The sequence below is a fragment of the Paraburkholderia sp. FW306-02-B genome, from assembly GCF_058782725.1.
This window is the reverse complement of record NZ_JBYSXZ010000001.1, coordinates 800,401-915,743: the sequence shown is the minus strand read 5'-3', so window position 1 is coordinate 915,743 and position 115,343 is coordinate 800,401. Positions and strand designations below refer to the sequence as shown.

The following is a 115,343-nucleotide window of genomic DNA, read 5'->3' as shown; positions in this document are numbered from 1 at the left end:
CCGACTTTGTTTGCCTGATGAATAACGACATCGAAGTCATCACGCCGACCTGGCTGTATGAAATGATGTCAATCGCCATGCAACCAGGCGTCGGCGCCGTCGGAGCCAAGTTGCTTTATCCGAACGATACGCTACAGCATGGCGGAGTGATCGTCGGCCTTGGAGGCGTCGCGGGGCACTCGCACAAGCACTCCGATCGCAAGGCGCCAGGGTACTTCTTCCGCACGCTACTGCGTAGTCGGATGAGCGCAGTCACCGCCGCATGCCTTGTTATTCGCACATCGATCTTCAGGGAAGTCGGCGGACTCGACGAAAAACTGCAGGTCGCATTCAACGATGTGGATTTTTGCCTGCGCGTGCAAAAGGCCGGCTACCGGAACGTATGGACGCCCTATGCGGAGCTCTACCATCACGAGTCGGCATCGCGTGGATACGAAGACACGCCAGAAAAGATCGCCCGCTTCGACGAGGAAGTTGCCTTCGTCAAACAGCGTTGGGGCGATACGTTGTTGAACGACCCGTGCTACTCGCCAAACCTTAGCCTCGATACCGAAGACTTCTCCATGGCCTGGCATTCACGCGTCCCGGACTTCCTGTAAGAAATGACTTCGAATACACAATGGCTTAAGGATTGCCGGCACCCGTCGTCGAGCGAGCCGTTCTCCCTGCCCGACGCGATCTACTTCCTGATCAAGTTCCGCGCGGACTTGGCGCATTTCAAATACAAGTCCATCAAAGACCGGATGGTGCTGTATTTCTGGTGGAATTCGGTCGGCAAAACCAACTACCCGGATTTTGAGTGGGTTCCGCGCCCCTTGGATGTAGAGTACGTCCGGCGGCTCGATACGAGTACGCTGATCGCGGAATATCCGGAATGCATTGCGCACTGGCTACGCGGTACATCACCTGACGTACTCGAAGAGGGACCTCTCGTCCAAGCCCTGCTGCAAACCGAGCGGTTCGAGCCGGCTAGTGATATCGAGTTTCCGCGTTTTCTCGATCTGATCATCAGGAATCGCCCTGACCTCAGCCAGTATCTGACGTTGGATCAGTTTCCTGGTCAACTGGCGAGTCTGGACTGGTGGGAGAAGCACGGCCAGTTTGAATATCCCAAGGTCGCATGGTCGCCTGCCGGCATCTATGCGACACTGAATCACCTCGAAAAGTGCGAATCATATGGCGGCATGTGCTTTCCAAGGTTCCTGCCGCTCATTCTCGAGAACCGGCCCGACCTGAAGAGCAACCTTGATCTGACGACGTTGCCAGGGCAACTCGCAGCGGTGACATGGTGGGAAAAACATGGTCGGCAGGAATACTCTCGCCTCACCTGGTCGACCGCGCAAATCGTTAGTTATCTAAATGAACCCGACGAAGCCGTTCTGTCCGGCGACCTGCACTTCCCTCACTTCCTGCCGCTAATCATCAAGCACCGCGCGGATTTGAAGGATATCGATCTGACAACATTCCCAGGTCAGCTTGCCGCGATTAACTGGTGGGACAAATATGGTCAGAAGGAATACCCCGAGCTGGTCTGGTCGACGGCGCAGATTTCGAACCTTCTGGATCAGTTAGACAACATCGAGGGGTTGGCGGAACAACGCTTCCCTCGCTTTCTCTCACTGATCATCCAGCACCGTCCTGACCTTCACAAGGATCTCGACCTTAGAACCGCTCAAGGACGACTGGCGGCCGTCGGCTGGTGGGAAAAATACGGAAAAGCCGAGTTTCCTACACTGCGGTGGTCCACGTCATCGGTTCTCGAATACTTTAACGAGCTTGACGAGAAGATCAACGGCAACCTGATAAAAGTGCCGCGATTCGTAGCGTCCTTGATTAATTCCCGCCCCGATCTGCAAGCGAGTATCGACATCGCTACGTTCACGGGGCAGGTCAGTTGCCTGCAGTGGTGGCAAGACAGCGGGATGCACGAGTACCCCTATTTGAGGTGGACGACTTCCAGCGCGCTCAATCAGTTGACGGGGCTCGATGGATTTCCGTCGGACGGACGGCTAGGACTTCCGCGATTCCTCCTATGGCTTCGAGAGGGTCGGCCTGATCTGCAAGCTGCCTTCGATATCTCGAACAATGAAGGTAGGCGGCAACTCGTCCATTGGTGGCAAAACAGCGGACGGAACGAATATCGGGTGCTCAGCCCTCTCTCAGTAAGCATGCCGAGTGAGGATGTATCTGGCGAGGAGGAACATTGCTCCGTCTCGATCGCACGCATCAGTCGAGCACGTCCGTTCGGGGTCAATATCGTCGGTTTCCCGCAAGGCGTCCTCGGCTTGGGCGAAGACGCACGCACGGCCGCGCGCGCACTTGCGACCGTATCGATACCGGCGGTACTCGTCAATGCGCCGATGATCGGCCCACCGAAGCTCGACATGTCATTCAATCACCTGTTGAGCGATGATCTCAAACACGACGTCAGTCTATTTTGCCTGCCCCCACCGGAAATGGTCCGGCTGGCGCTGGAGGGCGGCCGGAAAATCATCGAATCGGACACGTACAAGATCGGCGCGTGGCCGTGGGAACTGCCGCAATGGCCAAACGCGTTTGGCAAAGTCCACACGTTCGTGGACGAGCTATGGGCCCAAAGTGAATTCGTACGAACTGCCCTCGCCCGCCAGGGAGAGACGCCCGTTCATCACATGCCGATGTCAGTCGAAATCCCCACGCCCGTCGCGGCCGTGCGCAGTCGTTTCGGCCTGCCTGAGGGTAAGTTCCTGTTTTATCTGATGTTCGATGGCAACTCCTGGCTGACTCGCAAGAATCCAGTGGCCGGCGTGCGCGCGTTTCAAGAAGCCTTCGCCAGCGGCCAAAGCGGCGTTGGCCTTGTGATTAAGGCAATGAACATCCGTGACGACGACCCGATCTGGCGCGAGGTCGCCGAGAGCGCGGCCAAAGACAACCGCATCAAGCTGATTTCAGAACGTCTCAGCCGCCAGGACTCGATCGACTTCATGGCCTGTTGCGACGCCTACATTTCGTTGCATAGGAGCGAGGGGTTTGGCCGGGTCATTGCCGAGGCCATGGCGATCGGACAACCCGTTGTGGTGACCAACTTCTCCGGCAATGTCGATTTCTGCGATGCGGGCACCTCGTTCCTGGTGGACGGTGAGCTGGTTCCGCTGCGACCGCGTGACTATCTTTTCCATGAAGGCCAATACTGGTGCGATCCGGACGTGTCTGCCGCAGCGCGTCAGCTAGTACGCGTGGTCGACGATGTCAGGGAGCGGGAGCGTATCGCAGCAGCGGGCAAACTCTGCATCCAGACGAAATACTCGATCAAGGCTGTCGGCAAGGCCTATGCGAAACGCCTGGCTGAAATCCGTTCGGAGGGGGCGCCCCGATGAAACTCCGGATTTGTGCCCCAGATATTTTTGCAGGCGACGCGGTCGGCAACCACTGCATCGGCATCGCCCGTATGGCCATACGTCTCGGCATGGACGCGGAGCTCTACGCGCAGTGCTTCGATGCGACCGTCCTACCGATTCATCCCCTGTCGGACCTGTTCGATCAAATTGACGCGGACGATCTGTTGCTCGTTAGTTATTCGATCTTCGATCCATATCTCGAACAATTACTTGCACTTCCCTGCCGCAAGCTTTGCTATTTTCACGGTGTAACCGATCCAGACCTGCTGCGCGAATTTGAACCTCGCACGGCAGATCTTTGCGAGACATCGCTAGCGCAATTTCCGCTACTGTCCCGCTTCGAATCCGTTATAGCTAACTCGCACTCGACGGCACGCAGCCTGGCCGAGTGGATCGACCCGGCATCGATAAAGGTCGTTCCGCCGGTTTTCGCCGACATGCCCGCATTTCAACGCGTACCAACCGAACAGACGCAGGACCGCTTACGACCTAATCTGCTGGTGGTTGGGCGCGTCGTCCCTCACAAGCGCGTAGAAGACGCTATCGAGGTGCTAGCTCTGTTGCACAGGCGCAAACTCGAGTTCACGCTGTCCGTCGTCGGCAGCATGCCGAACTACGAATATTCGAAGTTCCTCATCAATCATGCCCGCTCTCTGGGTGTGCTCGATCAGGTTAACTTTATGGGCGTGGTAGACGACGAGGACCTGCTCGATAGCTATAACAGATCGAGCGGCCTGCTGGTGATGAGCCGGCACGAAGGTTTTTGCGTGCCGGTGCTCGAGGCCATGCATTTCGGCAAACCGGTATTCATTCGTGGTGGAACAGCCGCGCAGGAATTGTGCGGACCGGACAGCGTATTCGACGCGGACAGTCCGCTCGATGGCTGGGCCGATGCCATTGCAGCCCAACTCTCCGGCGCAACTGACACCCAATCTGCCTCCGCACGCAAGGCGATGAATCGGGCGCACGATATATTGCTCCGCACCGACGCTTCGGTGTGGCAACGAATATTGCTCGCAGGTGGCGAAAGAGGGAACACATGACCGGCCTAAAATTCCTCCTCACGACTTACAGTACCGCATTTACTGTCAGCGGCGGCGGCGAGTCAGAATTGGTTCAAGTCGCGGAAATACTGAAGTCGTCCGGCGTTCACACCGACATCTACGGCATTGGAAGTCGGCCGCTCAGTTTCTACGACGGTGTGATCCACTTCTCAGTCCACGCGGACGGACATGCCATTCTCCGCGAGGCGGCTCTCAAGAAGAAGCGCGTGTTCCTGTGGCCGAACGTCTGGTGGTCGGAAGCACCGTCCGATGGTGAAGTACAGCGAATAGCCGAGATGGCGAGAAACGCGCACAAGCTGCTCTTCAAATCGGATGCCGAGCTGGATAATTTCACGCAATACGTCGACGTACCCGCTCAGAAATTGGAAGTTATTCCAACGTGCGTTTCGAACCGTTTTCTGGCGGAACCGGATAGAGACCTCGCATCGACAATCTGCAACACGTCGGACTTCGCGCTATGCCTCGGGCTGATCGAGCCGATCAAGAATCAGCTTCGGGTAGTCAGGGCACTGAACGCGCTGCAACTGGACGGTGTATTTGTCGGCGGCGCGCGAGACGACGATTATTACCACGCGTGCGTGGCGGAGGCACACCCGGGTATTCAGTTCCTACCATTTGTGCAGCCTTGCAGCGCGTTGCTACGTTCGATCATTGCCAATTGCTCGGTGATGGTCGAGCCGAGCATCGATCCGCCGGGACGCTCAGCGCTGGAAAGCGCCATCATGCAGAAGCCGCTCGTCATCAGCGACGGTCCGTGGCAGCGAGAGCATTTCGCGGAAAACGTCTGGTACGCGCCGACCGATTCGGTCGATGCGCTTGCTGCCGCAATCGACCGCGCACGCACCGATCCTGACCGGGAAGTGAAGATTGCGAGCAACTATGAACGCGTCTTTTCGCGCCATTCGGCTTCGACTATAGGCCCCAAACTCGTTGAGTTGCTGGCCCGAGAAAGTATCTAAGATGCAAAAAGTGCCTCGCCTATTAGTAGTTCAGCGAATTTCGCTCTCGCACGATCGACTCATGTCCAGGTCAATCGCAGCGCGCTTCGGCCCGCTCCTGACCTACATGGCCAAACATGGGATGATCGAGTGGGAAGAAATCGTCGAAAGCGATGTAACGATCGGACAGCTTCGGCGGTTCGATGCTGTGCTCTTCAACAAGCACAGTTCCAATCGCGCCGTCGATGTCATGCGGATGGCAAACGATCTTGGTTTGCGGACCATCTATGACATGGACGACTGGATCATCGATCTGCCGATGTACAGCGTTACCGATCTCAACGACGACTTGCTGGCGAATATTACCTGGCTCATCCGGCAAGCGTCGGTCGCGACGGTGTCCAATGAGATTTTGCGGACAAAGTTGCAGCGCATCCGGCCGTCGGTTGTCGTGATACGCAACGGCTTCGACCACGACGCAATACCCTCGTCCCCCGAAGACTGGCAAGAAGCCGTTCCGCGCAAGATCCTGTTTTCCAACACCGACGGCATCAAACTCGTGCAGTTCAGGAAAGGATTTTTCGGCGTCCTGGTAGATTTCCTGAATCGGAATCAAGATGTCACACTGGAATTCTGGGGTGACGGCTTCCCCGAGATGTCGCAGATCCCAAGGCTTACGTCGAAGGGCTTCCTCGATAATTCTGCTTATAAGAGCGCGATTCGCGATGCAGGTTATATGTTCTCCGTCGTGCCACTTGGTGGCCGTGAGGACAAAGATGCACTGTTCTTCAATAGCTGCAAATCCTGCATCAAGTACATCGACTACGGCAGTCTCGGTATCCCCGGCATTTACTCGCGCTCTCCCGTCTACGAGGACGCAGTCGTCGACCGTGTTACAGGACTTCTAGTCAATAACGTCGAGGACGAATGGGCAGCGGCGATGCAAGAGCTGTACGACCGCGCTGAACTCAGAGATGGGTTACGTCACAACGCGCACGAAGACACCCGCAGTCGATTTGGACTCGCCGATCCTGCACAGACGTTCCTCAACCTTTTGACGGCTTGACCGAATTAACCACGGAAACTGCAATGGATCTTTTGCTCATCAGGCACGGCCAATCAAACGCAAACGCAAAGGGACTACTGATCTCCACCGATCAGGACGAACTGACCGAACTGGGAAAACGACAGTCAACGGAGCTTGCAGCCACGCTCGGTAAATTCGGTTATTCCCCGTCACCGATTTTTTGCAGCCCGTGGATGCGCGCGCGCCAAACGGCGGAGCGGCTTTTCGACGACGCCACGCGGCTGACATTCGACTCCCGGCTTGCTGAAACGCATCCCGGCAAGTACGGAACGTGGCTTGAAGTGGACTTCAACCGGGCGTTCCCCGACTTTAACAAAGTGATTACCAATCGCTATGAAGACGGAGAATCTCATCTCGACATGGCCGATCGGGTACGCGAGTGGGTCGACACGGAAGTCCTGCCGCGTACCGGGCAATCGGGGTTGATGGCAGCTGTCGCACACGGCGGCCCCATTAGCGTCGTGCTGCAGCACCTGCTAAACGTTCCCATCGAAACGCACTACCCGAGCTTCACGGTGCCCAACGCGTCGTTCACATACCTGAAATGGCGGACCGACCTCGGTCGCTACTGCCTTGAGCGGGCCGGCCAAGTATGAATACAAGAGTCGCGATATTCGAACCGATCTACGCGCAGGATCAGGTTCAGGTCGAGAAGAGTTTTCTACCGCTCGTCATCCCGGATAATTCCCAAGCCGGGTGGCGCGAGTTCAAGCTCTTTGTCGACATGTATCGCAGCGGCGAACACCGCCGCCACGCCTATACCGGGATTTTTTCGCCGAAGTTCAGCCTGAAGTCAAAGATCACGGGAGCGGAATTCATCCGCTTCGTGCAAAGCCAGTCTGGATCTGATGTCTGTTTCATCAATCCGTTTCCGCAGATTGGCTACTGGTCGTTCAATGTGTGGATGCAGGGCGAACACGCACACCCTGGGCTAGCAGACGCAGCGCAATCGCTTCTCGATGCCTGCAAGGTAGATTTCGATATCAAGCGCACGCCTCGCCATGGGCCGGGATTGCTTGCTTATTCGAATTTTTGGGTGGGATCTGAACGTTTTTGGGAAGAGTACGTGGGCGGCGTACTAGTGCGGATCGCGGAGTTTCTGGAGCAAAACCCCGATCACGAGGTCACGCGCAAGGTGATGGAAGATACGACGCATACGGACCCTGCCCCGTTCTTACCGTTTATTGTCGAGCGGCTTTTCAGCACGTATATCTCACAGCGCTCCAAACTGAAGATCGCAGCGTATTGCCGCGTGGATGACAACGTGCTGGACTATTGCGTGAACGAATACGAACGGCGCCTAGTCGTGCGTATGAAACCGCAGGTCGATGAGGCCGACGCCGTTGGTACGTTCGACGGGGCAATAGTCAAACAAATGGACATCGCTTGTGAACTTTGGCAACAGCAGTTCTTCGATTACTTTGCGGTGCGACCACATCCGCACACGGGTCGACCGGTCGCCTAAGGACACAACTCATCGCTGGCCGTCCCAGCCTAATTACTTCTTTATGAAAAACACATCTTGGTGGCCGTCCCAGCCTCCGGGACGATGCTCCAATATTGAAAGGCTATTTTCCTCGCAGACATTTCTTACCCAATCTGTCGGAATCATGGCGATACCGTAGCTGTCGCCAATGTAGTCGACTGTCTTTGCTTCCAGCGAATGATCAGCGCAGTAGTTGACAAACCCAAACTCATTTACATCGTAGCTGTTCAGCAAATACTGCCGGGCGGCCTCACCGACTTGGTAGCAATCTGCAATACCAAGGTGCTCTCGAGACTTCTCGCCATGTGTAGTGACGACGCCGACAGCGCCCGGTTTCAGTTTCGAAAAGAAGTACTTGATAACTGCCCGTGCATTGTGGCTGGACAAGTGCGTGACGAGCGACCCGAGGGCCGCGACGTCGTACGCTTCAGTCGCGATGTTCCTAAACTCGTACACAGGCTCGGTGATGTAGTAGCCAACAACCCCGAACGTCTTAACGCAAAAATCGACAGACGGCACCATTATGTCCGCGACATGAATCTTTGCCGGGTCAAACCGGGCCGCCAAGTGACGGGTCACTCGCCCGTAGCCGCAGGGCAATTCTAGAATAGTCGGCGTGTGAGCACCGGCAAGTTCGGCAGCGTGAGATACAAAATCGGCCATTTGCGTGCCAACCGAATTGTAGTGCTTATACGAGCCGTGGAACATGTCGTCATCTAGGTGAATCGGGGCTATTTGCATCACATCCCTCCTCGCGCTGCCCACATTAACGACTAGCCTCGCAACGAACGAGGTGTAAAAACGTCGGCAATGAACTTCAATTTATTGCCAACAACGGCGTCAGTATAAGCGACGCAGCGACCAGTGTTAAACCTCGTTAGCGCTTCAATACAACCACCGCCTGTCCAAGTGGATCGCTATCGTGTATTCGATGCAAGCCCCAATAGAAAGTCTCGATCTGGAATCCGAGCTTCGCACACCATACTTCAATAGCGTTTCTCTCGATAAATGTATTCAAAACCGGCGATGTTTTAGTCCTTTGCTCGTCAACCGTCCTCTGGAACATTTTCCAGTGTTCCGGCTCGAAGAATTCGAGGAACGAAAATACGTAAGCGCGCGATTTCGCACACCTAGCTTCCATTATTGATACGGCTCACGATTGCGTCCGCAACCCAACTTTGCGGACGCAATCCATGACAGAAGATGACCTGAGCTTTTTGCCCTTGCGTGTGACGCGTGTCGGTGTCGGCGGCAAGCGAAGCTTCGACCCGGCGGACAAGCGACGACTGGTCGAAGCCTGTCTGCGGCCAGGCGCCTCACTATCGGGCCTCGCCCTGAAGGCGGGCGTGAACGCCAACCAGTTGCATAAATGGGTCCAGACGCGAGAACGGGGCCGGCCTCCAATCAGGCATGACGTGCCGGTCGCATCATCAGTGTTTGTTCCAGTCGTCGCGATCGACGAGCCGACAGCGGTCATGGCGTCCGCGCCCGCGTCGCTCCGCGCCACCGGGGCCGAGTCACCCTGCGTCTCGCTACGCTCAACGCGACTGGCACGGCTGTCGGCTCACCTGCCCAACGGCGTGAAGCTTGAGCTCGAATGTTCAGCAGATGACGTGGCAATCGTTAATGCGATGGTTACCGTATTGGGAGCGTGCTGATGTTCCGCTTCGAGGCGGACCTGACGGTCTTCCTGCATCGCGAACCGATCGACTTCCGGGCCGGCATCAATAGCCTCGTGACGCTCGTCGAGCAGTCCATGCAGCTCGACCCGTTTGGTCGCGCCGTCTTCGCCTTCCACAACCGCAAACGCAACCGCGTCAAACTGCTGTTCTACGATCGTAACGGTTTCTGGATGATGTTGAGGCGCCTCGAGGAAGACCACTTCGTATGGCCGCGCCGGCAGCAGAGCGTCGTCAAGCTGACGAGCGAGCAGTTGCACTGGCTCCTGGAGGGCATCGACATTGATGCTGTACGCCGCCATCCGGTACGGTCGTACCATCACGCCAGTTGAGCATCGGGCGGCGCCCGTCAGCAATAACTGGCCGGCCTGTTACAAATTCCCGTAAACCCATCGCGGGCGACACTTCGCTATCCTGGAGGCATGAACGAGGACGACTTCTCCCGATTGCCGCCGGCCGCCCAGGCCTATATCCGTGAACTCGAGACACGCAACCGACAACTCGGCGAACGGATTACCCAGCTCGAAGAGCAGTTTCGCCTCGCGCAGAGCAGGCGCTTCGCCCCGAGCAGCGAGAAGCTCAAGGATCGCGTCTTCGACGAGGCCGAACAGATCGCCGACACCGAACTCGACGACATGGACGCTGGCGCTACTGACGAAACGTTTGTACTCCCCCACACGGGTCTGCCGGATCCGCCGGCATCCACGGGATGCAAACCGGGACGTAAGCCGTTACCGGCGCATCTGCCGCGTCAGCGCATCGAATACGATCTGCCCGAGAGCGCGAAGGTATGTCCGTGCTGCGCGCACGCACTGCACCGCATGGGCGAAGAGACCAGCGAACAGTTGCATATCGAAGTAAAGGCCTCGGTGCTTCAGCACGTGCGCTTCAAATATGCATGCCGTCACTGCGAGCGTCACGCGGAGCGCACGCCGGTGATCACGGCACCCATGCCCGCCCAGCCGTTGCCGGGCAGCAATGCCAGTGCGGCGATGATCGCCACGGTCACTGCGGGTAAATACGTCGACGGGACGCCGCTATACCGGATGGCCCATGCGCTGGCACGCGCGGACATCGAAGTCGGACGCGGCACGCTGGCGAACTGGATCATCCGGCCTGCCGAGTTGCACTACAGCCGTCTGTATGAGGCGCTGCGCACAACGCTGCTGTCGCAACAGCTGATTCACGGCGACGAGACAACGGTACAGGTGCTCAAGGAGCCGGGCAAAGCCGCCCAGAGTACCTCGTATATGTGGGTGTACCGCAGTGCCGAAGACTGCCCTGAGCCCGTCGTGCTGTTCGACTACCAGCCGGGACGCGGGCAGGACTATCCCCGGACGTTCCTCTCCGGCTATAAAGGTCTGCTGATGACCGATGGATATGCCGCATGGCGCACGCTCGAAGGCCCGACGCACTTTGGTTGCCTGGCCCACGCCCGGCGTGCCTTCGTGGATGCCCTCAAGGGCATGAAGAAACCAGGCGGTCGTGCCGCACATGGACTGGAATACTTCAAGGCGCTCTACCAGGTAGAAACACTCGCAAAGGGCGATCTGCCCGAAGGCGAGACGCGGGTCGATTACACCTTCCGGTTGCGTCAGCAACATAGCGTGCCACTGCTTGAGTCGTTGCAGAAATGGCTCGATGAACAGGCGCCGCAGATTCTTCCCGAGAGCCTGCTGGGCAAGGCGATCTCATATACGCGCAACCAGTGGACATACCTCAGCCGCTATGTGAACGACGGACGCGCGCCAATCGATAACAACGTGATCGAGCGCGACATCCGGCCATTCTGCACGGGCAGATCCTCGTGGCTGTTCAGTGACACCGTTGCCGGTGCGAAGGCCAGCGCAATGATCTATAGCCTGATGCTCACGTGCCGCGCGTGCAACGTCGAACCTTACGCATATCTCTTGCATGTGCTCACTGAGCTGCCGCAACGGCCACCCGAAGCAGACATCACCGATCTCCTGCCGTTCAACTTCGCGATGTGAAGTACTTCGACTCGAAGATCCGCCTGACGCGATTCGTGTCGGTTTCCGGACAGCGCACGGCATAGGTCCCGGCACGCAGCAGGCAGGCGCAGTCGATTGCGACGCCAGGCGATAATCGAATTCCGCCTGCGTCCAATATGATGCTTTGCTCGAATCCATGACCAAGTCCTACACCATCTACACACTTCACGCGCAGATCCGTGACATCGAACCGCCCGTCTGGCGACGGATCCACGTCGACGGCAATATCACCTTGCGCAAGCTGCATCACATCCTGCAAGCCGCCTTTGGGTGGACCGACTCGCATTTGCATGACTTCGAGATCGACGGGCGGACATACGCGATGGGCGATAACGACAACATGCTCGATCTGTTTGCTGAAGATCCCGAAATGCTGGATGACCGCAAGGCGCGGTTATACCGGATTGCATACCCGGGACACCGGTTCCTCTATCGATATGACTTTGGCGATGACTGGCATCATGACATTCACGTGGAAGAAGTCACTCAAACGGACCATGAGCCCCACAGCGAGGCGTGGATTGGCGCTGGAGAACGTGCCTGTCCGCCCGAGGACGTCGGTGGCACCTACGGATATGCAGAGATGTTGCGCGTTCTGAGCCTGGAGCCAGATAGTGACGAAGCGAAGCGTTATAGAACATGGGCAGGCGACGACTTCGATGCCGAACTGTTCGACAGACGGGCAGCCAACTCGACGCTGCTGCGCATGGCGTGGAACAACTGGGGCAAAAAGTAGACAGGCTTGAACCCCTGCTCTCCGATGCATCTGACGATCCGGTGTGCTTTAACTAGCGCTTACGAAAATACCACCCGACCGCCGGGTTTAACCACTCGATAGAACTCTTCCAGGTAAAGATAGGTTTCTTGATGCAGAAGATGAGTGAATACGCTGAACGCGGACGCCATATCAACGGAAGCATCTGCCAAGGGAACGGCAAGTTCACGATTCAGCAAAAACTTGTAATTTTTCGGCGCCTTCGTTCGCGCGTAATCAAGGAGTGCCTGAACAATGTCTGCGCCGATGTAATTGACCGAGAGACCTGACTTTCCGAGGGCGTGAGCCAGACGGCCACTACCGCATCCCAAGTCAAAGATGGACATGCCAGACGAGAGCCCCACATGCGTGAGGATGTTGCACTGAATCTGCCCCATGGCTTCGTAATGATCTCCTACCGCCAATTCCATCGCCCTATCAACTGAATGATTGGAAAGCAGATCCGACACTAGTTTCTCGTAGTCCTCGACAAAGTGAAACTTAGCCATGGCATCTCCACTTTTGAGCACACTGGGTCAGTACAACGTGCGCAGTTCTACTCTAGTAAGCCCTCGTCCACGTACGCGAATAATGTCAATGCGACGACGATCATATGACTAGCTTGCGGCCAGCACTGCAACCAGTCAAGCCGGTTTTACTCACATCCAAGCGGGGCCAAAATCTCGTCCGATTACTCATTGCGACAGCGCGGCAAATGAAATAGTCATCGATTCATTCCAGAGACCAACACGCGGCGCTACGATCGAAAATCGTAGAACTTTCGGAAGCGATTTCCCCTCCATGAGTCTTCTGAAATCGTCAGTGGTCGACACATACGGCGACAACACGAACCCGCTCAGGGCCATTGACGGAATGAAACGCCGCCGGACTGTACGTCCATTGTCCAGGACAAGGTCTATGTATAGCTGCGGCAGCTTGAACAACGTCATGGCTACGCGTCCTGCCAGAGTCGGACGCAGGTCAATCTTGGTCCAAACGATTTGCGCTCCCTGGGGCACTTCAATGGGCGTGTTTGTCAATCCACTGCTGGAGGACAGCGGCATCAGTTTTGAATCAGTCGGATTGTCTTTCCGCGCCAAAGCGACGAACCCATCTATAGTATCCACCACGCGGTAGTGCGAGATGAACACAGGCCAGCTACCCGCATCCTCCAGCGCTGCCAAACGATTATCGATAGGCGCGACCGCAAACAGGACATGGTCCGGAGCGTTGGTGCCGAGAAGATGCTCCCGATTCACCCGATCCAGTTCTGGTTTGTAGACAGAGTAGCTTTGGGGTACGGGACGCCCCGACCATCTCAGTTCGTTTGCAAATACAACGGACAATTCCGTGGGATATACATCGACACTTCCGCTCGTCTGCGGAAGCGGCACTTCCGCGCGAATGCGCTCCTTCGCATCCTCAAACATTCGGGGAAGCGATCTCGGATCGGACCTTAGAGCGATTCCTGCTGCGGTCGAGTCAATCGAGCTATGCACGACACCAGCCATGTACCGCAAATTGAAACCATCGAGTTGGTTCTCAACCTTGAACCACCCAATGAATACTGAAACAGCAATCAGAATCGCGATGAGCGGGCGACTCACCATACTCAAGGCGAGTGCCACGAATAGTAAACTCGCTACGGCAATCCGAGGATGCCCATCCTGCCTCACGTATCCCGCTTTGAATGTAATGAACAGAAAAAGCGCGAGTCCAAACGCAACAATCGCACAGTCCAGGCGCCTCTGGCGCCAGAAGCCCGCGATAAACATAGAGAAGCAAATGCCAGCCGGAATAGCCCAAAGCACGACCGAACTATATGGCCCGTGAATCGACATTGCCTCCGTATAGCCTGAAATTATCGGTTCCTGCGCCAAGAAGAAATTCGGCAACGCAGAGATGGGTTGTCCAGTCAAAATCCAACCGACAATCAATGCAGCGCCCGAAGCGAGGCATAGCGCAATCGCAATTCGAACCTTGTGCGCCCGTGCAAACAGAATGGCACCAAGCACAATCATCGCCGCAGATAATCCCGCAAAACTGCCCTTTACCAAAGGGAGGACGCCGGCCGCTGCCGCAATGAACAGCAGCATTCCGATTCGCCAGGGCCGGCCCTTCAAACTCGATCCGCTTTCCACAAATGCGGCTAACAGCAGCACAAGCGGAATGGCCATAAAGATCGCGTCGCGGATACGTGACTCAACGATTACCAATGGCAAGAACACGAGCAGCAAACCTCTATCCGGCGCTGCAATAATCGCAAAGCCGAAACACAGCGCCAACGCCAGTACTGCGCTCCCTACCAGCATGATTCCGTCGGTTGCGGGATGATACATCTCCGTGTACACCGAACCGAGTGGACCGAACGTAAAGATCAAGTCTCTACCGAACACCAGATGACGGGCCACTGCTTCGTTCAGCGCGTAGCACCAGGAAGGGTCAAGTCCCGTGGTGGGCATGCGCGGCCCGAGCGGCAGAATGAGTACGAATGCGACTAGAAGCGCGAACGCGGCGAGCACTCCGGGAATGGCGACTCTCGAAGCTGTCTGCTTCACAGTAACAATGTGGATATTGTTGTCAGGTTTCACGCGGAATTTGGTCGGATAAAACTTGGTTGCGCTTGCAGTTGCGATATTGAGGAATATTCGAGAGACACGAATCCAGATCACCGCATCATCGGAATGACCACCTCTTGTGACCAACATAGCTCGTGAAAACCGGCACGACTACCCCAAAGAAGTGGGCGATTTCCCGCGTGTGCCAAGTGATACCGATCCACGGCAGCACGTAATACGCGAGAACAACGCTGACCGCCCATGTCTGCAATACGGCGACGAGATTCACGAGGACAAAGAACCCTGCAGACTTGGATGTCGACTGAACACTCTCAGTGAACACAAACATCTTGGTCAGTACAAAGGCCGTGATCATCCCAACGATATAAGCCAACACAATTGCAGTCGAGAACGGCAGCCAGTGACTGAAAACCATCCGGCTCCCGAAGTTGACGGCTGCGGCCACTCCGCCCGCAATCAAGAACTTCAGGAAGCGTGGCGACAGCAAACCGCGCCCTATACTGGTTCGAGCGATCGTCATACCATTCGCGCCATCTTGCGCGCGAGCCCAATGCTCTCGGAGATGCCACGGTCCTCAGGGTAGTAATAGGACGTGTCGGCGACTAGCAAGCCCTTCACCGGTAATTGAATCGGCGGCAAACGATCCAGGAAGCCCGGTTCGCAGATCGGCTGAGCGTAGCGGTAACGGCTAGCACGAACGTCGATAAAGTCTGCGTCTGTCAAAGCCGGGTTGATCTGCATCAGATACCGTTTCACCTTGTCGATGAAAACACTATCCGCTTCCTGATACTTCGCGTGTTCGCCCGGCATGTAGAACGGGACGTATACGATGTGCTCATCAAGCGGTCGCAGATTGGTGTACTCGACAATTCCGGGGATATCCATATCCGGATCGTTGACGTTCAACCAGAAATTCTGCGTCACCGCCTTCTTCAACTTCGCAATTACGCAGACCACCGCAACATTCTTCACGCTCCGAAACGCCACGGACACATCCGCTGGCAAATCCGGTATCACACGCGGAACATACGGCAAAGGAATTGTGCTGATGACTTTGTCGAACGCCAGCACCTCTCCATTGACCTCCACACCCTTGACCGCGCCGTTTTCAATCACAACCTTTTGTGCCGGCGACCGCAGACGGAATTCACCGCCGTTGGCTTCGATATATCGGCGCATCCCTTCGAGCAGCGTATCCGAGCCACCCTCAAGATAACCGAGTTTTTCGCGAAACAAATCGTAGCGCGACCGACCGATGCGGCGGATGCGGCTCCAGATCCACGCAGCGGACAAGTTGTAAGCGTAGTCATAGAACTTGTAGTCGAAAAGCCTGCGCCACAACACTTCCCACGCCTCTTCGCCGATCCAGCGGCGAATCCAGCCGGACGCTTCGACGTGGTCCAGCGGACGCCAATCATTGCGCTTGGTGGACAGGAATGCGTGGAGACCATAGCGAATCTTTGCGGTCAGACTCAATCCCTTGAACTTGAGCAGCGCGATCGGGTTACCCCATGCCTGCACATGTCCCTGGTAGTAGTAGCCCATTTTGGTCTCGACCCATTTCAACTGGTCCTCGAGACCCAGTTCACGCAGCACCTCGAAGAACGCGTGATCGGAAATCGCGTGAAAATGGTAATAGCGCTCGATCGACAACCCACCGAAGTCGAAACACGCGGCCATGCCGCCCACCCGATCGTCCGCCTCGAAGATCACTGGCTTGCGGCCGTCTTTGACGAGTTGATACGCTACCCCGAGACCCATAGGACCCGCACCCAACACCGCGACTTTTCCGTTACTCATGCTCACCGTCCGATTCAGAATTCGAGCGCGATCTGGCTATAGACCGGATCGTTGAAGGTTTCGTCCATCGCATTCGAGAAGGAGGTCGCCTTAATGCGGAAAATACCTTCCCAGTCGATTACTTCAAACTCGTCGCCCGCAGTGAGCGCTTTCAACTGATCCGCAGTGAACGGAGGATTCTTGTCGAACAGAGCGTAAATCTTCAGCAAGACGTAGAACAGGCCATACGGAATACGCACGATCGCGCAACGCGCCCGGGTCGCTCGCTTGATCTGCCGAATGATGTCGATATAGTCCACCTGCTCGAGGCCGGTGATATTGAATGCCTTGCCGCTCATGCGCGACTCGATACAGCTGATGATGACGTTGCAAAAATCGCCCGCATACAGCGGTTGACGCATGTACCGGCCGCTGCCAGGAATCGGGAAAACGGGCACGCGCTGCATGAAGCGGGACAGCCAGCCAAGATGCTTTCTGTCGAACCAGCCGAACATCAACGTCGGGCGCAAGACGACGCATTCGATGCCCGAAGCCAACACGATATCTTCCTGCTTCTTCTTGGTTTCCGTATAAAAGTCCTCGGCAACGGAATTCACGACCGACGAACTGATGTGCACGGTATAAGGCACCTTGTAGCGCTTGATCGCGTCGAGCACGTGCTCCGTCGACGTGATGTTGTTGCGAATAAAAGGTTCGATGGTCGGGCCGCCGATCTGTGCCTGCAGCATCACGACCACTTCCGCTCCGTCGAAATAACGGGACCAATCGCCGGGTTCGGCGAGATCGGCATATTCGATCGTGATGTCCGGATGCACGCCCCTCAGCACTTCGAGATTGGCGCGATGTTTGTCCAGCACCACAAGGTTCGTGTAGCCGCGCTGTTTGAGTCGGGCCACGAGGTTCTGGCCAACCAGACCTGCACCGCCGGGGAGAATAATGCGTGTATCGTTCATTGATCTGTCGTTGAGGCTAATCGTCGGATGGCCTGCGGCCCAAGTTCGGCCGTGCGTAATCCGACATTGTAAACGGTGCCTGAAGGCTGCCCTTGTATCCCGGCGGCTTGCTTCGAACCGAAGGTACTGGCGCTATTGCGTGCGAGTCACAGAATTGATTACAGCGACGCCCTCTTGAACAAAAACCCCGGCACCGATCGAATGATCAACATAATCCCCGACCAGAACCACGGCGTATAAATCGAATCCTTCTTCCGCTCGACTGCACGCACGATATCGTTCGCGACTCGCTCGGGCGTTGCTACAAGCGGCCCCGGCAACGGCATGCCAGCGGTCATCGGCGTATCCACGAACCCCGGCTTGATCGTCAGCACATGCACGCCTGCCTTGAACAGCCTCGCGCGCAACCCTTCACAAAACGTCGTGACGGCAGCCTTCGCGGTCCCGTAGACATAGTTCGAGGGCCGCCCACGATCTCCAGCCACCGACGAGATCACCGCGATCACACCGTTCTTCGCGCTTTCCATGAGATTGGCCAGCGGGGTCAACAACGCGATAACCGACAAACCGTTGGTCGACAACTCGCGCAAGGTGACCTTCACATCCTGTTCACAGGCTTTCTGATCAGACAATGTGCCATGCGCGATCAACGCGACATCGATACCGCCGAGTGCCCCTACGCAGGCATCGAGCATCGGTTGATGCGCATCGAAGTCGTTCATGTCCAGCACATGGCTCGTCGCCGCCTTGGCGCCGCGCGCCATGAGGTCTGCCGCAATTTGTTCCAGGCGCTCCGCCTGCCGCCCGACGAGAAACAGCGTCGCGCCTTCGGACGCCCAAAGGCGTGCACAGGCGATCGCAATTGCAGACGTCGCACCGACTATCAGGACTTTTTTCATGTTTGTGTTGTTCGTTGCCAAAAACGTGACATCAGCGCGGGATCGCGCAATGCCTCCAACTGACGCCACGCCGGATAGGCGAGCTGGAAATCGCTCGCCGACATATGCGCGTCCTTCGCCGGATACAACCGTCCGCCGGCTTCCCGGACGATCGCGTCGAGCCGCTTGAACAGATGGCGATTGCGTTCATCGTGCTGCGGAAAATCCAACGCGAGCGACACGCCCGCCATCGGAAACGACAACAAGCCTGGTGAGACCAATTCACCGCAGCGTTTGAGCACTGCGAGAAAGGAGCCAGTACCGCTTTTCCCAATCGCCTCCAGGATCGAATGCATGCCGTCGCGGGAGTTAGCCTGAGGGAGCACGCACTGATACTGTTGAAACCCGCGCTTGCCGTAAATGCGGTGCCACTCGAGCAGACCGTCGAGCGGGTAGAAGTAACTATCGTAGTCGACTTCGCTTTGAACTGTTTTGTTTTGCTGACGGTTGTAGTACAGCGCGTTGAAAGCGCGCAAGGTCAGCGGATTGATCAGCGAGATCGGTGGCGTCACCGGCACGGTGCGCTTCTTCTTGATCGGCAGTTGCAGATCGCCATCCGCCGAATGATCCCCTACCATGAAGATGCCGCGTCCGAGCGCTGCGCCACGGCTCAGGCAATCGATCCATGCAACGCTATACTCGTGCTTGCTGTCGAGTTCTTCCGACAACGCAAAGAATTCGTCGAGATTACCAAACCGAATGCTCGTCACCGACACGCGGCTCGAGCGGATCGGCATCAGCTGAATTTCCACCCATGCGATCACGCCGGTCAGCCCAAGGCCACCAATCGACGCGGCAAACCATTCGGCATTCTCTTCCGGCGAGCATTCGAGCGGCTCGCGCTCAGAGCGCAACAACGCAAAGCGGCGTACGTGACGGCCGAACGTGCCTCGCACGTGGTGGTTCTTGCCATGAACGTCGTTGGCCACCGCGCCGCCGAGTGTCACGTACTTCGTGCCCGGAGTGACAGGCAGCATCCAGCCTCGCGGCACGGACAGTTGCAAAACGTCGTCCAGCGTGGCGCCGGCTTCCGCACGCACAACGCCGGTTTGCCAGTCGGCGGAGATAAAGCGATCGAGCGGTTGCATATGCACTACGTGATCGCTGGCGGCGAGACAACTGTCTCCGTAGCTGCGGCCATTTCCATAGGCCAGCGTCGTGCCGTTGGCACCCGCAACCTGCTCCCATGTAGCACGCAGCCGGTCACGCCACGGCACCGGATGCGCAGCCTGCGGATGATAGGGGTATCGCCCCCACGACTTGAGCGGGCCCGTCATATCGCGAGCCAGAAAACCAGGCCCATCAACGCCACGATCAGCAGGCTGGTGCGGTCTTTCGCGGCGAACACGACCGGGTCGTCATGCATCAGCCCGCGGTGCGTGATTAGCCACGTGCGGCTGATCCAGTAGAGCAGCAACGGACATGCCAGCCAGATCACCTGCGGATGACCGTATAGATGCGTCGTCTTCGAGTCCTGTATGTACAGCGCCAGCACCAGCACTGAAAGATAGCCGGACGCAGCGCCGAGCGACGAGATCATCGGCAGATCGTCGGCCACGTACCCGCGCCCGCGCGCCTTCGCGCCGCCTGCAGCGCGGGTCGCGTGCAGTTCAGCGTAGCGCTTGACGAGCGCGAGGCTCAAAAACAGAAACATCGAAAAACCCAGCAACCAGAACGTCAGCGTCATTCTGAACGCTGCAGTCCCGGCGATGATGCGGGCGGTATAGAGCATCGCCAGCACCACGACGTCCAGAATCACGCGGCGCTTGAGCAGGAACGAATACGCCATTGTCAGCACGTAGTAGCCGGCCAGCACTGCAGCAAACCGCCATGGCAGCCAGATTAGCGCGCCCGCAAAGGCGCCGATCGCGAGGACCGGAAACGCCGCCAAGCCCCATACAATTGACAACGAACCCGATGCGAACGGACGTCGCCGCTTGGTCGGATGGTGACGGTCGTCGTCGAGATCGAGCAGATCGTTGAGCAGATAGACGCTAGAAGCACACAGACCGAATAGCACAAACGCAAGCACGCCGCGCACGTCGAGCACCCACGACGACACCTGATGCGATGCCAGCAACGGAATGAAGATCAGCAGGTTCTTCAACCACTGATGCATGCGAAGTGCCTTGATCCACACGCGCAGTGGATTCTTGCGTGTTTGCAGCACACTCTCGACATTGCCGAGTTTATGCGCACGCCGCTCAACGCCGGGCGAGGGATTCACGACATAGGCGCGCTCGGCGGCCTCCCAGACAGCGAGATCGTCGTGCGAATTGCCGGCATAATCAAAACCCTTGTTACCAAACTCGCGCACCAGCGCATCACGCTTGCGACCGGACGATAGATTCACCTTACCGTCGCTGCCGAGAGTCTGGTCGAACAAACCGAGATGTCCCGAGATCGCCTCGGCGTAGCGCGCATCGCTTGCGGTCGCCAGCACCAGTGTGCGGCCCGCGGCTCGCTCACGCTTGAGCCACTCGATCACTTTCGCGTCATACGGCAAAGTCGCAACGTCGACGTGAGTCGCCTCAGCAAGCTTTGCCTTGAGATGCGCCTTACCTCCGCTTGCGAACCAGATTAACGGACGATAGAAGCGCAACGGGTACGCCTTCAGATAGGCAAAACCCGTCTCGATCAACATATCCGATCGCATCAGCGTGCCGTCGAGGTCGACGGCCAAGGTTTTCCATTGCATTTCGCTAACCCTTCCCCTTGCCGCATCACGCGACTTCCTGGTATAGCGCACTATATGCTTTGCCAAGCGCCTCGCCTGAAAACAGCGTTTCGTATCGCTCGCGTGCGGCTCGTCCCATGGCCGCGGCTAATGCGTCGTCGCTCAGCAGCGCATTCATCGCGCCAGCCAGTTCTTTTGATTGTTCCGGTGCGACGACAAACCCCGTCACGCCGTTCTGATTGACGTAGGACGTCCCCGAACCCACCTCGCAGCACACCATCGGTTTGCCGAACATGGCCGCCTCCACCAACACCATGCCGAACGCTTCGGAGCGCAAGTGCGACGGTAGCACCATCGCGCGGCATCCCTTGAGCAGCGCGACCTTTTCTTCGTGCGTCACCTGCCCCGCGAAAACGACATTGGTCGCGCCGGTTTGCCGTGCCAACGCCACTAGGCGCTCCCGCTCCGGGCCCGACCCGGCGATCACAATTTTCGCATCGACGTGGCTCGCTGCCTCGATCAGCGTATGCAAGCCTTTGTAATAGCGCAGCACGCCGAGCGCAAGAAAATACGGCTCATCGCCGACGAGGCCCAGCCGGTTCGCGACGTCGCTTTGCGCATCCGCCGGATGTGGTTCATCACGGTAGTCGATGATGCCGAGCGGAATGGTCTTCAGCCGGTCACTCGACACACATTCCGTCAGCGTCTCGCTGGTTTGCGCATAGGCAGGCGAGGTCGCCACCACCGCAGACATGCTGCGCAGCGTACGCCGCATCAACGGCCCGTAGACAGCGCCAAGCGCCTTCTGGCGCACGATGTCCGAGTGATACGTCATCACCGTCGGCTTGTTCTTGCGGCCGAGCAGATGCAGCACGTCCGCGAACGGCCACGGGAAGTGGAAATGCACGACGTCGGCCCAGTCGGCCATCTCGCGATACTTCATTAATGCGCTCGGACCGCCCAGATCGCACGATGCCGGCGCCGCCCACGATTTGGCGCGTACGACGCGCCCTTCGGGATAGTCGATCTCCGTCGGCGTAGGTGTCGGCGACAGCGTAAGGATGCGTGTCTCGACGCCGCACGCGAGCGTCGACAGTGCCACCTGCCGGATCGCTTCCTGCAAGCCGCCCGGCGGATCGGGGAAGTAGGTGCGGTAGACATGAACAACTTTCACGTGCGCACCTCCGCGCCACCACGTTGTTGTGCGCTGGCGTGGCTCGATTTGTCGCTGGCAAAAGTAATCTGCAGCATCTTGTCGAGGCGTCGTTCCCAAGTGTTCTCGCCCACTGCCGCTCGCGCCTCGTCGGCGCTCAGCTTGCCGCGTGCGAGCTGTTTCTCGATAGCAGCAACAAAGGCTTGAACATCACCGCCGACCTCAAGCCCCGCGCGCGGTTCTTTCGCGAAATCCAGCGGCGTCGACACCACCGGCAAGCCCGCCGCTAGGTACTCGAAAAACTTCATCGGGAACATCGAGCGGGTGTACTCGTTCAGTAAAGTCGGCAGCACGCCGACCTGCATACCACGCAAGTATTGCGGCAAGCTCGGGTAGCTGCGATAGCCGAACAGATGCACGTTGGGCAGACGCTCCAGTTGCGCCAACAGTTCGCTGCGCTGCCCTTCCCGCTGCTCGCCGATAATGATCCACTGCCATTCCGGCCGCGCCCGCGCGGTCTCCAGAAGCAACGGAAAGTCGATCTTGAAGTCGGACAGCACGCCGTGATACACGAGTCGCGGTTCGGGAATGGCCGCCAGCTCTGCGGGCAGCGGCCCTGCTTCGAGCGCCTGACCGAAGTGCGCATCGTCCACTACGTTGCCGAAGTAATGTGTGTTCCGGTTATACGGAAGGCACGTTTCCTGCAGCGATTTCGCAGTCGTGAAGACGGCTTCGCATTGCGCGAGCAGCGCTTTCTGCGCATTGTTGAACGCAGCGACATCGACGCCCGGAATCGCCGCAATATCGTCGACGCAGTGGTAAACGAGCGGGCCGCGCTCGAGCGTGGCGATCGCGTCCAGCAAGAACGGATGATAGGTCCACACGACCGGGTCGACGAACCGATGCCCTTTCGCGAACCGGCTAACCGACCAGCGCAGCAACGCCTGATTCAGCGCACGCACGAGCGGCCAGTGATGCTTGGCCGGCACCATCAACGGCGACAACACCCAGATGTTCTCGGCACGCCGCGGCGGCCCGACGACGAGCGACTGCATGCCGCGCCACAAGCGGCGCCACAAGCGGGCCCAATCGCGTCCGCTGCCGACCTTCGGCGAACGGAAACCGACACTCTCCACATACAGTACCCGCCAGCCACGCGCGGCCAGAATGCTCGCGGTATGCTGCTTGTTCGTCCAATACGGTTCGTCCCAATCGGCAGTCGAAAACAACACCGTGTCTCGCGCGGCACGTACGGTGTTCTCACGTTCAACCACTGAACACCTCAACGGGGCGGCCCAGCAGGCTCTCGAGAATACGCTGCGACGCCAGGCCGTCGCCATACGGGTTCGCGCGATTCCGCAGCGCCTCGCGGCGCGCCGGATCGTCGAGCCAGCCAATCGCCGCGCTTTCGATACTCTCCGCCGCCTGACCAGCGAGCGTCGCAAAGCCTGCGTCGACGCCTTCGCGCCGCTCGGTATGATTGCGCATCACGACGACCGGTACGCCGAACGTCGGCGCTTCTTCCTGAATGCCACCCGAATCGCTCACGACCAACGCGCTGCGGCTGATTAGATAAAGGCTGGTCGGATAATCGACCGGCTCGATCAAAGCGAGGTTCGATATGCCATCCAGTTCGCGCAGCACGGGCCCACGCACGGCGGGATTCAAATGCACCGGGAAGACCCAGCGATAAGCGCTATAACGTTGGCACAGATCGCGCAGCACGCGGCAAATGCCTTGCAGCACGTCGCCGAAGTTTTCGCGTCGATGGCAGGTGACGAGAATGTGCTGCTTCTCAGCACCTTGCCACTCCGGCAGCGGACTTTCTGGCGGCGTAGCGTCCCAGCTTTGGCGTACTGCCGCAATCGCATCGACCACGGTATTGCCCGTGACGACGATTTTTTCCGCTGCAATTCCTTCGCCCAGCAGATTCTGGCGCGCAAGCTCGGTGGGCGCGAAATGCAGCGTCGTGATCCGGCTCAGCAGACTGCGATTCGCTTCCTCGGGGAACGGGCTCGCCAAATCGCCGGTGCGCAATCCGGCTTCGACGTGTCCAACCGGAATCCCGCGATGAAACGCCGCGAGACCGGCGCAAAAGGCCGTCGTCGTATCGCCTTGCACGATCACCCAATCGGGACGCACCTGCTCCAGCGCCCGATCGAGCGCGGCCAACAGACGCGCCGACAATGCGTTCAGCGACTGTCCCGGGCTCATCGTGTCGAGCGTGATATCCGGTTCGATGCCGAAGAATGCGAGCGCCTGCGCGGCCATTTCCTTGTGCTGGCCGCTCGCGCAAACGATGGTTTCGACTTCGGCGCGCAAGGTCCTCACGACCGGCGCCAGCTTGATGACCTCGGGCCGCGTGCCCATCACTACCATGACTTTCATTGCAATGATTTCCCGGACTCGACTTGCACGTGAGCACCGCGAAACTCGACGCCGAGCGCCAACGGCGTCGAAGGTGCCGCGGCGTTGGACGGCGTCAGGATGCGGAACGCGCCGTTCTCTTCGATGACCTGCGTCAGCGACCTGTGCTTGAGGAAATCTAGCGCGGCTTCTTCGTGCAGGAAGAGCGGCTTTTCCGCCTTGCTCCTGATGTACGCGATGAATTTCTCGTGAGCGTCGATGCGCAACGCCTCGTCCGGCCAACCGTACGCATAACGTTCGGAGAACGGATGATCGAGATAGCCGAACAGCGTGTTGGTGGCGTAGGCGTAGTCGAAGGCCTGCTTGAAGATGGCGAGCGGGTCGCCCTCCTTGAGCATGCAATCGCCGTGCAGCATGCACTGCTGGCTGTGGCCGATGAAGCCTGCTGGCAAGCCGGCAAGCGCGCCGCCGCGCGACGTCAGAAACTCCGGATCGTTGCGGATGATCCCGCCGATGCAGCCTTCGTAGCCGGCGTCGGCGAGGCCGCGCATCGCGTACGGCGGCGACTGGTGAAACGGCGACACGGCGTAGCGCACCGGGATGCCCGTCACCGCTTCGATCAAGGACGCCGATTGAGCACCCTCCGCTAAGGCATTTTCATAGCTGCCGCCCCAGTTCGGCGCATGCGTCGCCGTGTGCGACAACACCGCGCCCTGCTGCTTGTCGGCGAGCAACTCGCGAAGAATGCCGTGATGCTCCGCGCGACTCAGGTTTTGCGTGTGAACAGCCAGGGTGAACGGAACGCCCAGGCGTTGATAGGTCTGCCACAGCGGACGCGCCGATTCGACGTCTTCGTCGCAATCGAGCCGTGACGTGATCGCGGCATCGTAGCCCCATGGCAGCTCGCTCAACACCGGATGACATGGCAGCGTTTGCGACCGGTAACCCGACAGGAAATTCTCGACGGTGCGCCATTCGAATGAATCGCACGGACCGACCGCACGGTTGAACCACAACACGCTCGACGTACCGACGTCCCACAGCGCGGCGTATGAGAACTGTCGTTCGCCGGCCACGACCACGGCCGCGAGTTCGGCATCGGCGGGCACCTGGGCCGCTTGTGCGACCGCCCAGATCGAGCCGTCGCAACGGATCGCGCCGAAACCGAGGTTGTTCCACTCGTCGGTGAAGTCGAAACGCTCGAACGGGCGACGCCATTGCTGGCCGCCCAGCGCCTGCGCCAACGCGCTGTATCGGATCACCGCTGCGCTCTCGCGCGCTTCGCCCGACGGCGTCGATTCGCTGCGGCTCGCGCCCGCCAACCCGGCCGGCAAGTCCACTGCCTGATAGCGCAGATAGTCTGCGAGCGCTGCCGGCATGCGGCCGAACACCACTAGCTTGCGGGGACGGGCGTTCAACCATGCGAGCAGGTCCGCGCTCCAGCCGTCAGGCACATCGACGGCGACGACCACGTCCGGCGCGATTGAGCGCAGAGCGCTGCGCGAGATCGCTTGTGCCTGAGTCGCGCTGACGGAACGCTGCACAGCCGCCAGCACATACTGGCCAGCTTGCGCCGAAGCGTCCGAGAACAGAATGCCAATCATGCGGTCACCACGTGACGAAATTTAGCCCGGCTGCCGACACGCACGAAATCGTCGTGGCCGACATAGGCAATCGTGAAAGCGTCCTGCCAGAAGTGACGCAGCTTGCTGGTCGTTTCTTCAGCATTGGCCGACGGCTCGAGTACGATCCGCAGTGTCGGCGGCGTGGTTCGCAGATCGATCTGGAACTCCTGAATCCCACCGACGCGATGGTCGAGCATGTCCTGAATATGGTGGGTCGGGTGCGCCACGCCGTTGATCGGCACGACGTCATGAATCCGTCCGACGACATTCGTCAGGAAGAAGCCCTTGCCGGTCTCTTCCACGCGTGCAAGGTCACCCGTCGCGTAGCGGATCAACGGCATCAGCCGGTTACGGAAACCCGTGAACACGAGTTCATGCGCGCCGTCGGGATTGCCTTCAGACAGTCGGCTCTCCGGCCACCCTTCCGATTCGAGAATCTGGAAACCGCCGTCGTGCCCGTCGAGTTCGTAGGCCATCACGCCAAGTTCGGCGAGACCATAGCGATCGATCACGCGGCAACGCAATGCCGAAGCAATCATTTCGCGTGCATGCGGCTCGAGCAATTCGCCGCTCGACTCGAACACCGCAAATGCTTTGCCGCCGCCGTACTTGCGCTGCACGTAGCAGGCGAGCGCATACATGGTCGACGGATGCGAGTGCGCCAGATACGGCTTGCGACGCTTGAGCGTCTGCCACATTTCTTCGAGACCTTGATCGTCGATGCGATCGAAGAAAATGTTGCTGCGATTCATCGCGAAGCATTTGAAGTCTTCACGCGACGGCCATTCCGGAATCACCTGATCCGGGAAGCGGCAGGCAAAGTGAAGTTCCGAACGATGGCGTAGCTTGCCAATCCGTTCGCGCGCGTAGGACGTGACGGCTGACGAATAATCTGCGCCTACCTGATCGTAGTAGATCGTGGTCGACAGTCCGGTCGAGCCGCCGGTCTTGCACGCGTGATGCCGGCCCGCTTCGAGCGGCCCCGACAACAGGCGCGTGCCCTGCTCGCGAATGATGTCCTTGGTCAGATAAGGGAGCTCTTCCAGATAACGCGGGTCCTGCTTGACCTTCGCAGGGTCGAACTGCTTCGCCTGAAACAGATCGCGGTAATACGGCACTTGCGCACCGGCAAATTCGAGGATACTGGCCAGCCGGTCGAGCGCGATGCGGCGACGCTCCGGCATGGGCAGCACATAGTGCTGCCGCAACTCTTCGATCTTCGGACGGACGCTGCGCTTTTCGCGGCTCTCAGCAATCGGATAGGCGATATAGCCACCCGCGAAACCCTTGAGCGTGCGAAACGGCTGTCGCACCAGCAAGGACTCGGAGTACCGCAGAAATGGATGATTAGCTCGCATGAAATTCGAACCTTGTTGCGCCTGTGTGGCTTCCGCCGGCCGCGCTGCGGCAGATTCGCGAGCGCTTTGGGCGGCACTGTTGGATTGGGCGCGAAGCCTCGCTACGAACCGAAGGTCAGCGCCCGCATCCCATCTGTCTGAACACACGCACCGGGCAGTCCTGCGGCCATACGACCAGGTCCGGCATGCCCGTTTGCGGAAATTAGTGCGGCAACTGCGCCGAGTGGCTGACCAGCGGCGCTTCGCTTGCTTGAGGCGCGATGATCGGTTCGTCGGCGATCATCTTGCCGTGCTCCATGGAAATCTTGCGATTGCACACCCGCGCCACCAGCGAGGGATCGTGCGACGCAACCACCAGCACCGAAGCCTTGCCAACCAGACTCTCGAGACGCTCGGCTGCCTTGATGCTGAACTCCGCATCGCCTACGCTGAGCCACTCGTCCATGATCAGGATGTCGGCTTCGACGCTGGTCGAAATCGCGAACGCGAGACGCAGCATCATCCCGCTCGAATACGTGCGCACCGGCAGATTCAGGTAGTCGCCCAATTCGCTGAAGTCGGCGATCTCGTCGATCTTGCTGCGAATGCGCGCCGGCTTCAGGCCGTCGAGAATGCCGCGCAGATAGATGTTCTCGAAGCCGGTCGCATCGGGGTCGAGGCCCATCGACACGTCCAGCAGCGAAGCAATCTTGCCATGCACCTTGAGCTCACCGCGCACCGGCGCATACACGCCCGACAGCGTGCGCAGCAGCGTTGTCTTGCCCGACCCGTTGTGGCCGATCAGACCGACGCGGTCGCCTTCGGTGAAGCTGAAGCTGAGGTCGTCGATCGCTTTGACAATCGCGTGACGACCGGCATCCTGGCCGATCCGGCCACCCGTCGTGAGATTGAGCACCGCCTTTTTCAGTGAGCGATGGGAGTTCTCGTAAATCGGAAATTCGACGGAGATGTTACGAGCAACAATCGATGAAGAACTCACAATATCAAAGCCAGTAAGGAACGCGATTACGGAAACGTTTCATCAGGATTTGCGCGAAGGCAAAGCCCACTATCAGCAAACCAAACGACCAGGCCCACGATTCCCAATGGGTCGGGCGGCCGGTCAACGGCGCACGCACCGTTTCGATCAGGTGGTAAAGCGGGTTGTATTCGGCAACCCAGGCACGGTCCTTCAGAATTTCAGGTGACCACATGACGGGCGTGAAGAAGAACACGACCTGAATCAGATTGGTCACGATCGGCGGAATGTCGCGAAAACGGGCACACAGCACGCCAAGCGTCACGCCGAGCCAGACGCCGTGGAGCAGCAGCATGGCGAGCGCGAGCGGAACCAGCAGAAACTCCCACCCGGGCCAGCGCCCGAAGGCTAGCAACAGGACTACGACCACCGGCAAGCTGTGCAGCAGAATCACAAAATTGCGCCACGCGATCCGGCACACGTGCACGGTAAGCGGTAGGCGAATCTGCTTGATGAGATACGCCGCGCCAATGAAGGCTATGCAGCCTTCATTGGCAACCGCAGCAAGATAAGCCCAGATCACCAGACCAACGGCGAGATAGGGCAGATAGTTGGAAATTTCCTGGTGCAGCAGCGTGGAATACAGCGCGCCCAGCACCACGACCATGATGATCGTGCTCAATGTAAACCAAAAAGGTCCGAGCACCGAGCGGCGGTAGCGCTGACGAATGTCATGCCAGCCCAGCGTGCCCCACACCCGCATCGCTTTCATGCCGACGAGCAGATCGTCGGTTTCGGTATGGCGGGTCAGGTCTTCCGTATCGTTGATAAAACTGATATCCATCTCAAGTACGTCCGTAAATGTCTTCAAAGCGGACGATGTCGTCTTCGCCTAGATATTCGCCGCTCTGCACTTCGATCATCACGAGCTCGACTACGCCCGGATTCTCGAGGCGGTGTTTGTGACCCGCCGGGATGTAGGTCGACTCGTTGGTCGATACGAAGAACTCCTGCTCTCCGTTCACGACCTTGGCCATCCCACTGACCACCACCCAATGCTCATTGCGATGATGATGCATCTGCAAGCTGAGACTCGCGCCCGGCTTGACCTCGATGCGTTTGATCTTGAAGCGCGGGCCTTCTTCAAGCACCGAATAAGTACCCCACGGCCGATGCACTGTGCGATGCACCTTATACGTCTCGTGACCACGCGCCTTCAGTTCGGTAAAAATCTGCTTGACGTCCTGAGCCCGGTCCCGGTTCGCGACGAGCAGCGCATCAGGCGTGTCGATGACGATCAGATTCTCGATACCCACTGCGCCGATAAGCCGGTCGCCGCCACGCAAGTAGCAGTTCTTCACGTCGAGCAGCAACGCTTCACCTTCCACGCGATTGCCGCTGCCGTCCGGCGGCGAGAGATCGCTGAGTGCCGTCCACGAACCGACATCCGTCCAGCCGATGTCACAGCGCACCACCGCGGCGTGTTCGCACTTCTCCATCACCGCATAGTCGAACGACACTTCCGGTACAGCACCGAAACTCGCGGGTTCGAGACGAATCTGCGCGCCGTCCTTACCCTCAGCAGACGGCGACTGTGCCATGCACTCGGCAGCCGTACTGAGAATCTCAGGACAGTGCAGTTGCATCTCCTTCAGGATCGTGCCTGCGGTAAAGCAGAACATGCCCGAGTTCCACACGAATTTGCCGGAGGCGAGATACTCGCGAGCCTTCTCGAGCGACGGCTTCTCGACAAAGCGCACCACGGTTTCGCCATCCGCCTCGATATAGCCATAGCCAGTCTCGGGCGTATCCGGATGCACGCCGAAGGTGACCACCTTGCCCGCCTGCGCAAGCTTCTTCGCCGCCTCGACGGCCGCGGCGAACGCCTGCTGGTCGGCAATCAGATGATCGGCGGCCAGTACCAGCATGACGGTCTTGTCGCCATGCACTTTCGCCGTGTGCAACGCCGCCGTCGCGATCGCCGCAGCCGTATTGCGGCCAAAGGGTTCAAGAATGAACGAGGTTGCACAGCCTTTCGCGTTCACCTCGCGAAAATCGTCTTCAGTCTTGAAGAACAGATCGCGGTTCGTTACCGTGAGCACTTCTTTCACGCCAGGCAGCGCGACCGCCCGCAAGAAAGCCTTCTGCAGCAGGCTCTCGCCATCCGCAAGACGGATGAATGGCTTCGGATGCGATTCACGCGAAACCGGCCAGAGCCTCGACCCCGCTCCGCCACAAAGGATGATCGGTAACAAACTCACAGAGTCCTCTCAGTACCGTACTTATTACGGAGGTAGCCCGACCATGAATGGTCAGCACAACCCACGATCAGGTTGATAACGCGACGCGCCCGTCGTGAACGGCGGCATGTTCGCACCGGATTGCTGAGCCGGCGCGGAACTCTCAACCTGTCGATATTCTACCCCCGCCCCCTTTCACTCTCGTCAGGCAGCAAAGGCACTGTGAGGCGTTGTGAGCTTCGGGCAAGGGCGCGTCCTATGCGGTTTAAGAACGGGCTGCCGGCGACGCCGGAAAAGCGTCCGTCAGGCACAGTTGCAAGGCTTCGCGCCAATGCGGAGCTACGAGCCCGAACACCTGCGCCAACTTCTCGTTCGACATCCTCGAATTGGATGGACGCTTCGCCGGAGTCGGATAGTCGGATGCGGGAATCGGCAACACCTTGGGCCGGTTCGGCAGGTTCGCGAATTCGAAGATTGCCGATGCGAAGCCGTGCCAAGAGGTGGAGTCGCCGGCGCACAGGTGGTAAATCCCCGAACGCTCGTTCCACCACGAAGCCCTGTCTTCGGCGGCAAACGCCTGCGCGACCAGGTGGGCGGTGAGCGTGGCGATCGTGTTGCTCCAAGTCGGCGCGCCGAACTGATCAGCGACAACCTTCAACTCGGGTCGATCAGCGCCGAGCCGAAGCATCGTGAGCAGAAAATTCTTTCCGCGGGTGCCGTACACCCAGCTCGTACGAAGCACCAGATGATCGACGCCCGTCGCGGCGATCGTCTGCTCGCCGGCAAGCTTGGTGCGGCCATACGCGTTCTGCGGGTCGGTCGGATCGTCTTCGACGTAGGCGCCGTCTTTCTCGCCGTTGAACACGTAATCGGTCGAGTAGTGAATCAGCGCCGCGCCCAGCTTTTTCGCTTCTTCAGCCAGCACGCCCGGCGCTTCGCCGTTGATGCGCATGGCGAGATCGAGTTCGTCTTCGGCCTTGTCCACCGCGGTATAGGCCGCGGGGTTGACGATCAGGGCCGGCCGAACCTCGCGAACGACGGCACGTACCTGGTCCAGATTGGACAGATCCAGCGTGGAGCGGTCCACGGCCACCACTTTGCCGAGCCCCTGCAGCGTACGCGCGAGCTCGAAGCCGACCTGGCCATTTACACCGGTGACGAGAATCGTCCGCTTAGCATCACGTGCGCTCATGCTGCAACCCCTTATGCAAAGACTTCAGCATCGGCAAGACGCTTACCCGCCGCATCCTTCGCAGCCAGCAGCGGCTCGAAGTCGATCGGCCACTCGATGCCGATCGCCGGATCGTTCCAGACGATGCTGCGCTCATGCTCGGGAAACCAATAGTCGGTGGTCTTGTAGAGGAACTGCGCCGATTCGGACAACACCACGAAACCGTGCGCAAAACCCGGCGGCACCCACAACTGCCGATGATTGTCGACCGACAGCGTCACACCGACCCACTTGCCGAAATTCGGCGAGCTCTTGCGGATATCGACAGCCACATCGAACACCTCACCTTCAACCACGCGCACGAGCTTCCCTTGCGCATGCTGAATCTGGTAATGCAGTCCACGCAACACGCCCTTCGCCGAGCGCGAGTGGTTGTCCTGCAGGAACTCGACGCCGGGCTCGACCTGCTCGGCAAACTCCTGCGCATTGAAGCTTTCGAAGAAGAAGCCGCGCGCGTCGCCGAACACCTTCGGCTCGATGATCTTGACTTCGGGCAGCGCCGTAGCGGTTACTTGGATGGCCATGCAACTTGGTCCGTAAGAATGTTTTGCAGGTACTGCCCGTAGGCGTTCTTCGCGAGCGGTTTGGCGAGCGTCAACAGTTGCTCCCCATCAATCCACTGCTGCCGGTACGCAATCTCTTCCGGACACGCAACCACCAGACCCTGGCGTTTTTGCAGCGTGGCGATGAAGGTTGCCGCTTCGATCAGCGAATCGTGCGTGCCCGTGTCGAGCCACGCATAGCCACGCCCCATGATTTCCACATTGAGCGCGGTGTTCGCCAGATAACGCGAGTTGACGTCGGTGATTTCAAGCTCGCCACGCGGCGACGGTTTGATATCGGCGGCGATATCGCAAACCTGCTTGTCGTAGAAGTACAGACCGGTGACGGCGTAGTTGGAGCGCGGCTTGGCCGGCTTCTCTTCGATCGACAGCGCGCGGAACTGCTTGTCGAATTCGACAACGCCGTACCGCTCAGGATCGTGCACGTGATAAGCGAAGACGGTCGCGCCTTCATCCTTGTCATTGGCGCGTTCCAGCTGTTTCGCGAGATCGTGCCCGTAGAAAATGTTGTCGCCGAGAATCAGTGCCGACGGATCGTTACCAACGAAGTCGCGGCCGATAATGAACGCCTGCGCGAGGCCGTCCGGCGAAGGCTGCACCGCGTACCGAATATTCATGCCCCACTGGCTGCCGTCGCCGAGCATGGCTTCGAAGCGCGGCGTGTCTTGCGGCGTCGAGATGATCAGCACATCACGAATGCCCGCCACCATCAGTGTGGACAGCGGATAGTAGATCATCGGCTTGTCGTAGACCGGCAGCAGCTGCTTGGATACGACATGTGTAATCGGATACAGCCGCGTACCCGATCCGCCTGCGAGAATAATGCCTTTGCGCGCCATAGCCGTGCCCTTACGCGCGCTGCGCGTAGTTGGTCTCAACCCACTTCAGATACTCACCCGAAGCCACGTCGTCGGACCATGCCTGATTGTCCAGATACCACTGAACCGTCTTCGCGAGGCCCGTTTCGAACGTTTCAGCCGGCTTCCAGCCAAGCTCGCGCTCGAGCTTGCGGGCGTCGATCGCATAACGGCGGTCGTGGCCCGGACGATCCTTCACATACGTGATCTGATCGCGGTACGAAGCGCCCGCTTTCGGACGCAATTGATCGAGCAGATCGCACAGCGTGTGCACGACGTCGAGGTTCTTCTTCTCGTTCCAGCCGCCGATGTTGTACGTCTCGCCCGGCACGCCGCGCGCGAGCACTTCGCGGATCGCGCTGCAATGGTCGCCGACATACAACCAGTCGCGCACGTTCTGACCGTCGCCGTACACCGGCAGCGCCTTGCCACTCAGCGCGTTGGCGATCATCAACGGAATCAGCTTCTCGGGGAACTGGAACGGACCGTAGTTGTTCGAGCAGTTGGTAGTGAGCGTGGGCAGGCCATACGTGTGATGGTAGGCACGCACCAGATGGTCGGAACCCGCCTTGGTGGCCGAATAGGGGCTATTCGGCGCGTACGGCGTGGTTTCGGAGAATTGCGGATCGGTAGCGGAGAGCGAACCGAACACTTCGTCGGTAGAAACATGCAGGAAACGGAACGCGGCCTTGTCGGCATCGCCGAGCGCATTCCAGTAGCTGCGGGTCGCTTCCAGCAGCGTGAAAGTGCCGACCACGTTGGTTTGCACAAAATCGGCCGGACCATGGATCGAACGATCCACATGGCTTTCCGCGGCGAAGTGCAGCACGGCGCGCGGCTTGTGTTCGGCGAAGAGCGCGTCGAGCGCGGCACGATCGCAGATATCGGCCCGCACGAAAACATGACGGGGATTGGCCTGTTGCGACTTGAGCGTACCGAGATTGCCGGCGTAGGTCAGCTTGTCGACGTTCAGCACCGCTTCGTCCGACGCATTGAGCCAGTCGAGCACGAAATTGGCGCCGATAAAGCCGGCGCCGCCCGTTACCAGGATCATGAAATTCCCTTCCAAATGTTCGTGGTGGATCGGACACAGCAGGCCCGAGCACACGCCCCAAATTGTGGTTTTCGATTCTTGTCAACGCCGTCGCCAATCCTCATACCGCAAGCGGACGCTCAGACGCCAATCTTATAAAGCGACGATTATAAAGCCGCCCCGGGCAAAAACCAGAACCCTAACAACTTGAAACAGCTTGACAAATTAAGTTTCTCCTGGAGTCGGTTCGGGACAATTTGTCACCTGCACCGCTGCCGGCAGCCCACGGACGTAGAAAGGCACGCGCCTGATCGACGCCTGGTTCGGACTGTTGGGGCACGATCGCGCGGCGCCTGGCCGCGCGATTGAGGAGTAGACGCGTACGCGTCCGCGGCAACAAGCCGGCGCGCCGCGATGCAGGACGAATATCGGTAAAAGACGCTGAAAGGAGTCGAAACGCGCCGATCAGGCACCTGACCAAGCCAGGCCTTCGACTAAGCCGCCAGCATCCAGCGCAGCGTATCCATGAAGGGAATAGCCTCGACTTCCGGCACCAGCGAGCGCAGCTTGGCAGGCGAACCGGCCAGCATCTTCACATCTGTTTGCCGCACGAACGCGGGATTGATCTGTATCTCGAGCTCATGCCCAGTCAGGTCGCTCGCCGCCGAGAGAATTTCCCGAAGCGTATAAGGCGTACCCGTACAAACATTGACCGTTTCGCCGGCGACAGCGGATTCGAGCAAGGCTTCATAAGCGCTCGCCACATAGCGCACATCCGAAAAATCACGTGCAACGTCGATATTGCCGAGCGAAATCGAAGGCTCGCGCCGCGCAAAATGCTCGACGATCTTCGGCACCAGGAAATTCGACGCCTGCCCGCGACCGGTGTAGTTGAACGGCCGCACGATCAGGATCGGCAACCGGTCGAACCAGGTGCGCACCATCGTTTCCATTGCCGCCTTGCTGGCGGCGTAGTGATTGACGGGCGTGACCGGGAAAGTCTCGTCGATGGCGTCGCTGGTTACGTTGCCGTAAACATTCGCGCTGCTTGCGATCAGCAGCTTGCGCGGCGTGTGGCCGACGGCCGCGCAAGCCTCCAGCAGATTCAGCGTGCCGATCACGTTGACGCGATAGAAGTCGAGCGGATCGTTATGGCCCACAAAGCTGATTGCCGCCAGATGCACGATGTAATCGGGCCGCGCCGTTTCGATCACGCGCCGGCATGCCTCGGGCGACGTGATGTCGAGCCTGAGCCGTGTCGGCGTTTCAGGCTCGCTGCGTCCGGCCACCGTTTCGATCACGGTGTGACCTTTAGCGAGCAGGTTATCCACCAGATAGCGGCCAGTGAAACCACTCGCCCCGGTGACGAGCGTGCGAATCGGTTGCGCTGCATGGGAAGACGACATGCTTTCTCCGTTCACGAGGGTCATCCTGTTGTGTTGCAGTATCGCGTGCGGCCTTGTCGGCGGCGGCTCCCGCCGGCTCCTGACGGCGCAGGTCACAATACCAGTGCGTCAAACGGGCTATTATGTCACGCTTATATGTTGCACCGCTCAACGCGGCACGCGCGGTACCTTTTGCGCTTATCCACCTGTACCCGCCGTGTACCGATTAGCACCGATCCCTCGATGACAGCCTCCACCGTTCCCACCGCTATCCCTGAGCCGCGCCCGTTTCCTCTTGCCTTCGGCGACCTGCAAGGCTGTCGCACGCCGTTCCAGCAGCTGCTGGCCAAGGCCGCGCCGCCGGCCGGCACACCGCTGTGGTTCGCCGGCGACCTGATCAACCGCGGCGCCGAATCGCTCGCCACGCTGCGCGACATCATCGACCTCGGCGATCGCGCAGTGCCGGTGCTGGGCAATCACGATCTGCATCTGCTGTCGGTGTCGGCGGGGATTCGCAAGTCGAAAAAAGGCGACACAATCGACGATATCCTCGCCGCACCGGACGCCGAGGACCTGCTCGAATGGGTCCGCCACCGGCCGCTCGCGCACTTTGAAAACGGCATGCTGATGGTGCACGCGGGCGTGTTGCCGCAGTGGGACGCCGCTCTGACCATGGAACTCGCCGACGAATTGCAGCGCGCGCTGCGCGCGCCGACCTGGAAGGAAACGCTCGCGGGCCTGTACGGCAATGAACCGAATTACTGGAAGCCGGACCTCAAAGGCATCGACCGGTTGCGCGTAACGTGCATGGCATTGACGCGCATCCGCTTCTGCAATCTCGAAGGCACGATGGATTTCAGCACCAGCGGCGGCCTGAATTCCGCGCCGGCCGGCTACATGCCGTGGTTCGACGTGCCGTCGCGCAAGACCGCCGATATCACGGTGGTCTTCGGCCATTGGGCCGCGCTTGGCTTGACCTTGCGCGACAACCTGATCGGCCTGGATTCGGGCTGCGTATGGGGGGAGAAACTCTCCGCCGTGCGTCTTGCCGACGATCCGGCAGAACGCACGCTAACCCAGGTCGACTGCGAAAACTGCCGCGTGCCGATGAACGGTAATTAAGCTGAGCGGCTGGACTGATCGACCGGGTCGATCAGCGCGGGCGTGGCGGCAGGCGCTGCGGCTTGCGCCGCGATCACCGCAGCCGCAGTGGAACCCGCCATGCCCGCGGTGCGCGCCTGCATCTCCCGCAGTGCCGCCGCGACCACCCCTTCCGCTTCCGCAGCCAGCATGCGCCGGTCGGCGCCCGGCGCGAGCGGCGCGCCGACATACACGTGCGCGGTCAACGGGCCGCCGCGCAACAGCATATTCAGCGAATCGGCGAGCGTCACGTCGTCGATATAGGCGGGCGCGGTCGATTGCCGGCCCTGCGCGTCCTCATACATGATGCACAGCGGCTGAACCGGCGCAGACGCCGACACGGCCGCCTGGAACATGTTCGCGTGAAACGGCAGCAGCGTCAGACCGTTGGAAGTGGTACCTTCCGGAAACACGCACATCAGCTCGCCCGCGTTCAGGCGGTCGGCCAGTTCATGCATGATCCGTTTCGCATCACTGCGCTTCTCGCGCTGGATAAACACCGTGCCCAGTTGCTGCGCGAGCCAGCCGACCACCGGCCACTGACGGATCTCGGCCTTCGAGACGAACGGCGTGGGCCGCCACGCGTTGATCACGTAGATGTCGATCCACGAGATGTGATTGGCGACCACCAGCGCGCCGCGATCGAGCCGCGCGCCGTCGTTATGCACGACCAGCCGCATGCCGCACAGGCGCAGCATTTTCAGCGACCATGCGCGATTGAGCGTCTGCCGGACATCGGCGCCGGCTTTTGGAAAGCGCGTCGCGACGATCCACATGCCATGCAGCAGATGCGCGACGAGACGGGCCTTGCGTAACGCTAGCTTCATTGTCGGAGGTTTCCCTAACTGGGCAATAGCGCGGATATTAGCGCTGTTCGAACGCGACGTGACCGGACACGATCGTCGCACGCACACGCACCGGCAGTTCGTAGCCGAGGAATGGCGTGTTGTGCCCCTGGCTCTTCAATGCGCGCGGCTCGACGCGCCAATGCGCGTTGCGGTCGAACACGCAGAGATCGGCGACGGCGCCCACGGCGATGCGCCCGGCGGCATCCAGCTTCAGCACGTCGGCCGGCGCCGCGGTGATGCGGTTCAGCGCCTTCGCCAACGGCACGCCCGCTTCGTCGGCCCACTTGACCGTCAGCGACAGGAACAGCTCCAGCCCGGTCGCGCCCGGCGTGGCTTCAGCGAACGGCAGCAGCTTTTCGTCGTCATCGACCGGGGTGTGGTCGGAGCAGATCGCGTCGATCGTGCCGTCGACGAGACCCGCGCGGATCGCTTCGCGATCGCGCTGCTGACGCAGCGGCGGATCGAGCCGGAACTGCGCGTCGAAGTAGCCGATGTCGACATCGATCAAGTGCACATGGTTCACGGTGACGTCGCACGACACCGGCAAGCCTTCGGCCTTCGCCGCGCGCATCAGCGCAATGCCCGTCGCCGACGACACATGCGAAAGATGCACGCGCGCGCCGGTCACACGGACCAGTTCGAAAATCGTATGCAGCGCGATCGCCTCGGCCGAGACCGGCACGCCGGACAACCCGAGCCGCGACGCCAATGCGCCGCTCGCGGCCACGCCGCCTTTGCCGAGGTACGCATCGACCGGGCGCAGCCACACGGTGTAGCCGTAGGTCTTCGCGTACTGCAATGCGCGCATCAGCACCTGCGTATCGACCACCGGCACGTCGGCCTGCGAGAAGCCGATGCAACCCGCTTCAGTCAACTCGACCATCTCGGTGATGACCTGGCCTTTGAGACCCACGGTCAACGCGCCGAGCGGATACACATGCGCCTGGTTCAGATTGCGCGCGCGGAACTTCAGCATCTCCACGAGGCCCGGTTCGTCGAGCGTCGGGTCGGTGTCCGGCGGACACACGAGGCTCGTCACACCGCCCGCGAGCGCCGCGGCCATTTCGGATTCGAGCGTCGCCTTGTGTTCGTAGCCCGGCTCGCGCAAGCGCGCGGACAGGTCGACCAGACCCGGCGCGATCGACAGGCCTTTGGCGTCGATCGTCTTCGCCGCGTGGAAATCGGCGGGAGCGTTGCCGATGGCGACGATCTTGCCCGCCGCGATAAAAATGTCCTGCTGCTGTTCGGTGCCCGCTGCCGGATCGATCAGCGTGCCGCCTTGAATATGAATCTTCATGCGCTGCCTTAATATTTAGCCAAGCGTTCAGCTAAGTTCTGCGTGACTTGTTGTGTGTTTTGGTGCGTGCCGTGGCGAGATCAATCGTGATTGCCCGCGACGATCCCCATCACCGCCATGCGCACCGCGATGCCGAACGTCACCTGATTGAGAATCACCGATTGCGGACCGTCGGCCACCTGCGAATCGATTTCGACGCCGCGGTTCATCGGACCCGGGTGCATCACGATCGCATCGGGCTTGGCAAGCGCGAGGCGCTCCGGCGTCAAACCCCAGCTCTTGAAGTACTCCTGCGCCGACGGCAGCAGCGCGCCGCTCATCCGCTCGTTTTGCAGACGCAGCATGATGATCACGTCGACGTCCTTCAGGCCTTCGTCGAGGTTGTGGAACACGCGCACGCCCATCTGTTCGAGCCCGCCCGGCAACAGCGTGCGCGGACCGATCGCGCGCACTTCCGGCACGCCGAGCGTGGTCAACGCATGAATGTCCGAACGCGCCACCCGCGAATGCAGAATGTCGCCGACGATCGCCACGCGCAGATTCGTGAAATCCTTCTTGTAGTGACGGATCGTGTACATGTCGAGCAGACCCTGGGTCGGGTGTGCGTGACGGCCGTCGCCGGCGTTGATCACGTGCACGTGCGGCGCGCAATGCTGGGCGATCAGGTACGGCGCGCCGCTCGACGCATGGCGCACCACGAACATGTCGGCATGCATCGCCGACAGGTTGTTGATCGTGTCGAGCAGCGATTCGCCCTTGCTGGTCGACGACGCGTTGATGTTCAGATTCAGCACGTCCGCCGACAAACGCGTGGCGGCGATCTCGAAGGTAGTGCGGGTGCGCGTCGAGTTCTCGAAGAACAGGTTGAACACCGACTTGCCGCGCAGCAGCGGCACCTTCTTCACTTCGCGATCGGTCACGCTGACGAACTGCTCGGCGGTGTCGAGAAGGTGATTGACGATCGCCTTCGGCAAGCCTTCGATCGACAACAGATGTTTGAGCTCGCCGTTTTTCGTGAGCTGCGGATTGCCCTTCAGGAAGCCATAACGGAAGCGCTCGGTAGCGCTATCGGTTGAATCCTTGGGAACCTGGATGGCGGTGTTCATGGTGTACCTGCTTCAAATACGGGCTTCAACGTGGTCGGTGTCGATGCTGACTGCGTATGAGGGTTTCCGGACCGGCACCGCGCGCGTGCAACATCGCGGCGGCGGCCTCGAAACCGTCATGCTTAATGTTTGTTCAATGCGCTTTGCTCAATGCGGTTTGTTCAATGCATGGAGCCGCGATCAATCGACGCGTGCTTCAGTGTGAAAGGTGAAACGCGGGCCTTCGTTCGAGTTGCGCCCTTCGTGGGCCTCGCGGGCCAGCACGAGCGTCGCGTCGGCCGGCACGTTCACCACGCCGCCGACAAAGCGCGCCGCCACCGGCAACTCGCGCCCACCGCGGTCGGCGAGCACTGCCAGTTCGACCGATGCCGGGCGCCCGTAGTCGTACAGCTCGTTGAGCGCCGCGCGAATCGTGCGGCCGGTGTACAGGACATCGTCGACCAGCACGATGCGGCGGTTGTCCACCGCGAACGGCAGCGAGGTCGGGCTCGCCTGCGCGTGCAGGCCTTTTTTCGCGTAGTCGTCGCGATGCAGCGCGACGTTCACCACGCCGAAGCTCGGCACGTTCAGGTCGCGCGCGAGACGCTCGGCAAGCCACGCGCCGCCGCTGTAGATGCCGGCCAGCACGGCACCGTCGGCGCCCCCGAGTTTGTCGCCGTAAGCCGCGAGAATCTGTTCGAGCAGAGCGCGATAGAGCGCTTCGGCGTCAATGGAACTCATGATCGTCGGAAAGTCCGTCTAGATATTGCTGGAGGATGATGCTGGCGGCTTCGGCGTCGAGCATGTCGGCGCGGCCCTTGCCGGCGCGGATTTCCGCCTTCGCCTCAACCGACGAATAGCGCTCGTCGATCCATGTCACCGGCAGATTGAAGCGGCCGTTCAGCTGATTGCCGAAGCGCTTCGCGAGTTGGGTCATTTCGTGCGGCGTGCCGTCCGGATGCATCGGCAGGCCGACTATCAGCGCGTCCGGCTTCCACTCGGCGATCAGCTTGCCGACTTCCTCGAAACGGTATTCACGGCTGCGGTTCTGCACGATCACGAGCGGCCGCGCGCTGCGCGTAAGCGAATTGCCGACCGCCACGCCGATCCGTTTTTCACCATAGTCGAACGCAAGCAGCGTCGCCGCACGTCCGGCCGCGAGGCTCATGCGTGACCTGCTTCGCCCGACAGCATCGACAGCGAAACGCCGAGCAGCGCGAGCGCGGCTTCGAAACGCTCTTCAGCGGGCACGTCGAAGACGATTTTCGGATCGGCTTCAACCGTGAGCCAGCCGTTCTTCGAAATCTCTTCTTCGAGCTGGCCCGCGCCCCAGCCGGCGTGGCCGAGCGTGAGCAGGAAACGTTCCGGGCCGGTGCCGCTTGCGACGGCTTCGAGCACGTCTTTCGAGGTGGTCATTTCGAGCCCGCCGGGCACCGACATCGACGACGTGTACGTATTGCCGTCTTTCGGATCGTGCAACACGAAGCCGCGCTCGGTTTGCACCGGGCCGCCGAAATACACGGGCACATGCAGAAGGGGTTCGATCTCGAGCTTGAGATCGATGCGACTGAAGAGCGCTTCAAGGTCGATATCGGTCGGCCGGTTGATCACGAGGCCGAGCGCGCCGCGCTCACTGTGATCGCAAAGGTAGACCACCGTTCCTGAAAACGTGGGATCGGCCATGTTCGGCATGGCGATCAGGAACTGGTTGGTCAGATTGATGCGATCGGTACTCTTGGACATAGTTCGGATTTTAGCAAAGACGATGCAGGATGGCGGGCTTTGAGCGTGGGACCGCGAGCCATCGACGGCGATTCAAGTTGCACTCTATCACGCACGCAGACCTTGGCCACGGTGTGCGATAGAGGTGTTTTCGACGCGCATGCTGCTTGTCTTGAGGTTCTTCCCGGCTCCGCCAGGTTCCTGCGTGCTAATGATGCGCACCGGGGCGCCGGACGCGACACGCGGATACGGTTCAGGCGCCGCCCTGCTCGATCGCCCGCGTCAACGCGGCCAGCGCCGCGGCGCTGGCTGGCGGCGCCACGCCGGCGGCCACCTTGTGCAACATCGCGCGCAACGCTTCAGCGGTTTGCTCGAGCGTGCTCGCCGCCGGTGCACCCACTATCACGTGCGAGCGCACCGCCGGCGTCGACACGCCGGCGTGCGCGCGACGGCGCCACGCGAGCCCCAGCGCGTCGGCCACCAGCGCTACGTGACCGAGGCCCAGCGCGCAGGCGGCGGCGCCGAGCCGGTAGGCGGCGTCGCCTGCTTGCAGCGCTTCGCTCGGATCGGCTTTTTCGGGCTGATCGGCGGCGCGGGCGTGCTCGGTCAAAGCGGAGATCGATGCATCCGCTGTTTGCAGAAAATCTTCGTAGGCGTGCGCGTTGACGGTCAGCACGCCCAGCTCGCGCGTCAGCGTAGCGCGTGCGGCGGTGAACGCCTGCGCCTGCGCGGCGCCTGCTTCCCAAAGCATTTCCGATGCCTGGGTGCCTGCGACGTGCCAATCGACCGTCAAGCCGTAGTCGTGCAGCACTTCGACCTGATCGGCGTCTTCCGCCGCGGCGCCGAAGAGCGCGTAGTCGCGCCACAACAGGGCAAGCGTCGCGCGCACCAGTGAGCGCGGCGCGCGCTGGATGCCGCGCGCGTGATCGGCCAGCGCCAGGTTGCAGCGGGCGTAGAAACGCCGCGCCTCGGTGTCCCCGGTGGCACGGCCGCTGACGCGCAACGCCTTGGCGCAGGCTTTGGCGAGCCGCCAGAAATCGTACGGATCGGGACCGGTGAGTTCGGTGAGGCAGGCGTCCAGTTCGTCGAGCGCGGCGTTTGTGGCGGCGAGCGCCGCGCCGCTGTTATCGGGCTGCGAGCGCAACACCGGCAGCAACGCACGCTCGTAGCGCGCCCGCAAATGGGCCAGTTGATCAGCGGACTGGGCATGCAGCGACACCGGCGGCACGGGGCGCCCAGCCAGCGCGAGGTCTTCGAAGGCAACCGTGGAACCAGGCGTGTGCTGCGACAGATGCGCGCCGAGCGCGCGATAGTGGGTAAACAGCGTTGGCGAACAGGACAGCTCGCGCAGATTGTGACGCTCGAGAGTCGCGCGGAAATCGTTCAGCGCCGCGCCGAATGCAGGCCGCGCGCTGTCGGCGTCTGCTGAATGGCCCGATGCCAGCGGCGACACCAGCACCAGCGCGTCGGCGAAACGCTGCGCACCGAGCCAGCCGGCTTCGCGCAAGGCGTGGGACGCGCGCAGCAACGCCGCGGTGCTCTCGCCGTGCTGCTCGAACGCTAACAGCGCCTCTGCCAGCGCGAGTTCGGCGGAACGGACAGCGCCGCCGCGCGGATTCGGCAATGCATCGAAGGATTCGGGTGCAGCGGATCGAAGAGTCATGGGCAGGCGACACGAAGCTGACGGGCCGTCGCGCAGCGCCGCACGCCGATTGATCGGCTAGCGCGCGAACTGGCGACAGAACAATGACAGACTACCGCTGCGACACGGCACAATCGAGGACGTTTCGCGTCGGCATGTGAGGCTGAACGGCTTGGGCGTACCAAATGTGTTCGATCCGACCGGCGCCGCCGTATGCACGGTACAATCGCACGGCACAACCGCAGCCGGCGACCGCCGACTATCCCCGGACCTCAGATCTGGACCATCTCGAAGTCTTCTTTGCGCGCCCCGCATTCCGGACACGTCCAGTTGATCGGCACGTCCTCCCAGCGCGTGCCCGGCGCAATGCCTTCGTCCGGCAAACCGGCTTCTTCGTCGTAAATCCAGCCGCAAATCAGGCACATCCAGCTTTGATATTCCATTCTTGTGTCGCGTCGTAGAGTCCGTTGAAACGGGAGCCATGATGGTACCGTGTTGCCGCCCCAATGCCTAGCAATCAGAAACGCACACTCTAGCGAGCGGCGGCTTTGGCTATGCCGGTTGAGTCGGCTTGCACGAGGGTTGCGGCGCCATGCCGCGGCTTGCATGCGGCTTGCCATGCTGCTGGTTTGAGGCCGGCGGCCCGAGGATGCGAAAAAACGCCCCCGCGACGGTTTAGGCCGCATAATTGAGCCGATTGCGCACCGGTTGCGCTTAAATACACGCTCCTTTTAGTCAATTTTCATGCCCAGCGACACGCCTCCGATCGTCCTCACCTTCGGCCTTTCCGATCCCACCGGCGGCTCCGGCCTGCAAGCCGACCTGATGACACTCGCCAGCATGGGATGTCACGGCGTCACCGTGCTCACCGGCTATACGGTGCGCGACTCGGCCAGCTGCGACGAAGTCACCGGGCTCGACCCGGAAGTGGTCGCGACCCAGGCGCGGATGCTGCTCGAAGACATGCCGATCGCCGCGTTCAAGGTCGGTGCGTGCACGCGCGCGGAAGTGGTGAGCGCGATCGCAGAGGTGGTCGCCGATTACGACGACATCCCGCTGATACTCGCACCCGACTTCACGCTCGACGACGAACACGTGCTCGCCGCCGACGAACTGCGCGAAGCGATCGCCGATCTGCTCGCGCCGCAAACCACGCTGCTGGTCGCCGACCACGCCACGCTGCTCGCCCTCGCCCAACCGGACGGCGACGCTGAAGCGCCGAGTCTCGATGCAGCGATCTCGCATCTGCTGTCGCAAGGCTGCGAATACATTCTGTCGACGGAAACCGGCACGCATCGGCTCGTTAATACGTTGTATAGCGAAGACGGCCAATTGCGTCAGGATATGTGGGACCGCGGCAGCCATCGCATCATGGGTTTGACCGATACGCTGGGCGCGGCGATTGCCGCTTTGCTGGCCAATGGTCAGGAACCGGCCGAAGCGGTGCGCGAGGCGCAGGAGTATCTGTATCAGGCGGTGCGCAGCGCTTTCCGGCCGGGCATGGGCGCGTATCTGCCGGATCGGTTCTTCTGGGCCCGCAGCAGCGACGACGAGACGCCGCCGACGGCCGGCAAGGATGCCACGCCGGGCGAAGCGCGGCATTGAGGCGTTCACCAGCGCGCCTGCTAGACAAATAGCAGGCGCCGATAAAAAAACCCGCATTTCTGCGGGTTTTTTCTTTTGGGAAGCACGCGTTGCGGCGCGCTTCCCCATGTGTTTCCAATGAGCCTCGCAAGCAAGGCCCGCCGAAATTACATGTCCATGCCCATGCCGCCCATGCCGCCGGGCATACCGCCGCCCATCGGAGCATCTTCCTTCGGCAGTTCGCACACAGCTGCGTCGGTGGTCAACAGCAGGCCTGCGACCGAAGCTGCGTTTTGCAGCGCCGTGCGCGTCACCTTCGTCGGGTCCACGACACCTGCGTCAACCAGGTCGACGTACTCGCCGGTTGCTGCGTTGTAGCCGAAGTTGCCTTGGCCAGCAGCAACAGCTGCCACCACGACGCTGGCTTCTTCGCCGCCGTTCGTGACGATCTGGCGCAGCGGCTCTTCCATCGCGCGCAGCACGATCTTGATACCTGCGTCCTGATCGGCGTTAGCGCCCTTCAGGCCAGCGATTGCCGTACGTGCGCGGATCAGCGCGACGCCGCCGCCGGCAACGATGCCTTCTTCCACAGCTGCGCGCGTTGCGTGCAGTGCGTCTTCGACACGTGCCTTCTTTTCCTTCATTTCGACTTCGGTCGCAGCGCCGACCTTGATCACTGCAACACCGCCTGCCAGCTTGGCAACGCGTTCTTGCAGCTTTTCACGGTCGTAGTCCGACGTAGCTTCTTCGATTTGCGTGCGAACTTGCTTCACACGTGCTTCGATGTTTGCAGCTTCGCCAGCGCCGTCGATGATCGTGGTGTTTTCCTTGCCCACTTCGATACGCTTCGCTTGACCCAGTTCAGCCAGCGATGCCTTTTCGAGCGTCAGGCCGGTTTCTTCAGCGATAACTTGACCGCCAGTCAGGATCGCGATGTCTTCCAGCATGGCCTTACGACGATCGCCGAAGCCCGGCGCCTTCACAGCAACCGTCTTCAGGATGCCGCGGATGTTGTTCACCACCAGCGTAGCCAGCGCTTCGCCTTCGACGTCTTCTGCGATGATCAGGAGCGGACGGCCAGCCTTGGCGACTTGTTCCAGTACCGGCAGCAGATCGCGGATGTTCGACACCTTCTTGTCGTGCAGCAGCACGAACGGGTTTTCGAGCACGGCAACTTGCTTGTCCGGGTTGTTGATGAAGTACGGCGACAGGTAGCCGCGGTCGAATTGCATACCTTCGACAACGTCCAGCTCGTCTTGCAACGACTTGCCGTCTTCAACCGTGATCACGCCTTCCTTGCCGACCTTGTCCATCGCTTCAGCGATACGGTCGCCGATCGACGAATCGCTGTTCGCCGAGATCGCGCCGACTTGAGCGATTTCCTTGTTGGTCGTGCACGGCTTGCTGATCTTGCGCAGTTCTTCGATAGCGGCCGTCACAGCCTTGTCGATACCGCGCTTCAGGTCCATCGGGTTCATGCCCGATGCAACGTACTTCATGCCTTCGCGAACGATCGACTGAGCCAGAACCGTTGCGGTCGTGGTGCCGTCGCCTGCGTTGTCGCTGGTCTTGGAAGCCACTTCCTTGACCATTTGCGCGCCCATGTTCTGAAGCTTGTCTTTCAGTTCGATCTCTTTTGCGACCGAGACACCATCCTTGGTGACCGTCGGGCCGCCGAAGCTGCGTTCCAGGACAACGTTGCGACCCTTCGGGCCCAGCGTGACCTTCACAGCGTTCGCGAGGATGTTCACGCCTTCAACCATCTTGGCACGGGCGGAATCACCGAATACGACGTCTTTAGCTGCCATCTTCTAACTCCTTGAATTCTTGGGATATAACCGGGGAAGTAGCGACTTTCGCTTACTTCTGCACCACGGCCATGATGTCTTCTTCGCGCATCACGAGCAGTTCGTTGCCGTCGACCTTGACGGTCTGGCCTGCGTACTTGCCGAACAGGACACGGTCACCAACCTTCACGTCGAGCGCGATTTGCGCGCCCTTGTCGTCACGCTTGCCCGGGCCGACTGCCAGAATTTCGCCTTGATCCGGCTTTTCTGCTGCGGCTTCGGGGATCACGATGCCCGACGCGGTCTTGGTTTCTTGATCCAGACGTTTGACGATCACGCGATCATGCAAAGGACGAAGGTTCATACATACTCCTCTCTTGATTGAGACTGAAGAACGCTGAGAAAACCCAGTTGGCTGAGCCAACCGGCGATGTTGTTAGCACTCTCGTGCAGCGAGTGCTAATTATATGGACGGGTGGTGACAAATTCAAGAAGGGATGTGGGGTCGAGATTCACTTAACTCTGAACTTTGAACTTTGTTCACTTAAGTCTGAACCTTGCACTGCAGCAAAATTCTGACGAATCGCAATAATCCGCTTTTAAAACAGGGCTCTACCCGTAGGTTCTTGCCGCCGTCAAGCTGGACATTGATCACTCCCGAACAGGCTGATTGACGACCAGATTCCTCGAATTTTCTTTGCAATCGTCCACCTAGGGAAATCCCGTAATCCACTGGCAGCCGAGAATATTTCGATCCAACCTGGACACGATGGCCGTACGGTTGGTGGAAGAGACGAGAGCGCTATTGCCATGCTGGCGAAGGGGGCCGCCTACGCGCTCCCGGTGCTCGGCGCCCTCTTTCGGTGGCTGATCGAGCAGCGCCACGTGTAGGGGCGACCGGGATTCGTGATTGTGCTCTTGGAGCATGATTGCCAATCCCGGCCAAGTCTCTCTCATGGACGAAACGCACGATCAGGGCGTCCAGCGATAAACGGTGATGCTGTCCGAGAATCATGGTGTCGCTGTCCGCGAGGTAGGCGATGCGCGTCAGCGGCTGGACGCTCTGGGGAATGCGGATGGGGATACCGGGTCCCCATGTGCTCCGGGACCGAGTTCATCAACCCCCGCGATACATCGGGTCGATGCTATCACCTAGGGCACGCCGGCCAAACTTCGACCTGACCGATCTGACCGATTCGTCACCGCCGACGCCACTGCGTTTTTTGTCAACCACGCTGCCTTGGCCGTCTTCCGCGGCCTTCGTATAGGCGGTTTGACCGCGTTGCGATGCTGGCGCGCCGACGTCGCACCCATTGACGGATGCCGGGCCGCAACTGCCCGCGAAGGAAGGAACAGCCAGCGATGCGGAGCTTGCGACTAACAGAGCGGCGATGAATCTCGCTTTCATGACGACTCCAATAAGCTTGGTGAACATACGAATGCACCTGGATCAGGTCCATTGCGGCGCGCTCTTGAGCGTCGATGGGACGATGTGTAGGGTCGTGCCGCGTGCTAACAAAGAGGCTCAAACGAAAAACACGTTTCTCGAAATCTGAGCAACGCTGCTACCGCCGCGGCGGTAGCACCAAACCCGTCGTCGTTGCGCCCGCAGCTACAAATGCACGGGTTATGCCAATCCTGATCCGCGCACCCTCTGAGCGATCGTAACCATTTGAAAATAAACAAGATCGGTCTCGATTACGACAGCTTTTATAGCCAGATTCAGGAGCCACGGTGTCTGGCTGTAGCCAACGCTTTTTTGGGCCGCTGTCTCCAGTCATCCAACAGAACAAAGTCTGCGCGCTTTAGTGCGACGAACTCGAGATCGCGAGCAATTACCTCGGCGTCGCCTGCGGAAAATCTCGCGCCGCTTCAAAACAGGGTGTTTTCTATTGAGTAACTTAGTCAGGACTCTGAAATTTATTTACTCGCAAGCCCATCACACTGTCGGATGCTGCGGACGGTCTGGGCCATCACTGCAGAGAACGAAGCGTAGTGTTTGCCACAGGGGACTGACTTGATGGACTCCGAACGACCCGTTTCGGGCGTTCGGCCAAGATGTACGATGGTCCGCTCCGGAACCCAAAGTCGCCGTTCGCGAGATCGCGGATCAAGTTCGCCTTGAACGTCCACTATCGAGAAAACGAATAGTCACTGTCGGCTCAATCCGGAGGCTCGAATTCCTCGTACGAGAGACTGCGCTGTCGTCTAAGCGAACAACCGGTTAGCGTAGCAATCACGTTGCGCGGATGTCCTCTTCCGCTGCACGTGAACGAGTACGCGGCAAGAATCGTCCATACGACCACCACCAGCGCAGGGCTAAATAGCCACCATTCGTTGATCAGACCTGGAGCGGTACCCCGTACAAGCGCTTCCTGTCTACGGGACGAGAAGCAATTACCTTGGCCAGAAATGCCTGCACGGTATATAACACAATGCAATGAGTTCCGACGATGCCGCGAGGCTACGATGGAAAAGCCGCCTGAAATCGCAATTATCTAGCAGGCCGATGCGCGCGATGCAAGGCTGGCGGCCGTCACCGGTAAGGTCAAGCGTGACTTGCTCAAGGAAGCCGATCTGGATGATGCCGCGGAAGCGATGGAGATCGCTGACGGGCGACGCGGCGGTGCTCTGTCGGTGGGGCAACGCATGCTCACTTTCATGACAGGCGGAGGAGCGGCTGCGATAGTCATTTGTTTGAGAACGTACCTAACGCGAGCCTGGTCTTGTGGCAAGAGCGACGCGCTCCGACGGGAATGTGGTTGGAGGCCGAGCACGGTATCTGGATGACCAAGATGAACTCCGCCTCGACTGTCAACGTTCAAGAGTTTATAAATAGCCATGGCTTTAGCGGCTATCAATGGTTGATACTGACACTGGGCTTCCTGGTTATCGCAATCGACGGCTTCGATACCGCCGCAATTGGCTATATCGCGCCTGCCCTTTTCGTCGACTGGCATGTTGCAAAGTCCTCGCTCGGTCCCGTTCTGAGTGCTGGACTTTTCGGACTCGCAATAGGCGCAATGAGTTCGGGGCCGATGGCTGACAGACTTGGTCGAAAGACTGTACTCGTTCTGGCGGTCCTGTTTTTGGGCATATCGTCTCTTGCGAGCGCCAGTTCGCAAAGCGTTGAAATGCTTACCGTTCTCCGATTTATAACGGGACTGGGCATCGGTGCAGCCATGCCCAGTGCCGCGACGCTGATGGCTGAGTTTGCTCCCGATCACCATCGCGCCATCGTCAATAACGCCATGCTTTGCGGATTTCCTTTGGGAGCCGCTGGAGGCGGCTTCCTGGCAGCGGTCCTGATTCCCGCTCTAGGTTGGCGCAGCGTACTGGTTGCCGGCGGCGTGCTTCCCATCGCGCTAGGCATTGCCCTCATATACTGGATTCCGGAATCGGTCCGTTACATGGTTGCCAAAGGGGCTGCTGCCGACCGGATCCACGACGTACTTGACCGTATCGCTCCGGGGAAGCTGGTCGAGGCCAGACAATTCGTCATTGGCGAAGAGACCTTGAAAGCGAATTCTGCGGATTCGGTCAAAGTCGTATTGGCGAGGCCCTATATCGTTGGAACCCTCATGCTATGGCTCGCCTATTTCATGGGGCTGGTTATATTTTATTTACTTACCAATTGCCTTCCCATCCTGATCCACGATTCAGGTCTTAGCATCTCACACGCGGTCCTCATTACAGCGCTCTTCCCGTTAGGTGGTGGAGTCGGCGCCTTGGCCTCGGGCTGGCTGATGGATCGCTTCGAGCCGAACGTAATAGTCAGCGCCTGCTTTTTGTCGACCGGTCTCTTCACTGTTGCCATTGGATACGGGGCGCCCGGCCTAGTCACTCTGGTCTGCCTCATCTTCGTGGCAGGCACCACGATGAACGGTGCGCAAGCTTCGATGTCCGCATTGGCGGCAAATTACTACCCCACAAGGGCACGCGCGACCGGCGTTGCATGGATGATGGGTATCGGTCGGTTTGGTGGAATTGTGGGCGCTCTGGCTGCTGCGGAATTGCTCCGCCGCCGTTATGGGCTGAATGAGGCATTCATCGTGGCAGGGCTTCCGGCATTGGTTGCCGCCATCGCACTCTTTGTAAAGTATCTCGAAGGGGCTAAACGCAGGGCAGTGCAAACGCCCTCGCTATTCGACGAGCCTCTCGATCCGAAGAACAACTAATGGTCGGTAAGGCGAAGGAGACGACGAAGTAAAACAACGCAGCTTCCTCCGGATTGGAAAGTCGACATGCGCCAAAGCACACGCTGCATCCTCGCCAGGATGACCGGCCTAACGTGCACCATTCTGCGCAAGAACAAGCGTCTCGACCAGTGCGTCGAGCCTCGCCGGGGCGGCCATCAGCCGTTGTCTCAACAGCTGCTCAAAGCGGTCGCTAAGCGTGCGTTTTCTTGGCTCATCGCCGGGATGGTCGAGGGCCAGTAACAGCGACGGCACGAAGGTCGCACGGTAAAACGCCGCGTACCGACTCGCCATCTGTTCGCGGTCCCCATCTCGCTGGTACTCGTCCCAGATGTCGTCGGGCTGCGCAACGCACTCGCAATGCTCGACGACCAGATCGCAAAACTGGCCGTTGCTCGCGAACGGTGCAAGCAGGTCGTGCTCGGGGCGGGCAAACGTCGCCAGCAACATGTGCGCACGTTCGTCGGACGTGATCGCGTCCTCGGTAGCCATCTGCGTGAGCGCGTCGTTCGCGTGGTTCATCAGCGCCTCGAGGCCGGTGCGCCCGTCGTCGTCGGCTCCAGGCAGCACCACGACGAGACGGCCTCCTGGCCTCAATTCGCGGGCCCGCAGAGCGAGGAACGTTTCCCAGTCCCGGGCCGCCTGCTCCTGGAACGCAGCGTTCACGACACCCGTCGTGCATGGCAGAAAGATATGACCCGCAATTGGGACAGGCACACGGCTTAACCACACCGCAGCGTACGCGCTCCATCCAAGATGCACGTACGCCGGCGGCAGGACGCTGCCGTAAAACGACCGCCCGATTGCGCACGGGAAGACCAGAGGTTCGTCGCGGATATATCGGTCCGGGTCGCTATCCAGCACCTCGAACAGGGAGTTGAAATCGTTGACCGGCAGGTCTTCGTGATAGACAAGGATTGGCCGGTCCGGCCCGACCCGGGCGCGCATCGCGGCGATCGCAACTCGCATTGGAGCCTGCGAGTTCTTGCCCTGTGACGATCCGTACTCGGCGATCACGACCGGCTGGTCGTCCGGTTCGAGCGCGAGGCTCGCTACCGCCTGCTGCAGATGTGGCAGCGCAATTGCGGCACCACCGGCTTGAGGCACGGCATGACGATTGTAGGCCCCGGCGCCTTCCATGGCGCCCGACATGGTCTTTGCCTGGTTCACGATTTCATCCTCTCCTTCGCGTGCGGAGCGACCCCTTGAAGGTGATTTACTTTGTTAGTCGTTCAGATCGTATTGTTGAATCACCGTGCCGCGCGCTCACCATGGCGGAATGTGTTGCTTCGTCAGGATCCCGCGAAACCGGGGGAAGCGCAAGCGCTTATAGGGATAAGCGTCCTCTTAGTCTGGGTAATCGTACAAATTTCGAGCCCATCGTCAACTTCAATGCCGAGGTACTGCACTGCGCCTTCCGGCTTCGTATGGCCGAGCAGCAGGTGCACCGCTCCGAGGTTCGAGGTTCCTGGTGCAGCGATAGATCAGCGACGCAGTGATCCGCCGCATGGTGTGCGTTCCATACGCCGTGTTGTTCAGAAGAGTACGCCTCGAGGAGCCCGTCGATAAGGAAGGGGAAACGTAACGCGTGTCACGGCTACCGCTAACATCGCCTGGGTACCTCAGACGACCGTGTATCCTGGTCGGCGCGCGTAGACGACTGAATGCGATTCGCCGGCCGGCTCATGTCCGTTCGGAAGCGGCCGGTCGTCAATCCTGACTGAATGACTCAAACTGGCCGCGTGCTGCCTCATGCATGGGGCATCGTTTCCCGCGGCGCATAAAGCGGCGATCGGCAGCAGGCGACCCATAGGGGACAACCAGCTTCCGCGATAGCGGACGGTCGCGGACAACGATTCGGATTGTTCGCTCGCGAGCGACACATCCTTTGGCTAACGCGAATTTTCGTGGGTAGAAGCGTTCGCGTTGCATTGTCGATCGCCCCGTGCGAGTCCGGGCATCGTCTGGCACTGCAAGTAGAGTAGCGCGACATCAGGACCATTGAGGTGTTTCAAACCCTCTCCACGATCCCATTCTCGGAGACGCATGGAAACTGTGCGCCCCTCGCGCACTCCTGCATTCTGGATGCAGGAGCATAAATGCTTGCGATCAACTTCCGTGAATATCGATGTCGAAGTACTTCTGCTCAATGCGCTGGTACGTGCCGTCTTTCAGCATCGAATCAATTGCCTGATCGACCTTCTGGCGTAGTGCAAAGTCTTCCTTGCGAAAGCCAATGCCCGCCCCTTTGCCGAGTGTTTTCGGATCGCTAACATCTTGACCGGCAAAGCCGTAACCGCTGCCCTGCGGTGTCTTTAGAAAGCCGTTGATGCCTGCAAGAGCATCCGTGAACGTCGCATCGATGCGACCGGAGCGCAGATCCGGATATACCTGTTCCTGATTCGCGTACGACACCACGTTGATGCCCGCCATCGCCCAGTTCGCCTTCGCGTACGCTTCCTGTGTCGAACCTTGAGCGACGCCAACGGCCTTGCCCCGCAACGACTGAACGGTAGGTTGCAAACCGGAGCCATCCTTAGCGATCAGGCGGCTCGGCGTGTTAAAAAGGGGCTGGGAGAATGCAACCTGCTCTTCGCGCTTCGGCGTAATCGACATCGCCGACAGGATTGCGTCGAATTTTCTGCCTTGCAGAGCAGGAATGATGCCGTCGAAGCCTGTTTCAACCCATACGCAATGCATCTGCAAGCGCCTACAGATTTCGTTGCCCAAGTCGATCTCAAAACCGGCGAGTTGCCCAGAAGGCGATTTCGACTCAAACGGTGCGTAGGTCGGGTCGACGCCAAAGCGTAACTCCGTCATATCCTTTGCCTGTGTGGCCAGCGCGGCAATTGCCAGCACGGCACCCAGAATGATGCGTTTCATATGCGTTCCCGTTCGTGTGTTACGCCGCGGACGTTTGCCGCCGGTGCGTGGGGAGAAAGAACCGTGTCGTACGAAAGTCTTCGCAGACTACATCTTCGTCAGTGCGTCGAGTGCCCGCTGCCAGATCTGCCGCGTGCGCAGCGCGATCAAGGCGCGCCAGTCGGCATCAGCGGGATAGTAGTGTTCTAGCAGCGCGGCCTTGATCCGCCGCCCCGTCGCGTCGAAAGGATCGCCGTGCAGATGCAGCCAGTGGTCGTCGCGCAGCAATGTGTGTCCGCGCGCGCCGTCGTATGTGCCGCATTCGATCACGAGTGGTATCAGATCCACGTCGGTAAGCTGATCGATCAGTGCCTGCGAGGCATAACCGGTCGCCGTCGCTGCGACGCCGCTGTCGGACGACGCGTCCGCCGCAGTGAGAATCCTGTACAGCCAGGGCCCATACAGCGATTGCGCGGTGTCGTGCGCGGACACCTTGCGCTCGGCAATTGCCATCAGCATCGGATGTCCGTACGCGCCCGCGCCAGTGTGCAGATCGAAGGCGATGGCAGTGCGAGCACCTGCGACAAATGCCTTCATGATCTGACGCACCGTGCGGTTCGTCCACGTCTGCTGTGTGCCGCCAAAGAAGACGCCGTCCGGATGCTGATACTGTCCCGCTTCGATGATATTGCGCACGCGTGCTTCCCCGAGATTGCGCATATGCATGGCGAGTTGCTCATCCGCGCGCTGACGCTCCGGTCCGTCGAGATCGCGGCATAGATAGATCTCGTGCAGCGTTTCGTATGCAGTATTCGCCGGTGGTGCGTGAGTAAAGTCGATGTAGTTGCGGTTTACGTCAGCGTTGTCTTCATTCACCCGACGCAGCCACGCCGTGCCCCACGGGTTGACGAGGTGCACGAGCACGACACAGGTATCTGCTGGTAAGGCGTGGTCCCGCAGATTATCGAGTAACGCGATCTGACTGTCGGAGCCGTAATAACCCTCTACGCCGTGGGTTCCCGACAGCAGCACGAGGCGCTTTTGCGCGCCGGCGGGGCCGACGATCGCGACGTCCGTGGAAAGCGCCTCGCCGCGTGGTCCGTGCATCGGGTGAGGATAGACGACGTGAGTCGCCTTGACGCCCGCAGCGGCCTCGAGAAAGCGCTCGCGCTGATTGGCGAAACTCGAAGTGTCGAAAATAGTGGCGCTCATTATCGCTCCTGTATCGTGTCAGACCTGTTGATGTGGCGCTGCACACAACCCAGCGCTTGTCACACGAAGTGCCACCGCTCCAGAAACCCACGTGCAACGAAGCAGCGCTTCGCCCACGCGAAGGCGTGTCGAGTGGTCCATCGCATCACCTCGCCGGTTAATTCGTTGTCGGGGTCGACACGCGCACGAACGGCGCCTGTTCCAACGCTGCATACTCGGCATCAATTAGCCGCTGCACACCGCGACGGAACCTGAGTGGTCCAGCGTCGATTCCAAGGTCGAGATTCGGCGTGCGCCGGTTTGACATGCCTTCATGCACGGCTTCAAGGATGACGCGGTCCTCGTCGAATGCGTGGCGCACGTCCTCGTTGAATTGTCGCGACACCGCTTCGTCTTGCTGATCGAAATTGCGCATCTGAAACCAGAAGTAGCGCGTATGCGATTCGTCGATCGGCGTCATGAAATTGTATGAATTCATCAGGAACACGTGGTCGTGCTGCGAGCCGTCGTCGGCACCCGTACCCGCCGGCGTGAAGACTGCCTTGATGATCGCGTGTGAGGGAAACCGAACCTCATAGTGCTGCTTGCGGTCGCAGCGTCCCGAGAATTTGACGAACTTCGCATAAAACGGTGCGACATCGACATCGCGCATCCAGCGCGAGACGGTCACGCCGACATCGCTTGCAACGGTTTTCAAGGGCTCGGCTTCACACGCGGCGTTGCCGAACGAGCCCGGATGCACCCACGCGACGTGCGACGGATCGAGCAGGTTGTCCGTCACGTAGAGATAGTTGCAGGCTACCGTCATCGCGTCACCTTCGTTCAAGCCCCATGCCGGATCGCCCCATTCGGGAACATCGAAAATCTGGGTTGTGTCGGCGGCTTTGGCCTCGCCCATCCAGATCCAGACGAGACCATAACGCTCTTCGATGGGATAGCTGCGTACCTGCGCCGCCCGTGGAATGCGAGCCAGGGCCGGCGCGCGTACGCATGCACCGGCGCAGTCGAAGGTCAGGCCGTGATATCCGCATTCGATTCGATCGCCAAGCAATCGACCCATCGACAACGGTAGCTTGCGATGCGGACACGCGTCTTCGAGCGCGACCACGGCCCCATCCGGCGTGCGAAATAGCACGACCCGTTCGCCGAGCAGTTTCAACGGCATGAGGCGCGGCTGGACTTCGGCGCTGCGCGCCGCGACGTACCACGCGTTTCTGACGAACATCGCTGATTCCTCTGTTTTCATTGCCATCGGCCCTGCGCGCTACCCCACGCAGCCTTTGCATCGACTGTAGAAAGTCAAAATAGAAAAGAACAGCAGTTCGAAAGTACGATTTACTTTAGAATTTCTAAACCGTCTTTATCGATCAAACTCGATATGAACACGCTTGCACCGCTTCGCGCGATCCAGATTTTCGAAACACTTGGCCGTTGCGACGGCCTTGTCGAGACTGCGCGCAGACTCGATATCTCTCCTGGTGCGGTCAGTCAGCAAATCAAGCTGCTCGAAAATGCGCTCGGCGTGAAGCTCGTTACTAAAGAAGGGAAACGGATGCGCTTGACCGCGATGGGCCGCCGATATCATGAGAGTTGCCTCGCGGCGTTCGAAACTTTGCGCATCGCGCAGGACGACATCGAGCGCTCAAAAAACGTGCGCAGCCTCAACATCAGCGCCTTGCCCTCGCTGCTATCGAAGTGGCTTGCGCCGCGCATCAATGCCTGGCAAAAGGAGCATCCAGACATCAGCGTCTATATGGATGGCTCGCATGCGGAGCCGTCGCCGGATGTCTGCGAGATGGACTTTCGAATCAGCTACGGCGATCGTATCGACGATGCAGGCACCTCCATCGAACTGTTCCGCGATAGCGTCGTGCCTGTATGCAGCCCGCGGATCCTGCCGCGCAAGGGCAAAGTTGCGCTTAAGCCTGCTGATCTCGCCGCGTTTGAGTTGATCGCGGTTGACTGGCTGCCAAAGTTCGCTTCGCCGCCGTCGTGGCGCGACTGGTTCGCCGCGAACGGTGTCGAGACATCCACACTGCACGAGCCGCATCAGGTGCATTCCCTGTCGAGTGTCGCGATTCAGGCTGCGATCGACGGCCATGGTTTCGTGCTCGCCCAGTGCTCGATGGTCGCAGACGATCTGACGGCGGGAAGGCTCTCGATGCCCGTTGTTTCGACCATTCCGTTGCCGTGGCCGTACCTTCTTACCTGGAGCGAAAGTACGTTCGATCGTCCGCAGTGCCGCGCCTTCCATCGCTGGTTGCTCGCGAGGGCAAGGGAACAGCAGCGCAATATCGATCTGTTAGCACTTCGCACGTTATAGGCGTTATGAACCTGAAACGTAACGCTGAGAGGAAACCTGTCAATTCAAGGAGCCTCAAGATTCCGCCAAAGCTAATCACGGTGTTGATGATGGAGCATGCCTGCTGCCACCGGCTGTTGGCGATCTATGTGCGGGTGGCGAACCGTCAAATTGGCAGGACCTGGTCCGACGGCGACCGGCTCAGGTCGACCCACTGCAGCCAGTCAATCCGCTGTGACATCATCGGCAGCTTTCAAGGTGCAACGGCCATTCGTCCCATCAAGACAATCGGCCAGCAAGTCACCTGGCGCACGATACCTCGGATGGCGCATATCGCGAGGTAGCAAGTATCTGCGGTGGTACTGGGACGTGTGCGCGTCTGACCAGGGAGCCTCCGCGAAACATGAGCAGATCGCCCGGCTGGCACGTGGTCCATGCTTCATCGGTGAGTGGTGTCGTCGCGATTACTGCCGTGCAGTCTTCCGAGGTCGCATAAGCAGAGAAGTCGACCGACAAATCGGCATCGACGAGTCTCGCGCTTGAGAACGGCCAGTGACGCATCACGTAGGCGAGCCGCGTGGAGCAGTAGGCAAACTGCGACTGTCCGTTCGACAGCAGGAAGTTGAAAATTCCATGCTGATTCAGGTTGCGAGTCATGTCCTCTACTACGTCGAACAGTTCGTCCGGTGTGGTATCCCGATCGATGCCACGCTCGTGGATCACATTCATGATCGTGCAAAAGGCCGATTCACTATCGGTTGTTCCCACCGGCGCGTAGGGACCCGGCACCCACCAGTTTCGCTCCTGCAGATCACCGTTATGCGCGAACACCCATTGCTGTCCGTTGTGTTCACGCATGAACGGATGGCAATTCTCAGCGCTGGCGCCGCCCTGCGTGGCCTTCCGGATGTGCGCGATGACATTGCGCGATTTGATCGGATAACGCTTCACGAACTCCGCCATGGGGGATCGGCAAGCGGGTTTGTCGTCGATGAATAACCGGCATGCCCGCTCTTCATAAAACGCGATTCCCCATCCGTCCACGTGGTGATCGGTCAGACCGCCTCGAGCCGCAAATCCCGTGAAGGAAAAGGTCACATCGGTCGGTTCAGCGCAACTAAGAGCAAGAAGCTGGCACATAAGTAAGGTATGTAATCGGGGGTAAGAATTAACCGCTTTGTTCGATGCATCAAGTGGATGCTACCTTTCTTAATGACCGGCCAATATAGAACGTTATTTCAAATTGATCGATATGAACGAAGCGTTTTAGTTTTTTCTTCTACCCGCCCCGCGATACAGTGATTCCGTTCCCCGACGAACGGGAATGCAGCTCCGAACCCGGTGTGCAGCGCATTGCGGCATCACACTGGTTCCGGTCTGGCTTCTATGGGATCCAACATTAAAAACACCGCACATGAAATCAAGATTCTTATTCGGGTTTGGAGCTTTGGGAATGACTGCGATGCTGGCAACATCGGCGGCGCGAGCGGACAACAGCGTGACGCTCTATGGGCGGATGGACAACGGGGTGAGCTATATAACGAACACGGGAGGGCAACACGAATACAAGATGGACAGCGGCGTCGTGTTCAGCAACTACTGGGGGCTGCGCGGTGTGGAAGACCTCGGTGGGGGCTCGCAGGCGATATTCGACCTTCGCTCCGGTTTTCGTGTTACCGATGGCAGCTCGAAGCCCAGCAGCGGCTACATGTTCGGCAAAACCGCACTGGTGGGATTGAGCAACTGGCTCGGCACGTTGACGCTCGGCAGGCAATACGACTTCATCAACGACTACACGTCCCGCTATAACATCAGTCAGGACGGCGACGGCTACGCGATTCACCTCGGCGACCTCGACCGCATGAGCGGCGACACGATGATCAATGCGGTCAAGTTCGCGAGCAAGAGTTTCAACGGCCTGAGCGCGGGCGCGATGTACTCGTTCAGCAATACGGCCGGCAGCTTTCACACCGGTTCCGCGTGGAGTGCCGGCGTGCTTTACGCGGCGGGCGCGTTCAGTGCGGCAGCGGCTTATTCGCAGCTGAATAGCACGACGATCGATCCGTACGATGCGCTCGGCCTGTCGTCTTTCCTTGGCACCACGACCGCCAGGCTCAGCAGTTCGACCGGCCAGCGCACGTCGCTGTATTCGAGCACCGGACTGACGGTGAGCCACCTCGATACGGGCGGGATCGGCGCGAGCTACCGCTTCGACAAGCTCACGATCAAGGCCAATACGACCCTGACCAAGGTCACGTCAGCCAATGGCAGTGTGTCGTCTTTGATGCACGTGTACGAAACCGGCGGCGCGTATGAGTTCTCGCCTGCGTTGGTGCTCCGCTCGGGCTACCAGTACACGACCTTCGAACATCATCACTGGAACGAACTGTCGATCGGTCTCTACGAGAGTCTGTCGAAGAGTACGCGGATCTACACGTCGGCGGGCTACCTCCGCGCCTCGAGCGGCGTGAATGCGGTGATCGGCTATGCGTTCACCCCGTCGAGCACGCAGACGCAAGCCAACTTGCGCGTCGGTATCACCCACAACTTCTGAACTTCTGATCGAACCTGTGCCGGGCCTCGGCCGCCGACACGCGTGTCGCGGCCGAGGTCAAATCAAACGAGAAACATCCAATGAAATTGCGATTCTCCGCTATTGCGTTGCTCATGGTTTTACCGCTTGCGAGCGCCTTTGCGAAGCCGCTGGTCGTGTGCACCGAAGCCAGCCCGGAAGGATTCGATCCGGTACGTTACAGCACGCTGACCATCACGAATGCGTCTGCTGACGTCATTTTCAACGGGCTCGTCACGTACGACGATGCGACCGGTACCGTGCAGCCGGCGCTCGCGCAGAGTTGGGACGTCAGTCAGTCCGGCACGGTCTACACGTTCCATCTGCGTCCCAAGGTCCATTTCCAGACGACCGATTACTTCAAGCCGACCCGGACGTTCGACGCCGACGACGTGATCGCCACGTTCGACCGAATGCTGAATCCAGACAACGCATGGCGCAAGGCGTTGCCGACGGTGGTGATGCCGAACGTGCAGTCGATGCAGATCACGAAGCTGATCAAGTCAGTCGACAAGGTCGATCCGCTGACGGTGCGCATCGTCCTCAACCATCCTGACGCCACCTTCCTGCCGATCCTGACGATGAGTTTCGCGTCGATCTATTCGAGCGAATATCTTGCGCAACTGCTGAAGACCAACGCGATTGCAGACCTGAACGCCAAACCGGTATCGACGGGCCCGTTCGTCCTGAAGAGCTATCGCCCGGACGCGACGATCCGCTACACGGTGAACCCGGACTACTGGGGACCGAAGCCCAAGGTCGATGGACTGATCTACGCGATCACGCCCGATCCGACCGTGCGCGCACAACGGGTCAAGGCAGGCGAATGCGATATCGCGCTCGCACCGAAGCCGGACGACGTCGCGTCGGCGCGCAAGGACCCGTCGCTGAAAGTGCTCGACGTGCCGGGCTTCATGACGGCGTTCGTCGCGCTCAATACGCAGCGTCACGGCCTCGATAATCCGGCGGTGCGCCGCGCGATCAATCTGGCCTTCGATCGCGATACGTACGTGAAGACATTGTTCGGCACCAGTGCGGTCCCGGCGACGAATCCGTATCCCAGCGGCACGGAGGCGAAGACCGGCTATGCGTACGATCCCGCGCTCGCGAAAAAGCTGCTGGCCCAGGCGGGCATGGCGAATGGACTGAGCCTGACGATCTGGACCCGCTCGACTGGCAGCACGCTCAATCCGAATCCGAAGGTGGGCGCCGAACTGCTTCAGGCCGACCTCACCAAGGTAGGCATCGACGCGCGGATCAAGACGCTGGAGTGGGGCGAGCTGCTTCATGAAATCAAGCAGGGGCAATACGACCTGCTGTTCATGGGGTGGGCCGGCGACAACGGCGATCCGGACAACTTCCTGTCGCCGCTGTTCTCGTGCGACGCAGTGAAGGGCGGCACCAATTTCCAGCGTTATTGCGATGCGTCGCTGGATGCGTCGATCTCGAGCGGCAAGGCGACCAGTACCGCGTCGGTTCGCGCGCAGGACTACGACCGCGCCGTGAAGATCGCGCACGATCAGGCGCTCTGGATTCCGCTTGCGCATCCGTTGGTGGCCGCGATCACGCGTCCGAATGTCGATGGCTATCACGTCAGTCCGTTCGGCCGCGTGAACTTCGAGGCCGTGTCGATCCGGTAACCGCGTCCGGAAAACCTTCCCGTATCGCTCTTTCACCGGATGACGGTCGTGCAGTTGCACGACCGTCAGTGGAGACTTGCGCGCGTTTTTCGCTGGAGACCGTCTGTGCTGAAATTCCTTGTCACCCGCCTGCTCGGACTGGTGCCGACGCTGCTGGGCGTCACGTTGCTGGCTTTCGTGCTGATTCACCTGCTTCCCGGCGATCCGGTCGATGTGATGATGGGCGAGCATGTCGCCGATCCCGCCGCGCACGCGGCCGCCCTGCATCAGCTCGGACTCGACGAGCCGTTGCCGACGCAATATCTCCGTTATCTCCAGCGCCTGCTGCATGCCGACCTCGGACATTCGTTCAAGTCGGGCGATAGCGTGATCCATGATTTCGGCGTGCGCTTTCCCGCGACGCTCGAACTGTCGGTCTGCGCGATCGCGTTCGCGCTTGCGGTCGGGCTGGTTGCCGGAATTGCCGCGGCGCTCAGGCGCGGCTCGTGGCTCGACCACGCGGTCATGAGCACGGCGCTGACCGGCTATTCGATGCCGATCTTCTGGTGGGGACTCGTTCTCATCATGCTGTTTTCGGTGAAGCTCGGATGGACGCCGGTGTCGGGGCGAATCGGCCTGGAGGTCGACCTGACGCCGGTCACGAATCTCATGCTGGTCGATTCCGTACTGTCGCGCGATCCGGCGACCATCGGATCGGTCTTGCGTCACCTGATCCTGCCCACCGTCGTACTCGGCACGATTCCCCTTGCGGTCGTTGCGCGGATGACACGTTCGTCGATTCTCGAAGTGCTGCGCGAGGACTATATCCGCACCGCGAAAGCCAAAGGCCTGACGCCCGCGCGCGTGATCGTCGTGCACGTGCTGCGTAACGCATTGATTCCGGTTGTCACCGTCGTCGGCATGCAGGTCGGCGGCCTGCTCGGCGGCGCGGTGCTGACGGAAACCCTGTTCTCGTGGCCAGGCATCGGCAAATGGCTGGTCGATGCCGTGAGCGCGCGCGATTACCCGGTGATACAGGGCGGCATCCTGCTCGGCGCGGTGCTGGTCGTCGCCGTCAATCTGTTGGTCGATGTTGCGTCCCGCCTGATCAATCCTCGTCTCGTCAATTCACGATAATGTCCGATACCACCGTCATCGCCTTGCGCCCGGGCAAGCGAGCCCACTTCGCCGGCGGCCGCGCGCTGCTCGAACTGTGGCGGCTCTACTCGCGCAATCGCGCTGCGACAGCGGCGCTCGCCTTACTCGCCATGCTGGCGCTGCTCGCGCTGTGCGCGCCGTGGATCGCACCGCACAACCCCGTCGAACAGTTCAGGGATCACATCAAGATTCCGCCCGCGTGGTCGGACGGCGGCAGTCTGCAATTTCTGCTCGGCACCGACGAGGCAGGACGCGACATCCTCTCGCGCCTGATTTTCGGTGCGCGCATCAGCCTGGGGATCGGCCTTGCGTCGGTGACGCTCTCGCTGTTGCCGAGCATCGCGCTCGGTCTGTTCGCGGCGTATTACCCACGATGGATCGACGCACCGCTGATGCGAATGATGGACGTGCTGCAAGCGCTGCCGTCGCTGCTGCTGGCGATCGCCGTGGTCGCGGTGCTCGGACCCGGCCTTCAGAACACGGTGCTCGCGATCTCCGTCATCTGCCTGCCCGGTTATGTCCGGCTCGTGCGCATTGCCGCGCTGGCGGAAGCGCAAAAAGAGTATGTCATCGCGGCGCGCGTCAGCGGCGAGGGCGCGTTGCGCATCATGTTTTCGCAGATCCTGCCGAACTGCGCCGCGCCACTGATCGTTCACGCGACGCTCGGCTTTTCTGCTGCGATCCTCGACGCCGCCGCGCTCGGCTTTCTCGGCATCGGCGTGCAGCCGCCGCAGGCCGAATGGGGCAGCATGCTCGCGTCCGCACGCGACTATATCGACAGCGCGTGGTGGATCGTAACGATGCCCGGCTTATCGATTCTGATTACGGTGCTGTCCGTCAACCTGTTCGGCGATGGTTTGCGCGACGCGCTCGACCCGAAGCTCAAACCGGTGACACGCGCATGACCGACCTCTTGAGAATCAGGAATCTCGCGGTCCGGTTCGGCGACAGCCAGGCGGTCAATCACGTCGATTTCGATATCGCGGGTGGCGAGGTGGTGGCCGTGGTCGGAGAATCCGGCTCTGGCAAGAGCATCACGATGATGGCCGCGATGGGCCTGATCGACGCGCCCGGTGTCGTCACCGCTGACGAGATCACCGTAGGCGGCGTCGATCTTCTGCACGCGAAGCCGGCGATGCGGCGCAAGATCGTCGGCAAGGAGATCGCAATGATCTTCCAGGACGCGCTGACGAGCCTCAATCCGAGCCTCACGATCGGCTATCAGATCCGTGAAATCCTGGTCCAGCACACCGATCTGCGCGGCGCCGCGCTGGACGCACGGATTCTCGAACTGCTGGATCAGGTACGCATCGCCGACGCGAAGAAACGTCGCGACGCCTATCCGCACGAACTGTCGGGCGGCATGAATCAGCGCGCGATGATCGCAATGGCGATCGCATGCAAGCCCAGGCTGCTGATCGCCGACGAACCCACCACCGCGCTCGACGTCACGGTGCAGGCGCAGGTGATGCGCCTGCTCGAAGAATTGCAGCGCGAGTACCGGATGGGACTGGTGCTGATTTCACACGATCTCGCTGTCGTCGCGGAAATCGCGCATCGCGTCGCGGTTATGTACGCGGGCGAGGTGATCGAAACCGGGCCGGTGCCCCGCACCTTCGAGATGCCGCGCCATCCGTACACGCGCGCGCTGCTCGGCGCGATTCCCGAGCGCGCGCGCGACGGACGGATGACGGCGCTGCCGGGCAACATGCCGTTACGGCGAGGGCCGTCGGACGGCTGCCTGTTCGCGCCGCGATGCGTGGCGGCAACCGATGCGTGCCGCATCGCCCATCCGGAGTTGATGCGTATCGACGCAGCTACCGAGGTCCGGTGCGTGCTCGGTATGCCGGCCGGAATGTCCAGACAAATCGAGGAACAGAATGCAGCAGCACGCTAATGGAAAAGCCGTGGTGATGGTGGCGGATCGTCTCACCCGGCACTATCGCGTTCGTCGCGGGATGGTCAGCGCCAGCGTCGTCAAGGCATTGAACGGCGTGTCGTTCATGCTCGAACGCGGCAAGACGCTGGCGGTCGTGGGGGAATCCGGCTGCGGGAAATCGACGCTTGCACGCCAGCTTACGATGATAGAGCCGCCCACGTCGGGCAGTTTGCAGATCGGTGGTCACGATGTCGGTCTCGCCGACAGAAACACCCGGCGTCAGCTCCGCCAGCGTGTGCAACTGGTATTCCAGAATCCGCTTGCATCCCTGAATCCGCGCAAGACGATCGGCCAGACCTTGACGGCGGCGATGTCGGCCAGCGGGATTTCCAGCGCAAGCGAACGTGCCACCCGGCTCGCGCAGATCATGAGCCAGGTAGGGCTGCACATGGATTGCGTCGGTCTTTATCCGCACATGCTCTCAGGTGGGCAGCGGCAGCGCGTTGCCATTGGCCGCGCACTCGTCGCCGAACCCGATATCATCGTGGCGGACGAGCCGGTCTCTGCACTCGATGTTTCGATACAGGCGCAGATATTGAACCTCTTCATGGATTTGCAGCAGCAAGTGGGCGTCAGTTATGTCTTCGTCTCCCACAATCTGACCGTGGTCGAACATATCGCCGACCAGGTTATGGTCATGTATCTCGGTAGCATCGTCGAGTTCGGTGACAAGTCGCGTATCTTCTCTGCGCCCCGCCATCCTTATACCCGGACACTGCTGGCAGCGACGCCCAAACTCGAACCGGCGGCCCGTCGCCAGAAAATCGAGTTGCAGGGTGAACTACCGTCTCCGATCAACCCGCCTTCGGGATGCGCATTTCACACTCGCTGCCCTCATGCAACACAGGAATGCGCTGAATCGATACCTGAGTTGCGCAAATATGACGCGAGACTCGTGGCGTGCCATCGCGTCGGGGAAACCGGCATGAATTAAGCACCGGATAACTGCGCTCTCGCGATCTGTCTGGCGGTGGGTGCTCGGTTGGTTAAGGTCCGCTATTCGTGCGCAGCGGACGCTTGAGTGTCCGACTGGGCTCGCTGATGAATGGCTGGAGATGGCCGGACCCAGCCGAACGCTCATTTCGATCCGATCGCCGGCCGCCGTTTTACGCGAGCGGCATGGATCGACCCATAACTGCCGGTCAATCTCCTCCTAGGCGACCGTTCGACGCTAGAGGTAAAAGTCTGACCAGATTATTTTCTACCGGCTTCTTCAGTTTTCATCGAACATTCGTTTTCATCCTGTTGCTCGCCTCGCCCCGACCGGAAGGCGATCCCTCCGGAGTTGGCTGGACCGGGCGTGGAGTCCTCGATGACTTGAGACGGCGCCACATTGCCCTTTGCTCCCGGCGCGAACGCGAGAATGCGAAGGTTCGGCTCGGCAACGAAGAGCCGTCCATCCGGCGAGACGGCGATCCTGTTACCCGGCGGCGGCAAGCGTTGGCCGATGATTCCCGTGGCTGGACCGCTGATTGTCCGTATCGGTCGCACGTTGCCATTCGCCTTGGCGGCGAAAATGCACACCTGGGTCTGGCTCGCATCCGCAGTCGTGTTGTAGACGAATAATTCGTCCGTACGAGGATCGACAGCGATCGACGTGGCGATCTGTGAGAAAAAAACATTGCGGCCCGGAAACAGGTCGGTTTTAGGACCTGTGAGGCTGCGCAGAAGCGGTGGCGCGGTCACGCTTCGGCTCGTGCCGAACGTGTCGATGATCGCCGTTCCCTGTATGTCATAACCCGCGATCAGCAGATTGTCGTCGCCGTCGATCGCGATGCTCTGGTATTGGGTGATATTCGGATCGGTAATGCGGACCGGATTGGGTATCGGCCCGGAGCTATTGGCGGGAACGACCATCACGCCCGCAGTCGAGGGACGAACGCTCAGGACGAAGTCGTTGAGGCGAGAGTCCACCGCGATGCCGGGCAGGTCATTTGTCATCCCCGGCATGAACGAGCGACCAGGCGCCTGATTGCCCTCCGCTTTCCGCGGAAAGATGTCGACGGTGTCATTGCCAAACTGCGCAACGTGAAAGGCGTCCTTCCTGTCGATCACCGTCGCCCCGGCCGTCATCAGGGTAGTGAGCGGCCCTTGCAGTACCTGGCAGGGTTCGGTCGCTCCGTTGGCGCGCGCGGAGTAACCGCGAATCTGATCACCGAGCGTGAGAAAGATGGCGTCGTGCGAGCAGGCGGCGTGCGCCAGCTGGACTCCGAAAAGCATGCTGACGACGGCGACACATAGCGCGGATTTCATGACACGCCTCCTGGGTCATACTGTGCGAATGCGCCGATTAAGCATAGACGCCGGCCGGAGGCCGAACAAACTTCCGCCAGTTGGGACCTGTGTTTTGGCGGGCGATGTGAAGCAACACCCACCGATATCGAGCGGTAGTGCGGCGTGCTAGCGTGTCAGGGCCACCCGTGTCGCATAGGCCAAACCGATTTGTCTCCGTCTTCCTGAGCCGCGCCCGCGAGTCGAAGGCCGGCAGTTGCGCCTTGAGAGTAGGATGCCGAATCCCATTTACCTTTTGTGAACCAGCGTATCCGTCCCCCCTTGCCGCCTGAATGGCCCTTTCCGCCGAGTCGCGATGTCGCTGGTCGCACCTTCGGCGATCTTGTCGCGCTTCAATATCGCGGCGCCGACGTGTGGCTCTGGAAGTGCCGGTGCGGCGGCCACGTGACTGTCGAGTTGGAGGCGGTAGAGGGCGGGCGAACGCGGGATTGCGGCTGCCGTGAGCAGCGTCGTGCGTGGCGGTCCCGACCGGGATCACCTGCGCTGCGGGGCGGTGAGGTGTTCGGCCAACTGACGACCGATCGGTACGCTGGCGATGGTTTGTGGGTTTGCCGGTGCGACTGCGGTGGTGAGGCGAAAGTGAGTGCCGGGCGCCTGCGACTAGGCCAAGCGCGTTCGTGCGGCCGCTGCTTCGCCGCTTCGACCGACTGAGCGGCACAGTCTGCTCGGTTTGGTCATGGCATGCGCGGCCTGTTTATCCGACGCTCCACACGGTGGTGGCGGCTCGGAAGTCTCTGATACGTTCCTTGGTAGCTGTCGGCGATGTCTTGGTATTAAACCCGGCATGTCAGCTCCATCTCGACCGGCCCAATACGACCCTGAGCAGACCTTCAGATTTACGGCCGTTCGACGCTAGAGGTCTAAGTTTGATCGGATTATTTGCCACCGGCTTCGTCCGTTTCATTGAGCATCGTCATTTCCACATTGAGCATCGTCGTTTCCATTATGTTGCCGGCCTCCTCTCGACCGGACTGCGATCCCGCCCTGGGTGACTGGACCGGGGGTGGAGTCATCGATGACCTGAGACGGCGCCACATTGCCCCTTGCCCCAGGCGCGAACGCGAGAATGCGCAGGTTCGGCTCGGCAACAAGGAGCCGCCCGTCCGAGGAGATGGCGATCTTGTTTCCCGGCAAGCCAGAGCCAGTGATTCCCGTCGCTGGACCGCTGATTGTCCGTACCGGCGGCACGTCGCCGTTCGCCTGGGCGGCGAAAACGCTCACCTGGATCTGCGTCAGGTCCGTGGTCTGGTTGTAGACGAATAACTCGTCCGTACGCGGATCGACAGCGATCGTCATGTTGTTCCTTGCAAAACCGGATCCCGGCAGCAGGCCGGTTTTGCTACCCGTGAGGCTGCGCAGAAGCGGCGGCGAGGTAATGTTCCGACTCGTGCCAAGCGTGTCGATGATTACCGCCCCCCGTATGTCATAACCCGCAATCAGCAGATTGTCGTCGCTGTCAATCGCAATGCTCACGTACTGGACGATACTCGGATCGGTAATGTGAATCGGATTGGTTACAGGCCCAGAACTGTTGGCGGGAGCGACCAACACCCCTGCCTCCGAGGGGCGAACGGTCAAGACGAAGTCGGTGAGGTGGGAATCCACCGCGATGCTGAGCAGGTCATTTGTCATCGTCAACATGAACGACCGGCTGGGTGCCTCATTGCCCTCGGCCTTCCGCGGAAAGATGTCGACGGTGCTGTTGGTAAGAAACTGCGCGACGTGAAAGGAGTCCTTCTTGTCGATCACCGTCGCTCCAGCGGTCATGAGGGTGGTGAGCGGCCCTTGCAGCACCTGGCAGGGCTCGGTCGCTCCGTTGGCGCGCAAGGAGTAACCGCGAATCTGATCACCCAGAACGAGGAAGACGGCGTCGTTGGGGCAGGCGGCGTGCGCCAGTTGGACCCCGAACAGCATGCTGACGACGGCGACACATAGCGCGGGTTTCATGACACGCCTCCTTGGTCATATTGTGCGAATGCGCCAATCAAGCATAGACCCCGGGCGGAGGCCGAACGGAGTTGCGCCAGTTGGAACCTGTGTTTTGGCGGGCGATGCGAGGGAACACCCATCGATATCGAACGGTAGTCCAGCGTGCTAACGTGTTATGCCCCTATGTCGCACACGAATGGCCGGCTTTTTAACACGTGATTAGCTCGTTCCTAGCCCAGCAACGAACGGTCGGAATGCTTGTCTGAGCGGCTCAACCTGGCAGAACGCAGCCGAGTCGCGAGCAGCTCAGTTCGACCCTCTCCTGCCGTTGGCCCCGAGCAATCCCGATGGCGGCTTCTGAGGTGGAGCAGCCATCGAGTTGGACGACAGCCGCCTAACATCGGCGATGGCCGATGACGTGTCGGCGAGGAACACGTGCGATTGATCGTTGCACTTCATCAAAAGACGTTCAACCAACTGAGCGTCTAACGGCCGAGGTGGGCCGTCGAGACGCGACACTGGGCCCGCGCCGTCGTCATCACTGGCGAGTACCGCTGCGAACCTCTGTATTGGTCGCATAGCTCAAGGAGAAGAGTCGAGTTGGCCTATGGGGCGTCGAACGCATATTAGTCACGCCAGCGGCGAGCCTGATCCTCGTGCGGCTAGGCCGCCCGATCATGTTGCTGAGTCCGACGTGCCGCGCGACCGAAGACACGCTTACTAAAATCGCGCTTACAAGCAAACAGCAGTCGTGTCCGGGTGGCACGGTCGCCCAACGGAGCATCCAGCCTCCTGTACCCCAACTGGCGACTCTGCGTCAAACCGCCACCTTGCAACCGGCCGCATGCTTGCCTCAAATCGCTCCAACCGCGACATACGTCGGCTCGCATCCTATTGCGCTCAAGAAGCCATCCCAACCGTCGCGAGCCAGGGCAATGGTTGACGTGTTCACGAGCGGATGAAATAGCAGCCGGGACATTTCGCGCAGACTCTCGTCGATCACGAGTTCCACCGCCCTTTCCTTATCATTGATCAGAGCGAGCGGCGACAACGCACCCGGCACGACGCCCAAACGGTCGCGCAGGACATCCGCTGAGCACAACGAAAGCCGCCCACACCCTAGCCTGCGTCCTAGCGATGCCGCATCGACTTGGTGATCCGCTTGCGCGACAACCAACAGTAAACGCCGCCTCTTCTTGTCCTGCATCAGGAGGTTCTTACAGCGCGCCCCCTCGATGCCAAGGCCTAGCCGAGCCGACTCCTGCATCGAAGTCACGACGGCATGAGGTGTTTCCTCGTAAGCAATCGCGTTCTTATCGAGATACGCTAGCAACTCGTGCCTGCCTGCAAGCTGTTTTTGTTCGCTATAGGACATGGCTTAGAAACTCCCGCGTTCGCGGATCCCGGGGAGCATCGAAGAATTCCTTCGGTGATCCGGATTCCACGATCAGCCCTTTATCCGTGAAAAATACCTGATGCGCAACCTCGCGCGCGAAGCGCATCTCGTGTGTCACCAGGATGCTGGTCATGCCCTCCGACACGAGGTCCCTTATCGTGTTCAACACTTCCTTCACTGTCTCAGGGTCGAGTGCTGCAGTCACTTCGTCGAAGAGCATGACGCCGGGGCGCATCGCCAACGAGCGCGCGATGGCAACACGCTGCTGCTGCCCTCCTGACAACTGCCCGGGAAAAGACTTCTCTTTGCCGGACAAACGGACCTTGGTAAGCAGTTCAACCGCGCGCGCTTCGACTTCTTCTTTCGACTGACGCAACACGTTGATCGGCGCAAGCATCACGTTTTCCAGCACTGTCATATGGGGGAAAAGGTTGTATTGCTGAAACACCATCGACACGTCCTTGCGCAACGCGATGCGATCCTTGTCGTTGCGCAGGGTGTGAACCGCATGGCCCGCCGCATAGACTTCACCATCGTCGATGTCGACGAGGCCGTTGATACAGCGCAAGAGCGTCGATTTGCCCGATCCGGATGGACCGATCAAAGCCGCCGCGGTCCCCTTTTCCACTTCGAGGGACACGCCGCGCAACACTTGATGCGTCCCAAAGGCCTTCTTTACATCGCGCACCGACACGATGGGCTCTGCCGCCGACGCTAAAGGCGGACGTGCGCTCGATGGCGCCAGTTCAATTCGTTGAGTGGCCGTCATATGTCTCTCCACATTCTTCCTGTATTCGTTGGCGCTCGTCGGCTTATCGATAGCGCCGCTCAAGCTGCTTCGTGAGCATCGCAATCGGGGCGCAGTAAGCAAAGAAAAGCACGAGAATGAGACCGTATACGGGCATCATCAGCGCGGGATTGGCGAGCGCCGACAGCACTGAGCTCGCGATGCTGACGCTCTCGTCGACACCTACTATCGAGACCAGCGGCGTCGACATCATCAAGATTGCGTATGTGTTCATCCAAGGCGCGGCCATGCGCTTGACCGCTTGCGGCAAGATGCAGAGCTTGAGCGTTTGCCCGCGCGTGAGGCCGAGCGCGGCCGCGGCCTCCCATTGCGCGGTAGGCAAAGACTGAATACCGCCGCGAACCACTTCGGACACGTTGCCCATTACCGGAAAGGAAAGCCCCACGATGCCCTTGACCCAGGCAGGAAACGGCACCGACAAACCCAGCACGTTGATCTGATACGGCATCAGGTAAATGCAGAAGAACAAGATGACGAGCCATGGCGCGTTGCGGAAGAATTGGGTAATCCACCGGCTCGCCACCCGCACGCCTCTATGGTGCGATATCTGGCCAATGCCGGCAGCCGTGCCCAAAACCGTTCCAATCGCCATCGCTACAAAGCTGATCAATACGTCGAACGCAAAACCTTTGAGAAGAACGGGAAGCCATGGAATCAATGTCGTCCAGTGGGCACCGTCCGCGCCGGCGGCAGTAGTTTGCGCGCTCGCCACCGCCGGGCAAGCCAGAGCGAGCAAGGCGGCAGCGCCAAGCAACAACGACGGCGACGACCAAATGGAATGACGCGTACTCATTGTTTCCCCCAGCCCGGTACGGCAATCGACTTTTCCAACCTATTCATCAGCATCACGAAGAGACCGATGACGCCCAGATAGAACACCAGCAAAACGATCATCATCTCGAGTGTGTTCAGGTCTTGAGCCCAGATCTGCGACGACACATACAGCAGCTCCGGTACCGCGATGGCGTATGCGTTGGTTGTTGTCTTGATCAGATTGATCAAGTTATTGCTCAACGCCGGCAAGCTGATTCGCAGCGCTAGCGGCATCACGACTTTGCGAAAGGTTTGCAGATGGCTCATTCCGAGTGAGGACGCAGCCTCCAACATCGAATGCGGTACTGCCTCGATTCCGGAGCGGAAGATTTCGACGTTGAATGCTCCCGCAAACAGGATCAGCGAGACAACGGCCCATCCGATATTCCCGAGCAGCGGCGTGGGAGCGCCGGCCAGATGAGTCAGAAAGGGACTCAGTGCGAAGTAAAAGAAGTACAGCTGCACGAGCGGTGGCGTGTTCCGGAATATCCACACGTAGGCGTGCGCGCACAGGCGCAGCCCTCGTGAATGCGAGCGCTGGAAAAACGCACCAATCGCGCCCAACACGACGCTCCCCGCGATCGATGCGGCCGATAGCACGAACGTCATCGCGATGCCACGCACGAAGGTATGCCATTCGAATGCGTCGTAGAACACCGAGAAGTTGACGCCGTAGTGCGCGTTCAACCACTGAAATAATCCAGCGGCATTGATCATCTATTTGCTCCTCTCCAAGGCATCGCCGACTGGCTTGTATCATCTCCATCGGAGCGCTGCCCCCGGTCTCCACCGCTACTAGTTTTACGAAACCTCAAAACGTAGGACGCGTCGATTCCTCGATATGACGGCGAGCCTCGCTCGCGCTCAGTACGCCGCTCTCCTCGAGGATCTTGATCAGCGGCTGCCCTTCCTGCACGGACTGCCTGGCCAATTCGCTGACCTTCGCGTATCCGAGCGTTGGCACGAGCGCTGTGGCCACGGCCATCGATTCGAACACGTGCCGCTCGTTGACTTCGACGTTTGCCCGAATGCCTTGCACGCACTTCTCGCGGAATAGACGAACACCGTTCGTCAGCAACCCCAACGATTCGAATAACCGATCGGCCACCACTGGCTCGAAGTGATTGATCTCCAACTGACCGCATTGGACGGCTTGGGCGACGCAGTTATCGTTGCCGACGACCGCGAACCCCAACTGCACGATCGACATCGGCACCACGGGATTGACCTTGCCGGGCATGATCGACGAACCCGCCTGCACCGCCGGCAACGTGAGCTCCGCGAGTCCGCCAACAGGGCCCGACGAGAGCAGAATCAAGTCCGAAGCGATTTTTCCGAGCGACGTGCCGCACACCCGCAGTTCGGCGGAAATGCGCGAGAACACATCGAGGTTTTGCATCGCATCGAACGCGTCGTCCGGCGCACGGTAGGCAATGCCAGTCAGAGAAACCAGGTGAGCAAGTGCCGCGCGCCGGTAGCCTGCCGGCGAGCCAAACCCCGTACCGATGGCGGTACCGCCGAGCGGCAAAGCGAGCAGGTTTTCGCGAGCAGCTAGCAACTCATTGGCGAGTCGCTTCGTCAGCGCGGCATAGCCGCCGAACACCTGACCCAATCGCATCGGCTGCGCATCCTGCAGACACGTTCGGCCCAGATGCAGCACGTCGCCGAACTCGATGGCATTGGATTCAAACGCCTGAGAGAGTTGCGACAACTCGGCTGCGAGCGGCACGATCAGTTCGTAGACCGCCATCTTCATCGCGGCCGGATAGACGTCGTTCGTCGATTGTGAGCGGTTAACGTGATTGTTCGGATGCACGAAGTCGTAACGGCCAGGCACGCCGCCGAGCAACTGTTGCGCACGATTGGCAATCACTTCATTGAAATTCATGTTGGTCGACGTGCCGCCTGACCCTTCGAGCAGATCCACCACGAACGAGCTGGCGTGCAGCCCATCGACGATCTCGCGACATGCCCCGACGATTGCCTGGCACTGCTCCTCCGTCAAGACACCCAGATCTCGATTCGCCAGCGCGGAGGCCCATTTGCATCGTGCGAACGCCCTGACGAACTCGGGCACGTCTGCGATCGTCCGCTTCGACACGCGCAAATTCTCCACGCCTCGCACGGAATTCACGCCATACAGCTCATGGTTCGGGATGCTGACATCGCCCCAATAGTCGCTTTCCGTTCGTGTCAAAACCTCTGTGCTACCGCTCATGTTCAGTCTCCGTTTCGATGTCGATCAGTTTGGGAAGGTCGGCATGGATTTGTGCAAGCCGTTGCAATAGCGACGTCGACACGATCGAGTGAGCGATCGCATAGACGTCGTTGAATAAATGACTGTATTCATCGCGGCGTGCGACGAGATAAAGCGAGCGGCCGGAGGTCGATGCACTCAGGAAATGCAACTTCACTTTTCTTGCGTACTCCCCGGCTTGCAACAGGCACATGGGTGTCGTGATCGCCCAGCCGATGTCGCCGGCGACCATCGATGTCAGTGTGTCGGCCGTATCGACTTCAAGGCGGCGAGCAATCCGGACATCGATACGCCGTAGGTAACGTTCGATTTGTGCCCCGATGTGCGACTGCCGATTGAAGCGGACGATCGGCAATGCCTCCCCCAGCGCGCGCAAATCCGCAGGCGTATGTACGGCGCCCGATTGCTGCTTGGGTGTGATCACCACGAAGGGTTCGGACAGCAGCCGCCGACGCTCGATACCGTCAAGGTCCTCCAATGGATCCGTCGAGATGACGAGATCGAGATCGCGCCCGACGAGCCCCTCGCTGTGATATGGCGAGAGTCCCGTGCGAATCGAAAGCGTGGTGGACTCATTTAACATCGCTTTGATGAACGCGGGCCCGCATGTCCCGGCAAAGGAATCGACGAGGCCGACGCGCACATCGGGTTTGATGCCTTTGCTCGCATCGATGACATGCGCCTTCAAACGATTCAAATCCTCCAGGAGCGCCATGCCGCGATTGCGTAACGCCAAGCCGGCCGCCGTGAGGGTCAGCGGGCGCCGCTCGCGATTGAACAGCACCACCCCGAACTGGTCTTCGAGTTGCCGGATGCTTTGCGACACTGCGGACTGAGTCAGGCCGAGCCGCTTCGCGGCGTTCGACATGTTTCGTTCCTCAGCCGTGGTCACGAAGATCTGAAGGGTTTGCATATCCAAATTCTTGAAGGCGAGCACGATGTTCCCTCTCTTGGTTGGACTTTAAGCGCGACTCAGTAGACGATCAAATGATAGGTCGACACTATCAGCAACGCTAATTCTGTCCCCCAGTTTTCCTAATAGCACGCCCCGATCATTTGAAAATCGACATTTGGCTGCGTAGGCTGGAATCGCTCGGACGCCTTTGTGGCGGTCCGATCGAGAGTCACACAAAACCGGCGTTAGCCTGAATCCTGGAGGAGTCCATCGTGAAATCGCTGTTTGGAATTGCCCTGTCGCTGTGCGTGGCGGCTTTCAGCATGCAGGCGCATGCGGGTGCGGATGCGTTGAGTCAGATCAAGAGCGCGGGCGTCATCAAGATCGGCGTGAACACGGACTACAAGCCGTTCGGCATGCGCGATCAGAGCGGTCAGATCGTCGGGATCGAGCCTGACTTGGCGCGCGATATCGGCAAGCGGCTGGGGGTAAAGGTCGAAATGGTCCCGGTGCAGCCGGCGAACCGGATTCAGTTTCTGCGGCAGGGACGCATCGACGTCATTCTGGCGAGCCTGACGTACAACCAGGAGCGGGCGAACGTCGTCGACTTCATCCAGCCGTTCTACTACGCCGGCGGTACCGGCTTCATCGCACGTAAGGGCTCGAACTTCAAGAATTGGACCGATCTTCGCGGCAAGACGGTGTGCGGCGTGCAAGGCACCTACTACAACCGAGCCGTCAGCGAGAAGTACGGCGTAAACATCGCCGCCTTCGCGGACCTCACGCAAGCAATCAATGCGTTGATGAACAACTCTTGCGTCGGGTTCGTCGAAGACAGCACGGTGACCGGGCAGTTACTGAACGACAGCAAGCTGAAGGATTTCGATGCGCCACTGCCGCCAGACGACGTGCAGCCGTGGGGCCTGGCGGTGGCGAAGGACAACGCGGACACGCCGTTGACCAAGTTCTTGTCGAGCACAGTCGCCTCTTGGCACAAGAGCGGCGAGCTGATCGACTTGGAAAAGAAGTGGGGCCTGCCGGCCTCGGGATGGCTTCAGGCCGAGCATAAGAAGCCGATGTAAGGGGTATCGCGATTGATCGAGCGGCGGCGCGTCGGCCGGGCGCGCCGTTGGGTTCGAAAGGCGTGGTTGGCGATCATCACGGGTACCGCTCCGAAAAATCCCGTCTACCGGCGTAGCGTTTCCGGAACAACCAGAGAAAGCCAGCCTTCGTGTGTTGCGCGAATGGCAACTATTGGCCGAACCCTGACGCAGGGGCGTGTAACGGCCCCAAACGGCCGTTGTCCACGCTCAGGCTGCCCAGCAATGATGCGCAACCAAACCGGGGAGCCTCTTTCGGTTCGACTAGGAGGGTTCAGAAAGTCAACGGATAAGTTATTCGAAAACCCGAGCCCATGCCGCCCGAAGGCGTCGCGCGCGGTCTTCAAAGAGATATGAGGCAGCCAGCGTCAATAGACCTGAAATCACACCCGTCACGATGTGCTCGACAGAGGGGATGCGGTAGTGACTCGCGTGCGAGTAGGCGTCGCCTAACGTTGTCAGGACGCCGACGACCAGCGCATTGCCGTATCGATGCACGTAGAGTTTCGCCGCCGGCGTGAAGGTCAAAAGTACGGCTAGGAGTCCGGTGAGCAGACCTGTATGGATTGCAATCGTCCAGTGGGCAAGGCTCATGACATTGCCCCAACTCCCCGGCATGCAGGTCATGCACGCGCTGGTCGGCTGCCAGAAACGCTGGATAAACAGCCAGGCACGGCGCTTCCACTCGGTTGACATGATGTATTTCCCATCAATGCCGTTGTTACGGCCGACTCCACCATAGGTACTGTTGGAGCGGTTTCCAGGCCTTTTGACCAGCCTGCCGTCCTCGTAATGGATGGTTTAAATCTGCGCGGCGTCGAGGCCGAAAAATAACGTGGGCATCCGTGGAATATTACACCGTGATTGGACGCCGCCGTTTGGACCAGAACCGGAATTCGGCCCTTGCGTTTATCGGTGCAGCTCGATGGATGACGGGCATCGAACGATGCGCTTCCGCACGAAGTCAGCTTCCGGACTCGACCCTCAAGAGCCGTTCAGGGCAGTGAAAGCTCACCGACTCAAATGCCCCGCGAAACAGTCATGGATCAACTGCGTCACATTCGCGGTTTCCATTGACGGCCAAAAAGACGAGCATCGCTACCACTCGGACGGTCCTGATCCACTAGGGAAACCAGGACCGCTCAATTTGGCATGGTTCCTGCCTGCGAGGAATCGAGGTTGGCTGCATTGAATTGCACGCGTGTCGGTGAAGAATGCATCCGCTTCCGCAGCCGTCACGCGAAACTTTCAACTTTCGAAGCTTGCCCCAAGGAGGAGGTCGCACACGTTGGGGATCTCGAGACCCGGCACCAGACGGCGGCCAATGTCGGCCAGACCGGTTCCGATTGCGGTATGCGGCTTCTGCCTGGCGACCTCGGCTAATGCCTCCGTGAACGCTCTCTTGAAGCCGAGCCGCGGATAGAGCGCGAGCGTATCGTCGATCAGTTGGGGAGAAATCTCGTCCATCCTGAGCCCCATGACGTCGACATGAGCGCCGAAGTGGACAAGCGCGACTTCCGGCTCGCGGCGATCGGCAATATCAGCGGCCGAGTGAAGGGCAATGGCGTCCCACACGATGTCGATTTTCGTCTCCGGATAGTCGTGGGCATGCAGAAACCTGCTCGCAGCGTCGGCGCCATCGACTTCGAAGCGTTTATCCGCAGCATGATTCTCCGACAGACCCAGGTCGTGAAGCAGCGAGGCGAGATAGACGAGTTCGCGATCGTACTTCATTTGCCGCTTCTTGCCGATGAACTCGGCGAACCACCATGTCCTGTGGACATGATTGAGGAGCGGCCTCGAATGAGCCTGCCCGGCGAGGGCCGCCGCTTTGCGCGCGAGATCGGAATCCGGTGCGGTCATGCCTCCGATAGTGACAGGGGGTTTCATAGCCCTTCCTGGTTTCACGAATCATGCTGTTGTCGCAATGCATCTGGAGGCTTAGTCTTCTGACGAACGCATCGACACGTCACCGACGACCACTCCTCTCAACCCCTCCCGCAATGCCGTGACATTGTCTACGCCGTTTAGCTGCTCGAACTTCCGTTGCGCTTCCTGCCAGAGAGGGGCCGCCCTTTCGTGCAGGCGCCGCCCTTCCTCGGTGAGTTCGATAAGGCGGCTTCGGCCGTCCGTGGGCGACGGCTTGATCGTGACGAAGCCGTCGCGTTCCAGGAAGCCAACCATTTTCCCCATCGCCGTTCGTTCGATATCGAGCCGTTCGGCAAGGGCGTTGACCGGGGTGCTTCCCACCTCGTCCAGGGCTGCCAGGGTTAGGAATTGCGTAATGCGCAGGCCCGCGGGCTCAAGATGGCTATCGTAGAGTCGGGAGATCTGCCTGCTCGCTTTCCTCACGGCGAAGCAGTTGCATTGATCGATTCCAAGCGGCTGGTTGACCGGCAACATCTGTTTCACTCCTGATTTCGGTTAATTGCGTGAACGCTACGCGCGCGTCGCGCGAAGGTACGGCGGTATCTTTCGATGACAGCCGGGAGCGACGGCGCTGGCGTACGGCGATCTGCGCACCTCATGTCTCGCTGCCGAAACCGACCCGTGTCATCTGCGGTGTTCAAAGCCCTGCAGGCGGTGTGATGTAGCCGGGTATCTCGGCCGCAAGCGTGCTCTTCAGCACCGCTGTCCCCTTGTCGGCCATGACCTCGCTCTTGCCCAAGGCGAGAGCGTCGTAGGTCTGTCGCACGACGTCCTCCGGACTGGCTTTAGGCACGTCAATGCCGTTGGTTAGGTCGGTATCCACGAACCCGACGTGCAGACCGAGAACCTGGATGCCACGCTCGTGCAGGTGAAAGCGAAGCTGGTTCGTGTAACTCCAGGCTGCGGCTTTCGACGCGGCATACGGAGTCAGATAGGGCCGCGGAAGCCACACGATGTCGGAAAGCACGTTGATGATGGCGGCATGCGGCTGGGCCGCCAATATCTGCTCGAAGGCCTGCGTGACGCGCACTACGCCATGGTAGTTGGTATCGAACATGCGGGTGGACTGCGCTTCCACGTCGGCCGCCAGAGGCCCGTCGATCAGGGCGGCAATGCCCGCGTTGTTGATCAGCAGTGTCGTATCCGCCGCCAGGTTCGCGGCCTCGGCGATCGACGCCGGATCTGTGACATCGATCCTGACCGGCACAATGCCCGGCTCGTCGAAACCGCTCGTGTTGCGCATGCCGGCGTACACTTTCGACGCCTCGCGACGACGTGCCTCTCGTGCAAAAGCTAGGCCCAGGCCGCGATTGGCACCGGTGATGAAGACGGTGGCGTTCTTGATATCCATGACAAGCTCCTCTTTTAAAAGCCGCATGCCGGGGGAGAGTCGACTCCCGCCACTGGCCTGCGGGTGCTCGGCTCAAAGAAAGACGTTTTCCGGCAACTGCTTCGAAAGCGCCTCCCGCAGATGGGTGGCGAGAGTCAGTACAGCGCCAAGCGGGCTCATCCGCACGCTGACTCGCCGCACCGATCCGTCGGAATTGCGATCGACGACAACGACCGCGCTCAACTGCTCGCCGCTCGTCAGAACAGCCTCGTATTCCATAAAAAGCCGCGAGCCGACGGTTTGAAGAAACGTGGGCGTCTGTGAGGCGTAGAAGGTTCCGACGGCGTCGACGGCGAGCCGGATTTCGTCGCGCCCGATTACGGGACCGCGCAACACCGAGCTGACCAGTTCCGCGTCAGCCGTCAGATCATCGAGAAACGGGTGACGCTCATCTTGGGTGAGTGACATTTTCAAACCTCGATTCGCTTTAAGGACGTGTTCACACGAATGCGGCCCGATTCCTGGCGATGAACTGCTGGACCGAGAGCGGCGGCTTCCCGGTGATCTTCTCGACGGCATCGTTGGTGCCTGAGAAGATGCCGTCGCGATAGTTCTGCGCAACTTCGACCAGATGCTGCGTGAGGAACGGCGGAAACTTGTAAAGGGTTTCCATCTTGATTCGGAATGCCTCGATGGAGGTCGGCGCGTATTCGATCCGGGTGCCGAGAACCTCGCTCATTGCGGCTGCGATCTCGACATGGTTCATCTCGACGGGGCCGTGGAGCGTGTACGTCTTGCCCTCGTGGCCTTCGGGGTTGGCGAGGAGATGGGCGATGACGCGTCCCTGATCATCGGTGGCGATGGGCGCGTGACGGCCGTTGCCAAACGGAAATTCAATCTTCCGCGTGGCCCAGATCTCCTTTGCAAAATGCGGATAGACGAGCCAATCGGCAAAGAAGGTGGGGCGCAAATGCGTAGTCGCGACATCCGACCAATCAAAGACCTGCTCGGAAACCCAGTGATCCTGTGCTGCGTGGCTCGTCGACTCCCGGCGTGCGGAAATCTGCGACATGTTGACGATCGCCGTGACTCCCGCTTCCTTTGCTGCCTGCGCGAAATAGGCCGCAGCCCCGATGATTCCCGGCGCGATTGGATGAAGGAAATAGGCCGATCGGATTCCTTCCATCGCTGCCCGAATGTCGTTGATGTCGGTGAAGTCCCCGACCGCGATATCGACACCGCGCTGCTTCAAGGCGGCCGCTCGATCATCATCCGTGCGCACATAAGCCCGCACGCGTTTGCCCATCTTGAGCAGTTCGTCAATAGCAATACCTCCGGTCCGTCCGGTTGCACCGCTCACGAGAATCTCGGCATCGTTCATCGCTTCGCTCCATTTGAAAGTAAGAGCATATGCTCTCTTGAGGCAAGAATAGGAGCATGTGCTCGTATTGTCAAGTTTTTCTGGTTCGCGCGCGCACCGAGGAACACCACGCCCTATTCGGCTGGCTGCATTACCAGCGACGCATTGACGGGCTGCTGCGTGGGTGCGCCGCAATGCGAAGCGCCTGAAGATGTCGATATCGTCTCTGAAAAGACGACGGGACGGTTCGGTTTGACGAAGTGATTCCCGGTGGTTTGGCGAGGGCCCTGGAGATTAGTAAGGGCTTCGAGATTCCGATCTACCAGCAGATTCGTAACAAATCCAAACCGCAAATTGTCGTTCGCGCAGGTCGGCGTTAACGATCCAAAGGTCGATGATGCGACTGATCAGTCAGAGGTGTGAGGGGTCGCTGCTGTCTCTAGAGCCGACATTTGAGTGTCCATCCGCGGGCGCGGGCGAACGACTGAAGCTGGGCGGAACACGGTCGGCTGCCACCGGGGAGGCGGCCGACCGACGGAAGCCGACCCGAAGCGGTCTGTCGCGTTTTCCCGAAACGGACGTTCGCCGTCGCTACACTTTTCCTCACGGCGGTCACACCCGAAGCCCCTGTTCTCCACAAGAGGCGCCGCAGGACTCAAACACATCGATCATTGTGGGGGAAATAGCTGTTCTTGAGGCGGGTGAACCAAGGACCACAGCGACTCGAATGCTTGGTCGGCATTTTTGGGAATGATGGATTCGTTCGCTAAACGTTCAAGGTCTTCGTAGGTAGCAACATAAATTCCCTTGCTAGATGCAATTTCTTCATCCGTCAGAGCCTCGCGCTTCATTGTTGTAACGACGACTGGCAGAACTTTCAGATGAGGATTGCCTGTCTGCTTTAGCTTTTCTAGTAGAGCCGCCGCTCGGGCAAGTAACTTGGATAACTTTCCATTGTTATTGATCGCTCCGGTTGTGCACTCGATAACCGCAATGTTGCCGTTCGGACTTACGGCAAGTAGGTCGGCAGCGTCGGTTGTGAAATGGCTCGAGAGCGGATTGACGGCGAAGCCGTACATGAACATCAGGTTGCCAACACCCGCTTCAAGCACTCGAGCATCTTGTTTGTGTGACTTCGCATCAAATAAAGATTTCTTTGTTCCCTCGAGCTCGGGATCGAATACCTCATGCATCGACCGGCGAACGTTCGCCGCATTGTCGGGGTCGGTAATCCAGCCCTGGTGCATCCAACGAGCTTTATACGACGCAAATCCCTGAATGACCGATCCCTTTGGCACTTCGATGTCCACGGAGCCTACGGCCACATACTCTCCATCATCTGACCATGTCAAATCGCCTGAATTGAACGATCCTCGCTGGGTTGCTTTCGCATCTGGGGCTTGCACTCGATAACCGAGCCTTGCTTGCGTACGATCCACGTCTTTAGCAACACGAATAGCCAAATGGGCAACACCATTTTGTATGCGTGCGCGTGGACCCAGATCTACGGCGACGACTCCTTCAGCCGTGACATCAAGAGAGCAAACGTCCCACCTCAAAGGATACAAATGCAATTCACCCGCCAACTCAACGATTGAGTCGTATGGCATTGCTCCTGAGCGAAGATCGCTCTGGAATTCTGTTAAACGATTCTGGAAAACGTGTGAGCCTGTCGATATCGACAGTCGCAATGGATGAACGATGGGCGTATAGAAATTCGGCGGAAACTTCTCGAGATAGGTCGAATAACTGCCGTGAGGTTGCGCGTAGCGCCCAAATCGTAGGCGGCCAATGGGCGTCTCAATGCCGTCACCTCTCAATGCTGTGATCAGGCTCAGATAGTCAATGCCGAGTTTGGATAAAGGTAACGAACAACCGCATATGGACGGTGTTCTGACCGTGAGTTCCGGTAGCGATTGATTTCCAACTGGATGATAGATGTGGCCTTGAGCAAGCTCCAGGCCGTCCGACCCATCAATCGCAATAAAACTGAAGTTCGTATGCTTGTAGGCATCGGCGCCGGGCGCGTACAGCAACGAGAATTCATCTAATTTCTGCTGCTCATGGGGAGGTAGTGGCGGCATTTCGAGTCCCCCTGTAAACGGATCGGTCATGACGGTTTCTCTCATGGCTCAGCGTTCTATGCGCTTTCAGTTCGATTGCAGTGTCGACTAGGCTTGTTTTCGCATGGCCGCGCAAAAAGTCGACCTCGTGCATACCTAGTGGCGCGGCGATGCGAAAACCGCACTTGGACGATTGTCAACGATTTCGCCTCGGACGTCGAACGGCCGGTTGTGGCCGCGTGCTGCCTCATGCAAAGGGCATACGCACCTGAACCGCGCAAGTCTGTGATCGGCAGCACGCGACCCGAAGCTGCCAGTCGCTATTCTCGAAAGCGGACCTTCAAATGCCCAACCGATCGAAAAACGCCGCTACGCGGCTCCGTGCAACAATCTCGACTTTTCGAGTGAGGATCGTCTGGAGCCGTGACTGAACATCGCCGCAGCAGCTTGGAAATTAGAAGGCTTTCGCCAACGGAATGGGTGCAGGCATACCCTGTCATCGCTCAACTCAGATCTCTTGACGAACCCGAATTCCTGGAGCGGACTCGCCGGCAATCGTATTCGGGCTACGAGCTTGTGGCAGCATTCCAAGGCAGGAAGATTATCGGAGTGATAGGCATGAGGCCCGTCCACACATTAGCGCGTGGGGCACACCTGCATATCGATGACCTCGTGGTCGACGCGACAGCCCGTAGGAGCGGTGCTGGCCGATCCTTGATGGAATATGCCGAAGCCAACGCCCGTGCTCGTGGTATGACCGCAGTATTTCTTGACGCGCGGCCGGACGCCGTCCCGTTCTACGAGCGGGAGAACTATGTGCTACACCCCGCACCATCAATGAAGAAAGTTCTGGTGCTCTGAGGGAAAGCCGACCACGCTCAGCGCGGTTCGCTCACGTCTTCAGGCTGCAAATTTTCAAAGATTTGCAGCCACTGCGGAAGGTCCGTTCATGGCCGGCGACGGAAGTCCGAACGGGCGCTGGTAAACTCCGCGAACAAAGTTACTTTTGACCGTTAGATGACAACAGCATCGATCACACCCGCGCGCATACACCTACAGGCCACTCGCCAGTGATGCAGCGGTATTCTCACTCCGCTAGATAAGGCTTTGCGCAACGACCTACGCCATTACCCACGCCGTCGATTTCCCGCCTGCGCGCTATCGACCCCAAAGCCGCCCACAACGACAGTGTGCTATCGGGAAGGCTGGTAGGATGCTCGGACATTCACGACTACTCCGGGCGACTCATCACCGCTCGGTGTGCCTATGGTGCCGAGAGCGGGGAGGATCTGCCGATGTGGCCAAACGGTCTGGGAATCATGCAGTTCAATGGGAGGAGCGGGCTGCTCTACTATTCCAGCATGGCTGCTCGCGTATTCGTCAGCAACGCGGGCTTAGTCACGACGATCGCAATTGGCGGATATTTCTTTCCCGAGGAAACCGTGGTCGGGGTGGTCGGTGCCGTGGCGATACGTGGTGCGACCTGGCTAACGAGGGAAGTCGACACAAGGTTTGGTATCCATATCGCAGATTTGATCGGTAGTCTCCTCGATAGGGTGCCGGATCCTGTCACTACGGCTTACTGGCATGCGATGCGCGCGATCGGCTCTCCACAGCGGTCCGTCAGTCACCAGATCAAAGATAACCCCCAACTGAGCTGGGTCAACGAAAGCCTTGCCACGGAACTCTTGTCGCCGTTGTTGGAAGAGTCGATCTTCCGGGTTGGTGTCCAGGAAGGGCTGGCTCTCGGTTTGATGAAAGTCGGCGTACCTGGACCGGCGGCCAGTTTCCTGGCGGGAGCGATCGCAGCGCCGCTCTTCTCGGGTGCGCACATCCCCGACCCAAGCGAGCAGCTGTATCGCCAGACGCTCATCGCGGGGATTGGGTTCGGGATCATGATGTATTTGCACGGTCTGCCCGCCGCCGTGGTCGCTCATTCCGCGAACAATGCTGGTGTCCGATTGGAACAATTTTTGAGGGGCTGATATCCGGCGAAAAACCCGCATGGGATAAACTCTGCGCCGAAGCAACTTTGGGTTCGCCCTGTGCCAGCATCTCCGACCGCCCTAGCCGCCATGTCGGCTGCGCCCCATTCTCCAGTGATGCAGCAGTATCTTCATCTCGCCAGATAGGCCTTTGCGGGACGGCCGACGCCATTAAAGGCGACGACCATCAAGGCGCATATACCCCATGCAATCTGCGGTTTCTTTGCGTAGCGATCCCCGGGTGGCGAAAGCAGTGGCATTGCAAAAATCGTGGTGACGGCAATGCTTACGCTGTAGATCGCCAAGTCGTGCGCGCCGCCCTGGTGAACGATCCAGCAAGGGAGCGTGATGTAGCCAACCATTTCTGCCAGGATCCGCATCAGATCGCTGAGAAGCAAACTGGCAAGAGGGACGCTGAATGAGCTTATGCCAGCTTTGTTTTCACGAAACACCGTCTTCCCCCGTTGAGCTCGATGATGCTACCTCAACATTTTTCTCGCCGTTTATAGGCACGTCGCCAGAAGCCGAAATTTCATTAGGGGAAGCCGTATATGGCCGATACGCGACTGACGACGGTTCGGATAGCGATTGTCAGCAATTCACGGAGGTATGCCGAGTGTCTCTTCCTGGCCGATTGTGTTGAAAAAGTCGCCCGTGGTTCGGAATGTTCGGTATCCTGGAAGACATTGATCGACGGGAGTGATTCGTCATGATGGGTCAACTGGGCCGCGGACAGGACAAACTCTTCTACTCGTTTAACCTCGATAATCACGTCCCTCGCGAACACCTGTTGAGAGGCATCGATCACTTCCTTGATCTGCGCGATCTGCGCCAGCATCTCGCGCCGTTCTACAGTCCGATGGGGCGGCCATCGATTGATCCGGAGCTCATGATCCGCATGTTGATCGTCGGCTACTGTTTCGGCATCCGGTCCGAGCGCAGGCTATGCGAAGAGGTACATCTGAACCTGGCGTATCGATGGTTCTGTCGCCTGGGCCTGGAGGACGCCGTACCCGAACACTCGACATTCTCCAAGAACCGCCACGGTCGCTTCCGCGATAGCGATGTACTACGCCATGTGTTCGAGTCGGTGCTGGGTCGGTGCATGTCCGAAGGGCTCGTAAAGGGTGAAGGATTCGCGATTGACGCAAGCATCATCAGAGCCGACGTGAGCTCTGCACGCGGTGTTCCGGGTTCCGGGCCCATCGACTGGGGTTGCGTCAAGGGACAAAGCCGTGCAGTGCGCGAGTATCTGGAAGCATTGGAAGAAGCGAATCCAGCGGGCACCGAAGCGGCGGAGATGGCAGAGACATTGCCCCCTCCAAAGAGGATATCTCTGACGGATCCCGCCGCGAGCTGGACAGCGGCCAAGGGTGGCTTGCCGTTCTTCGCCTACTCGACCAATTATCTGATTGACCTGCAGGCAGGGATCATCGTTGACGTCGAGGCGACGCCCGCGAACCGTTCGCACGAAGTGGAATCAACCAGGACGATGATTGACCGCGTTGAGCGGCGGCATGATCTCAAACCTCGACGTCTTGCAGGCGACACCGCGTATGGCTCGGCAGCGATGCTTGCCTGGATGATCGAAGAGAAGGAGATTGCACCACATGTTCCGGTCTGGGATAAAACGACGCGCAAGGACAATACATTGTCCAGCAGCGAGTTCCTATGGGATGAACTGGCCAATGAATATCGCTGTCCCACCGGGCACGCACTACGCAGTGATCGGCGCAAATTCACGAATCCGCGCTCGCGCGTCACGAAGGCTGACACGATCATCTATCGGGCAAGTCAGCTCGACTGCGAGAGCTGTTCGATGAAGGATCGCTGCTGTCCGAATACACCATTCCGCAAGATCGCCCGCAGCATCCATGAAGCTGCGCGTGACGAAACGAGGCGTATTGCGAAGACGCCTGAATACAAGCGATCTTGCCGTGAGCGAAAGAAGGTGGAAATGCTCTTTGCCCATCTCAAACGCATCCTGAAACTGGACCGTTTGCGACTGCGAGGTCCAAGCGGTGCTCATGATGAGTTCCTGATGGCAGCGACTGCGCAAAACCTGCGAAGAATGGCCAAGCGGTTCATGTCAGGAAGCAAGCAGATGAACCAGGCAGTTGCATGACGAGAAATGAGGATCGTTGCCTCGCCCAAGTTCACCGCTTCGCCGATCGTCACAACTCGATAACGTCGTGCCAACTCCAGCGCCCTGATCCAAAACAAGACTTTTTCAACACAATCGGCCGACTGCCGCCTGTCGCACCCGCTAGCATCGCCGCCTGATCGCCACCTTGATGAGCTAGCTCGCCGCGTCGCCGCTCTCCGGTGCGACTTCATCGGTCAGTGCCTCTTCAAGGCGCTTGAAGATCCGCTTCGTGGCGCCTCTTGCGTGCAGCGCGAACAAGAGCAGCGAGCGGCCCGTCACCTGATAGACGTCGCCTGAATCGAAGTCCGGCAACTCTTCGCGGATCGGCGCGTTGGTGTCGATCAGGCAACTCCACTGATCGCTGCCCGGAACGTCGGGCAGCGTGAAATCGACCACGTCGTGGTGCGCGTTCACGACGAGCAGGAGCGTCGCATCGGATGCCGGGCGGCGAATGCCAGTCGCCTGCGCCCGGCCGTCGATGACAAGACCGAAGCAGCGCATCGACGGATCGTCCCATTGCTCGGGCGTCAGTTCGTCGCCTGCGGGGCTTAGCCACTTCACGTCGGCGACTTGCAGCTCTTCGCGGAATTCGCCGGTCAGGAAGCGTCCGCGACGCAGTACCGGCAGCGTATGGCGCAGTGTTGTCAGCTTGCGCACGAAGTTGATCAGCGCGCGGCCGTCGTCGTCGATGCCTTCCCAGTCCACCCAGCTGATCTCGTTGTCCTGGCAATACGCGTTGTTATTGCCCTGCTGCGTGCGGCCGAACTCGTCGCCCGCGAGGATCATCGGCGTGCCTTGCGAGAACAGCAAGGTCGCCAGCATGTTGCGCTTCTGGCGCTCGCGCAGCGTGCGCACTTCCGGATCGTCGCTCGGACCTTCGACGCCGCAATTCCACGACTTGTTGTCCGAGTGGCCGTCGTTGTTGTCCTCGCCGTTCGCCTCGTTGTGCTTGTCGTTGTACGACACGAGGTCGTTGAGCGTGAAGCCGTCGTGCGCGGTGATGAAGTTGACGCTCGCCCACGGGCGGCGGCCGCGATGGTTGAACTTGTCGCCGGAACCGGTGATGCGCGTCGCGAGTTCGGCGGCGACGTCGTCATCGCCTTTCCAGAACGAGCGCACGGTGTCGCGAAACCTGTCGTTCCACTCGGCCCAGCCCGGCGGAAAGCCGCCGACCTGATAGCCGCCGGGACCGCAATCCCACGGCTCGGCAATCAGTTTCACGCTGGAAAGAATCGGGTCCTGGCGGCAACTGTCGAGAAACCCGCCGCCTTCGTCGAAACCGTACGGCTCGCGGCCGAGGATCGTCGCGAGATCGAAGCGGAAGCCGTCGACGTTCATCTCCGTTACCCAGTAGCGCAGGCTGTCGGTGACCATCTGCAAGACGCGCGGATGCGACAGGTTCAGCGTGTTTCCCGTGCCGGTATCGTTGATGTAGTAGCGACTCTCTTCCGGCATCAGGCGGTAGTACGACGCGTTGTCGATGCCGCGAAACGACAGCGTCGGCCCTCGCTCGTTGCCTTCGGCCGTGTGGTTGTAGACGACATCGATGATCACTTCGAGCCCGGCCTCGTGCATCCGGTCGATCATCTCCTTGAACTCGGCGACGGCGCCTGGCCCTTGCGCGAAGAAGCGCGGATCGGCGGCGAAGAAGCCGATCGTGTTGTAGCCCCAATAATTCGTCAGGCCTTTATCGGTTAGATGGTCGTCGTTGAGGAACGCATGGATCGGCAGCAATTCCACCGAGGTCACGCCGAGACTCCTGATGTGCTCGATGACTTCCTTTTGCCCCAGGCCCCCGAACGTGCCGCGCATGTGCTCAGGCACAGCCGGATGGCGCTTCGTGTAGCCGCGCACGTGGGTTTCGTAGAAGATCGTTTGTTCCCACGGCACGCGCACGCGCGTCGGGTGTGTCCACGTGAATGTCTGGTCGACGACCTGGCACTTCTGCATGAACGGCGCGCTGTCGCGTTCGTCGAAGGTGAGATCGTCGCCATCGGCATTCAGCGTGTAGCCGAACACGGCCGGGTCCCATTTCAGCTCGCCGACGTGCGCCTTCGCGTACGGATCGAGCAGCAGCTTGTTCGGATTGAAGCGATGTCCGGCTTCGGGCTCGTAGGGTCCATGCACCCGATACCCGTAGACCGCGCCCGGCTTCAGTCCGAATATGTAGACGTGCCAGACTTCGTCGGTGTATTCGGGAAGCTCGATGCGTTCGAGCTCCTTCTCGCCTTTTTCATCGAAGAGGCACAGTTCGACTCTTGTCCCGTTCGCGGAAAAGAGCGCGAAATTGACGCCTTCGCCGTCCCAGGTGGCGCCGAGCGGAAAAGGCGAGCCTTCGGCAATGCGGATATCGTTCGGCATGAGATGGTGGTTCTCGGTCGTTGACAGGCGCCGCGCTCGAATCCAGCGCGGCGGTGAGGCACGGCGTCCGGACCCAAGCTGGTCGATTGAAGCAGGTTGCATGCCCGAGCGCATTTTCGTCGCGGCGCGGGCGCATCGAAGGCCGGAAGGCGATGAGCTTCACGATACCGGAGAACGGCGCGACCCGGCATTTCTCACTAGCCCGAGCTGCCAGCGGTGGGTTTCATCGGCGAAGAATGCCTCACTACTAGCATGCACGGCACTCGCCTCGCGCCACACAATCGCCGATATCTGGCTGGCTCATCAACCGTGCGGAGTCTTACTGCGGCGTCTCCACGTCCCAACGTGGGCTCTGGTTGTCCGGCCACTGTGGCGACCCACAATACTCGTGCATTCCGCAGCCGCGCATCCTGCCTTCGTCGCATTGCAAAGAGGGAAAACGCTCAACGAGGCGCTCGATGCAGCATTTGCGCTCGATCCAAAGTTCGATTTCAATTCTCAATGGCAGGCGTGGATCTCTGCCGTAGCGATTACCGGCGCAGTCACTGGCACAGCTGCATCGTCTCGCTCGCGGTCACCGGAGCAGCAATGACCAGGTAAGGACCAGTCGCGGGCGACTGTTCGCATTGGGGGTGTGACTCACGACCGAGCGATCATGGCCACCTGCTGCCCGTCGTGACCGGCAGCAACCGACCCGCAACGGACCTTCCGGTATCTCGAAAGCAGACATTCAGCACCTCAGTTCACCAGCCCGCATGATGTTCCGGCTGTGAGGAATACGTTTCGCCAGTAGCTACGTTTGACGAATCTAAGAAAATTCGATGTCATCCCTTAGGAGATACTTGTCTCGCCGTTCAACAGGCTCAAGGAACCCCAGATGTAGAAAGACGGGGTGCGCCGCTGAATCCCGGATCGATAGATGCCGACGCCGCTTACGAGATGGCGATCACCTAGGTACGGAGCCTGCAATTGCCACGCGTGCCATAGAACCTCTGATTCGGTAAACGCATGGCCGTCTTGCGAATGGACTAAGGTTGCCGGCTTCTGGCTGCCCTTTGGACCGAAAGGTGCGAGGTAGATTGCCGGCGCCTTCAGAAGCGACGCACCATCGCCCGTGTGTTTATGACCTCGTGCTTGGGCGATCTGTTGGGCCAGTTGCGATAGAGATTCGGGCGTTTGGTCATACCAGCTCAACGATTCGAACTGCGCGTAGGCCAAGGGAAGATCAGGCCTGTGAATGCTGACCTCGAGTTCCGTGTATTCATCGGTCCGCAGATAATGCGCCCGTGACAAGAACAAGGTGCGTCGCACGCGGTAGTAGCTAAAGGTGCCGGACAGGTTCTTCATGCCCCAAGCTTGCCTGTGTGGCCACCAGGCGTCATACATAACCACATCTTCATCAAACGCGATCACGCGAACAGGATGCCCTGTCCAATCCGTTTGGAAAACAGCACCAAGTTCGAGTGGCGAGTAGTTCATGTGTAACTATCCTTTCTACACGGACCAGGCAGGCGTATCGCTCTCTCGCCACCGAAGCGTCACACAATCCTCGACATAACGCGGACCGTCGTGCCTTTGGAGAAGGAATGTCGATATCGCGCAACTAGTCACCGTCGGGCAAATACGGTTCAACGCGCACCACGCGCGCAACTGCGCAATAGAGCAGGAACGAAAAGCCAGTTGACGGATCCAGATCGACCTGGATGCGGCCATCGTCGCACCGCGAAAAACGCAAGTCATTGATCCACGAGGGATGGGTTACGTTTTCTGTGATGAACTCCTCCCCCTCCACGTCCTTGAGCAGAAACGTAACCTTGCAATGCTCGTCGTTACCTTTCCACGCCGGATTGTCCTGCCCCCAGTGATGAAGTGTGAACTCCATGTCCGTATGCGCTTTTCCACTGGACGCGCGTCGACGCAGGGTTACGGAAAGCAGTTCGGCATCGTGAAACTCAGGCCAGTAGCCGAAGATGCGGCGAATCAGCCACGCATCGTTGACCGCGCCCTCGTCGGTTTCCTTGCGGTTCCTGTATCGGTCCGATTCCCATGACTCCGGCAACCTCTCTACCATCTCCTCCAGCATGTTTCGGAGGTATTTTTCCGCTTGTTCGTGCGTGCCCCGGAAATTCAGCACGCTTGCCCCGCCCCCGATACGACCGTCGTAAGCTTCCTGAACGATTTCGGAACCGTAGATAAACGTCCCGTCGTCGCGTTGATAGAGGTGGTAACCGATGTCATAAGTCAGGCCGCGTGCGTTCTTGCGGATGTACTTGAACGTATTCTCGTAATTTGACTGAAGTCTCATTTGCCTCCCCCGCTTATATAAACCAGCTGGATCGGATCGCCTGGCTCTCATCGCCGCCATCCGCGCAAATTCGCGGCGCTATAGCCCAATGGCTCTACGTCTATGTCGACAAGCTTCGCACCATAGTCGCGCATGGTGCGCGAGCAGGTCAAACGGCGCGACGGACATGCTTTCTCCTCGGAAGTGACAAATCGATTGAAAATCAACGAACCTCGACGCAGCCGAAACATGTTCGACTCGAATGCAAGATTGTCAACGATTCGGGGGACGTTGTCGAACGACCGCTCCTGGCCGCTTGTTGCCTGTCGTGACCGGCTGATGGCGGAGCAAATCCGATGAAAACACTCAGGAGTGGGCATGCCGCGCGGGGAGCCGTTCATCGCTGTCGTCGGCGGTGGCGGTGATGCGCGCGAAGGTCCGACCCGCGAATGCCGTTCCCCGCCATCCGGTAGACGCCCGGAAACCGCTCGCGGGGCTCGGGTGATATCGACACATGTCCCCGGGCCGCCAGCGGCGGCAGCCTGGGGCGGCACAGGGGGCTGGCGCGACGCAGGCAAGGGGATTGTCAGGGCGCGGCGACGCGGGCATTCTACCGACCGATCTATTGACCATAGGCTATCTGATCGCCGCCTCAGCGATCCAATCGCCGCTTCGGTGGAGCGGGTTGCCACCTCATTCCCCATAACGCCGCGACGTTCGCGTATCGCGTAGGAAAGCGCCGACATAACGGCCGTCATGCCTACGCGAAGGCCAGCCGTGGCTTATTTGAATCACGGGCGTCGTGACCAATACTTTAATCACACCATTTGTTTCCGTGATCCGCCGCCGACCCCGGCGCGGCACACCAGAAGGAGAACAAGATGAGCCACGCCGCGAAAGACCTTATCGAGCTTCTGCGCCTCGCCCAAGGTGGCGCTGGCACGCTGACCCAACACCTGTTGCGCGAAGTGGCAAAGAGCCTCATCGCGCCGGGCGTCGCGGATGTTCGCGGCGGTGTTTGAGAGGAGGTAATCAGACCAAAACCGACAGGGCGACCATGTTTTTTCCCCACCCCGCAGAGTACGAATTGACACATATTGCGGCGATGATCGGTCTGCTGGAACGGCTGCCTGTTGAGCATAGGGTGCTACAGACAAACGTCGTCATGCGGCCCGACTACTGGCGAGCCCGCATCAACGCGGTGCTAACCCGCCCGGACCTGCGCCCAGCAATCACGTCGCAGGCATCGGCCTTGATGGCAAGACTGGATGTGTTATCCGTCCCGTCAGATCGTTGCAAAGCGGCAAACGAGTGATGTGGCTTTGCAACTTCTCGCTGGCAGTATCAATCCAGTCCACCTGACGAAGGTACATCATGCTTACTCCGCACGAATTCGCGGCGTTGCTGCTGATCAGGAATGCGCCCGACCCGCTGCACCTTGATCGCGCCGAGATGGACATCCTGCTCGATCGGCAACTGGTCGCGCCTGAACACGCCACAGATGAACGTCGGCGACCTCGCGTCACGGCTCGCGGTGAACTGCTTCTCCGGGCAATGGGGCTAATCCGCTAGTCCTCTGGCGCACGGCACGCGCCGGTCTGCAGCATCTGCGCGAGCCACCAGACGGAACCGTCGTGACCTGAACCGCGCACCCGGCGTCGGGCGTACAGGTCGCGGCGCACAGGTCGCGCGCATGTGTTCATCAAACGGATCAACGTGGCCCAATGCGGCGGGCGTTTCCAGGACTGTCACTCAGTCGCAAACAGGCGGGCGAACCGGAGAAGCTTGCCGTTGTTGTCGATGTACGCGATACCAGTCGCGAAGGTCTCGTGCCGACCCGATAGAGACCTTGAGGTGAGTTTCCCAAGCGTCCGTTCCGAAGTTGACATGAGACGATCGACTGCCGCACTTCTAATGTGTCGGCCCTAGGGTCACCTACCTAGTGCGGCTTTTGCCATCAGGCCAAGCGCCACACAGATCAACACGCCCCCGAAACCTACCTGTACGTGCTGCGCGGAGAGACGGTGCGAGGCCAGCCGCCCGGCCACCATGCCGGCCGCTGTCGCCACGCTGAACCACACCGTCAGCTCGAGCGGTAGCGGCGCGCCGTGCAGGATCGTCGCGACGACACCGCCGCTGCCGACCAGAGCGATCACCATCAGCGACGTGGCGACAATGCCATGCATCGACACGTTGGTCACTTTGCGCAGCATGGGCACGATGATGAAGCCGCCACCCACGCCGAGCAGTCCCGTCATCAGCCCGGTCAGCGCGCCGGTTGCAGCGAGTGCGGCCCCGGTGGTCCACGACCAGATCAGCCGGCCGGTATCGGGGTTCATGCGGCCGACGCAAAACCGTGAATCCGCACGGTCCGGCCGCCCGCGCCGCAAAGCTTGTGACAACAGCCTTCCGGCCACCACCAGCATGACGGTGGCAAACAGCGCCAATAGCACGCGTTGCGGCATCGCGTGGGCAAGGCGCACGCCGAGCGAGGTCAGCGGCACACCCGCTGCGGCCATGAACAGCGCGGCGCGGTAACGGACGAGCCGCTGCCGGAATGCTTCAAGCGCGCCGATCGCAGCGCTGCCCGCCACGGCAACCAGCGCAACCGGCGTCGCCTGCTGCATCGGCCAGCCCATGCCGGCCACCAGTGCCGGAACTGCGAGGATGCCGCCACCCGCGCCGGTCAGGCCGAGCACCGCGCCAACGATGGCGCCGAGGATAAGTGAAGTTAGCATGAGGAATCCGATAGGTTGTGAGCCACCGCTGCGTTAGCCCACGAGTTCAGGCTGCGCCATCCACTCGCGCCCCTTGAGCATCCCCTGCCAGTAAAGCGGCGGCAGGATGCGCTCCTTCAGCAACCACGCGAGGCGCGACGGGTGCTTGCCGTCGATCAGCCAGGTCGGCAGCGTCGGCGCGACCTTCCCGCCATAGAGGAATTCCGCGAGCACGATCTTGCCGCGTTCGACCGTCAGCGGGCATGATCCATAACCGTCGTATGCTGCCTCGCCCCGGACCTTCCCGAGGGCGGCAAGCACGTTGTGGGCGACGACTGGTGCCTGCTTGCGCGCGGCGGCGGCGGTTTTCGCATTTGGCGTGTTCGTGGCATCGCCGAGCGCGAAGACGTTTGAGTAGGTCTTGTGGCGCAGCGTCGCCTGGTCGACGTCGACCCAGCCCGCCTTATCGGCCAGCGAACTGACGCGGATGAAGTCCGGTGCCTTCTGTGGTGGTACCACGTGGATCATGTCGAACTCACTGGTCACCGATTCCACGCTGCCGTTCTCGAGTGTGCGCCTGAATATTGCGCGCTTGGCCGGCCCGTCTATCGCACTCAGGTTGAAACCGAAGTTCAGCGCGATGTCGTAACGCCTGACGTACTCCATCAATGCCGGGACATAGTCGGCCACGCCGAACAACACAGCCCCGGCATTGAAGAACTGGACATCTATCTGCTCGAGCCGGCCTGAACGCCGCCAGTGATCCGAGGACAGATACATCGCCTTTTGCGGCGCCCCGGCGCATTTGATCGGCATCGGCGGCTGGGTGAACAGCGCGCGGCCACCCCTGAGCTCGCGCACGAGCTGCCAGGTATAGGGAGCAAGATCGTAGCGATAGTTGGACGTCACCCCGTTCTGGCCAAGGGTTTCCGGCAACCCGTCGATAGCATGCCAGTCCAGCTTCAGTCCCGGACAAACGATGAGCTGCCTGTAGCTCACCACCCGGCATCCTTCGAGAACAACCGAATTCTTTTCCGGCTCGAACGCAGCCACCGCGGCCTTGATCCAGTGCACCTTGCGCGGCAGCACGGCGGCCATCTCGCGGGCGGTGGTCCCGGGATCGAACACACCGGCTCCGACCATGGTCCAACCTGGCTGGTAATAGTGGACGTCGGCGGGGTCGATGATGGCGATGTCGAGGTTGCGCTCGCGCGCGAGCAGGCTCGCGGCTACCGCCACGCCGGCGGCGCCTGCGCCGATGATCACAATGTCGTGACTGGCCACGGCGACTTCGACGGGCATCTTGCCGCCGTTGGCGATACGCCGCGCCAGCGCAGACAGATCATAGCCTGCTGCCTTGGCAGCGGCGACGATGTCCGGCAACGCCCGGCGGGGCGCTTCGGACAGCGCCCACAGCGTCGCGGCGCGCATCCCGGTGCGGCAATAGGCGAGCACCGGCTTCGGCAGTGCCTGCATCAGTTCGCCGAACTGTGCAGCCTCGCCATCGCCGACCTTGCCGGACTCGATTGGCAGGTAGTGGGTCTCGATACCCTGTTCACGGGCCGCCGCCTCGATCTCGCTAAAGTTGGGCTGGTCGGAGCCTTCGCCGTCGGGGCGATTGCAGACGACGGCGCGAAAGCCAGCGTCCGCGATCGCACGCAGGTCGGATGCGGCAATCTGCTGTGATACCGCCAGTTCAGCCGTCAGTTTCTTGATGTCCATCGACTTCTCCTGTTGCTTCTACTAACTAGGTGCACCGGCTCAGATTGCGTTGAGGGGAATCTTGAGATACGGCACGCCGTTATCTTCCGGATCGGGCATACGTCCGGCACGCATGTTGACCTGCACCGACGGCAGCATCAGCACCGGCATGTTGAGCGTCGCGTCGCGCGCGGTGCGCATCGCAACGAAGGATTCCTCGCTGATACCGTTGCGTATATGGACGTTGTGTTCGCGTTCCTCGGCTACCGTGCTGACAAACTGCAGAGGCCGCCCGCCGGGCTGGTAGTCGTGGCACATGTACAGCTTCGTGTCCGCCGGCAGGCTCAACACCTTGTTGATTGACCGGTAGAGCGTACGGGCGTCGCCGCCGGGAAAGTCGCAGCGCGCGGTGCCGTAGTCGGGCATGAACAGGGTGTCCCCGACAAAGGCTGCGGTCTGCACGCCGTCGCTGACCACAAAGGTCATGCAGGCCGGCGTATGGCCCGGGGTATGGATGGCGCGCGCCTGCAACGCTCCGACGGCGAATGTTTCGCCGTCGGAGAGCAGGTGATCGAACTGGCTGCCATCGTGCGCGAATCTCGAGCCGGCGTTGAAAAGCTTGCCGAACACGTCTTGTACGTGCGTCACCTGCGCGCCGATCGCAATCGTTCCGCCGAGTCTTTCCTTGAGGTAGGGCGCGGCGGACAGATGGTCGGCGTGCACGTGGGTTTCGAGAAGCCACTGGACCTTCACGCCAAGCTCCTGGACGCGAGAGACGAGTTTGTCGGCGGTCGTCGTGGAGGTACGGCCCGACTTCGGGTCATAGTCGAGGACGCTGTCGATCAGTGCACAGTCGCCGGTGCGGACATCCAGCAACAGGTAGCTGATCGTCCAGGTACCGGGGTCGAAGAAACCTTCGACCAGCATGGGGTTCGTGGTATTCAACATCCTCTCCTCAAACGAATGGATCTTGCGAAGCGGCAAGGCCGGCCAATCAATACAAGAACCGTGCCATCGCAGTCTTATTTGATTTCTGTTACATAACACTTTGATTTTTATCAAAATTTCCGTCCTGTCCGGTTGAATCGCACACCCTCGCCAAGACGTCCGGGAACGAAGGCTGCCATTTCTGGCAGTCAAGTGGCAGTTGTGGCAGTGCCGACGTATAGTGAGGTCTACTGGAGCCGCCACCGTGAAATCCCTAAAGCCGTCCATACCCATCACACCCGTCGCGACGATGTCGGACGAACCGCCTCGAGCGCTGGATGTCGATGCACTCGTGTCATATCTGGAGCACGACGCTCAACCGATGATCGTGCTCGATCCCGAGTACCGCATCCTTGCCGCCAACACCGCTTATCAACGTCAGTTCGGCGTCGCCAGCCAGCCTCACGTCGGCCGCAAGTGCTACCAGGTTTCGCATCACTACGACGTCCCTTGCGATCAGGCGGGCGAGCACTGTCCGATGAAACGGGCATTTGAACTGCGCGGCCCCGACCGCGTGCTGCATATTCATCACACGCCTCGCGGGCCGGAGCATGTCGATGTCGAGTTGCGGCCGATTTTCAATGCAGAGCAGGAGGTGGTGGCATACGTCGAGCGGCTCTCGACGGTGCGAGGCGCATCCGCCAAGCCGAGCGCGGACGGCTTGGTCGGGCGCTCGACGGCGTTTAACGCGGCGATCTCGGCGCTGCATCGCGTCGCACCTTCGATGCTGCCGGTCCTGCTCCTCGGAGAGTCCGGCACCGGCAAGGAACTGTTCGCGCGCGCCCTTCATGAGGCAAGCGAGCGAGCGCAACACCCATTTGTCGTTGTCGAGTGCTCGGGCATCACGGAGGCGTTGTTCGAGACCGAACTCTTCGGCTATGAAAAGGGGGCGTTCACTGGCGCAGCCGCTCGCAAACCGGGTCTCGTCGAGACCGCGCAAGGCGGAACGCTGTTTCTCGACGAAATCGGAGATGTGCCACTGTCAATGCAGGTTAAGCTGCTGCGGCTCATCGAGTCCGGCACGTTCCGCCGGGTCGGCGGCATCGAGACCTTGCGAGCGGATTTCCGGCTCGTGGCGGCGACGCACAAGCCGGTGCGGGAAATGATCGACGACGGCCGGTTCCGCCAGGACCTCTACTACCGCATCAGTGCATTTCCGATTCACCTGCCGGCGGTGCGCGAGCGCCCCGACGATATCGCGCTGCTCGTCGAATCGATACTCCAGCGTATCGGAAGCACACAAGGCACTGCGGGCCGCAAGTTCAGCATTGCAACGGACGCGCTCGCGAGGCTCCATGCCTATTCCTGGCCGGGTAATATCCGGGAACTGCGCAACGTGCTCGACCGCGCCTGCCTGTTGGCCGACGACGGGGTGATCCGGATCGAACATCTGCCGGATGACATGGTCGCGGCGGAGTCGGCGCATCTGGGCAGCAGCACGGGCTCACCCTCATTTTCGGCACGCGGCGAGCTTACGGATCGTGAGCTCGTACGGTTCGCAGAGGAGTTCTCCGGGACACGCAGCGCGCTCGCTCAACACCTCGGGATGAGTGAACGCACGCTGTATCGTCGACTAAAGACGCGAAGGTGACTGGGCGGGAGGCAAGTCGGGTTTCGATAGACGGTGACAGCGGGGCAGGAAATGCTGGCGCCAACAATGACGTAATGATCATTGCGCTACACCTCGGCTATCCGAAAGAAAGTCGGCGATCGCGTGCGACCACATTTCCGATGCACGCTCGGCATCCCATCAACCAAGATCCTCGATTTGCGGGACACGGTAGCGCCGACGTGACAAGCCTCGAACGCACGGTATTACGGTGGGTGTCTCATGTCGCCGCCGAACCGGCCAGTCACCAACGCGACGTGACTGGCCGTAACTGGCCGATCACTGCCTGATGGCGATCGGCAGCACGCGACCCACAGCGGTCCTTCGACCCGCCGCGAGCGTTACGGCAGCTTGCAAACTGGAACGGCCATTCGAGCACACTTGTCGGCCGGCAAGTTGTCGGCCTTAGCTGACGTTCGTCCGCCTATGCTGCAGTGCCGGCTCTACGCTCCACACCGGTCACTTGTCTGAGTCTACGAAAGTCACGTAAAAGTTGATATTCGAGCGGCCCCAGCACCACCGCTCCTCCTTCGAATCGGGGCCAGACGTCAGGTTTTGTAGCTCCAAGCCTTTACTGCAAGGTCAGCTAACGCTGCCTGGCGTTCGTCAATCTCCGCGGGCCCCCAAAGTTGAATAATTGGCGATGTCTCCGGGTGAGCTTGAATTTAGACTCGGCTAATACTTTTCGCTTCTCGGCGAAAGCCTTGTTTGCGATCTCTGCATTCAAAGCCGAAGTCAAAATCGCTAGGTTCCCCAGCCTCTTGGAGTAAGCAGCGGCAACGTCACTCGCAACATGCGGTCAGTTGTCTTCGGGATTCTCTCGATGGGCATGTTCCAAGTTGACGGCTGCGACGTTTTCGCTCGGGATCAATTCGCAATTGGCTTCGCCGTTAGCAGCCCTTTCGAGCATGGTCATGTAGTACCGTGCTAGAAAAGCCTTCGAACTACGAGCAGATTTAAAGCTCGCTTTGAAGGCCTCATCATAAGGAATAATCTTCTGCATCTCTCTGGCGAACCTCCTTCGCAGAGGTTACCTCCCCACTAAAGATCTTCCTCGCCGCCTCAGAGTACGTAGCCTCCAAAGTGCAGCCGCCATTCCCGGTCACGATCAAATAACGGACCGCACCATTCATCAGAAAGCGCATTGCCTTAACGCATTCCGTTTTCTCGAATCTACTTACGAGCGCAAGTAACGCAGGACGATGGCGTTCGAGTTTGAGGAGGTTCAGAGAACGAATAGTGGACTTCGCTACTTGTCCGAACTGGTCCCATGACGCGTCGTTTTCATTGATTATGGCAGCGTAATGGCACGCCTGCTCTTGAAGCTCGTTTGCAAAGTCTACAGCAGTTTGTACGACCGCGACCCAATCGTCGGCGTACCCCACGACGATCATGTCGCCTTCGGCGTGGCGCGCACGCCATTGCTTCACCCACAGGTCAAACGCGTGTTTATAATTTTTTCTTTTATTTTTGAGAAAAGTTCTTTCTCTCGCGCTACCTCTCGAGTTGCTGACCAAAGCTGTCGAATGTAAGTAATGACAGTGAGGCTGACCCGGAATCAGGGCCGCTCGGAAGTGGAAATTTCCGGTTCCGTCGGGTGGGCCGAATTCGCCCGGCACGCATGCTGGCGGGCGAATTCGGCCGGCGTCATCCACTGCAGTGCAGAATGGAGACGCGCCTCGTTATAGTACTCACGCCAGACCTCGATTTTGTGCCTGGCATCTTCCAGCGACAAGAACCAGTGGGAGTTCAAGCACTCCTCGCGGAAGCGTCCATTGAACGACTCATTCTTTGCGTTATCGGTTGGCTTCCCACTCACGATGATCGTTGGCCTGCTGATCGTCCAGGCAATGTTGCCCAACATGATTCCCTTTCTTCATGCGGCTATTTGATATCGGAATTGACCAGATGGGCCGGGTCGCCGGAGGACTGCATTAGCAGCAGTGTATTTCTCATGCAAGTTTTCTAACGCGATCGAGCAAATAATCCCCGTGGCGGCGGGGTTCAATACACAGGCGGGTTTTGGCGATTCGACAGTCACATCCCAACGATCGTCTTTCAAAATAGTCGCGCCAAATCGTTCTAGCGATAACAGCACATCTGCTTCGTCAGAATGAGCCAGCGGAGGTGGTATGCGATTTGGGGCGTCTCTCGCACGCAGGATTCTGCTTATCGCGCTGGCGCTCGCGGCATCGGGCTGCGAAGTCGCACGGACGCGCCCCCCTGAAGCGTGGCAACCACCTGGACCCTCTCCGGCCGAGCTTCTGGCCGGACGCAAGCTGCATGCGCCACCGCCGTTGACCGGGTCGGGGCCAGCCGCACACGAGTCCGTGCGCCGGTTCATCGACTGGGCCGGCTTCTCCACCCTCGACGAGCGCGAGGACGGTCGCCGCGTGATCCAAGGCGCGCGCGACAATGTCGACGTGGCGGCAACACTGTGCGATGAGATCGGTGCCGCCGCCTACACCGATCACAGCCGCGCGCTACTCGTCATCGCGATCCTGGGTGAGATGCGCAGCCGGCGTGGCGGTATATGCCTGCATGATCTTGTCCAGCTCCCGCTGCCGACAACGGGTACGGAAGCCAACGGCGAGCTGGTCGAGGCAACCGCCCTGGCCATGCTGCAAGCCAAGGCCATCGACGGGCTGGCTTACCTCGCAACACAAGCGAGTGACGCTGAAGTCTTGCAGGCCATCGCACAGCACCCGTCCGTCATCGTGCGTGCCGAGGCGATCGACGCCTACCTGTGGAACCACCGCGACAAACCCGCTGCCGCCCGCGCCGCTGTTGCCAGATATGTCCGGCCGGGTGAAGAGATTTATCTCGATCGCGTGCGCCGCGACGAAGGCGAGAGCGCGGAGAGCTTCAACGCAAAGCTCGACGCATACCTCAAGGCGCACCCGGAAGTGCAGCCGCCGGCTCCGCCGATCCGGCGGTGACGACCCCCAAAACCCTGTCGTGACGAACCAGGATCAGTAACGGAGAAACAGCATGCGACTGGCTACGAAGACAGGCTGGCTGACAGTGATCGGCGCTCTGCTGGCGCTACTCGCACTGCCGACGACAGCATTTGCCGTGTGCAACCAGGCCAGCGCAAGCCAGGCGGACCGTGATCTGTGGAACACGCACGGCTGCTTCCGCGCATACTACCTCTGGCAGTACCAGGCCTACGACGTACGTTCGGGCGACTGGGGAAATCGGGGATTTTTCGACGCGTGCAACGTTAATGTCGAATACCCCAAGCACTGGAACGCCACATATCTGATCGACTACGGCCTCGGCGACAACCCAGATCAGTCATGGCATGGCACCGTTGACTACGAGCGGCTAACGAACGCTGCCAACAATGAGTTCAAATACGACCTGTACCACGACGCCAGTGATGCAACGGGTTACTTCGGGCAATGGACATACCATTCGGGCACGGCCAATGAAGTGACCACCACCTGCCTGCTATATGATGCCAGTTCGCCCAACGGCAATCCAGGCTCGCGCGCCGGCGATTTTGTGCACGAGGGATGGCACGGGTGGGAGCAGGAATACAACTACAGCACCGCGCACTTCACCAACCCGCCGGGAGGCAAGTGCACGCTTAAGGGCGCGGGCTGCGATTACTTCTATTTTCACGGCGTCGGTGCCTACGCGTTCGGCGCCATGTATGAGACTGACCGGACGGCGAGCCGCATCCACTCGCCCACTCAGGCACAGGTCGAGTTCCTCTGCGACGTCGCCGACCAGTCGGCGTCCTGGGTGCCGAAATCCGTACGCGTGGCCGCCAAGGCTGACGCGGACACGCGCTCCGTTCAGCGGTTCATTAATGGCCCCGGCTATAAGTGTGGAAGCCCACGGCCGTGGTAGTTGCTGTAGTCTCGCCTTCATCCAGCACCCCACCGCTGCTTTCAACGAGGAGCGCCGGATGAAAATTTCGGCACAGCCGATCGTCGCGCTCTCCGGAAATGGCGCTACTCGTGCTTCTGTCTCCTATGATGGATTGAGCGGTGGATCGGCGAATCCCATGTCATCGTTGTAAAGGGGCGCCTACTTGCCGCCCGATGGGCGCCTGGCCGGGCCGCGGCGTGCCAATCGGTCAACCGTATAAAGGCGGCTCACAACGACAACCGGCGTTTCCGACATGCCAGATGATTTCCCGAAAGAACATGTTTCGGCCGGAGTGCTTGATTTCACATCAGAAGAACTGGCAGTCACAGCAACGGCTGCTATATCTGCGGGCATCTTCAGTATTGTTGTGCGCGTGAGGGACGCAACAACGGGCTCTCCCGTGCTTAACCTATGTCAGATCAAAAGCTTGTCAATTCATGTTCGCACATCCCTGCAAGAGGCCGATAAAAGGCTGAAATTGGCCGGTCACTGCCTGACGGCGGGCGGCAGCACGCGACCCACAGCGGTCATAGCCGTTTCCCGATACCTGCCGTTCAACGTAGAGGTAACGGGGTCGCCGCCACCGGTGCTTCAAATCGAAGTGCAGCGCCTGCTGGCGATTCCCCGTTGACCGGCGGGTTGTGGGTGGCCACGGAAGCTGCCGCACGCCGCACGCGTCGCACGTATTTGTTTTTGCCATTCCTGGACCGGAGCCCGGACCCGATTGGAGAGATGCGTCCATCGCAATGATCCGCCGATCTGCCGTGGGCGTTTTCTCGCAATGCGACCGCGGAATCCAGCAAGAACATTGGCGCCTCAATCAAAGAAAAACCCACAACGTTCCGGTTCAGCGGCGGCGCGGCAGCGCCGTCCGCTGCAACCGGTTGTTAGGCGTCATTGTGCCCTTGGCGCCGGAGTACAACATGGGTGGCTTTCTCCGACGCAACGAACTGAACGCATTCGTATCCCAGAGCGCGTAGGTCAATCCCCTCGAACAGTCGCTCTCCCCCGCCCAGCAGGACCGGCGAGATAGCGACGTGCAGCTCATCGATGAGGCCCGTACGAAGATATTGCTGGATAGTGTTAGGTCCGCCGCCAATGCGCACATCCATTCCGTTGGCTGCGTCGCGCGCCCGGTCAAGCGCCTCGTGAATACCGCCCGTGACGAAGTAGAATGTCGTTCCGCCTTCCATCTGGATGGGCGGGCGCGCGTGATGAGTCAAGATGAAAGTTGGAACGTGATAGGGTGGGTTGTCCCCCCACCAGCCTTTCCAGTTCATGTCGGGCCAGGAACCGCGAATCGGTCCGAACATGTTTCTTCCGAGAATCCAGGCGCCAACATTCTTGAAGCCCCGCGCAGCGAAGTCGTCATCGATCCCCGTTGTGCCACCGTCGGCGCCAAATAGGGTCCGTTGGAACGTGCGTGTCGGGACTAACCACTGGTGCAAATCTGTCCCGCCCACGCCGAGCGGATTCCTGATGTCCTGATTCGGACCAGCTCCGTATCCGTCAAGCGAGATGGTAAAGCCCTCAACTCGGACGCGTGTCATTTTCATGCCTTCCTTTCGATTGACGCCTAACGTAATGTCAACCGCAAGACCTGCGGCTTATATCGGTCACTGCGGTATACATGGGCCATAAGAATCCTAAAAAAATGCCTTACCAGCTTGTCCTTCAGCGTTCACTGAAAAAATTCAGCTAAATAAAACGCCCGTGAAACCCCGCACTCAACAACGCGCAATCCGGCAGTAGTATTGCAATGAAATATGGCGCCTGCCAATCAAAAGTTGCGATACGGCATCGAATAGGTCCGATGCGGGAATGTCGCAAAATGGCCGAACCCGGCCCGACGCGGACCTCGAGGGCAACCTCCCCGACTCAGGGGGCGAATTCCGCAGGGCGCGGAATATTCAGCCCTCCGACCTCGACACTATCGCGCCAGCTGGCCGGGACAACCTGAGTCGTTCCCGGTAGGTGCCCCAGCCGTCGTTCAGTGCGCACCCGCGGCCGCGTCACTCGAACCGCCAGCCTTACTCGGCTTTGTGATCCAGATGAGCGGAATAATGATAATCATGATGATCGCGGCGCCATAGAACACGTCGTTCAGCCCTAACATGGCGGCCTGCGTCTGCACTGTATGATCGAACAACGCATACGATGCTTGCTGCCCCAGGCCAAGCACCGAGTGGTAGGTGCTCATCTGTGCATTGAACATCGGATTGGTCGGGCTCGACTGCTGCGTCAGGATTTCATGGTGCATGATCGTTCGGTTGTTCCACACGACGCCCGCCAGCGAGGTGCCGATGCCGCCAAAGAACATGCGTCCGAAGGTGGACAGGCCGGCAGCGGCCGGCACCTTTTCGGGCGGTTGCCCTGACAGGATGATCACGGTCAGCGGCGCGAAGAACAGCGCCATCGGAATACCCTGCAGCAGGGTCGGCAGAATAATGTACCCTTCGCTGAGATCCGTGTAGAAATACGAGCGCATGTAGTAGACGATCGCAAAGCCGATGAACGCAAACGTGCCGATGATGCGCGCATCGGAACGCGGCAAGATCTTGCCCATGATCGGTGCGCCGATCACCGCGAAAATACCCAGCGGCGCCGTCGCGAGCCCCGCATCAACTGCCCGATAACCCAGGTACTCCTGCATCCACTGCGGAAGCAACACCAGCGTTCCGAAGAAGATGCCATACGCGACGGCAATCGAAACCGTGCCTCCAAGAAAGTTGCGCTGCTTGAAGAGGGTAAGGTCGACGATAGGGTTTTTCTCCGTTAGCTCCCAGACAATGAAGAGCGCAAGGCCAACTGCGGCAACGATAGTCAGAACGATGATCGTGTTCGAAGAGAACCAGTCGAGGTCCTTGCCCTTGTCCAGCATCACCTGGAGCGACGCTACCCAAACGATCAGCAGCAGCAGCCCAACAACGTCGATAGGCAGCTTTTTGGCCGGTGTATCGCGCTTGCGATAGAGAATCCAGACCATCGCGGCAGCGAACAGCCCGACCGGAATGTTGATATAGAAGATCCATGACCAGCTGTAGCTGTCCGTCACCCAACCACCGAGCGCCGGCCCCACAATTGGCCCGGTCACCACAATCATTGAGAATAGCGATAGTGCCAGCGAAGATTTCGCCTTTGGCCATGAACTGAGCAGGAGTGCCTGGGACATCGGAATCAGCGGTCCGGCCACAGCTCCCTGCAGCACGCGTGCAAGAAGCAGGATCGGCAGTGTGGGCGCAATGCCGCACAACCATGACGCCAATACGAACAGCAGGATCGAACCGACGAACAGGCGAACCTGACCCAGTCGCTGGGTCAACCAGCCGGTCAACGGGATCGCGATTGCATTCGCAGCGGCAAAGACCGTGATGACCCACGTTCCCTCGTCAACCGACACGCCCAGGTTTCCCGAGATGGTCGGAATAGCGACGTTGGCAATCGATGAGTCAAGCACAGTCATGAAGCCCGCGAGACCCACGCTAAGCGAGCCCAGGGCGAGTGTCGCCCCCGTAAGCGGGGGGTGATCAGGATGATTGGTGGTCATGTTGAAGATCCGGCGATTGTGTATCTGGCGAGAGGGGCACGGCGGGGACACGGCGTGTTTCACATGCCCCTGACCAGCGGGGGACGATTATTCGTTTTCGGCAATGATGTGTGCGATCGCAGCATCCGCGTCGTCGCCATACTTTGCGAATACGTCAGTCTTGTAGGTCGAGGGAGATCCTGTCCCGAGCTGCGCGCCATTCGGGTCCTTGACGTCGACATCCACGTTCATTGAAAGGCCCACGCGCAGCGGATGCTTTTCCAGTTCCGCCGGTGGAATCTCGATGCGCACCGGCAGCCGCTGCACCACCTTGATCCAGTTGCCGGTCGCGTTCTGCGCCGGCAACAGCGCCAGTGCCGATCCGGTGCCCGGCGTAAAGCCCACCACCTTGCCGTGGTAGACGACGGAGGAACCGTAGACGTCGGCTGTGAGCTCAACGGGCTGTCCAACCCGGATGTGACGAAGCTGCCACTCCTTGAAGTTCGCATCGACCCAAACCTGTTCGAGTGGCACCACGGACATCAGTGGTGTGCCGGGAGACACGCGCTGCCCGACCTGAACCGTACGCTGCGCGATATACCCGGTCACCGGCGCCGGCAACGTGGTGCGCGCATAAGCCAGGTACGCGTCGCGAACGTGGGCGGCGCTTGCCTGCACGTCCGGATGGTTTGCAACCGACGTATTGGCCGTCAGCGCGCGATTGGCACCAAGCTGTTGCCGGGCAGCGTCAAGCGCTGCCTGAGCTGACCGGACTGCGTCGCGTGCATGCGAGATTTCTTCATCCGACACCGCTCCTGTCATGCCCGTGGAAAGCCGGCGCTGCAGATCGTCCTGTGCCTTCGAAAGATCCGACTGACGTTGCGCGATTCCCGCACGATATTTGTCATCGTCGACATACAGACCATGTATCTGGCGCACGGTCTGCCCCAGATTGGCCTCCGCCTGTTGCAGCGCGATCTTTGCATCGGCCGGATCGATCTGGACGACCGGTTCGCCCTTCTTCACGACCTGCGTGTTGTCCGCATTGACTGCGATCACGGTGCCCGTGACCTGAGGCGTGATTTGAACGACGTTGCCGTTGACGTATGCATCGTCGGTATCCACGTGGAAACGGGCGTCAAGGAAATAGTAGGCGCCATAGGCAGCGCCAGCGATTGCAAGGGAAGCGACAAGCAGCGAGAGCAGGAGTTTGCGTTTGCCGGGTTTCTTTTCCGGCTCTTTACCGGACGGTGACTGAGGTACGTTCATTTGTTGCTCCAATAAAGTTTGATGTACGCCGTCAGGCCGTTACGCCTGACGGCCGATCTGGTCATTCAGTGAGTTGTCGTGCCGTTGGACGGCGCAGGAATCGGTGTCTCTGCAGTGGCAAGGCCTGCGCGCGAGGCATCGAATCCACCGCCTAGTGCCTTGATCAACCCGATCTGCATGCTGCGGCGCTCCATCTCGAGGTTGACGACGGCCGTTTCGGCTGCGAGCCGGTTATCGTCCGCGTTCAGCACCTGCAGTTGCTGGTTCAAACCCGCCTTGTACCGAACGATTGCGAGTTGATACGCTTTGGTCTGCGCATCCAGTGCCTGCTGCGCATCGACCAGTTGACGGTCCGCTGAGTGGATCTGCGTGACGTGCGTGGCAACATCGGATAACGCGTTGATCAACGTCTGGTTGTACGTTGCGACGTCGTAATCGAAGTCCGCATAACGGCCCTTTAGTTGGGAGCGCAAAGCACCGGCATCGAAGATAGGAAGATGAATCGCTGGTGCCGCCTGAATCTGACGGCTTCCGGCAGTAAGGAGCCGCCCCCAGCCAAACGCGTCCAGTCCCGCCGCAGCGGAGAGATTGATGTCCGGAAAGAACTCAGCCTTCGCTTCTTTCACATCGTGGATTGCTGCATCTACCTGCCAGAAGGCCGCAACGATGTCCGGGCGACGCGAAAGCAGATCGGCGGGAAGGTTGTCGGGAAGCGCGACGCTGGCACCTTCTCCAAACGACGGATTGGCGATCTTGAGGCCGCGGTCCGGCCCCTCGCCAAGCAGCGCGCCCAGCTGGTAGCGTACGGTCGTGATCTGTCCATCGAGGTCGCTGACGCTGGAGCGGCTCGTTGCGGTTTCGCCATATGCGGTTTGCCGTTCCACGTTGGTGTCGAGTCCCGCACCGACGCGCCCATCCGTGATTTGCCCGATATCCTCGCGATTCTTCACTTCGCGGACCTCGATATCACGCAGCGCATAGAGCTGTGCAAGATGGTTGTACGCACTTGCCACCGAAGCGGCCAGGGAGATGCGCACCTCCTCGGCTTCGGCGTCGGCTACCTTTTCCTGCGAGATGGCCTGACCAAGCCGCTGCCGATTCTTGCCCCACAGGTCGAGGTCAAACGAAGCACTGGCGAGCACGTTGTTCTCGCTCTGCCACGTGCCGCCGTACGGTGGCGGAACGATGCCATTGCCTGTGTAGAGCTGACGCGTCCAGGTATAGCTGCCCGTTACATTCGGATAGAGGGTCGACTTGGCGCTGCCGACATATGAAGATGCTTTCTCGATGCGGGCGCGTGCCTGATCGATCGTCGGATTAGCCTGTAACGCCTCGTCGATCAGTGTGGGCAGTTGTGGATCACCGAACTGTTTAGCCCAATCCATTGCTGGCCACTGTCCGCCCTCGGCGGGCAAACTCTGCTTCGTCTCGAACTTTTCGGGAGGCGCGATCTGCTTGTCGCTCCTGATGCCGGCGTAGTTGACGCATCCGGCCAGGCCGAGCGCCGCTACCGCCGCGGCTATCGAGGCCGCCCATGCGCTCGCTCGCGGCTGGGGTCGGTGGTGATTCATCATGGTTTCGATTTTCCTTTGGCTCATCTGGGGAACATGTCTTCGTCGGGTTAATAGTGCATATGCACACATTAGCGTTCAGGTGTTCACGTATCAATGCACGGAGGTGAATCAGTTTGTTGCTTTGTGGTTACCTTTCGGACAGCTCGCTCGTCATGCGGAATAGTTCACTTCGCAGATGAGCTGCCTGCTGCTGCCCAAAGCTACGCTCGAAGCTGGCCTGCGCAGCTGCCCAGTGAGCGGCCGCTTCGTCAAGCTTCGCAGACCCTCTCCTGGTGAGTACGACGCGCAGTCGCCGATTGCTTTGCCCCTCGGGAGGGGCCGCCACCAGGCCACGCCGGAGCAAGGGCTTAAGCGCCCGAACGAGAGTCGTTCTGTCCATCACCATCGCCTTGGCCAGTTCAGCCATAGTCAAATTCGGACAACGACCCAAGATCCTGAAAATGCTGAACTGCGTGGGCGTGATGCCGACCTCGGACAGATGACGCTCGTAAAGACTCGAAATGTGTCGAGAGGCCTGGCGAAGGGCGAAACAGTCATCATCCTGAAGATCATTTGAGTGCATACGCACACACTAATGCAACGGCCGTCGGGAAACGATACGGGCCGGGTTATCAGTTTGATGTCGTTTCTCGCATCAATTCCCCCGAGAACATCGGGAATTCTGCTTGGGATGCCGACCTGGCGCGCACGTGGTCCGTCCAATCGGTCTCGCCACCGAAAGTGACGAGGTATGCGGCCTTTTTTACTTCTGCCACGTTTCGCAGGTCGTTTTACCGGACTAGCGCGATGTCCCAAGCGCCGTGAAAAAGGCGGCCGCATAGTCGATAAACGCGCGCACCTTGGCAGGCAGCAGTGTCCGGTTGCCGTAAGCAAGCTGGATTTCGATGCTGTCATCGACAAGCTGCAAATCGCTGAACAGGCGGACGAGCTTTCCCGAGGCCAATTCGTTCTCTACAAGGGCTACGGGCACGACACCGATTCCGAAACCCTGCAGCACCATTTCCAGGTTGAAGGCGGGGCTGTTCGACGAAACGTCGAAACGAAGCGGAACGCTCAGCTCGTTCTCGTCAATCCGGAAGCCGATGCTGGGGCGGCGAATGGACGGCGAAATCGGTACAAAAAGATGATTGGCCAGTTCCGATGGATGTCCCGGCGTTGACGACCCCTGCAGATACTGCGGCGTCGCGACAATGACAACCGGAATTCGTTCGAGCAGACGCACGACCGTTGTTTCGCTCGTCAGCATGTACGGAACGACGATGCCAAGGTCGTACCCGTCGGCGACCAGATCGACGGGTCGCTCCGTCAGTGTCACGTCGAGCGTGACCTTCGGATGGGCCCGCTTGAATCCGGCGATCAAGGGAACCAGCCGGCTTACCGTCGCCGTCGTGTGGGCAACAAGGCGCAAAACGCCGCGCGCTTCCCGTGTCTGGTTTGCCACGTCCGCTTCGAGTGCATCCAGATCATCCAGGATGCGCACGCAGCCTTCGTAGAATCGTTCCGCGGCTTCGGTGAGTGAGACCTGTCGAGTGGTGCGGTTTAACAGCCGGCATCCCATCCGCTCTTCCAGCGCCGCTATCGCCCGCGACACCGCTGGCCGGGCCAGTCCATGAAGATCCGCCGCTCGGGTGAAACTCTTCAATTCGACCACCGAGCGGAAAACGCGCAAGCTTTCGACATATTCCATGGTGAGATCTCTTCGACGAACCGGAACAAAGGAAGGACGGAATGTCGCTTTCAGCGCCACCGGACGTTCCAGTTGTGGACCATATCTCCCACTGTATTTCAGAGGATAAGCAACTGTCGACCCGGCGACAGACAGCAGTCTATGTCACAGTGGCTCCGTCGGATATTGCTCCCGGCCATCGGCTCGAGGGGAACGAGTATCAATTGTGGCTGAGAAATAGAGAGACACTGTACGGCGTAGAAACCCTGGAGATCGTGCATGGATACGCCTGAAATCCTCATCGCGAATCGGGCGGGGGCGGACGACAACTGACTGCAATAACTCCTTTTTAAGCGAGTATGAGGAGAGCAATCTCGAAGTCGAGGTTTTCGGCCGTAACCGGAAGCTTGCCTTGGTAACTCGTATTCTGCGGAAGCCAGTCTTTCGGCCAATCTTTCAGCGCCCCGTTTCTTACGATTGAAAGCATCCAAAATTCAACGGCCAGGTAGTTTCAAAACTAATCAATGCATTTGCGTATGCCCCGAGCCGCTTCTCAAGGACGAGGCCGACTTCCCTCCCAGGCGCGCTGGATCAATGCTCTGAGTGGCGCTTGCTCCACCAGACGCGGATTCCAGTACGGATTCGACATCGCGACCTCGCACGCACGATCAAGGTCACTCTCACGCAGTCCGATCTCACGCAGACCACGAGGTACACCGAGTTCCTGGCTCAGGTCATACAGGCCGTCTGCGGCAGACTCCGCATCGAGTGCGCGCGCAATTCGTGTCATTGCTTCCGCTGCGACGATGCTGTTGTAGGCGAGCGCATGTGGAAGAACAATCGCATGTGTCTCCGCGTGCGGAAGGTTGAACGTCCCGCCAAGTGTGTGGCAGAGCTTGTGATGGAGCGCCATGCCGACATTGCCGAGAACCATCCCGCAAAGCCACGCGCCATAGAGACAATCACTGCGCGCCGTCTTGTCCGTGCTGCTCTTCTTCACGCCACGCAGACCATTGGCGAGTGCGCGGATCCCCTCTTCAGCCATCAGCGACATGACCGGGTTTCCATCCTTTGCATACAACCCCTCGGCAGCATGTGCAATTGCATTCAGGCCGCTCACGAACGAGAGCTGAACCGGCAAACCGACCGACAGCTCCGGGTCATAAAGAACCGTTTTCGGCAGAACCCTTTGGTCACGGCCCGTCTGCTTGAGTCCATTCTCAGTTATGCCGTAGATCGGGGTCATTTCCGAGCCCGCGTAGGTCGTCGGAATGGCGATAATCGGCAGGGACGATTCGAGCGCGATAGCCTTGCCGAGACCGATCGTCGAGCCTCCGCCAATGGCCACCGCACAATCCGCGTCAACCGCCTTCGCGTACTCCCGCGCGCGCCGGGCGTTTTCAATGGGAACATGCATCTGCGCCCCGTCGAAGACGCCAGCACTCGACGGACCGAGAAGGGACGAAACGACCTCGGCCTGCGCTCTCTGCTCCGGGGTGCACAGAACCAGCGCCCTGCGAGCGCCCAGCGTCTCAACTTCCTGCTGGATGAGCTTCATGCTGCCGGCGCCGAACACCACCCGCGAGGCAGGCGTCGTGTAGGTAAATTGGTACATAAGATTCCCTATCGTTTACCGACTCAAACGTAATCGACCTGGTGTCGCGCGATACGGCTGTCCCCAATGACCTGCTTGACGCGCAGATGCTCGGGATGTGACGCGTATGCATCGAGCGACTGCGGATCTTCAAACTCGGTGTAGAGCACGACGTCACAGGCGTAATCGACCCCGCTCACGTCCATGCCGACCTCGAGCTTCGTTAGTCCGGGGATTTTTCCGACCAGACTTTCGAAGGCGCTTTTCACCAGTTGAGCCGTTTGCTTCTTTTGCTCGGGCGTCTCACCGCGAACATTCCACATAACGATGTGCTTAATCATGTCGATTCCGTGTTTACTACTGATGCCCGCACGATCCATCCGGTTAGGCATCCGTATATGTAGCCGCTTTGCCTCGGTTTGCCGGGCACTCTGCCGTTGAAATTGACTGCGTCTCGTCCACACCATCTGGCTGCGCGTCCGGAATCCGAAGCTCAGGCCTTGTTCTTGTTGTACACATCAACAAAGACAGCCGCGAGCAACACCACCCCCTTGATCACCTGCTGGTAGTCAACGCCGATGCCCATAATGGACATCCCGTTGTTCATCACACCCATGATGAAGGCGCCTACTACCGCGCCGACCACCCGCCCGACACCGCCAGAAGCGGACGCACCGCCAATGAAGCATGCAGCGATCACATCCAGTTCAAAGCCCGTTCCTGCTTTCGGTGTGCCGCTGTTCAGGCGGGCCGCGAAAATGAGGCCGGCCAATGCGGCCAGAACACCCATATTCACGAAAGTGAGGAAACTGATCGTCGGAACACTGACGCCTGACAGTCTGGCTGCCTTCGCGTTGCCGCCCACCGCGTAAACACGACGGCCAACGGTGGTGCGATTCATGACGAACGTATAGACACCAATCAGTACGCCCATGATGACGAGAACCGTCGGCAGGCCGCGATACGACGCAAGGATGTAGCAGAGGAAGACGATCAGGGCCGTGAGGATGACGTTCTTCGCGATGAACATCGAGAAGGACCCGCTCTCCATACCGTATCTGGTTGCGCTCGCGCGGTGTCGAAGTTCGATCACGAAGAACAATGCGCCCACGAGAATTCCAAGCAGGATGGAAGTGACGTGAAGGCTCTGCCCGTGAAAGACGTCAGGAATGAAGCCGGAACTGACCGTAGCGAAAGCGTCCGGGAACGGTCCAATGGACTGGCCCTGCAGCACGAGGTTCGTCAGCCCGCGAAATACCAGCATGCCGGCCAGCGTGACGATGAACGACGGCATCCGCCAGAACGCAATCCAGTAACCCTGGATGGCTCCGATCAGCGCGCCGGTGACTATACAGATGATGGTGGCCAGCACGTAGTTGACATTGAACTGCACCATCAGCACCGCTGCGAGCGCGCCCACCAGCCCCGCGGTCGAACCGACCGAGAGATCGATGTGGCCCGCAACGATCACCATCAGCATGCCGAGGGCCATGATGACGATATAGCTGTTCTGAAGTACCAGATTCGTCAGATTGAGCGGCTGCATCAACACCCCGCTCGTCGACACCTGGAAGAATGCCATGATGACGATGAGCGAAATTAGCAGCCCGTACTCACTGGCGCCGCGCTTGAGCGCCCGAACGATTTCGCTATTTTTGACTCCGGCGTCCTGCGGCGCCGCCGGCGAGAGTGCCTTACGCATTTTAGATGCCTCCATTTCGCACGATTGCCCGCATGATCTTCTCCTGCGAGACCTCTTCCGCGGTGAACTCGCCGACGAAGCGGCCTTCGTTCATGACATAAACGCGATCGCACATGCCAAGAAGCTCCGGCATTTCCGAAGAAATCATGACGACGCACTTACCCGCTTCAACCGCCTGATTGATGATGCTATAAATCTCGTACTTCGCTCCCACATCAATGCCGCGTGTGGGCTCGTCCAGAACGAGTACTTCGGGTTCCGAAAACAGCCACTTGCTCAGCACGACTTTCTGCTGATTGCCGCCAGACAGATTGGCGACCACATGTGTTACTCCCTGCGCGCGGATACGGAGCTTCTTCAGGAAATCCGCCGCGACCGTTATTTCTTCGTGTTCGTTGATCACCCCGAGTTTCGACACGCCTGCGAGGTTCGCCAAGGTGATGTTTCGCTGGATGTTGTCGTCAAGGACCAGGCCGTTTCCTTTACGGTCTTCGGTCACATACGCGAGACCCGCCTTGATGGCCTTCTGTACCGACGAAACGTCTACCGGCTTTCCGTGCATGAGCACCGTGCCGGAAATGTCCTGACCGTACGTTCCGCCAAAGACACTCATGGCAAACTCGGTCCGCCCGGAGCCCATAAGACCGGCGATACCGACGATCTCACCCTTTCGCGCCTTGAGATTGACACCCTTGATGACGGCGCGCTCCCGTTGGGTCGGATGCTGTGCGCGCCAATCCCTGACTTCGAAAATCACGTCGCCGATATTCGGAACACGCTTCGGATAACGGTCGGACATCTCACGGCCGACCATCGCCTTGATGATGCGGTCTTCGCTCACACTTTCGGCTTTGCAGTCGAGCGCATCGACAGTCGAGCCATCGCGGATGACCGTAATGCCATCGGCAACCCGTGAAATCTCGTTGAGCTTGTGCGAAATGATGATGGACGTCACGCCGCGCGCCTTCAGCTCCAGCAGGAGATTGAGCAGCGTGTCGCTGTCCTTTTCGTTGAGGCTTGCCGTAGGCTCGTCCAGGATCAACAGACGGACCTCTTTCGACAATGCCTTGGCGATTTCGACAAGCTGCTGCT

The 115,343-nt window shown here is 59.7% G+C and carries 103 protein-coding genes and 4 pseudogenes (2 of these 107 only partly in view); 32 read left to right on the top strand and 75 right to left on the bottom strand.

The genetic code is table 11. The features are described from left to right. The 7 genes in view from AC3WOG_RS04050 to AC3WOG_RS04020 are tightly spaced (at most 23 nt apart) and all read left to right on the top strand, a layout consistent with a single transcriptional unit that may run on beyond the window. A protein-coding gene (locus AC3WOG_RS04050; RefSeq protein ID WP_492576785.1) for a glycosyltransferase family 2 protein crosses the window boundary here: on the top strand, nt 1-599 show its final stretch. 1,573 nt of this gene lie to the left of the window's left edge; only the last 599 of its 2,172 coding nucleotides appear in the window; the start codon falls outside the window, past its left edge; it ends in the stop codon at nt 597-599. Between the two features lie 3 nt (nt 600-602). Next, on the top strand, nt 603-3,356 hold the full coding sequence (locus AC3WOG_RS04045) for a glycosyltransferase family 4 protein (protein WP_492576784.1): 2,754 nt from the start codon (nt 603-605) through the stop codon (nt 3,354-3,356). Next, nucleotides 3,353-4,420 (top strand): glycosyltransferase, encoded by a 1,068-nt coding sequence (locus tag AC3WOG_RS04040; protein WP_492576783.1) that lies wholly within the window; start codon nt 3,353-3,355, stop codon nt 4,418-4,420. Before AC3WOG_RS04045 ends, AC3WOG_RS04040 begins: the two co-directional genes overlap by 4 nt. Further along, nucleotides 4,417-5,400, top strand: coding sequence for a glycosyltransferase family 4 protein (locus AC3WOG_RS04035; protein WP_492576782.1), 984 nt, complete (start codon nt 4,417-4,419; stop codon nt 5,398-5,400). Before AC3WOG_RS04040 ends, AC3WOG_RS04035 begins: the two co-directional genes overlap by 4 nt. 1 nt (nt 5,401) lies before the next feature. After that, nucleotides 5,402-6,445, top strand: a complete 1,044-nt coding sequence (locus AC3WOG_RS04030; protein ID WP_492576781.1) for a glycosyltransferase family protein — start codon at nt 5,402-5,404, stop codon at nt 6,443-6,445. 23 nt (nt 6,446-6,468) lie between these two features. After that, a complete protein-coding gene (locus AC3WOG_RS04025) occupies nt 6,469-7,062 on the top strand; it encodes a histidine phosphatase family protein (RefSeq protein ID WP_492576780.1) in 594 nt (197 codons plus the stop codon). Further along, entirely contained in the window at nt 7,059-7,931 is an 873-nt protein-coding gene (locus tag AC3WOG_RS04020; RefSeq protein WP_492576779.1) for a hypothetical protein, read from the top strand. Before AC3WOG_RS04025 ends, AC3WOG_RS04020 begins: the two co-directional genes overlap by 4 nt. Nucleotides 7,932-7,964: 33 nt before the next feature. Here AC3WOG_RS04020 and AC3WOG_RS04015 read toward each other — a convergent pair whose 3' ends face one another. Next, nucleotides 7,965-8,693: a methyltransferase domain-containing protein gene (locus tag AC3WOG_RS04015; protein WP_492576778.1), complete on the bottom strand. Its 729-nt coding sequence runs from the start codon at nt 8,691-8,693 to the stop codon at nt 7,965-7,967. A 452-nt stretch (nt 8,694-9,145) separates the two neighbouring features. Here AC3WOG_RS04015 and tnpA point away from each other — a divergent pair, with 452 nt between their 5' ends. The 4 genes from tnpA to AC3WOG_RS03995 all read left to right on the top strand — a co-directional run bounded on the left by tnpA (nt 9,146) and on the right by AC3WOG_RS03995 (nt 12,379). Continuing rightward, a complete protein-coding gene (tnpA, locus tag AC3WOG_RS04010) occupies nt 9,146-9,610 on the top strand; it encodes an IS66-like element accessory protein TnpA (protein WP_492576777.1) in 465 nt (154 codons plus the stop codon). Further along, nucleotides 9,610-9,963, top strand: coding sequence for an IS66 family insertion sequence element accessory protein TnpB (gene tnpB, locus AC3WOG_RS04005; RefSeq protein ID WP_154567977.1), 354 nt, complete (start codon nt 9,610-9,612; stop codon nt 9,961-9,963). The genes tnpA and tnpB overlap by 1 nt, the downstream gene beginning before the upstream one ends. Nucleotides 9,964-10,053: 90 nt before the next feature. Then, nucleotides 10,054-11,622, top strand: coding sequence for an IS66 family transposase (gene tnpC, locus AC3WOG_RS04000; protein ID WP_492576776.1), 1,569 nt, complete (start codon nt 10,054-10,056; stop codon nt 11,620-11,622). Between the two features lie 157 nt (nt 11,623-11,779). Beyond that, nucleotides 11,780-12,379: a plasmid pRiA4b ORF-3 family protein gene (locus AC3WOG_RS03995; RefSeq protein ID WP_201140220.1), complete on the top strand. Its 600-nt coding sequence runs from the start codon at nt 11,780-11,782 to the stop codon at nt 12,377-12,379. Nucleotides 12,380-12,438: 59 nt separating this feature from the next. Here AC3WOG_RS03995 and AC3WOG_RS03990 read toward each other — a convergent pair whose 3' ends face one another. The 21 genes from AC3WOG_RS03990 to AC3WOG_RS03890 form a co-directional block, all read right to left on the bottom strand. Further along, the gene (locus AC3WOG_RS03990) at nt 12,439-12,906 is read right to left on the bottom strand and encodes a class I SAM-dependent methyltransferase (protein WP_492576775.1); all 468 of its coding nucleotides are present in this window, start codon (nt 12,904-12,906) and stop codon (nt 12,439-12,441) included. 186 nt (nt 12,907-13,092) lie between these two features. Beyond that, nucleotides 13,093-15,105, bottom strand: coding sequence for a hypothetical protein (locus AC3WOG_RS03985; protein WP_492576774.1), 2,013 nt, complete (start codon nt 15,103-15,105; stop codon nt 13,093-13,095). Continuing rightward, nucleotides 15,074-15,496, bottom strand: a complete 423-nt coding sequence (locus tag AC3WOG_RS03980) for a GtrA family protein (RefSeq protein ID WP_492576773.1) — start codon at nt 15,494-15,496, stop codon at nt 15,074-15,076. Before AC3WOG_RS03980 ends, AC3WOG_RS03985 begins: the two co-directional genes overlap by 32 nt. Next, entirely contained in the window at nt 15,493-16,776 is a 1,284-nt protein-coding gene (locus AC3WOG_RS03975; protein ID WP_492576772.1) for an NAD(P)/FAD-dependent oxidoreductase, read from the bottom strand. Before AC3WOG_RS03975 ends, AC3WOG_RS03980 begins: the two co-directional genes overlap by 4 nt. A 14-nt stretch (nt 16,777-16,790) precedes the next feature. Beyond that, a complete protein-coding gene (locus AC3WOG_RS03970; protein WP_492576771.1) occupies nt 16,791-17,729 on the bottom strand; it encodes an NAD-dependent epimerase/dehydratase family protein in 939 nt (312 codons plus the stop codon). 158 nt (nt 17,730-17,887) lie between these two features. Then, entirely contained in the window at nt 17,888-18,628 is a 741-nt protein-coding gene (locus tag AC3WOG_RS03965; RefSeq protein ID WP_492576770.1) for an SDR family oxidoreductase, read from the bottom strand. Continuing rightward, on the bottom strand, nt 18,625-19,944 hold the full coding sequence (locus AC3WOG_RS03960) for an FAD-binding oxidoreductase (RefSeq protein ID WP_492576769.1): 1,320 nt from the start codon (nt 19,942-19,944) through the stop codon (nt 18,625-18,627). Before AC3WOG_RS03960 ends, AC3WOG_RS03965 begins: the two co-directional genes overlap by 4 nt. Continuing rightward, complete coding sequence (locus AC3WOG_RS03955; RefSeq protein WP_492576768.1) at nt 19,941-21,365, bottom strand: UbiA family prenyltransferase; 1,425 nt, start codon at nt 21,363-21,365, stop codon at nt 19,941-19,943. Before AC3WOG_RS03955 ends, AC3WOG_RS03960 begins: the two co-directional genes overlap by 4 nt. 25 nt (nt 21,366-21,390) lie before the next feature. Continuing rightward, entirely contained in the window at nt 21,391-22,518 is a 1,128-nt protein-coding gene (locus tag AC3WOG_RS03950) for a glycosyltransferase (RefSeq protein ID WP_492576767.1), read from the bottom strand. Beyond that, a complete protein-coding gene (locus AC3WOG_RS03945) occupies nt 22,515-23,771 on the bottom strand; it encodes a glycosyltransferase (protein WP_492576766.1) in 1,257 nt (418 codons plus the stop codon). The genes AC3WOG_RS03950 and AC3WOG_RS03945 overlap by 4 nt, the downstream gene beginning before the upstream one ends. Then, entirely contained in the window at nt 23,764-24,885 is a 1,122-nt protein-coding gene (gene wecB, locus AC3WOG_RS03940; protein WP_492576765.1) for a non-hydrolyzing UDP-N-acetylglucosamine 2-epimerase, read from the bottom strand. The genes AC3WOG_RS03945 and wecB overlap by 8 nt, the downstream gene beginning before the upstream one ends. Next, nucleotides 24,882-26,468: a polysaccharide deacetylase gene (locus AC3WOG_RS03935; RefSeq protein WP_492576764.1), complete on the bottom strand. Its 1,587-nt coding sequence runs from the start codon at nt 26,466-26,468 to the stop codon at nt 24,882-24,884. The genes wecB and AC3WOG_RS03935 overlap by 4 nt, the downstream gene beginning before the upstream one ends. Beyond that, nucleotides 26,465-27,847: a phenylacetate--CoA ligase family protein gene (locus AC3WOG_RS03930; RefSeq protein ID WP_492576763.1), complete on the bottom strand. Its 1,383-nt coding sequence runs from the start codon at nt 27,845-27,847 to the stop codon at nt 26,465-26,467. Before AC3WOG_RS03930 ends, AC3WOG_RS03935 begins: the two co-directional genes overlap by 4 nt. A 202-nt stretch (nt 27,848-28,049) precedes the next feature. After that, a complete protein-coding gene (locus tag AC3WOG_RS03925; protein ID WP_492576762.1) occupies nt 28,050-28,826 on the bottom strand; it encodes an ABC transporter ATP-binding protein in 777 nt (258 codons plus the stop codon). Between the two features lie 4 nt (nt 28,827-28,830). Next, on the bottom strand, nt 28,831-29,649 hold the full coding sequence (locus AC3WOG_RS03920; RefSeq protein ID WP_492576761.1) for an ABC transporter permease: 819 nt from the start codon (nt 29,647-29,649) through the stop codon (nt 28,831-28,833). Between the two features lies 1 nt (nt 29,650). Next, nucleotides 29,651-31,066 carry a mannose-1-phosphate guanylyltransferase/mannose-6-phosphate isomerase gene (locus tag AC3WOG_RS03915; RefSeq protein WP_492576760.1) on the bottom strand — a complete coding sequence of 472 codons (1,416 nt, stop codon included), beginning with the start codon at nt 31,064-31,066 and terminating at the stop codon, nt 29,651-29,653. Between the two features lie 244 nt (nt 31,067-31,310). Beyond that, nucleotides 31,311-32,237, bottom strand: coding sequence for a dTDP-4-dehydrorhamnose reductase (rfbD, locus tag AC3WOG_RS03910; RefSeq protein ID WP_492576759.1), 927 nt, complete (start codon nt 32,235-32,237; stop codon nt 31,311-31,313). Between the two features lie 11 nt (nt 32,238-32,248). Beyond that, the gene (gene rfbC, locus AC3WOG_RS03905) at nt 32,249-32,800 is read right to left on the bottom strand and encodes a dTDP-4-dehydrorhamnose 3,5-epimerase (protein ID WP_492576758.1); all 552 of its coding nucleotides are present in this window, start codon (nt 32,798-32,800) and stop codon (nt 32,249-32,251) included. Further along, nucleotides 32,785-33,678, bottom strand: coding sequence for a glucose-1-phosphate thymidylyltransferase RfbA (gene rfbA, locus AC3WOG_RS03900; RefSeq protein ID WP_492576757.1), 894 nt, complete (start codon nt 33,676-33,678; stop codon nt 32,785-32,787). Before rfbA ends, rfbC begins: the two co-directional genes overlap by 16 nt. Before the next feature lie 10 nt (nt 33,679-33,688). After that, complete coding sequence (gene rfbB / locus AC3WOG_RS03895) at nt 33,689-34,750, bottom strand: dTDP-glucose 4,6-dehydratase (RefSeq protein WP_492576756.1); 1,062 nt, start codon at nt 34,748-34,750, stop codon at nt 33,689-33,691. A gap of 473 nt (nt 34,751-35,223) precedes the next feature. After that, complete coding sequence (locus AC3WOG_RS03890) at nt 35,224-36,135, bottom strand: GDP-mannose 4,6-dehydratase (protein ID WP_492576755.1); 912 nt, start codon at nt 36,133-36,135, stop codon at nt 35,224-35,226. A 222-nt stretch (nt 36,136-36,357) separates the two neighbouring features. Between AC3WOG_RS03890 and AC3WOG_RS03885 the strand changes: the two genes are divergently transcribed. After that, nucleotides 36,358-37,236 (top strand): symmetrical bis(5'-nucleosyl)-tetraphosphatase, encoded by an 879-nt coding sequence (locus AC3WOG_RS03885; RefSeq protein WP_492576754.1) that lies wholly within the window; start codon nt 36,358-36,360, stop codon nt 37,234-37,236. On the opposite strand, the gene AC3WOG_RS03880 is transcribed toward AC3WOG_RS03885, so the two are convergent. The 8 genes from AC3WOG_RS03880 to AC3WOG_RS03845 form a co-directional block, all read right to left on the bottom strand. Beyond that, nucleotides 37,233-38,081, bottom strand: a complete 849-nt coding sequence (locus AC3WOG_RS03880) for a lysophospholipid acyltransferase family protein (RefSeq protein ID WP_492576753.1) — start codon at nt 38,079-38,081, stop codon at nt 37,233-37,235. The genes AC3WOG_RS03885 and AC3WOG_RS03880 overlap by 4 nt on opposite strands. A 37-nt stretch (nt 38,082-38,118) precedes the next feature. After that, the gene (locus AC3WOG_RS03875; RefSeq protein ID WP_492576752.1) at nt 38,119-39,399 is read right to left on the bottom strand and encodes a dihydroorotase; all 1,281 of its coding nucleotides are present in this window, start codon (nt 39,397-39,399) and stop codon (nt 38,119-38,121) included. Between the two features lie 80 nt (nt 39,400-39,479). Next, the gene (locus AC3WOG_RS03870) at nt 39,480-40,505 is read right to left on the bottom strand and encodes an aspartate carbamoyltransferase catalytic subunit (RefSeq protein WP_492576751.1); all 1,026 of its coding nucleotides are present in this window, start codon (nt 40,503-40,505) and stop codon (nt 39,480-39,482) included. A gap of 180 nt (nt 40,506-40,685) precedes the next feature. After that, entirely contained in the window at nt 40,686-41,225 is a 540-nt protein-coding gene (gene pyrR / locus AC3WOG_RS03865) for a bifunctional pyr operon transcriptional regulator/uracil phosphoribosyltransferase PyrR (protein WP_492576750.1), read from the bottom strand. Continuing rightward, nucleotides 41,212-41,652, bottom strand: a complete 441-nt coding sequence (gene ruvX / locus AC3WOG_RS03860) for a Holliday junction resolvase RuvX (RefSeq protein WP_492576749.1) — start codon at nt 41,650-41,652, stop codon at nt 41,212-41,214. Before ruvX ends, pyrR begins: the two co-directional genes overlap by 14 nt. After that, the gene (locus AC3WOG_RS03855) at nt 41,649-42,227 is read right to left on the bottom strand and encodes a YqgE/AlgH family protein (protein ID WP_029971036.1); all 579 of its coding nucleotides are present in this window, start codon (nt 42,225-42,227) and stop codon (nt 41,649-41,651) included. The genes ruvX and AC3WOG_RS03855 overlap by 4 nt, the downstream gene beginning before the upstream one ends. A 232-nt stretch (nt 42,228-42,459) precedes the next feature. Beyond that, the gene (locus AC3WOG_RS03850) at nt 42,460-43,869 is read right to left on the bottom strand and encodes a FimL-related protein (protein WP_492576748.1); all 1,410 of its coding nucleotides are present in this window, start codon (nt 43,867-43,869) and stop codon (nt 42,460-42,462) included. A gap of 251 nt (nt 43,870-44,120) precedes the next feature. Beyond that, nucleotides 44,121-44,291, bottom strand: coding sequence for a rubredoxin (locus AC3WOG_RS03845; protein ID WP_006047743.1), 171 nt, complete (start codon nt 44,289-44,291; stop codon nt 44,121-44,123). Nucleotides 44,292-44,592: 301 nt separating this feature from the next. Between AC3WOG_RS03845 and AC3WOG_RS03840 the strand changes: the two genes are divergently transcribed. Further along, nucleotides 44,593-45,453, top strand: a complete 861-nt coding sequence (locus AC3WOG_RS03840) for a hydroxymethylpyrimidine/phosphomethylpyrimidine kinase (RefSeq protein ID WP_492576747.1) — start codon at nt 44,593-44,595, stop codon at nt 45,451-45,453. A 146-nt stretch (nt 45,454-45,599) separates the two neighbouring features. Here the strand turns inward: AC3WOG_RS03840 and groL are convergent, their stop codons facing one another. From groL to AC3WOG_RS03825, 3 genes are all read right to left on the bottom strand, one after another. Then, the gene (gene groL / locus AC3WOG_RS03835; protein ID WP_492576746.1) at nt 45,600-47,240 is read right to left on the bottom strand and encodes a chaperonin GroEL; all 1,641 of its coding nucleotides are present in this window, start codon (nt 47,238-47,240) and stop codon (nt 45,600-45,602) included. Between the two features lie 52 nt (nt 47,241-47,292). Then, nucleotides 47,293-47,583 (bottom strand): co-chaperone GroES, encoded by a 291-nt coding sequence (groES, locus tag AC3WOG_RS03830; RefSeq protein WP_007178996.1) that lies wholly within the window; start codon nt 47,581-47,583, stop codon nt 47,293-47,295. 753 nt (nt 47,584-48,336) lie between these two features. Beyond that, nucleotides 48,337-48,654, bottom strand: coding sequence for a hypothetical protein (locus tag AC3WOG_RS03825; protein ID WP_492576745.1), 318 nt, complete (start codon nt 48,652-48,654; stop codon nt 48,337-48,339). A 1,360-nt stretch (nt 48,655-50,014) separates the two neighbouring features. Here AC3WOG_RS03825 and AC3WOG_RS03820 point away from each other — a divergent pair. Continuing rightward, complete coding sequence (locus AC3WOG_RS03820) at nt 50,015-51,397, top strand: MFS transporter (RefSeq protein ID WP_492579710.1); 1,383 nt, start codon at nt 50,015-50,017, stop codon at nt 51,395-51,397. A 108-nt stretch (nt 51,398-51,505) separates the two neighbouring features. On the opposite strand, the gene AC3WOG_RS03815 is transcribed toward AC3WOG_RS03820, so the two are convergent. From AC3WOG_RS03815 to AC3WOG_RS03795, 5 genes and pseudogenes are all read right to left on the bottom strand, one after another. After that, entirely contained in the window at nt 51,506-52,585 is a 1,080-nt protein-coding gene (locus AC3WOG_RS03815; protein ID WP_492576744.1) for a class I SAM-dependent methyltransferase, read from the bottom strand. Nucleotides 52,586-52,707: 122 nt separating this feature from the next. Then, nucleotides 52,708-52,954 (bottom strand): annotated as a pseudogene (locus AC3WOG_RS03810) (hypothetical protein); the annotation flags it as partial. Nucleotides 52,955-53,524: 570 nt separating this feature from the next. After that, the gene (locus AC3WOG_RS03805; protein WP_492576743.1) at nt 53,525-54,298 is read right to left on the bottom strand and encodes an ABC transporter substrate-binding protein; all 774 of its coding nucleotides are present in this window, start codon (nt 54,296-54,298) and stop codon (nt 53,525-53,527) included. Between the two features lie 87 nt (nt 54,299-54,385). Next, the gene (locus AC3WOG_RS03800; protein ID WP_492576742.1) at nt 54,386-55,489 is read right to left on the bottom strand and encodes a DUF2817 domain-containing protein; all 1,104 of its coding nucleotides are present in this window, start codon (nt 55,487-55,489) and stop codon (nt 54,386-54,388) included. Between the two features lie 157 nt (nt 55,490-55,646). Beyond that, a complete protein-coding gene (locus AC3WOG_RS03795) occupies nt 55,647-56,714 on the bottom strand; it encodes an aromatic ring-hydroxylating dioxygenase subunit alpha (protein ID WP_492576741.1) in 1,068 nt (355 codons plus the stop codon). A gap of 153 nt (nt 56,715-56,867) precedes the next feature. Between AC3WOG_RS03795 and AC3WOG_RS03790 the strand changes: the two genes are divergently transcribed. Beyond that, nucleotides 56,868-57,812, top strand: coding sequence for a LysR substrate-binding domain-containing protein (locus AC3WOG_RS03790; RefSeq protein ID WP_492576740.1), 945 nt, complete (start codon nt 56,868-56,870; stop codon nt 57,810-57,812). 279 nt (nt 57,813-58,091) lie between these two features. On the opposite strand, the gene AC3WOG_RS03785 is transcribed toward AC3WOG_RS03790, so the two are convergent. Next, nucleotides 58,092-58,931, bottom strand: a complete 840-nt coding sequence (locus AC3WOG_RS03785; protein WP_492576739.1) for a class II glutamine amidotransferase — start codon at nt 58,929-58,931, stop codon at nt 58,092-58,094. A gap of 313 nt (nt 58,932-59,244) precedes the next feature. On the opposite strand from AC3WOG_RS03785, the gene AC3WOG_RS03780 reads away from it, so the two are divergent. From AC3WOG_RS03780 to AC3WOG_RS03755, 6 genes are all read left to right on the top strand, one after another. After that, entirely contained in the window at nt 59,245-60,345 is a 1,101-nt protein-coding gene (locus tag AC3WOG_RS03780) for a porin (protein WP_492576738.1), read from the top strand. 80 nt (nt 60,346-60,425) lie between these two features. Further along, nucleotides 60,426-62,003, top strand: coding sequence for an ABC transporter substrate-binding protein (locus tag AC3WOG_RS03775; RefSeq protein ID WP_492576737.1), 1,578 nt, complete (start codon nt 60,426-60,428; stop codon nt 62,001-62,003). Nucleotides 62,004-62,108: 105 nt separating this feature from the next. Continuing rightward, nucleotides 62,109-63,119 carry an ABC transporter permease gene (locus AC3WOG_RS03770; protein ID WP_492576736.1) on the top strand — a complete coding sequence of 337 codons (1,011 nt, stop codon included), beginning with the start codon at nt 62,109-62,111 and terminating at the stop codon, nt 63,117-63,119. Continuing rightward, on the top strand, nt 63,119-64,045 hold the full coding sequence (locus tag AC3WOG_RS03765) for an ABC transporter permease subunit (RefSeq protein ID WP_492576735.1): 927 nt from the start codon (nt 63,119-63,121) through the stop codon (nt 64,043-64,045). The genes AC3WOG_RS03770 and AC3WOG_RS03765 overlap by 1 nt, the downstream gene beginning before the upstream one ends. After that, on the top strand, nt 64,042-65,037 hold the full coding sequence (locus AC3WOG_RS03760) for an ABC transporter ATP-binding protein (protein ID WP_492576734.1): 996 nt from the start codon (nt 64,042-64,044) through the stop codon (nt 65,035-65,037). The genes AC3WOG_RS03765 and AC3WOG_RS03760 overlap by 4 nt, the downstream gene beginning before the upstream one ends. Beyond that, a complete protein-coding gene (locus AC3WOG_RS03755) occupies nt 65,021-66,013 on the top strand; it encodes a dipeptide ABC transporter ATP-binding protein (protein WP_492576733.1) in 993 nt (330 codons plus the stop codon). Before AC3WOG_RS03760 ends, AC3WOG_RS03755 begins: the two co-directional genes overlap by 17 nt. A gap of 260 nt (nt 66,014-66,273) precedes the next feature. Here the strand turns inward: AC3WOG_RS03755 and AC3WOG_RS03750 are convergent, their stop codons facing one another. From AC3WOG_RS03750 to AC3WOG_RS03715, 8 genes are all read right to left on the bottom strand, one after another. Beyond that, nucleotides 66,274-67,332 carry an NHL repeat-containing protein gene (locus tag AC3WOG_RS03750; RefSeq protein WP_492576732.1) on the bottom strand — a complete coding sequence of 353 codons (1,059 nt, stop codon included), beginning with the start codon at nt 67,330-67,332 and terminating at the stop codon, nt 66,274-66,276. Between the two features lie 939 nt (nt 67,333-68,271). Then, the gene (locus tag AC3WOG_RS03745) at nt 68,272-69,318 is read right to left on the bottom strand and encodes an NHL repeat-containing protein (RefSeq protein ID WP_492576731.1); all 1,047 of its coding nucleotides are present in this window, start codon (nt 69,316-69,318) and stop codon (nt 68,272-68,274) included. An 835-nt stretch (nt 69,319-70,153) separates the two neighbouring features. After that, nucleotides 70,154-70,675 (bottom strand): prolyl-tRNA synthetase associated domain-containing protein, encoded by a 522-nt coding sequence (locus tag AC3WOG_RS03740; protein WP_492576730.1) that lies wholly within the window; start codon nt 70,673-70,675, stop codon nt 70,154-70,156. Next, nucleotides 70,665-71,465: an amino acid ABC transporter ATP-binding protein gene (locus tag AC3WOG_RS03735; RefSeq protein ID WP_492576729.1), complete on the bottom strand. Its 801-nt coding sequence runs from the start codon at nt 71,463-71,465 to the stop codon at nt 70,665-70,667. The genes AC3WOG_RS03740 and AC3WOG_RS03735 overlap by 11 nt, the downstream gene beginning before the upstream one ends. A 43-nt stretch (nt 71,466-71,508) precedes the next feature. Then, on the bottom strand, nt 71,509-72,297 hold the full coding sequence (locus AC3WOG_RS03730; RefSeq protein WP_492576728.1) for an amino acid ABC transporter permease: 789 nt from the start codon (nt 72,295-72,297) through the stop codon (nt 71,509-71,511). After that, nucleotides 72,294-73,034 carry an amino acid ABC transporter permease gene (locus tag AC3WOG_RS03725; RefSeq protein WP_492576727.1) on the bottom strand — a complete coding sequence of 247 codons (741 nt, stop codon included), beginning with the start codon at nt 73,032-73,034 and terminating at the stop codon, nt 72,294-72,296. The genes AC3WOG_RS03730 and AC3WOG_RS03725 overlap by 4 nt, the downstream gene beginning before the upstream one ends. A 94-nt stretch (nt 73,035-73,128) precedes the next feature. Then, nucleotides 73,129-74,535, bottom strand: coding sequence for an aspartate ammonia-lyase (locus tag AC3WOG_RS03720; RefSeq protein WP_492576726.1), 1,407 nt, complete (start codon nt 74,533-74,535; stop codon nt 73,129-73,131). Continuing rightward, a complete protein-coding gene (locus tag AC3WOG_RS03715; protein WP_492576725.1) occupies nt 74,525-75,511 on the bottom strand; it encodes a LysR family transcriptional regulator in 987 nt (328 codons plus the stop codon). The genes AC3WOG_RS03720 and AC3WOG_RS03715 overlap by 11 nt, the downstream gene beginning before the upstream one ends. Nucleotides 75,512-75,741: 230 nt before the next feature. On the opposite strand from AC3WOG_RS03715, the gene AC3WOG_RS03710 reads away from it, so the two are divergent. Then, on the top strand, nt 75,742-76,551 hold the full coding sequence (locus AC3WOG_RS03710) for a transporter substrate-binding domain-containing protein (RefSeq protein ID WP_492576724.1): 810 nt from the start codon (nt 75,742-75,744) through the stop codon (nt 76,549-76,551). Nucleotides 76,552-76,863: 312 nt separating this feature from the next. Here AC3WOG_RS03710 and AC3WOG_RS03705 read toward each other — a convergent pair whose 3' ends face one another. The 7 genes from AC3WOG_RS03705 to AC3WOG_RS03675 form a co-directional block, all read right to left on the bottom strand. Further along, nucleotides 76,864-77,265, bottom strand: coding sequence for a hypothetical protein (locus AC3WOG_RS03705; protein ID WP_492576723.1), 402 nt, complete (start codon nt 77,263-77,265; stop codon nt 76,864-76,866). 552 nt (nt 77,266-77,817) lie between these two features. After that, on the bottom strand, nt 77,818-78,459 hold the full coding sequence (locus AC3WOG_RS03700; RefSeq protein ID WP_492576722.1) for an HD domain-containing protein: 642 nt from the start codon (nt 78,457-78,459) through the stop codon (nt 77,818-77,820). A gap of 51 nt (nt 78,460-78,510) precedes the next feature. Further along, the gene (locus AC3WOG_RS03695; RefSeq protein ID WP_492576721.1) at nt 78,511-78,972 is read right to left on the bottom strand and encodes a MarR family winged helix-turn-helix transcriptional regulator; all 462 of its coding nucleotides are present in this window, start codon (nt 78,970-78,972) and stop codon (nt 78,511-78,513) included. 163 nt (nt 78,973-79,135) lie between these two features. Next, nucleotides 79,136-79,849 (bottom strand): SDR family oxidoreductase, encoded by a 714-nt coding sequence (locus AC3WOG_RS03690; RefSeq protein WP_492576720.1) that lies wholly within the window; start codon nt 79,847-79,849, stop codon nt 79,136-79,138. Between the two features lie 72 nt (nt 79,850-79,921). Beyond that, a complete protein-coding gene (locus tag AC3WOG_RS03685) occupies nt 79,922-80,296 on the bottom strand; it encodes a hypothetical protein (RefSeq protein ID WP_492576719.1) in 375 nt (124 codons plus the stop codon). Between the two features lie 31 nt (nt 80,297-80,327). Then, on the bottom strand, nt 80,328-81,209 hold the full coding sequence (locus AC3WOG_RS03680; protein WP_492576718.1) for an NmrA family NAD(P)-binding protein: 882 nt from the start codon (nt 81,207-81,209) through the stop codon (nt 80,328-80,330). Between the two features lie 647 nt (nt 81,210-81,856). Then, nucleotides 81,857-83,302 (bottom strand): hypothetical protein, encoded by a 1,446-nt coding sequence (locus AC3WOG_RS03675; RefSeq protein ID WP_492576717.1) that lies wholly within the window; start codon nt 83,300-83,302, stop codon nt 81,857-81,859. A gap of 372 nt (nt 83,303-83,674) precedes the next feature. On the opposite strand from AC3WOG_RS03675, the gene AC3WOG_RS03670 reads away from it, so the two are divergent. Together AC3WOG_RS03670 and AC3WOG_RS03665 are read left to right on the top strand one after the other, a co-directional pair. Next, nucleotides 83,675-84,112 (top strand): GNAT family N-acetyltransferase, encoded by a 438-nt coding sequence (locus AC3WOG_RS03670; RefSeq protein ID WP_492576716.1) that lies wholly within the window; start codon nt 83,675-83,677, stop codon nt 84,110-84,112. 434 nt (nt 84,113-84,546) lie between these two features. Beyond that, nucleotides 84,547-85,236: a CPBP family glutamic-type intramembrane protease gene (locus AC3WOG_RS03665; protein ID WP_492576715.1), complete on the top strand. Its 690-nt coding sequence runs from the start codon at nt 84,547-84,549 to the stop codon at nt 85,234-85,236. Nucleotides 85,237-85,367: 131 nt separating this feature from the next. Here AC3WOG_RS03665 and AC3WOG_RS03660 read toward each other — a convergent pair whose 3' ends face one another. Further along, nucleotides 85,368-85,688, bottom strand: coding sequence for a hypothetical protein (locus AC3WOG_RS03660; RefSeq protein ID WP_492576714.1), 321 nt, complete (start codon nt 85,686-85,688; stop codon nt 85,368-85,370). Nucleotides 85,689-85,945: 257 nt separating this feature from the next. Here AC3WOG_RS03660 and AC3WOG_RS03655 point away from each other — a divergent pair, with 257 nt between their 5' ends. Next, complete coding sequence (locus AC3WOG_RS03655; protein ID WP_492576091.1) at nt 85,946-87,361, top strand: IS1182 family transposase; 1,416 nt, start codon at nt 85,946-85,948, stop codon at nt 87,359-87,361. Nucleotides 87,362-87,535: 174 nt separating this feature from the next. Here the strand turns inward: AC3WOG_RS03655 and glgX are convergent, their stop codons facing one another. The 3 genes from glgX to AC3WOG_RS03640 all read right to left on the bottom strand — a co-directional run bounded on the left by glgX (nt 87,536) and on the right by AC3WOG_RS03640 (nt 92,048). Then, entirely contained in the window at nt 87,536-89,743 is a 2,208-nt protein-coding gene (gene glgX, locus AC3WOG_RS03650; protein ID WP_492576713.1) for a glycogen debranching protein GlgX, read from the bottom strand. An 831-nt stretch (nt 89,744-90,574) separates the two neighbouring features. Continuing rightward, entirely contained in the window at nt 90,575-91,222 is a 648-nt protein-coding gene (locus AC3WOG_RS03645) for a hypothetical protein (RefSeq protein WP_492576712.1), read from the bottom strand. Nucleotides 91,223-91,346: 124 nt separating this feature from the next. Then, on the bottom strand, nt 91,347-92,048 hold the full coding sequence (locus tag AC3WOG_RS03640) for an Imm50 family immunity protein (RefSeq protein ID WP_492576711.1): 702 nt from the start codon (nt 92,046-92,048) through the stop codon (nt 91,347-91,349). A gap of 860 nt (nt 92,049-92,908) precedes the next feature. On the opposite strand from AC3WOG_RS03640, the gene AC3WOG_RS03635 reads away from it, so the two are divergent. Continuing rightward, nucleotides 92,909-93,049, top strand: a complete 141-nt coding sequence (locus tag AC3WOG_RS03635) for a hypothetical protein (protein ID WP_492576710.1) — start codon at nt 92,909-92,911, stop codon at nt 93,047-93,049. A 352-nt stretch (nt 93,050-93,401) separates the two neighbouring features. Next, nucleotides 93,402-93,599 (top strand): hypothetical protein, encoded by a 198-nt coding sequence (locus AC3WOG_RS03630; protein ID WP_492576709.1) that lies wholly within the window; start codon nt 93,402-93,404, stop codon nt 93,597-93,599. A gap of 359 nt (nt 93,600-93,958) precedes the next feature. Here AC3WOG_RS03630 and AC3WOG_RS03625 read toward each other — a convergent pair whose 3' ends face one another. From AC3WOG_RS03625 to AC3WOG_RS03615, 3 genes are read right to left on the bottom strand one after another with little or no spacing between them, the layout of a single operon-like run. Further along, a complete protein-coding gene (locus AC3WOG_RS03625) occupies nt 93,959-94,765 on the bottom strand; it encodes a sulfite exporter TauE/SafE family protein (protein ID WP_492576708.1) in 807 nt (268 codons plus the stop codon). Between the two features lie 33 nt (nt 94,766-94,798). After that, entirely contained in the window at nt 94,799-96,466 is a 1,668-nt protein-coding gene (locus AC3WOG_RS03620; protein ID WP_492576707.1) for a bifunctional protein tyrosine phosphatase family protein/NAD(P)/FAD-dependent oxidoreductase, read from the bottom strand. Nucleotides 96,467-96,505: 39 nt separating this feature from the next. Next, complete coding sequence (locus tag AC3WOG_RS03615; protein ID WP_492576706.1) at nt 96,506-97,393, bottom strand: MBL fold metallo-hydrolase; 888 nt, start codon at nt 97,391-97,393, stop codon at nt 96,506-96,508. A gap of 289 nt (nt 97,394-97,682) precedes the next feature. Between AC3WOG_RS03615 and AC3WOG_RS03610 the strand changes: the two genes are divergently transcribed. Then, nucleotides 97,683-99,023: a sigma-54 interaction domain-containing protein gene (locus AC3WOG_RS03610; protein WP_492579709.1), complete on the top strand. Its 1,341-nt coding sequence runs from the start codon at nt 97,683-97,685 to the stop codon at nt 99,021-99,023. Nucleotides 99,024-99,627: 604 nt separating this feature from the next. On the opposite strand, the pseudogene AC3WOG_RS03605 reads toward AC3WOG_RS03610, so the two are convergent. The 4 genes and pseudogenes from AC3WOG_RS03605 to AC3WOG_RS03590 form a co-directional block, all read right to left on the bottom strand. Further along, nucleotides 99,628-99,801, bottom strand: a pseudogene (locus tag AC3WOG_RS03605) (GmrSD restriction endonuclease domain-containing protein); the annotation flags it as partial. Nucleotides 99,802-99,840: 39 nt separating this feature from the next. Next, entirely contained in the window at nt 99,841-100,044 is a 204-nt protein-coding gene (locus AC3WOG_RS03600) for a hypothetical protein (protein WP_492576705.1), read from the bottom strand. Continuing rightward, nucleotides 100,022-100,471 (bottom strand): hypothetical protein, encoded by a 450-nt coding sequence (locus AC3WOG_RS03595; RefSeq protein WP_492576704.1) that lies wholly within the window; start codon nt 100,469-100,471, stop codon nt 100,022-100,024. Before AC3WOG_RS03595 ends, AC3WOG_RS03600 begins: the two co-directional genes overlap by 23 nt. A gap of 128 nt (nt 100,472-100,599) precedes the next feature. Further along, a pseudogene (locus AC3WOG_RS03590) lies at nt 100,600-100,854 on the bottom strand (integrase core domain-containing protein); the annotation flags it as partial. On the opposite strand from AC3WOG_RS03590, the pseudogene AC3WOG_RS03585 reads away from it, so the two are divergent. The 4 genes and pseudogenes from AC3WOG_RS03585 to AC3WOG_RS03570 form a co-directional block, all read left to right on the top strand. After that, nucleotides 100,844-100,979, top strand: a pseudogene (locus AC3WOG_RS03585) (flagellar biosynthetic protein FliR); the annotation flags it as partial. The pseudogenes AC3WOG_RS03590 and AC3WOG_RS03585 sit on opposite strands and share 11 nt — an antisense overlap. A gap of 392 nt (nt 100,980-101,371) precedes the next feature. Next, a complete protein-coding gene (locus AC3WOG_RS03580) occupies nt 101,372-101,980 on the top strand; it encodes a hypothetical protein (RefSeq protein WP_492576703.1) in 609 nt (202 codons plus the stop codon). Between the two features lie 52 nt (nt 101,981-102,032). Then, on the top strand, nt 102,033-102,899 hold the full coding sequence (locus AC3WOG_RS03575) for a hypothetical protein (RefSeq protein ID WP_492576702.1): 867 nt from the start codon (nt 102,033-102,035) through the stop codon (nt 102,897-102,899). A 274-nt stretch (nt 102,900-103,173) separates the two neighbouring features. After that, nucleotides 103,174-103,551 carry a hypothetical protein gene (locus tag AC3WOG_RS03570; RefSeq protein WP_492576701.1) on the top strand — a complete coding sequence of 126 codons (378 nt, stop codon included), beginning with the start codon at nt 103,174-103,176 and terminating at the stop codon, nt 103,549-103,551. Nucleotides 103,552-103,807: 256 nt separating this feature from the next. Here AC3WOG_RS03570 and AC3WOG_RS03565 read toward each other — a convergent pair whose 3' ends face one another. The 10 genes from AC3WOG_RS03565 to mmsA form a co-directional block, all read right to left on the bottom strand. Further along, the gene (locus AC3WOG_RS03565; RefSeq protein ID WP_492579708.1) at nt 103,808-104,470 is read right to left on the bottom strand and encodes a dihydrofolate reductase family protein; all 663 of its coding nucleotides are present in this window, start codon (nt 104,468-104,470) and stop codon (nt 103,808-103,810) included. Between the two features lie 440 nt (nt 104,471-104,910). After that, entirely contained in the window at nt 104,911-106,467 is a 1,557-nt protein-coding gene (locus tag AC3WOG_RS03560) for a DHA2 family efflux MFS transporter permease subunit (RefSeq protein WP_492579707.1), read from the bottom strand. An 87-nt stretch (nt 106,468-106,554) separates the two neighbouring features. After that, a complete protein-coding gene (locus AC3WOG_RS03555) occupies nt 106,555-107,715 on the bottom strand; it encodes an HlyD family secretion protein (RefSeq protein WP_492576700.1) in 1,161 nt (386 codons plus the stop codon). Between the two features lie 65 nt (nt 107,716-107,780). Further along, nucleotides 107,781-109,286, bottom strand: a complete 1,506-nt coding sequence (locus tag AC3WOG_RS03550) for an efflux transporter outer membrane subunit (RefSeq protein ID WP_492579706.1) — start codon at nt 109,284-109,286, stop codon at nt 107,781-107,783. A gap of 130 nt (nt 109,287-109,416) precedes the next feature. Beyond that, nucleotides 109,417-109,695: a MarR family winged helix-turn-helix transcriptional regulator gene (locus AC3WOG_RS03545; RefSeq protein WP_492576699.1), complete on the bottom strand. Its 279-nt coding sequence runs from the start codon at nt 109,693-109,695 to the stop codon at nt 109,417-109,419. Between the two features lie 372 nt (nt 109,696-110,067). Next, nucleotides 110,068-110,976 (bottom strand): LysR family transcriptional regulator, encoded by a 909-nt coding sequence (locus tag AC3WOG_RS03540; RefSeq protein ID WP_492576698.1) that lies wholly within the window; start codon nt 110,974-110,976, stop codon nt 110,068-110,070. Between the two features lie 532 nt (nt 110,977-111,508). Beyond that, nucleotides 111,509-112,570 carry a maleylacetate reductase gene (locus AC3WOG_RS03535; RefSeq protein WP_492576697.1) on the bottom strand — a complete coding sequence of 354 codons (1,062 nt, stop codon included), beginning with the start codon at nt 112,568-112,570 and terminating at the stop codon, nt 111,509-111,511. 23 nt (nt 112,571-112,593) lie between these two features. Further along, a complete protein-coding gene (locus AC3WOG_RS03530) occupies nt 112,594-112,890 on the bottom strand; it encodes a Dabb family protein (protein ID WP_492576696.1) in 297 nt (98 codons plus the stop codon). A 152-nt stretch (nt 112,891-113,042) separates the two neighbouring features. After that, a complete protein-coding gene (gene mmsB, locus AC3WOG_RS03525) occupies nt 113,043-114,251 on the bottom strand; it encodes a multiple monosaccharide ABC transporter permease (protein WP_492576695.1) in 1,209 nt (402 codons plus the stop codon). Nucleotide 114,252: 1 nt separating this feature from the next. Then, nucleotides 114,253-115,343, bottom strand: partial view of a multiple monosaccharide ABC transporter ATP-binding protein gene (mmsA, locus tag AC3WOG_RS03520; RefSeq protein ID WP_492576694.1) — the 3' portion only. Its footprint extends 439 nt past the window's final position; the window shows 1,091 of its 1,530 coding nt (coding positions 440-1,530); its start codon lies off the right edge, out of view; the stop codon is at nt 114,253-114,255.

Bases quoted from the DNA above. Each gene is read 5' to 3' on its own strand.
- AC3WOG_RS04045 (WP_492576784.1), top strand. From the start codon at position 603: ATGACTTCGAATACACAATGGCTTAAGGATTGCCGGCACCCGTCGTCG.
- AC3WOG_RS04040 (WP_492576783.1), top strand. From the start codon at position 3,353: ATGAAACTCCGGATTTGTGCCCCAGATATTTTTGCAGGCGACGCGGTC.
- AC3WOG_RS04035 (WP_492576782.1), top strand. From the start codon at position 4,417: ATGACCGGCCTAAAATTCCTCCTCACGACTTACAGTACCGCATTTACT.
- AC3WOG_RS04030 (WP_492576781.1), top strand. From the start codon at position 5,402: ATGCAAAAAGTGCCTCGCCTATTAGTAGTTCAGCGAATTTCGCTCTCG.
- AC3WOG_RS04025 (WP_492576780.1), top strand. From the start codon at position 6,469: ATGGATCTTTTGCTCATCAGGCACGGCCAATCAAACGCAAACGCAAAG.
- AC3WOG_RS04020 (WP_492576779.1), top strand. From the start codon at position 7,059: ATGAATACAAGAGTCGCGATATTCGAACCGATCTACGCGCAGGATCAG.
- AC3WOG_RS04015 (WP_492576778.1), bottom strand. From the start codon at position 8,693: ATGCAAATAGCCCCGATTCACCTAGATGACGACATGTTCCACGGCTCG.
- tnpA (WP_492576777.1), top strand. From the start codon at position 9,146: ATGACAGAAGATGACCTGAGCTTTTTGCCCTTGCGTGTGACGCGTGTC.
- tnpB (WP_154567977.1), top strand. From the start codon at position 9,610: ATGTTCCGCTTCGAGGCGGACCTGACGGTCTTCCTGCATCGCGAACCG.
- tnpC (WP_492576776.1), top strand. From the start codon at position 10,054: ATGAACGAGGACGACTTCTCCCGATTGCCGCCGGCCGCCCAGGCCTAT.
- AC3WOG_RS03995 (WP_201140220.1), top strand. From the start codon at position 11,780: ATGACCAAGTCCTACACCATCTACACACTTCACGCGCAGATCCGTGAC.
- AC3WOG_RS03990 (WP_492576775.1), bottom strand. From the start codon at position 12,906: ATGGCTAAGTTTCACTTTGTCGAGGACTACGAGAAACTAGTGTCGGAT.
- AC3WOG_RS03985 (WP_492576774.1), bottom strand. From the start codon at position 15,105: ATGTTGGTCACAAGAGGTGGTCATTCCGATGATGCGGTGATCTGGATT.
- AC3WOG_RS03980 (WP_492576773.1), bottom strand. From the start codon at position 15,496: ATGACGATCGCTCGAACCAGTATAGGGCGCGGTTTGCTGTCGCCACGC.
- AC3WOG_RS03975 (WP_492576772.1), bottom strand. From the start codon at position 16,776: ATGAGTAACGGAAAAGTCGCGGTGTTGGGTGCGGGTCCTATGGGTCTC.
- AC3WOG_RS03970 (WP_492576771.1), bottom strand. From the start codon at position 17,729: ATGAACGATACACGCATTATTCTCCCCGGCGGTGCAGGTCTGGTTGGC.
- AC3WOG_RS03965 (WP_492576770.1), bottom strand. From the start codon at position 18,628: ATGAAAAAAGTCCTGATAGTCGGTGCGACGTCTGCAATTGCGATCGCC.
- AC3WOG_RS03960 (WP_492576769.1), bottom strand. From the start codon at position 19,944: ATGACGGGCCCGCTCAAGTCGTGGGGGCGATACCCCTATCATCCGCAG.
- AC3WOG_RS03955 (WP_492576768.1), bottom strand. From the start codon at position 21,365: ATGCAATGGAAAACCTTGGCCGTCGACCTCGACGGCACGCTGATGCGA.
- wecB (WP_492576765.1), bottom strand. From the start codon at position 24,885: ATGAAAGTCATGGTAGTGATGGGCACGCGGCCCGAGGTCATCAAGCTG.
- AC3WOG_RS03935 (WP_492576764.1), bottom strand. From the start codon at position 26,468: ATGATTGGCATTCTGTTCTCGGACGCTTCGGCGCAAGCTGGCCAGTAT.
- AC3WOG_RS03930 (WP_492576763.1), bottom strand. From the start codon at position 27,847: ATGCGAGCTAATCATCCATTTCTGCGGTACTCCGAGTCCTTGCTGGTG.
- AC3WOG_RS03920 (WP_492576761.1), bottom strand. From the start codon at position 29,649: ATGGATATCAGTTTTATCAACGATACGGAAGACCTGACCCGCCATACC.
- rfbD (WP_492576759.1), bottom strand. From the start codon at position 32,237: ATGAGCGCACGTGATGCTAAGCGGACGATTCTCGTCACCGGTGTAAAT.
- rfbC (WP_492576758.1), bottom strand. From the start codon at position 32,800: ATGGCCATCCAAGTAACCGCTACGGCGCTGCCCGAAGTCAAGATCATC.
- rfbA (WP_492576757.1), bottom strand. From the start codon at position 33,678: ATGGCGCGCAAAGGCATTATTCTCGCAGGCGGATCGGGTACGCGGCTG.
- rfbB (WP_492576756.1), bottom strand. From the start codon at position 34,750: ATGATCCTGGTAACGGGCGGCGCCGGCTTTATCGGCGCCAATTTCGTG.
- AC3WOG_RS03890 (WP_492576755.1), bottom strand. From the start codon at position 36,135: ATGTCGTCTTCCCATGCAGCGCAACCGATTCGCACGCTCGTCACCGGG.
- AC3WOG_RS03885 (WP_492576754.1), top strand. From the start codon at position 36,358: ATGACAGCCTCCACCGTTCCCACCGCTATCCCTGAGCCGCGCCCGTTT.
- AC3WOG_RS03880 (WP_492576753.1), bottom strand. From the start codon at position 38,081: ATGAAGCTAGCGTTACGCAAGGCCCGTCTCGTCGCGCATCTGCTGCAT.
- AC3WOG_RS03875 (WP_492576752.1), bottom strand. From the start codon at position 39,399: ATGAAGATTCATATTCAAGGCGGCACGCTGATCGATCCGGCAGCGGGC.
- AC3WOG_RS03870 (WP_492576751.1), bottom strand. From the start codon at position 40,505: ATGAACACCGCCATCCAGGTTCCCAAGGATTCAACCGATAGCGCTACC.
- pyrR (WP_492576750.1), bottom strand. From the start codon at position 41,225: ATGAGTTCCATTGACGCCGAAGCGCTCTATCGCGCTCTGCTCGAACAG.
- ruvX (WP_492576749.1), bottom strand. From the start codon at position 41,652: ATGAGCCTCGCGGCCGGACGTGCGGCGACGCTGCTTGCGTTCGACTAT.
- AC3WOG_RS03855 (WP_029971036.1), bottom strand. From the start codon at position 42,227: ATGTCCAAGAGTACCGATCGCATCAATCTGACCAACCAGTTCCTGATC.
- AC3WOG_RS03850 (WP_492576748.1), bottom strand. From the start codon at position 43,869: ATGACTCTTCGATCCGCTGCACCCGAATCCTTCGATGCATTGCCGAAT.
- AC3WOG_RS03845 (WP_006047743.1), bottom strand. From the start codon at position 44,291: ATGGAATATCAAAGCTGGATGTGCCTGATTTGCGGCTGGATTTACGAC.
- AC3WOG_RS03840 (WP_492576747.1), top strand. From the start codon at position 44,593: ATGCCCAGCGACACGCCTCCGATCGTCCTCACCTTCGGCCTTTCCGAT.
- groL (WP_492576746.1), bottom strand. From the start codon at position 47,240: ATGGCAGCTAAAGACGTCGTATTCGGTGATTCCGCCCGTGCCAAGATG.
- groES (WP_007178996.1), bottom strand. From the start codon at position 47,583: ATGAACCTTCGTCCTTTGCATGATCGCGTGATCGTCAAACGTCTGGAT.
- AC3WOG_RS03825 (WP_492576745.1), bottom strand. From the start codon at position 48,654: ATGTTCACCAAGCTTATTGGAGTCGTCATGAAAGCGAGATTCATCGCC.
- AC3WOG_RS03820 (WP_492579710.1), top strand. From the start codon at position 50,015: ATGAACTCCGCCTCGACTGTCAACGTTCAAGAGTTTATAAATAGCCAT.
- AC3WOG_RS03805 (WP_492576743.1), bottom strand. From the start codon at position 54,298: ATGAAACGCATCATTCTGGGTGCCGTGCTGGCAATTGCCGCGCTGGCC.
- AC3WOG_RS03800 (WP_492576742.1), bottom strand. From the start codon at position 55,489: ATGAGCGCCACTATTTTCGACACTTCGAGTTTCGCCAATCAGCGCGAG.
- AC3WOG_RS03795 (WP_492576741.1), bottom strand. From the start codon at position 56,714: ATGTTCGTCAGAAACGCGTGGTACGTCGCGGCGCGCAGCGCCGAAGTC.
- AC3WOG_RS03790 (WP_492576740.1), top strand. From the start codon at position 56,868: ATGAACACGCTTGCACCGCTTCGCGCGATCCAGATTTTCGAAACACTT.
- AC3WOG_RS03785 (WP_492576739.1), bottom strand. From the start codon at position 58,931: ATGTGCCAGCTTCTTGCTCTTAGTTGCGCTGAACCGACCGATGTGACC.
- AC3WOG_RS03780 (WP_492576738.1), top strand. From the start codon at position 59,245: ATGACTGCGATGCTGGCAACATCGGCGGCGCGAGCGGACAACAGCGTG.
- AC3WOG_RS03775 (WP_492576737.1), top strand. From the start codon at position 60,426: ATGAAATTGCGATTCTCCGCTATTGCGTTGCTCATGGTTTTACCGCTT.
- AC3WOG_RS03765 (WP_492576735.1), top strand. From the start codon at position 63,119: ATGTCCGATACCACCGTCATCGCCTTGCGCCCGGGCAAGCGAGCCCAC.
- AC3WOG_RS03760 (WP_492576734.1), top strand. From the start codon at position 64,042: ATGACCGACCTCTTGAGAATCAGGAATCTCGCGGTCCGGTTCGGCGAC.
- AC3WOG_RS03755 (WP_492576733.1), top strand. From the start codon at position 65,021: ATGCAGCAGCACGCTAATGGAAAAGCCGTGGTGATGGTGGCGGATCGT.
- AC3WOG_RS03750 (WP_492576732.1), bottom strand. From the start codon at position 67,332: ATGAAATCCGCGCTATGTGTCGCCGTCGTCAGCATGCTTTTCGGAGTC.
- AC3WOG_RS03745 (WP_492576731.1), bottom strand. From the start codon at position 69,318: ATGAAACCCGCGCTATGTGTCGCCGTCGTCAGCATGCTGTTCGGGGTC.
- AC3WOG_RS03740 (WP_492576730.1), bottom strand. From the start codon at position 70,675: ATGTCCTATAGCGAACAAAAACAGCTTGCAGGCAGGCACGAGTTGCTA.
- AC3WOG_RS03735 (WP_492576729.1), bottom strand. From the start codon at position 71,465: ATGACGGCCACTCAACGAATTGAACTGGCGCCATCGAGCGCACGTCCG.
- AC3WOG_RS03730 (WP_492576728.1), bottom strand. From the start codon at position 72,297: ATGAGTACGCGTCATTCCATTTGGTCGTCGCCGTCGTTGTTGCTTGGC.
- AC3WOG_RS03725 (WP_492576727.1), bottom strand. From the start codon at position 73,034: ATGATCAATGCCGCTGGATTATTTCAGTGGTTGAACGCGCACTACGGC.
- AC3WOG_RS03720 (WP_492576726.1), bottom strand. From the start codon at position 74,535: ATGAGCGGTAGCACAGAGGTTTTGACACGAACGGAAAGCGACTATTGG.
- AC3WOG_RS03705 (WP_492576723.1), bottom strand. From the start codon at position 77,265: ATGTCAACCGAGTGGAAGCGCCGTGCCTGGCTGTTTATCCAGCGTTTC.
- AC3WOG_RS03700 (WP_492576722.1), bottom strand. From the start codon at position 78,459: ATGAAACCCCCTGTCACTATCGGAGGCATGACCGCACCGGATTCCGAT.
- AC3WOG_RS03695 (WP_492576721.1), bottom strand. From the start codon at position 78,972: ATGTTGCCGGTCAACCAGCCGCTTGGAATCGATCAATGCAACTGCTTC.
- AC3WOG_RS03690 (WP_492576720.1), bottom strand. From the start codon at position 79,849: ATGGATATCAAGAACGCCACCGTCTTCATCACCGGTGCCAATCGCGGC.
- AC3WOG_RS03685 (WP_492576719.1), bottom strand. From the start codon at position 80,296: ATGTCACTCACCCAAGATGAGCGTCACCCGTTTCTCGATGATCTGACG.
- AC3WOG_RS03680 (WP_492576718.1), bottom strand. From the start codon at position 81,209: ATGAACGATGCCGAGATTCTCGTGAGCGGTGCAACCGGACGGACCGGA.
- AC3WOG_RS03675 (WP_492576717.1), bottom strand. From the start codon at position 83,302: ATGACCGATCCGTTTACAGGGGGACTCGAAATGCCGCCACTACCTCCC.
- AC3WOG_RS03665 (WP_492576715.1), top strand. From the start codon at position 84,547: ATGTGGCCAAACGGTCTGGGAATCATGCAGTTCAATGGGAGGAGCGGG.
- AC3WOG_RS03655 (WP_492576091.1), top strand. From the start codon at position 85,946: ATGATGGGTCAACTGGGCCGCGGACAGGACAAACTCTTCTACTCGTTT.
- glgX (WP_492576713.1), bottom strand. From the start codon at position 89,743: ATGCCGAACGATATCCGCATTGCCGAAGGCTCGCCTTTTCCGCTCGGC.
- AC3WOG_RS03645 (WP_492576712.1), bottom strand. From the start codon at position 91,222: ATGAACTACTCGCCACTCGAACTTGGTGCTGTTTTCCAAACGGATTGG.
- AC3WOG_RS03640 (WP_492576711.1), bottom strand. From the start codon at position 92,048: ATGAGACTTCAGTCAAATTACGAGAATACGTTCAAGTACATCCGCAAG.
- AC3WOG_RS03635 (WP_492576710.1), top strand. From the start codon at position 92,909: ATGAGCCACGCCGCGAAAGACCTTATCGAGCTTCTGCGCCTCGCCCAA.
- AC3WOG_RS03630 (WP_492576709.1), top strand. From the start codon at position 93,402: ATGCTTACTCCGCACGAATTCGCGGCGTTGCTGCTGATCAGGAATGCG.
- AC3WOG_RS03625 (WP_492576708.1), bottom strand. From the start codon at position 94,765: ATGCTAACTTCACTTATCCTCGGCGCCATCGTTGGCGCGGTGCTCGGC.
- AC3WOG_RS03620 (WP_492576707.1), bottom strand. From the start codon at position 96,466: ATGGACATCAAGAAACTGACGGCTGAACTGGCGGTATCACAGCAGATT.
- AC3WOG_RS03615 (WP_492576706.1), bottom strand. From the start codon at position 97,393: ATGTTGAATACCACGAACCCCATGCTGGTCGAAGGTTTCTTCGACCCC.
- AC3WOG_RS03610 (WP_492579709.1), top strand. From the start codon at position 97,683: ATGTCGGACGAACCGCCTCGAGCGCTGGATGTCGATGCACTCGTGTCA.
- AC3WOG_RS03600 (WP_492576705.1), bottom strand. From the start codon at position 100,044: ATGCAGAAGATTATTCCTTATGATGAGGCCTTCAAAGCGAGCTTTAAA.
- AC3WOG_RS03575 (WP_492576702.1), top strand. From the start codon at position 102,033: ATGCGACTGGCTACGAAGACAGGCTGGCTGACAGTGATCGGCGCTCTG.
- AC3WOG_RS03570 (WP_492576701.1), top strand. From the start codon at position 103,174: ATGCCAGATGATTTCCCGAAAGAACATGTTTCGGCCGGAGTGCTTGAT.
- AC3WOG_RS03565 (WP_492579708.1), bottom strand. From the start codon at position 104,470: ATGACACGCGTCCGAGTTGAGGGCTTTACCATCTCGCTTGACGGATAC.
- AC3WOG_RS03560 (WP_492579707.1), bottom strand. From the start codon at position 106,467: ATGACCACCAATCATCCTGATCACCCCCCGCTTACGGGGGCGACACTC.
- AC3WOG_RS03555 (WP_492576700.1), bottom strand. From the start codon at position 107,715: ATGAACGTACCTCAGTCACCGTCCGGTAAAGAGCCGGAAAAGAAACCC.
- AC3WOG_RS03550 (WP_492579706.1), bottom strand. From the start codon at position 109,286: ATGAATCACCACCGACCCCAGCCGCGAGCGAGCGCATGGGCGGCCTCG.
- AC3WOG_RS03545 (WP_492576699.1), bottom strand. From the start codon at position 109,695: ATGGCTGAACTGGCCAAGGCGATGGTGATGGACAGAACGACTCTCGTT.
- AC3WOG_RS03540 (WP_492576698.1), bottom strand. From the start codon at position 110,976: ATGGAATATGTCGAAAGCTTGCGCGTTTTCCGCTCGGTGGTCGAATTG.
- AC3WOG_RS03535 (WP_492576697.1), bottom strand. From the start codon at position 112,570: ATGTACCAATTTACCTACACGACGCCTGCCTCGCGGGTGGTGTTCGGC.
- AC3WOG_RS03530 (WP_492576696.1), bottom strand. From the start codon at position 112,890: ATGATTAAGCACATCGTTATGTGGAATGTTCGCGGTGAGACGCCCGAG.
- mmsB (WP_492576695.1), bottom strand. From the start codon at position 114,251: ATGCGTAAGGCACTCTCGCCGGCGGCGCCGCAGGACGCCGGAGTCAAA.